This window comes from Polaromonas sp. P1_F4, from assembly GCF_056405675.1.
Genome location: NZ_JBFUBP010000010.1, coordinates 56,051 through 169,488 on the forward strand (window position 1 = coordinate 56,051; position 113,438 = coordinate 169,488).

The following is a 113,438-nucleotide window of genomic DNA, read 5'->3' on the forward strand; positions in this document are numbered from 1 at the left end:
GCAGGGCCTCGCTCTGGCCCCTCACCTGCACAGGCTGCTGAGGCTCGCTGCCCGCCAGGCCCAGGTCAATTTGCCTGTGGCCGGCATGGGGCAATACATCGGCCACGGCCAGCTTCACCACATCGCGCAGGTCAATCAGGGTGGCAACGGCAGGTGCTGCCTGGCCTGAATCGGCTTCGGCTTGTGCCGTGCCGGCGGCTTCTTCGCGGGCCAGCACCAGCAGCTGCTCGACCAACCGTATCGCCCGGTCTATGCCCTGGTTCAACCGGCCAATGGCGGCTTCCCGCGCGGCAGGCTCTTCGTCGTTTCGGCGAAGAGCCTGTGCCTGCAACTTGAGCGCCGTCAGCGGCGAGCGCAGTTCGTGCGCCGCATCAGCCACAAAATGCCGCTGCGCCTCGAACGCGCCGCGCACCCGGCCAAACAGCAGGTTCAGCTCTTCAACCAGCGGCCGCACTTCGTCGGGCAGGCCGTCGTCGGCGAGCGGCGACAAATCGTCGGCCGGGCGCCCGGCCACCTGCCGCCGGGCACGCTCGATGGGCGCCAGCGAACGGCTGATGACCCACCACACGGCCAGCATCAGCAGCGGGGTGAGGTAGGCAAAGGGCAGCACGGCGCGCGCAGCCAGCGTGCGGGCGCGCGCCGAGCGGGCGTCCAGGTCCTGCGCGATCTGCACGGTTTGCAACGCAGTCTGCAGGGTGTAGACGCGGTACCGGTTGCCGTGCGCTTCGACGTCCGAAAAACCGAGCACTGCGCGTGGCGGAAGTGCTGAGCGGGTCGAGCGGAATATCTGTGTGCCGTCCTGGCCCCAGATCTGCACATAGACCTCGAAGCGGTCGTCCTCGTCGGCTTCGTCCAGGGGAATGTTGAGCGGGATGCCGCTGCGCAGGGAGCGCGCCATTTGCTGCAAATGGTCGTCGAACATCGCGTCGGCCTGCTGCAAGGCGCCGCGATAGGCGGTGGCCGCCTGCAGCAGGGCGGCCAGGAAGATGGCGGCCAGCACGAACCATAGCAGCCTTCTTCTCAGGGAGTGACTCGCCGGCTTCCTCATTGTTTGGGTACCAAGTATCCAAGGCCGCGCACGGTCTGGATCACGTCGTTGCCGAGCTGAATAGGCCCCCACGCTCTCCACTTCGTGTGGTCGCTGCCCCCCGAGGGGGCGCTGCGCCTGCGGCCCGGCAAAGCCGGTTCCGCGGCCCCTGCTGGTGTTTGATCTGCGGGAGTTGTCATTGTTTGGGTACCAAGTATCCAAGGCCGCGCACGGTCTGGATCACGTCGTTGCCAAGTTTTTTACGGACACCGTGGATGTAGACCTCGACCGCGTTGCTGCTGATGTCGTCTTTCCAGCTGAAGAGTTTTTCCTCGAGTTGCGCGCGTGACAGCACCACGCCCGGGCGCGCCAGCAGCGGTTCGAGCACCGCCCATTCCCGTGCCGAGAGCGACACCGGCTGGCCGTTGAGGCTGGCTTCGCGCGTGGCGGGGTTCAGGCTTACGCCCTTGTGTTCAAACGCCGGCTCGGCCCGGCCCGCACTGCGCCGTATCAGCGCACGGATGCGTGCCAGCAGTTCGTCGGTGTCATAGGGTTTGACGACATAGTCGTCGGCGCCGGCATCCAGCCCGGCGATGCGGTCGCCGACCGCATCGCGCGCCGTGGCCACCATCACCGGGGTGGTGTTGCGGCGAGCCCGCAAAGCGCGCAGCACTTCCAGGCCGTCGCGTTTGGGCAGGCCCAGGTCCAGCAGCACCAGGTCGTACTGTTCGCTGTTCAGGGCCTCGTCGGCCATGCGGCCGTCACGCACCCAGTCGACGGCATAGTGCTCACCGCGCAGCACCTGCAGCACGGTCTCGCCGATCATGGCGTCGTCTTCAACGAGCAGTAATCGCATTGGAAGATGTACGGTTTTGGAGAAAATTGCCGGGGAGCCCGCAAGCTGGTGGGCCATTGGGGGCCATTGGCCGGATTATCCGGCCAATGCCTGGCCAAGGCTTATGTCAGCCTTAAACGAAAAAAGCAAAGCCGCCATACCGCGGCGAGGAGCGCAAGTGGCCCGCCCGGGGCCATGCCATACTCCGGCAGCCGTGACTGCCCTGGCAGGCGCCTTGTTCAACATGACGTTTACACCATGCCCTTTGTCAGCCTGATGTGTCCCCAATGCGCCGCACCGTTGCCGCGTGCGGCTTATTGGCGCACGGTCACCTGCAGCTACTGCGGGGCCACCGTCAGCCGCGGCGCGGAAACCATCCGTGCCGCCTCGTTTCACGAAGCCTGGCTGCGGGTGCACCAGGCGGTCGATCTCCCGGCGCGCGTGGTGTCCGTCGGCGAACGGCAATATGGCCTGCTGGCCGGCCTGGGCGGCGGCGAGTCGTCGCAGGTCTTTCTCGCGCAGCGCGTGCATCCTTTCGGCGAGCGCGTGACGCTCAAGCTGGCGCGTGACGCCGGCGCATCTGCCGTGCTGCAGCAAGAGGCGGAGACCATCAGGCAATTGCAGGCGCTTAAAACAGCAGGCTCGGCTTACTTCAGCCAGCGCCTGCCGCAGCTCGTTGCTTCAGGCACCGCGCGGGACGGCACGTCGCCCGAGCGGCATGCGCTGGCGCTCAGGCATCCCACGGGATTCTGGGGCAGCCTTGCCGACGTCATGCGTGGGCATCCAACGGGCGTGGATGCCCGCCATGTCGTCTGGATGTGGCGGCGTGTGCTGGAGGTGCTGGCCTATCTTCATGACAACAGCTGGCAGCACGGCGACCTGTGCCCGGAGCATTTGCTCGTGCACCCGCGCAACCATGGCGTCCAGATGATTGGCTGGGCGCGGGCGCGGCATGGCGGGCATGGGGCGGTGCAGGACCTGATGCAGCTGGCGTGGAGCATACGCATGCTGTTGAGCGGCCAGGCCGGCAGCGGCGAGCATCCGCCGTCTCTGCCCGCAACCACCCCTGCGCCGCTGGCCGCGCTATTGCTGGCTGGCAGCGAAGATGCCCGTTGGTGCGCACAGCATGGCGCGCGCGGGTTGCTGGCGCAACTGGGTCAGGCGGCCGAGCAGTCTTTTGGCGTGTCGCGTTTTGTCGTTTTTCACCCGACTGCAGCGTCCGCTCTGCACTGAATCAGAATTACTGAATTACCAAAAGAGGAGCCGACTTCATGGGACACGGAAATTATTCATACGCGGCACATGCGGCCATGGTGGCCAACCGATCTGCCAGCCCACACACCGAGGTCTTTACCCAACGGGCCTGCCACGCGCTGATGGACCCGCGCGGGCTCAAGGTCCGGGAGTCGCGCGACAGTGCCGACCACCCGGCGTCGCTGGCCGTCGTGTTCGCACTGGACGTTACCGGCTCGATGGGAGACATCCCCCGCATCCTGGCGCAGCAGGAGCTGCCGACGTTCATGAAGCTGCTGGGCGATTGCAACATCCCCGATCCGCAGCTGATGTTCATGGCCATCGGTGACGCCACATCTGACCGGGCGCCGCTGCAGGTGGGTCAGTTTGAATCCACCGCCGAGTTGATGGACCAATGGCTGACCTGGAGCTATCTGGAGGGAGGCGGTGGCGGCTCGGGCAGTGAAAGCTACGAGCTGGCTTTCTACACCGTTGCCCAGCACACCGACCTGGACTGCTGGGCCAAGCGAAAAAAGCGCGGCTACCTGTTCATGACCGGTGACGAGCTTCCCTATCCGGCCGTGTCACGGCACCAGGTGGAGGCCCTTTTCTCTGAAAAACTGGATGAAGACATCCCGATCGAGGAAGTCATTGCGGCAGCCGCCGAAAACTACCACCTGTTTTTCCTGATCCCCGACCTGGAGCGCCGGCGCAACTGCGAAAAGCGCTGGCGCGAGCTGCTCGGAGAAAACGTCATCTGCATGGAGTCTCCCGAAGACGCATGCGCAGTCGCGGCGGCCATCGTCGGGCTGACGGAGCGCGCCTTGCCGGATTTGGGTGCTGTGGCGCGCGTCCTCAAGGCCAGCGGCGCCACGCCCGAGCGCACAGGCTCGGTCTTGCGTTGCCTGGATGCCTATGCTGCTCACCTGGATCCGTCCAGCATTCGTCACGTGCATGCGCAGGCGACCGGCGCGGCGCCGGTCAGGTCAAGCTGGTGGCGGCGCCTTTTCGGTTGAGCGCTTTCGGGCGGTGGCGGGTGTGCTGAACGGTCGTGGCGCGGCCCCGTCCCGGCTGGTGTCGCTGCTAGGCCTTGGCTTTGGCGACTGCGGCAAGGGGCTATTCACCGATTTCCTGTGCCGCCGGTGGCAGGCCGGGGCGGTAGTGCGTTTTAACGGCGGCGCGCAGGCCGGTCACAACGTGGTCTTGCCCGACGGCCGGCACCATACCTTTTCCCAGTTTTGCGCGGGCACCCTGGTGCCGGGCGTCCTGAGCGTCCTCGCCAGCCCGGTGGTAGTGCATCCGACGGCCTTGCTGGTCGAGCATGCCGCGTTGCAGGCACTCGGGATCCCGGATGCGCTCGCGCGTTTGCGCATTGACGCGCGCTGCCGCATCAACACACCGTTTCACCAGGCGGCCGGCCGGCTGCGCGAATTGCGGCGCGGCGCGGCCAGCCACGGTACCTGCGGGGTTGGCGTGGGGGAAACCGTGCGCCACGCACTGGCGCATCCGGGCGAAGTGCTGTGCTATGGCGACTTGCTGGCGCCGGCCCGCGCGCACGACAAGCTCGAAGCCATCCGGCGGCGCCTGCTGGCCGGGTTTGACGCACCGGCCGGCCCGGCTACGCAGCCAGCCGCGTGGCAGCAAGAGCAAGGGTTGCTGAGAGATGCCAGTGTGTCCGCCCGCTGGCTCGCCTCCGTGGCAGAACTGGCCCGGCAATGCAAACCCGCGCAGAGCCCGGAGATCGCCCGGGAACTCCAGGGATGCGGCACTGTGCTCTTTGAAGGCGCACAAGGTGTTCTGCTGGATGAATGGCATGGCTTTCATCCGCATACGACCTGGAGCAGCATCCATCCCGCCTCGGTAGAGTCGGTGACCGCCGATCTGGGGCTGACCGGCCCCATCATGCACCTGGGCATCTTGCGAAGCTATCTCACAAGGCACGGCAACGGACCCCTGCCCACGTTTGATGCTGCGCTCGATGTGCTGGCGGAACCCCACAACACGGGTGACGGCTGGCAAGGGCGTTTTCGCAGGGGGCATGCCGATGCGGTGCTGCTGCGTTATGCGCTGGAGATCACTGGAAAGCTCGATGGCCTGCTACTGAGTCACCTGGATGTATTTGACGCCGGCTTGCCTGGCGGCGGCGTGAACCTGTGCACCGCGTACGAAGCGGCACCTGAGGCTGGCGACGCCCTGTTATGCCAAAGAATCGCCCATGGGGAAGGCCGTGAACGTGGCAGCGGGCTGGTTGAGCGTCTGCTACCCGGCAACGGGCATGACCTGCAGCACCAGTCGAGACTGACAGCTTTGCTGGCGAGAGCGCAGCCGGTGTATGAAGGCCCGCCGCTGCGCTCGGCGTCGGCATTGGTGGAGCGTTTTCAGGCGCTCGCTGCCTGCCCGGTTCTGTACGGCGGCTATGGGCCGAGCTTCAGTGTGGTTCGCGCCATAACCGGCGCCTAGCGCGTCCAGGGGTCAGGAGAGCGAGGCCAGCCGCGCCCGGTGCCGCGTGATCTGGGCCTTGACTTGTGCCGGCGCAGTGCCACCCAGGATGTTGCGGGCGTTCAGCGAGCCGCGCAGGCTCAGGCAGTCGTACACGTCTTTTTCGATGCTGGGGTTGAATTCCTGCAGTACGGCCAGCGGCAACTCGGACAGGTCCACCGCATGGGTTGTGGCGGCCTTGACGGCGTGGGCCACGGTTTCGTGGGCATCACGGAAGGGCAGGCCTTTTTTCACCAGGTAGTCGGCCAGGTCTGTGGCGGTGGCGTAGCCGCGTAGCGCGGCCTTTTCCATGGCTTCGGGTTTGACGGTGATGCCGGCCACCATCTCGGCAAAGATGCGCAGCGTGTCCTTGAGCGTGTCGACGGTGTCGAACAGCGGCTCCTTGTCTTCCTGATTGTCTTTGTTGTAGGCCAGGGGCTGGCCCTTCATCAGCGTGATCAGGCCCATCAGGTGGCCGACCACGCGGCCGGTCTTGCCGCGCGCCAGTTCGGGCACGTCGGGGTTTTTCTTCTGCGGCATGATGGACGAGCCGGTGGTGAAGCGGTCGGGAATGTGGATGAAGCCGAAGTTCTGGCTCATCCACAAGATCAGCTCTTCACTCATGCGGCTGATATGCACCATGGCGAGCGACGCGGCCGCCGTGAACTCAATCGCGAAGTCACGGTCGCTCACGGCGTCCAGGCTGTTCTGGCATACCTGCGGCTGGCCGCTTTCGTCGACCATGCCCAGCGTTTTGGCCACGCGTTCGCGGTCCAGCGGGTAGCTGGTGCCGGCCAGTGCTGCCGCACCCAGCGGCAGGCGGTTCACCCGCTTCCTGATCTCCATCATGCGCTCGGCGTCGCGGCTGAACATTTCCACATAGGCCAGCATGTGGTGGCCAAAACTCACCGGCTGGGCCACCTGTAAATGGGTGAAGCCCGGCAGGATGACTTCGACATTTTTCTCGGCGATGTCAACCAGCGCTTTTTGCAGATCGGTCAGCAGCCCGCCGATCAGGTCGATCTCGCTGCGCAGCCACAGGCGAACATCGGTGGCGACCTGGTCGTTGCGGCTGCGGCCGGTGTGCAGGCGCTTGCCGGCGTCGCCCACCAGCTGGGTCAGGCGCGCTTCGATGTTGAGGTGCACGTCTTCGAGGTCCAGCTTCCACTCAAAAGCGCCGGAGTCGATTTCGGACGTGATTTGCGTCATGCCTTTCTGGATGTCGGCGTAGTCGGCGGCGGGAATGATCTTTTGCGCTGCCAGCATTTCGGCGTGAGCGAGTGAGCCGGCAATGTCGGCTTGCCAGAGGCGCTTGTCAAAAAACACGCTGGACGTGTAACGCTTCACCAGGTCGCTCATGGGTTCGGAAAAAAGGGCGGACCAGGCTTGGGACTTTTTGTCGAATTGATTCACGTCAGGCTTTCTTTGAGGCAGTCACTGGCCGGTCTGTGGGGTAAAGCACGCCATTTCGGGCAGTTGCGCAGCCGGCCGGGCCTAAATAGTGTTTAACCCATGGCCGAATCGCCTTGGGCAGTGCAATACTCTTCCCAATGATTTTATCTGGGTGCCGGGCCCCGTGGGAAACCCCTGCCGTGCGCTGCCCCAGCTGATCCGTTTTTCCACGATAGCCGAAGAGCCGCCGACGTCCATGAAGCCTGTGCCCGATCAGAAGAATTTCAGCGAATCCACGTTGCTGGGCAGCTTTATTCCGGGCGATGAGGAAGCGGTGCCGCGCACTTCCACCCGCACCAGCATGTTTGATGCTTGCCATGTGGGTGTGGTTTTGCGTGCCGTGCTCTTTGTAGAGGCGGTGACCGGCGTGTGTGTGATGTTTGCTGCGAGCGAACCCCTGGACTGGCTGCTGAGCTTTTCGCTGCTCACCGGCGGTGTGCTGCCCGCCACCCTGGCCTGGCTGATTGCAGTGTGTGCGCTGAAGGGGCAGTTGAACCGGCTGGAGCCTTCGCACCAGTGGGCGGCGGGTATTGCACTGGGTGTTGTGTCGGGGCTGTACGGCTGTGGCTTGCTGGCCCTGCTGGGCCTGCTGCAGCCGGTGCCCTGGTGGGCCAGTGCGGCGGCGGGTGCCTTGCTGTCCGCCATGATGCTGGCGGGGCTGTTCTGGCGGGCCAAGGCGCGTACGCCGGCAGCCACGGCGGCACGCCTTGCCGAACTGCAATCGCGCATTCGCCCCCATTTCCTTTTCAATACCCTGAACAGCGCCATTGCGCTGGTGCGTGCCGAGCCCGCCAAGGCCGAGGCTGTACTGGAAGACCTGAGTGAGCTTTTTCGCCATGCACTGGCCGATCCGGCCGAATCCGTGACGCTCGGCCAGGAGATCGCGCTGGCGCAGCGTTACCTTGCCATTGAGCAGATCCGCTTTGGTGACCGGCTGCAGGTGCAGTGGAGCCTGGACACCGAAGCGGACCAGGCCAAGCTGCCGCCGCTGCTGTTGCAGCCGCTGGTGGAAAATGCCGTCAGGCATGGCGTGGAACCCAGTGCCAGCGGCGCGCAGCTGAAAATATCCACCCTCCGGCGAGGCAGCACGGTGGTGATCAAGGTGACCAATTCAACCCCCGCAGGCGCCGGTGAGCGCGGCCACGGGTTGGCGCTGGCCAATGTGCGCGAACGCCTTGCGCTGCTGCATGATGTCGAGGCGAAATTCAAGACGGTGTTCAAGGACGGCATATTTCAGGTTCGACTGGAGATTCCCGCATGACGCTCAAGGTATTGGTGGTTGACGATGAAGCCCTGGCGCGTTCGCGCCTGCGCACCTTGCTGGGCGATTGCACCGCCCCGGCCGCAGTGGCGGCAGCTGAAGCCGCCGATGCTGTTCAGGCCATGAAGGCCTTGCAGCGTGAGTCATTCGATGCGGTGCTGCTTGACATCCGCATGCCCGGCGTTGACGGTATCGCGCTGGCGCGCACCATTGCTTCACTTGCACAGCCACCCGCCCTGGTGTTTGTCACGGCCCATTCCGAACATGCCGTACAGGCCTTTGAACTGGAGGCCGTCGACTACCTCACGAAGCCGGTACGCCTGGAACGCCTGCAGCAGGCGTTGCAGAAGGTAGAGCGTTTGGGCCAGTCCAGGGTGTCCGCGGCGGATGCAGCGGAAGAAACGCTCATCATCCAGGACCGCGGCCGCACCGAACGTGTGCCGCTGGCCGAGGTGCTGTATTTCAAAGCCGAACTCAAATACATCACTGTGCGTACCGCGACCCGCAGCTACATACTCGATGGTTCCCTGAGCGAGCTGGAAGAGCGCCATGCGACCCGCTTCATGCGCATTCACCGCAACGCACTGATTGCGCGCCGGGCCGTGCGCGCGCTGGAAAAACATTTCGACCCCGAAGAGGGCGAGGGCTGGGCGGTACGGCTCAATGGTATTGACGAGCTGCTGGCGGTGTCCAGGCGGCAGCTGAGCGCCGTTCGGGAAGCCATCGCGGCCTGAGCCTGCTTCTCCGCGTCAGGATGGAGTCACGGCTGCCAGGGCGAGCAGGTGCGTCAGCGTCAATCCGGTTTGGGAACACGGTTCCAGCGAAAGCGTCCTACAAATTTTCCGGGGCATATCGGTTGCAATATGTAAGTACAGCCTGGGAATTGTGGTGTGCTTTTTTGTCACGCCCGAGGCGCAAAAACGAATATGGGAGACATATGACCGAAGAACCCGCAGAGCGTGTCGTACGCGCGGCATCACCAGCAGTGCCGGGCGATCCTGAACAGCTGCATGTTCGGGTTCCGGTTGATATCCGCAGCATGTCGCTGGTGGTACTGGCGGGTCTCGCCTGCCTGGTTGTGCTGCACTGGGCCAAGGCCGTCTTTATTCCGGTGATGCTGGGTGTTTTGTTCAGCTATGCTTTTTCACCGGTGGTCAACTGGTTTGAAACGAAACGCGTTCCACGCTGGCTGAGCGCTGCCGTGGTGTTGTTGACGATTGTGGGCAGCATCGGTGCGACGGCCTATTCGCTCAGCGACGAAGCGGCGCAGCTGCTGGAAGCGCTGCCGGCCGCGGCGCAGAAATTCCGCCAGGCCGTGAAGGTGCGCACCAACCAGTCCGACAGTGCGCTGGAAACCGTGCAGAAAGCCGCCGCACAGCTTGAACAGGCCGCGCAGGAAAGTGCGGCGACCAGCAACACGCGTGGGGCGATGCGTGTCGTGGTGGAGCCTGCCCGGTTCAACATCAAGAATTATCTCTGGTCAGGCACCATCGGGCTGATTGCACTGATCGGCCAGGCGACCGTGGTGGTTTTCTTTACCTACTTCCTGATGCTTTCGGGCGACAGCTTCCGGCGCAAGCTGATCAAGCTTGCGGGCTCCAGCATCAGCAGCAAAAAGATCACGCTGCAGGCTCTCAATGAGATCACCGACCAGATCCAGCGCTACCTGCAGGTGCAGCTCCTGACCAGTGCGCTGGTCGGGGTGTTGACCTGGCTGGCGCTTTGGGCGCTGCGGCTGGAAAACCCCGCCGTGTGGGGCGTTGCCGCTGCCGTGCTGAACCTGATTCCTTACGTCGGCTCGCTGGTCACGGCGGCGACGTCGGCCCTGGTGGCCTTTATGCAATTTGGTTCGCTCAACATGGCGCTGGCTGTGGGTGGGGCCTCGCTGGCCATTCATACCGTGGTGGGTAACCTGCTGACGCCGTGGCTTACCAGCCGCGCCAGCCGCATGAGTCCGGTGGCGGTGTTCGTCGGCTTGCTGGCCTGGGGCTGGCTCTGGGGGGTGTGGGGCCTGTTGCTCGGCATCCCCATCCTGATGATTGTCAAATCGATTTGTGATCGCATCGATGACCTGAAGCCGATTGGTGAGTTTCTTGGATCATGACCCCCACGGTCGCTCACTGCGTGTAGCTCCCTGCCCCCCGAGGGGGCCGCTGCGCCTGCGGTCTGGCAAAGCCAGTCCCGCGGCCCCGGCTGGCCTGGAGCGTCTGGGGTACTTTTATGATCTTGTTGTACTAAATTGATGAGAAAGAGAAAAAGTCATGATGGAACTGCTGACTGATCCGCAAATGTGGATTGCTTTTGCCACGCTCACTGCGCTGGAGCTGGTGCTGGGCATCGACAACATCATCTTTATTTCCATCCTGGTCGACAAATTGCCCAAGGACAAACAGGAGCTGGCAAGGCGCCTGGGCCTTTTTATGGCGATGTTCATGCGTATCGGCTTGCTGTTTGTGCTGTCGTGGATCATCGGGCTGGTGGATCCGCTGTTCACCATTTTCAAGCAGGAAATCTCGGGGCGCGACCTGATCCTGATTGCCGGTGGCCTGTTCCTGATCTGGAAGAGCACCGGCGAAATCCACCAGTCGATGGAAGGTGAAGAGGGCCATGCCTCCAGCGCCGTCAAGGCCACGTTTGCGGCCGTGATCGTGCAGATCATGATTGTGGACATGGTATTTTCGCTGGACTCCATCATCACCGCAGTCGGCATGGTTGACAGCCTGCCGGTCATGATTGCCGCGGTCATCGCTTCGGTGGGTTTGATGATGCTGTTCGCGCCGGCCATCGGCCGCTTTGTCTCCGACCACCCGACCATCAAGATGCTGGCACTGTCTTTCCTTGTTGTGGTGGGTGTGGTGCTTATCGCCGAGGGCCTGGACCATCATGTACCCAAGGGTTATGTCTACTTTGCCATGGCGTTTTCTGTGGCGGTGGAAATGCTCAACATCCGCATGCGCAAGAAAAAGAGCAAGCCGGTGCATCTGAGAAATGCCTATGTCAATGGCGACAAGGCAGACGTGGCCGACAAGCGCAAGCCCTGAGACGGGTCGCTGCCCGTGACACGCCCGCGCTGCGCCGCGTGCCTTCGCCCACAAAGCGCCTGCATCTGCGCCTGGATCACGCCGACGGCGCATGAAGCGGAAGTGCTTATCCTCCAGCACCCGCGGGAGGTCGACCATGCCAAAAACAGCGCCCGCCTGCTGCACCTGAGTCTGCTGCGCAGCCGCATGCTGACGGGTGAGGCCTTTGACGAGGTTGACTTGCATGATGCGCTGAAAGAGCCGAAGTACACCTTGCTCCTGTACCCGCAGACGCCGGAAGATGAAGCACCGGCCCTGGATACCGCGCGACTCAAAGACCCGTCGCGCGTGCGGCTCGTGGTGCTGGACAGCACCTGGCGCAAAAGCCGCAAGATGCTGCACCTGAGCCCGGTGCTGCGGCAACTCCCTCGCTTGTCGCTGGAGGATATGCCGGCCTCAAACTACCTGATCCGCAAGGCGCACAAGCCGGGGCAGCTCTCAACATTGGAGGCAACGTGCGCGGCACTGGCGCAATTGGAAAGTGATCCCGAAAAATACCAGCCGCTGCTCAAAGCCTTTGACGGGTTTGTCGCGCAGCAGCTGGCTTTCGTTCCGAAGTAATTCGGTTCCCGTTCAGTCGCCCAGGTCGATCACACCGGCCAGCGGCACACCGCCAGGAGCCGCATAGTCCGCAATCACCGCCGCGCGCCCTGCATGCGCTGAGATGCCCTGAAGCTGCTCTTTGACAAAAGCAATCGAAGGCGAGTCCAGCGCAGCAAAAGGTTCGTCAAGCAACAACACCGCAGCACCCGACGCAAACGCCGCCGTCAGCCAGACCTTGCGCTTCGACCCAGTGGACAACATGAACAGCTGCTTGCCCATGTGCGGCTCCAGCCCGAGACCGTCGACCAGCGGGCCGATCAAACCCGCATCAAAGTCCGGGTACCGGCTGCGAACAGTTTCGAAGTATCGCGGTGGCGTCAGCTGATCAAAAGTGTCGGCTCGCGGCTCCATCCAGAACAGTTGTTGCCGGTAGGCGTCGGGCTGTTCTTTGAGCGCGACACCATTGAGACGCAACTGCCCCGAATCGGCCGGCAGCGCGCCAGCCAGCAAGCGAAGCAGGGTGCTCTTGCCGCGCCCGTCGCCACCTTGCACCAGCGTGACGCCCGGCAGGATTTCGCCAGACCAGTTGGCGAGGATTTCGGCTTGCGGATTGGGGTAGCGGAACCATAGTTCTTCAATGGTGAGCATGGCGGGCGTTTGAGCTCGGTTAAATTTTGGAGAGCAACGAATTGACTTCAATGTGAGGTCGTTTTAGTGCGTTCAGGCTTTGCTCAATGAGGTCCGGATCGCGGGTGTCAAGACCAGAGCCTGTTAGCTCAGCTGTCCAATGAAGCAGACTTGAGACTATTCTCTTGAGCAAGAACGCAGCTGCCAGGCGATGGTCGCCATAGTCGGAGTTGAATTCATCGAAACCCGAAGAGTCTGTGGAATGAATATCTTGAAAGGTCAGTCGTTGAGAACGCACAAATGAGTACTCGCGAAAAAAGGCATTGACCTGTCTCTTGACTGTGTTGGTCCAGAGATATCGATGAAGTTCTACTTCACCCTCTGCGATAAGAGCCGCTGAAACAGGAAGCATGTACTCGACGCAGTTACCGGATGTCCAGTTGCCGACGATAGCCTTCACAAGCGCCATGTAGTCCTTCTTGGCAAGCCAACTATCACGGACGACATGGTATGCCTCCTGCATCCGTTGGTGATGATCCGTTTCGTCGCCGAGACGCATTGCGTCACCATGCTCTTTGAGGAACCGCGCAGTACTCATTAATTCTCCCTGACTTTGATACTCCGCAGAACTGCGGGATTAATTGGATGCCAAGTAATATTGCATTCTCTGCCGCCTTTTTTATGGCATTGGCTTGCGCGGTCCATTTTAAGAAGTTTGCAGATAGAAGCCGATACGAAAACCTTGGCTGTCTGTTTTTATGACGTCGTACCAGTTGAGTAATTACCCATGAGCTTTGGAAAAATCACCCCTATCCTTCGCATCTTCGATGAAGCCAAGGCCAGGGAGTTTTACATCGACTTCCTTGGCTTCAAGGTCGATTGGGAGCATCGCTTTGAGCCCGGTCTGCCGCTCTATCTGCAAATCTCCAAAGACGGCTGCGTGCTGCATTTGTCGGAGCACCATGGTGATTGCAGCCCGGGCGCAGCGATGCGGATTGAAACGGACGAGCTTGACGCGTATCACCAGCAGCTTTTGGCGAAGAACTACAAGCACGCCCATCCCGGAATCGAAGACACCGCGTGGGGGAGCCGGGACATGTCGATCAGGGACCCTTTTGGCAACCGCCTGACATTTACCAATGCCATCAGCACCTGACGGCACTTTACAAACCGGATGAATCTCACGCCGGCGCGCTCTAAAACCCCAAATCTTGACTGCCGTCAAGAAAGCCGTGTCAGGTGAGGCCTGCTCTTGATTTCTGTCAAGAGCACTTCACGGCCGCAGGTTCACCATGAGTGCTGCCGAAGGAGACACCCATGACCTCGACCCACGCGCTCCCTCTTCCAGGCCTCGCCTCACGCTGTTACCGGCTGACGCCGGGAGGCCGCGCCTGTGTGGACACGGTCAATACCAAAGCGCAGGCCACAGGCTCGTTGTCACGCTACTTGCACGATGTACTGGAAATGTGCGGCACGGGCGTGTGGTTTGAGCAGTTGCAGCAATTCATGCCGCCCCGATCGCTTGACGAATCCTTGCGCTCGTTGCTGGCGCTGGGCTTGATTGAAACCGTGGATGCGGGCGAGGCGCCGCACGCCGTCGATGTTCGGCGACCTGACGGACGCCAGAGGTACCCTGGAATTCCGAAGAGGAGTGTTTTATAAGGAAAACTGCCGATAGACCTTATATGACGGGCGCGAGCAGCTATTAAATCAATAGCGACCCGAAATTCAGCTTGCTTCAGCCTGCACCAGCAACGCCGCTTGCGCCGGCAGCTCGGCCAGCATCACCACCTGTCCCGGCTTGATCACCATGTCGGGCCTGAAGCTGTCTTCTGCGGCAAGCCCTGCGCGTTGCCAGCGAAGCTTCACCACGCGTTCCTGCAGGCGCAGCGTGATTTCAAACGAAGGCCAGTGCGCCGGCACGCGGGGCGACAGCGACAGCGCGCCTTGCTGCACCTTGAGGCCCAGAATGTTTTCCACCGCCGCGCGGTGCAGCCACGCAGCCGAGCCGGTGTACCAGCTCCAGCCGCCGCGGCCTACATAGGGCGCCGCGCCATAGATGTCTCCCGCCATCACGTAGGGCTCCAGCTCATAGGCGGGGCCGCGAACGGGGTGTTCGCTGCGGTGGGCGGGGCTCAGTGCCTTGAAGCTTTCCCAGGCGGCTTCAGTATCGCCCGTGATGGCTTGCGCCATCATGGCCCAGACGCCAGCGTGCGAGTACTGGCCGCCGTTTTCACGCACCCCCGGCGGGTAGGCCTGGATGTAGCCCGGGTTGTTGTCCGAATTTTCCAGCGGCGGCGTCAGCAGGCGCAGCAGACCTGCTTCGTGGTCTACCAACTGTTCGTTCATGGCCTGCATGGCCGGGCCGATGAAAGCCTCGGTGGAAGCGCCGGAAAGGACCGACCAGGCTTGTGCAATCAGGTCAATGCGGCACTCGTCATTGGTGGAGGAACCGAGCGGTGCGCCGTTGTCGAAGAACGCCCGGCGGAACCAGGCGCCGTCCCAACCCGCGTCGTGAAGGGCGGCAACCCAGCCGGAGCGGGCCTGGCGCCAGCGCTGTGCGCGGCCGTCGTCGCCGCGCGATGCGGCCAGGGGCAGAAAGTCATTGACCACGCGGCATAAAAACCAGCCCAGCCAGACAGACTCGCCGCGGCCTTCGTGGCCCACGCGGTTCATGCCGTCGTTCCAGTCACCCGTGCCCATCAGCGGAAGGCCGTGTGCGCCGATGGCCAGGCTGCGGTCCAGGGTACGGGCGCAGTGTTCGAACACCGTGGCGGTTTGCCCGCTGGTTTGCGGCGCGTAATACGCGTCTTCCGCACCTTCGGGAATCGACGGCCCGTCGATGAAGGCAACCTCTTCATCCAGGATGCTGGTGTCGCCTGTGACCTGGACATACCAGGCGCAGGCATAGGGCAGCCACAGCAAGTCGTCCGAAAAATGGGTGCGCACGCCTTCACCGCCGGGCGCGTGCCACCAGTGCTGGACATCCCCCTCGGGGAATTGGCGCGAGGCGTTCAGCATGATTTGCGCACGCAGACGGCCCGGTTCAATGACGGCGAAGGCCATGGCGTCCTGCAACTGGTCCCGAAAGCCGAATGCGCCGCCGGCCTGGTAGAAACCGGCCTTGGACCACAGGCGCGATGCCAGGGTCTGGTAGAGCAGCCAGCGGTTGACCAGGGCGTCAAACAGCGGATCGGGCGTCTGCACCTGTACTTTGCCCAGCAACCCGGACCAATAAGCCTTGACCTGTTCAAGCGCCTGCGCCGCATCTTTGCCTTGCCAGCTGCGGGCCAGTTGCAGTGCCTGCGTGGCGTCGCCGGCATGGCCGAGCAGGAAGGTGAATGCAAGAGTCTGGTCGGGAAGCAGGGAGAACTCGCTTGCCAGCGCAGCGCAGGGGTCCGCGCCGCCGGCGGCATTCTGGCCCAGGGCGGAGGGAAGCATCAGCCGGCCCGTTGCGTCGAAAAATTCGCTTCGGTCGCAGGTCCACTCGGGTATGCCGGGCAAACCGGTCAGCGACAGGAACGCCGTGCTGCCGCCGAAGCCCGCCCGGCTTTCACGCTGCTGTGCAAACACGGCTGTCAGCAGGCTGTCTTTGTCTTTCCACGCATGGATGGTGCGGCGTTCGTGACGTGCGGCGCCCATCTGCCATTCGACCATGGCCAGGGCGCGCAGCTTGCGCGTGGCGCTGCCCTGGTTATGAAGCCTGACCTGCACCAGTTTGACCGGATCAGTCTGATCAACAAAAAAAGTGGTTTCCGCATGAAGCGTACCGTGCCGGCATTCGAAGACGGTGTAGCCCTGGCCGTGACGCACGCGGCAGGCAGGCGCCGGGCCGTGTTGTGCCGACGGGCTTAATGCCAGCACTTGCTGCGTGTCCACGTCTTGCAGCAGATAGTGCTCGAAGGTGGGATCCGCCACCGGGTCGTTGGACCAGGGCGTGACCTGGTGCAGCCGGCTGTTGACTGCCCATGTGTAACCGGCGCCGGTCTCCGACACCTGAAAGCCGAAAGACGGGTTCGCGATGACGTTGATCCACGGTCGGGGCGGACGATGCAGGCTGTCAACGTCAAACCGGAACTCGCCGGTGCCGGCATCGAAGTGTCCCTGGGGTGTCTGCAGTGCACCAGGCTGCCCGGTGGCGCCGGCAGAACCGGATGAGAGTGCCGGCAGCGGACGCGTAGCGAAGCCCGCACGGCGCTGGGCGTTGGCCGTGACGCGCAGCGCTGCGGCCTGTTGCTCAAGCGGCCTGCCGTCTGCCACCAGAATGACGCGTGCCAATCCCGTCAGTGCGGCTTTTTCCGAGGGCACGATTTCCTGGTCGCGCAGCAGGTAAAAGCCACCGGCGTCGCTGCGCGGAAAGCTGTTTTCCGTTTGTTGCAGTGTGCGGTCGCGCAGCGCCAGGATGTCGCGTTGCAAGGGCATCAGGTAGGAGTTGACTTCGCTGTTGAGGATGACCACGTCGGTACCCAGCCCGCAGAAACTCCACCAGGGTTGGGCCCGCAGCAATGAATGCACCAGCGCCATCCCGTTGCTGGAGTGGATGAGCACCAGTACGATGGGTTTGTCTCCCGAGATGCCGAAACGCCAGAGCTGGCGCTGGTCCAGCAGGCCGCGTTCCGCCATCGGCCGTGCGCAGCTGTACATCAGTGCGGTGTTGAGGTCCTGCAACGCCGCGTTTTCCTCGGGGTCGACCCCGAGGTCGCGCAGGCGCACCTGGGCCAGCGTGGCGGCCATCCGGGTAGCGCGCTCCACGTGCATGGGCTGCAGGTATTTGTCGATGCGTGCCGCGAGTTCGTCACTGCTGGACGCGGCGGCTGTGGCAAAGCTGAGCCGGGCCACGCCGCCCGCCGGAATGCGGATGCGAAGACGCAGGCCCGCAACCGGGTCCAGCCCGTTAATGGGTGAGCCGTCCTGGCCGTGCGTCTCGGCCCGCAGTGCCGGGTGGCCGGGCTCCCGGTTACGGCCCAGAAAGGCGCGCCGGTCCGAGATGAAATCGATGGCGCGTACGTTGGCTTCTGAATTGGCGAGGAAGTGTGCGACCGCCATGACAGGATCGCCCTGCAGCCGGGGTTTGCGCGACAGCAGCAGGGCGCGCCATTCGGGATGCCAGCGTGTCTGGACAAACAGGTTCGAAAATGCCGGATGGGCCTCGTCGGCGCGCGGGTCGGTCAATACCGCTTCAAAGCATGAAATCACGTCGAGCGTCATCTCCGTAGCCGACAGGTTGCGCAGCGTCACGTTGCGCATTTCAGTGTCGTCCTCGGGACTGACCAGTACGCTGGTGCTTGCCTCCAGCTGATCGGAGCTCACGTCAAATTGCACGCGGTCCGGCAGGTAGGTGGCCTTGTATTGCCAGCCGGGATGCGGCGCCGGATGTTGCGTCAGGGACCAGGCCTGCTCCTGGCCGGACGGACGCAGGTAGATGAAGGTGCCGCAGGCATCGCGCAGCAGGTCGTCGCGCCAGCGGGTGATGTTGTAGGTCTTGCCTGCGGTGCGCCAGCGGCTGACACCGGCCCCATTGGCGCGCAGGGCGACGCTGTAACGCCCATTGGACAGCAACTGTGTAGGTTGCCAGCCGGGCATGGCCGGGTCGATCTCACGCGAATGGTACAGCCGGGCTTCGGCCAGCTCCGCGGGTTCGGGCAATGCCCGCGGGTCTGCGCTTTCGATGATCTGGCGCGGTGTCTTTTCATGCAGCAGCGATTCGAAAGCCTGCACCAGTGGTGCCGAGGCGAACCAGCGGCGCGGTGCTTCGTTGCACAGCACATTGCACAGTGCCACCAGCGACATGCCCTGGTGATGCGCCATGTAGGTGTTGACCAGGCTCATCGCCTGGGCGCCCGGCTGCCTGGCGACGGTGAAATCCAGCGCATCGGCAAAGCCGTATTCGCCGCGCGCACCCCATTGCTCAAGCTGGCGCAGGTTGGCCACCGCCTCCTGCGGCGTGAACTGGGTCGCCATGATGCTGGCATAGGGCGCCACGACGCGGTCGGCCGGTGGTGTCCGCCGAAGGGCCAGCCGTGGGACGCCAAAGGGCGAATACTGGTAGGCCAGGGTGTGGTCTTGCCCAAAGTAGGCAGACTCTGAAACACCCCATGGCAGGCCCTGTGCCTGGCCCCAGGCCTGCTGCTCCTTGACGGCCGCAAGGCCGGACACATGCAGCAGGCCTTCGTCGGGCTCGCTCATGACCAGCGAAGGCATCAGGTATTCAAACATCGAGCCCGACCAGGACTTCAGGCCGGGCGTTACGCCCACCGTCAGGAAGGCGCGGCCCAACGCCAGCCAGTGGCGCCGCGGCACATCCCCCTTGGCGATCGCCAGGAAGCTGGTCAGGCGCGCCTCCGAGGCGATCAGGTCGTAATAACTGGCGTCAAGTGCCTGCTCGTGCACACGCAGCCCGATATGGAACAGGTGGCGCTTGGGGCTGTAAAGGCCGCCGAAGTCCATCGCCATACAAAGCTTTTCACAGCGGGCACCCAATTCAAGGAGTGCGGTAGATTCGCCTGGCGATGTTTCCTGGTGCGCCGCCAGCTGGCGAACGCACTGCGCGACGGCCAGCAGGTGGCCCGCCAGGTTACCGCTGTCTACGGTGGAAACATAGGCCGGAGGCAGCACCTGCAGCGACCGGGTTTCGTACCAGTTGAGCAGGTGGCCCTGGTGCTTGGGCAGGGCTTCGACCGTGCCCAGCGTGGCGCCCAGCCGCGCGATCAGCTCCGTGGTGGATATCCAGTTGAACTCGCGCGCGCAGGCTGCAGCCATCAGGTACAGGCCGATGTTGGTCGGCGAGGTGCGGTGTGCGATCGTCGGTTCCGGCTCCATCTGCAGGTTGTCCGGCGGCAGGTGGTGGTCTTCGGGGCCGACGCAGCGTTCAAAGAAGCGCCAGGTCTGTGCCGCCAGCTTCATGAGGTAGGCGCGGTCTGCGGCGCTGAGCGACAGATACGGCGCGCGAACAGCAGGCTTGCTGCCCCACCAGGCCACTGCGGGCGCCAGCGCCCACAGCAGGAAAAGCACCGGACCGATCAGGGGGTGCGCCCCCCAGCATGCGGCCGTGCCCAGCGCCAGGCACAACGCGGACACCGGGGCATGGTTGCGGACAAATGCGCCCAGCGTGTACTGGGCGGAAGCCTGCGCTTGGGCTGCGGTGGTCCACTGCAGCAGATGGCGGCGGCTGATGGCCATGCGCCAGAGGGCCCGTGTGATGGCGTCGAACGACAGGGCGGCCAGGGCGGGCAGCTGGCTCAATTGCCAAAGCGCCTGCGCCATGCTGCGCGCCACATCGCGCATGCCGACGTCAAAGAAGTGCCCCCAGGCGATGCCTCGCCGCGTGGGAACCAGCCCTGCCAGCGCACCCATCAAGGGGCCGGCCAGGAATGCCAGAACAGTGAAAACCAGCGCCGTCGCCACAGGCAGCGCACCGGTGAATATTGTCCAGGCCAGAAGCGCGAAGCAGGCCGGGGCGATCATCGAGCGGCGCAGGTTGTCCGCCATACGCCACAGGCCCAGGGCATCAATGCCGTAGCGCTTCGCATGCAGCATCAGCGGCAGCAATTGCCAGTCGCCGCGCGTCCAGCGGTGTACGCGTGATGCGGCCACGCCCGCGTGATGTGGGTGGTCTTCCATCAGCACGACGTCGCCTGCGTAGCCGCAGCGGGCAATGCTGCCTTCCAGCAGGTCGTGGCTCAGGATGGCACCCTCGGGCATGCGGCTGTCCAGCACGGCATGCACGGCCTCGACATGCAGCAGGCCCTTGCCGATGAAGTTGCCCATGCCGAACACGTCCTGGTACAGGTCGGAGGTGCCGTTGCTGTAAGGGTCCAGGCCGCGCTGGCCTGCAAACATCGCATGGAAAGGGGAACGCTCGTGGTGGGCCGACAGGGGCATGGCCACGCGGGGCTGCAGGATGCCGTAGCCGGCGGTCACGCGCCGTGTCTCGCGATTGACGTGCGGCGTGTTCAGCGGGTGCGCAGCGATGGCCACCAGTTCGCGCAGGGAGCCCGCCGGCAGGCTGGTGTCGCTGTCGAGCGTCAGCACGTAGCGTATGCCCGGCGCCAGCCGCATGTTGCCGTCCATAGGGACAAACGGTGATGACGAGTGTCCGGCCAGTTGCCGCAACAGCATTTCGAGCTTGCCTCGCTTGCGTTCCGCCCCGATCCATCGGCGCTCCGTTGCGGACCAGCTGCGCGGGCGGTGCAGCAGTAAAAATCTTGCTGGTAAGTCGGAGCTCTCCGGCGGGCAGGCTGCGTTGAGCGCGCGCAGTTTGACGAGGACGTCCTCAAGCAGCTCTGAATCGCCGGCCAGGCTCTCGGCGTCGGCGTCAGCCCAGTCTGTCAGCAGGGCAAACTGCGCATGGGTTTCGCGGCTGGCCAGCCAGTGCAGCTGCAGGCGGTGCACCAGTTCGCTGTTGGCGCAAGCTGAAGAAAGCATCGAAGGTATCACCACCAGCACGCGGTGTTCAGCCGGGATGCCCGTGCTGAAATCGAGACGGGCCAGGGGCTGTATGCGTGTGGATTCAGCGATCAGCCGGTGGATGAGCGCGGCGACCACTTCCGACGCGGGCCAGGCCATCAGCACCAGGGCTACCCACGCCGTCCAGGGCAGTGTGGCGAGGGGGTGCGCAGCCCAACTGAGCAACGCAGCGGTTCCGGTAATCCATGCGGCCGCGTAGAGCGGCAGGCGCCAGGCGCGCGGTGTTTCGGGGGCCGGCGATGGTTTGTGGGGCGCTGCGTCGGGCTGCAATGCTGCTTCCAGCAGGGGGCGGCCCGGCCCAATCAGGTAGTAGCCGGCGGTGTGTGCCGCCGGGGCGTTGTTGGGCTGGTGCGCAGCAGCCAGCACCGCTTCGGCGACGGCGCGCTCGGATTTGCCGGTTTGCTGCGCCAGACGCTCCATGGCGCGCGTGATCTGCTGGCGCGTCATCTCGCTTTCGCGGGAAAAGCTTGGCAGCCGGCGCAAGACCTGCAGGGAATGGCTGACCGGCTCGATCAGCTCCACCCATTCCACCTGGCCTATGAGCCGCAGAGTGGTGATGATGTTGCTGACGGTCAGGTTGGCGGCGACCTGGGTGGTTTGCCCTTCGCCGATCATGCCCAGGGCATCGCCGCAATGCTTTTCGGTCCAGCGGACGAGGGGTGGCGCCGAAGGCGAGTCCGGCTCTGCACGTTCGGCAGGCATGCGCTGCCAGAGCTGCGTGAGATAGCTGCGTTCAAGGCCATGGGCCTGCATCAGGCCGTACAGCTCGTCGAGTTCCTGCAGGCTCAGTACGCCGGCCTTGTCCCAGGTGGCATGCGCCACTTCGCGGGCCACCTTGTTCCAGGCGATGCGGTCGGCCATGCGGCGCAGGTTTTCCAGCAGGACCACACGCAGCGTGGTCGGCAAGGCCCAGAGTTCGCCGAGATTGAGTTCACTGACCTCCTGGTAGGCATGCAGGAAGGCCGTGAAAAGCTCCGGGTCCAGCACGCTGTCGGTGTGCGCTACATAGGCCCATGCAATACCGTACACCCGGGGAAGGCCCTCCAGCGGCTTGCTCGCCAGCTTGGGCAAATCCGCGTAGTAGCGGAGGGGGACGCCATCCTGGATCTGTTGCAGCTGGGCTTCGACAAGGTGGAAATTGTCGAGCAGCCATTCGGCGGCCGGCGTTACGTAGTGGCCTGTCAGCGAAGTCAGGGCGATGTAGTCGTAAGCAAGGCGGATCGCGGCGATGTTTTCCTGCACGCGCGGGAAAAAAGGCGGGCCGTGATCAGGGCTGCCGGCAGGCCTGATGGGTTGGGCTGCGGCCAGGCTGCGGCCGTGTTCTTCAAAGCGCTGCGCACCGAAAAGTTCAGCGCGGATGGGCTGCTCTGCGCCGCCCTGGCGGGAGGCGAGCAGTTGCCGGGCGTAGGCGCTTAGGGTGTCCAGCCGCTCGATGACAGCGGGGGTCACGCGCTCAGGCTACGGCTAACAGGCCAAGAAAAATAGCCAGTATGGCCGCGACTGTGATGATGCGCGGTGAGGCCAGGGAGTGCGCGGACTGAAGCCCGGACTGGAGCGTAAAAAACCGGCTGCGCGAATGCGCGCACTGATCCATGTGTGACGCCAGATCGGCGGCGTCGGTGGAAACAAAATCGTTTTGAATGGCGGACGGTGAGTCGGCCATGATCTCCAGGGTAGTCATGATTTTGCGCTCCGGGGGTAGCTGGTTTGGGCAACGCGTGGCGAAATACCCGCATTGCTCCGTGTCTGACACCATGCTACGCACCGGCACCTCGCGGGGCCATCAGAAGACGCTGGAGTTTGTCTAGGACAAGGCCTACAGTATGCGCCCCTGGCAGTACCCCTACAGCGGGGAACCTCTCACGCGCTGCATGGCTGCCCGTTGTTCACGGCCGTTCAGCCAGTGTTGCGCAAGCCCGCAGCAATCCCGTTGATGGAGATGTGAATGCCGGTTTGCACCCGCTGGTCGGCCTGGCCGGCACGGTAGCGCCGCACCAGCTCCACCTGGAGGTGGTGCAGGGGGTCGATGTACGGAAAACGGTGGCGGATGGAGCGCTGCAGGGCGGCGTTGCCCGCCAGCCGCTGCTTTTCCCCGGTGATCAGCGTCAGCGCCTCGGCCGTACGATGCCATTCGGATTCGATCGCGCTGAAGATTTTTTTGCGCAGGCGCGCATCGCCCACCAGCTCCGAATAACGTGAGGCCAGCGCCAGGTCGCTTTTGGCCAGCACCATGTCCATGTTGCTGAGCAGGGTGCGGAAAAACGGCCACTGCTTGTACATTTTTTGCAGCAATGCCAACGCTTCCCTGCGGCTGGCGGGCGTACCGCCCTGCTGGAGGAATTGCTCGATGGCCGAGCCGAAGCCGTACCAGCCGGGCAGGGTCAAGCGGCACTGGCCCCAGCTGAAACCCCACGGAATCGCCCGCAGGTCTTCAATTTTTTGCGAAGCCTTGCGTGACGCCGGGCGGGATCCGATGTTGAGTTCCGCAATCTCGCGGATCGGCGTGGAGCCAAAAAAGTATTCGGTGAATCCCGGGGTTTCGTACACCAGGTTGCGGTAGGCCGCCATGCTGGCCTGTGACAACTCAGCGGCGGCTTGCAAAAAGGCCTTGGTGGCGGGCTTGGTCGGCTGCAGCAGCGTGGCCTCCAGCGTGGCCGCCACCAGCGTTTCCAGGTTGCGCCGGCCGATTTCCGGATTGGCGTATTTGGAGCCGATCACTTCGCCTTGCTCAGTCAAACGGATTTGGCCGCGCACTGTGCCGGGCGGCTGCGCCAGGATGGCCTGGTAGCTCGGACCGCCGCCGCGTCCGACCGTGCCGCCGCGGCCGTGGAACATGCGCAACTGGATGTTGTGCGAGTTGGCCAGCACGTCGAACAGCTCCACCAGTGCGATCTCGGCGCGGTACAGCTCCCAGTTGCTGGTGAATATGCCGCCGTCCTTGTTGCTGTCGGAGTACCCCAGCATGATGTCCTGCTCGGCACCGCTGCGCTTGACCAGCTGCGCGATGCCGGGCAGGGCGTAGAACTCGCGCATGATGGGCGCGGCATTGCGCAGGTCTTCGATGGTTTCAAACAGCGGCACGACGATCAGGTCGTTGGTGGCGTGGCTGTCGAGTGTGGCGTGCATGAGGCCGACTTCTTTTTGCAGCAGCAGCACCTCGAGCAGATCGCTCACGGTCTCGGTATGGCTGATGATGTAGTGGCGGATCGCTTCCTTGCCGAAGCGGGCGCGCGCGGTGCGGGCCGCCTCAAAAATCGCCAGTTCGCCGCGCGCGTGGGCCGAATAAGCGGTGCCGACCACGCGCATCGGGCGCGCATCGTTGAGCAGGCCCATCAACAGCGCGCGTTTGGCCGCTTCGTCCAGCTTGCCGTAGTTCGCCTCGATACGCGCAACGGCCAGCAGTTCGGCCACCACTTCTTCGTGCTTGTCGGAACTCTGGCGCAAGTCGACCGTGGCCAGGTGAAAACCGAACACCTCGACCGCGCGGATCAGCGGGTGCAGGCGCTGGGCGATCAGCGCCTCGCCGTGATGCGCCTTGAGGGAGTCTTCAATGGTGCGCAGGTCGGCCAGGAAGTCCTCCGACTTGAGGTAGGCGTTTTGCGGCGCCACGGCATGGCGCGCGGCATCGCCGCCGGTCAGGTCCTTGAGCGTGGCGGCCAGTCGCGCGTAGACGCCGGTGAGGGCGCGGCGGTAGGGCTCGTCCTTGCGGTGTTCGCTGGTATCGGGTGAGCTTTCGGCGAGCAGCCGCATCGCGGGACTGAACTCGACCAGCATGGCTGACAGCGAGAGTTCGCCGCCCAGGAAATGCACCTCGGTCAGGTAGTGGCGCAGCGCCACTTCTGCTTGCCGGCCGAGTGCGTAATTGAGTGTGTCGGCGCTGACGTTGGGATTGCCGTCGCGGTCGCCGCCTATCCATTGGCCCATGCGCAGAAAACTGTGCACCGGCTGGTTGCCCAGCTCGCGTTCCAGGTTGGCGTAAAGCTTGGGAATCTCGCGCAGGAAAGTGGCTTCGTAGTAGCTCAGCGCATTTTCGATTTCATCGGCGACGGTGAGTTTGGAAAAACGCAGCAAACGGGTTTGCCACAGCTGCATGACGCGGGCGCGAAGCTGTGCTTCGTTGGCGGCCAGCTCGCGCGGCGTCAGCGCATCCTTGGCGGCATTGACAGCTTGCGCCAGCGCCTTGATGTCGTCCCGCGCCGTCAACAGCAGGGCGATGTCGCGCTCGGCGTCCAGGATGCTTTTGCGCTGCACCTCGGTCGGGTGGGCGGTCAGCACCGGCGAGACAAAGCTGTGCGCCAGGGTGGTGGAAATGGTTTTGGTCGAGATGCCGGCCCAGCGCAGTCGGGCCAGTGCCACGTCAATGCTGCCTTCCTGCGTGTCGCCCGCGCGCTCATGCACCGCGCGGCGGCGGATGTGGTGGCGGTCTTCGGCCAGGTTGGCCAGGTGGCTGAAATAGGTGAAGGCGCGGATCACGCTGACCGTCTGGTCGCCGGACAGGCTCTTGAGCAGTTTCTTGAGCGATTTGTCGGCTTCGGGATCGGCGTCGCGCCGGAAGCTGACGGAGAGCTTGCGCACCTGCTCGATCAGCTCGTAGGCGGCAACACCTTCCTGCTCGCGGATCACATCGCCCAGGATGCGGCCCAGCAGGCGGATGTCCTCGACCAGCGGGCGTTCGTTGTCCCTGGAACGACTGGACGTTTTGGTTGCACCGGCCGCGGCGGCGTCTTTGGCGCCCTCGTTGACGTTTGGCTTAATCCTCTTGGCGCGCGCGGAAGTGACCATCTCTACCCTCTAGTTCTTTAGCCTTGCATGCTAGCATTCACTTCCCCCCAAGTATTACAAGCAGGTTACGAGTGTCCGCAGCGTTTGAATCCAGACCGAATGATATGAAAAAAGTGGTCATCGCCACCCGCGAAAGCCGTCTGGCGATGTGGCAGGCCGAGCATGTGAAGGCGCTGCTGGAGTCGCGCCTGGGCTGGCAGGTCGAGCTGCTGGGTATGACCACACAGGGCGACCAGATACTGGACCGCTCACTGAGCAAGGTCGGCGGCAAGGGCCTGTTCGTCAAGGAACTCGAAGTGGCGCTCAGCGAAGGGCGGGCCGACCTGGCAGTGCATTCGCTCAAGGATGTGCCCATGGACCTGCCCGAAGGGTTTGCGCTGGCCTGTGTGCTGGCGCGTGAAGACCCACGCGATGCTTTTGTCTCTAACCAATTTGCCACGCTCGCGGAGCTGCCGCAGGGCGCCGTGGTGGGCACTTCCAGCCTGCGCCGGCTGGTGCTGCTCAAGGCCATGCGTCCCGACCTGGTCATACAGCCGCTGCGCGGCAACCTCGACACGCGCCTGCGCAAGCTCGATGAAGGCCAGTACCAGGCCATCGTGCTGGCGGCTGCTGGCCTGAAGCGTCTCGGCCTGGAGTCGCGAATCCGCTGCACCTTTGAGCCCGCCCAGATGCTGCCGGCCGCAGGCCAAGGCGCCCTGGGTATTGAGGTGCGCGCTGACCGCGCCGACCTGATGGCCGCGCTGGCCACGCTGGCGCACCAGCCGACCTGGTTGGCCGTGACGGCCGAGCGTACGGTGTCGCGCGCCATGGGCGGCAGTTGTTCCATGCCGCTGGCGGCCTTTACGCAGGGTGCTGCTAACGGGGACGTCATGCAACTCAATGCCGCCTGGGGCGACCCGGCCACCGCCGAGGCGCCATCCGCCGTTGCAGGCCCGCTGGCGCCGCTGGTGCAGGTCAACCAGACCGCCGTAGTGCGCAATTTTGCCGAGGCCGAGGCCCTGGGTGAGGCCGTGGCGGCGCAATTGCGCGCCGGTGGCGCCGTGTGGGCCGGCAAAGCCCCGGGCGCCTGATGCTACACGCGCCGGTGCCTCCGAGTGGCGCTGCGACCCGCGTCATCGTGACCCGGCCCGCGCAGGATGCGCAGCACTGGGTGCAGCAACTGCAGCAGGGGGGCTTTGCCGCCGAGGCCCTGCCGCTGATTGACATTGCCCCCGCTCTGGAAACGGCTGCGCTGGAGCACGCCTGGCAAACACTGGGCCAATACGCCGCCTGCATGTTTGTCAGCGGCAATGCGGTGGAGTACTTTTTCAAACAAAAAATGGCTGCAGCCCATACAGGACGAGCGCAAGCAGCTATCAATAGCATAGCGAATGCCGATGCAGTGCTGCCGGCAGCGTTGCGTTTTCTGGCGCCCGGGCCGGGCACTGTGGCGGCTTTGGTGGCCGCCGGGGTTCCTGCCGGGCAGATCGATGCGCCGCCGGCCGATGCGGCCCAGTTTGATTCGGAAGCCCTGTGGGCGGTGACAGGCCAGCGCGACTGGCAAGGCAAGCGCGTGTTGGTGGTGCGGGGGGAGGGGGCTGCCTTGCCTGGGGCCACGGCATCTTCCGGACGCGACTGGATCGCCCGCCAGTGGGAGACTGCCGGTGCGCGGGTGGATTTTGTGGGGGTTTACCGGCGCCTTGCGCCTGTGCTTAGCGAAACCCAACTTCAGCGCGCGCGCGCCGCCAGCGTGGATGGGTCTGTATGGCTCTTCAGCAGCTCTGAAGCGGTGGCCAACCTGACGGCCTTGCCTGCGCTGGCCGGGGTGGACTGGCGCCGCGCCCGCGCGGTGGCCACGCATCCGCGGATTGAGGAAGCCGTGCGTGCTGCCGGTTGGGGTGTTGTTGTGGCGTCACGTCCTGCCCTGAAGGACATCAGGGACACACTTGCCTCGATAGAATCTCTTTATCCATGAGTGACAGTCCTAACGCCCAGCCTCCATCCTCCACGCCAGACAACGAGCCGGTGCTGGAGCGCGCGCTGGTGCCGCTTCCCCCGCAACCCGTTTCGCCAGACGTCTGGGTGGTGCCGCGCAAATGGGCACTGCTGGTTGCCGTGCTGGCGGCTGCGGGCTTGCTCGTAAGCGGCTTGCTTTGGCAAAAGCTCGGCAATATCCAGGAAGAGCTGGCCCGCCGCAGCATTGATTCCGGCGCGCAGGCCATTGAAGCGCGCACACTGGCGCGCCAGGCCCAGGAAGGTACGCGCGAACTCTCCGCACGGCTGGCCATCCAGGAAACCCGCATCAGTGAAGTCAGCCTGCAGCGCACCCAGCTTGAAGAACTCATGCAGAGCCTGTCGCGCTCGCGCGATGAGAATCTGGTGGTTGATGTGGAGTCGGCCCTGCGCCTGGCCCAGCAGCAGGCCCAGCTCACCGGCAGCGCCGAACCGCTGCTGGCCGCGCTCAAGTCGGCCGACCAGCGCCTGTCGCGTGCCGCGCAGCCGCGCCTGAACCCGCTGCAACGCGCCATTGCCAAGGACATGGACCGCATCAAGGCCGCAACGCTGACCGACGTGCCGGTTCTCATGCTCAAGCTCGACGAACTGGTCCGCATGGCAGACGACCTGCCGGTAGCCAACGCCATGGTGGCAGCCGGCCAGCGTGCATTGCCCGCTGCGGCCGCGCCGGCTTCCGCGCCGCGCACTGCAGCGTCGGCCGCGTCTTCCGCCGGAAAGTCTTCCATGCTGGGATTCGACAAGCTGGCTCTCGACGCCTGGTCGCAGCGCACGCTGGACAACCTGCGCGAAGAAGCGCGCAAGTTGCTGCGCGTGAGCCGCATTGACCAGCCCGAGGCCGCCCTTGTGTCGCCGGAGCAGTCGTTTTTCCTGCGGGAGAACCTCAAGCTGCGTCTGCTCAATGCGCGCCTGGGCCTGTTGTCGCGGCAGACGGATTCGGTGCGCGCCGACCTTGGCAGTGCCAATGCCTGGCTGGGCAAATATTTTGATGCTTCTTCCCGCAAAACGCAGGCCGCAGCGCAGCTGCTGGCCCAGGTCCAGGGCCAGCTGAAAACCAGCGAGCTTCCGCGCCTGGACGAAACCATGGCCGCGCTGGCCACAGCGGCCGCAGGCCGCTGAGCGGGAAAAGGCAGGAACCAGCATGCGCGCCGCCCTCTGGCTTTTGGCCCTGTTTGGCGTGGCTGTTGCCGTGGCCCTGTTTACGGGCAACAACCAGGCCGTGGTCACCATCTTCTGGCCGCCGCACCGTGTCGATATTTCCTTCAACCTGATGGTGATGCTGCTGGCAGCGCTTTTCCTGGTGTTGTATCTGGCCTTGCGCGCGCTGTCGGCGGTGTTTTCGCTGCCGGCGGAAGCCAGGCGCTGGCGTGCCCAGCAAAAAGAGCGTGCCATGTACGGCGCTCTCATGGACTCTCTGGCGCATCTGCTGGCGGGGCGCTACATCCGTTCGACCAAGTCGGCACAAAATGCGCTTGCGCAGGCAAAGAGCCTGAACCTGCTGACCGACGAATCCGGCCATGTGACAGGCCACAGCACCAGCCGCGGCAGACAGTTGCGTTCGCTGGCCCATCTTCTGGTGGCCGAAGCCGCGCAGGCGCTCCAAAACAAGAGCTTGCGCGACCAGCACCTGCAATTGGCGTTGAAGAGTTCACGCCATGCGCAGGAAGTGCGCGAGGGCGTGCAGTTCCGTGCGGCTCGCTGGGCGCTGGACGATCGTGACGCGGGTGCGGCACTGGATTGGCTGGGCCAGCTTCCGCAGGGGGCATCGCGCCGCACGCTGGCCCTGCGCATGAAGCTGCGCGCCTCGCGGCATGCGCGGCACACGGCGCAAGCGCTGGAAACCGCGCGCCTGCTGGCCAAGCACCGCGCTTTTTCGCAGGCGGCGGCGCAAAGCATTGTGCGCGGTCTGGCCCTGGAGCTGCTGAACGATGCGCACGACCCCGCGCAGCTGCAGCAGGCCTGGTTCTCGCTGGATGACACCGAACGCGCCATGCCCGAGCTGGTGGTGCATGCGGCGTCGCGCCTGATGGCGCTGCACGGTGACCCGGAACTGGCCCGCAGCTGGCTCCTGCAGGTCTGGGACCGCATGATGCAGCCGCGCTCGGAGATCGGCGACAACCTGCGCATCAAGCTGATCGGTGTCCTCGAAGCCGGCCTGGATTCGCTGGACGCGGCCTGGCTGGCCCGCATTGAAAACGCACAGCTCAGCCGTCCACGCGATGCCAACCTGCAGTACTTGGCGGGCATGGCTTGCCTGAGCCGCCAGCTCTGGGGCAAGTCCCGCCAGTTGCTGACGCAGGCGGCGCCGGCGCTTCAGGATGTAACGCTTCACCGCAATGCCTGGCGCGCCCTGGCGCTGCTGGCTGAGCAGCGTGAGGACGAGGCGGGCGCTGCGCAAGCCTACAAGCGCGCCGCGCAGATATAAGACAGGCTCTGAGCGCGCGCCTCGCTCCTGGCGGGCATGCCGCCCGCCGTGGCAGGTTTAGGGCTTGACCATCTGGGCCGCTTTGGCCCGCTGCACATAACCCTGGTAAGCCGGCAAAGCGATGGCGGCGATGATGCCGATGACCATGATGATGGGAAACATCAGGGCGCCGATTTTGACCAGCGTGGTGTTGGGAGGCGGAGGGGCGCCAAAGCGGTTGCTGCCCTGGGTTCCCGAATTGAAAATCCAGACCAATCCCACCAGGGGGATGAAGGCCAGGATCGCCGTCCAGCCGCTCCATCCCATGTCGTGGCTGCGCTGGATAGTCAGCAGGATGAGAAAAAGAAAATAGGGAATCATGACCACGAAACCAACAATGCCCGCTGCGGCGCCGGCGCCGGCAGCGCCTGCCAGCATGCTGAGTCCGAAGACGCCTACCAGCAAAAGCAGGTAGCCCACAAAGGTGCGGGCCAGATACCGCATGCGTCCGACGCGACCCCTGGCAGAGAACCACTTGACGGGTTGTGTATCTCCCTCACGGTCATAGACATCAGCGACAGCCGCGCGCGGTGCGGCATAAGGATTCATGGCTTCAGACATTTCTCTTTCCCTCCTGTTGTTGAAAAACGAAGAATAACCGCTGCCGGGCTGAATGCAATGCCCGCTTACAGCAGGCCGGCGCGTTTGACCGCGTGGTAGCGGTTCACCAGCGACACGGCCAGTTGCGTCGGCTCCACATCCATCGACAGCGGGTCATTGCCGACCACCCGCGCAAAGGCATCGCGCCGCGACTGCCCGAACAGGTGGGCCGCCGCGACATCCACGGCGTCCGCCGGGCTGGACAGCGCCTGGCCGGTGATACGGCCAAGCACCCGCTCGCGCAGGCTCGCCACCAGGACGAGGTGCTTGCGGCGTAACAGTTTGAGCGCGGGACGCAGCTCAGCCGAATCCTCGTCGCGGAAGTTTGTGAGCACTATCACCAGTGCACGGCGACGCTGTACACGCAGCAGTTCCTGCGCCGCCATGAGATAGTCCGAATGCGTGGCGCCGGGCTGGATGTCGTGCAGGCGATTCATGAGGGCATTCAGTGTGGCGGCGCCTTTGCGGGGCGCAAAGTCACGCCGATGCCCGGGCAAACCGCCGAAAGTCATTGCGCCGACCTCGTCGCCTTCTTTCAGTGCGACATAGCTCAGCAGCATCAGCGCGTTGAGGGCCTCGTCGAAATGGCTGCTGCCGCGCAGCTCTTGCTCCAGGCTGCTTTCATCAGCGCGCATGCGGCGGCCGCAGTCGAGCAGGAAAAACACACACTGGTCGCGGTCGTCCTGGAATTCACGCACGATGGGCCGCTGGTGGCGCAGTGTGGCCTTCCAGTCGATGTGCCGCAGGGAGTCCCCGGTTTTGTAATCAGCAAGCTGGCGGAAATCAGTGCCCAGCCCGCGCTGGACATAGGTCTTAATGCCGATCTGGGCGAGCCGCCGGTCACCGGAAAGCCACGCATAGCGGGCCAGTGCTGCAAAGTTGGGATAGACACGCAGCTTCCCGGGCTGGCCCAGCGCCTGCTGCACCTCAAAACAGCCGCCGCGGGTGTGCCAGCGCAGCTGGGTCGTGCCGAAAAGGGCGACGCCACGCTCTCTCGCGGTCACCGTGTATCGCAACTCGGCGCGCGAAGCCGGTGGTACGGTGACGGCCTGTGGCAGGCCTTCAAAGGTAAACCGCGGATCGACCTCATCGAACACCGTCACTGCCCAGGCCAGGTGACCGTCATTGACCAGCGCCAGTGTCACCACCGTTGGCACGCCCAGTGAAAAAGCGCCGGGCAGCGTGCGCTCAATGCGCAGCGGCGCTGTCCTCCACAGGCGCAGGCTGCGCCAGAGATCAAAAATGGCGCCTGCCAGCGCCGCCAGCAAGACGGCGCCGGCCAGTATCGCGACCCGGTCAACCGGCAAACCCCCGAGCAAGGCCAGTGCGGCGGCCGCCGTGATGCAAGCCAGCACCCTGACAGTCGTTTTTGCGGGGATCACCAACCAGCGCATGAGTTGCGGCCTAGAGACGGGGGGCCTGGACGCTGCCCAAGGCACTGCGCAGCAAGTCGTCAACACCCAGTCCTTCCAGCTGCGCATCGGGCGAAATCATCACCCGGTGGCGCAAGGCCGGCAGGGCCTGCCGTGCCACATCGTCGGGCGTGATGAAGTCCCGTCCGTGCATGAGCGCGCCGGCCCGCGCAGCCCGTACCAGGGCCATGGTGCCGCGCGGCCCTGCCCCCGACGAAAGGCCTGGCCAGTCGCGTGTGGCGCGGGCGATGCGGACCGCATAGTCAATGACCTGCTCGTGCGCCTGCACCAGGCTGGCCAGCCGCTGCAGTTCAAGCACCTGCGCGTCGTCCAGGCACGGCCTGACCGCATCAAGCGGCAACTGGTTGCCGGCACGCTGGCCGGTGGTCAGCTGCACGATCGCCTTTTCTTCAGCATGGCTGGGGAAGTCGATGTTGATCTTGAGCAGGAACCGGTCCAGCTGCGCCTCCGGCAGAGGGTAGGTGCCCTCGGTATCGATCGGGTTTTGTGTCGCCATCACCATGAAGGGACGGGGCAGCGGCATGGCCTTTCCTTCGAGCGTGACCTGGTATTCCTGCATCACTTCAAGCAAGGCGCTCTGGGTTTTGGCTGGTGCGCGGTTGATTTCATCCGCCAGCAGCAGGTGCGTGAAGACCGGCCCCTGGTGTACCCGCAGCGTGCCGATGCCGGCTTCGCTCCGGGTCGATGGGTCCAGCACGGAATGACCCGTGATGTCCGAAGGCATCAGGTCGGGCGTGAATTGCACGCGGGCGTAGCGCAGGCTCATGGCCTGCGCCAATGCGCGCGCCAGCAATGTCTTGCCCAGTCCCGGTACACCCTCAATCAGGACGTGGCCGGATGCGACCAGCGCCACCAGGGTCTGGTCGACGGCTTCCGATTGGCCGACCACGGCTTTGCCGACCTCCTGGCGCAGGGTTTGCAGCGACTCGGCTGCGCGGCTCAGTTCTTCGTTGGGAATGAATGACATGGTGTTTCTCGGTTCAGGATGAAGGAGGAGATGAAGCGGCAGATGAGGTGCTGGGTGAGGCGCCAGGTGAAACGGGAGACGTGAAAGCTGTTGGCGGCCGCGTGTCGGGCCCCGTGGCGTCGAGGCGCCGGCGGGCGGTTTCGATCAATTCCAGGTCGGCGGCCAGCACGCCGGGGTTGCGCGACCTGACTGCCTGGGCGCGTTCCAGCAACAGGGCGTCCAGGCCGGTGGCGCGTGCGATCTCGACTGTGCGTTGCTTCGGATCAAGCTGTGAAAACCGGCGCAATTGCCGGGTGGCCGACTCGTGCAGCGCGCGAAGCTGCGCTGTATGCAAGGCCTTCGGCCCGTGCATATGCAGAAAACGCGCCGTACCGCGCACTTGCTCCGCCATCGAGCGCCGGTGAGCGCTTGCGGACGCTGCCAACGGCCCGAAGCGCACGCTGGCGCGCCACAGTGCCAGCGCCAGTGCCAGCAAGCCGAGCAACAGGGCAACCCAGGCCTGGTGCCACAGCCAGGGCATGAAGGGCTCCCGGGCCTCTTCGGCGACAAACCAGAATTCAGTGCCGGCGCGCGCCTGCAATGCCGCGGCCGCCAGCTGCGCATTGTCGGCGCGCAGCAGGTTGCTATTGTCAAGCAGGTTCCATCCACCGAGCACGGTGACCGTGCCCTGGCCGACCTGCACGCGCACGGCCTCGGTGCCGGCCGTGCCGCGTAGGGACCACAGCGGTGCGGCCAGCCGATTCACCGGCAGGTACTGGGGGCTGAAATATGCGCCGCAGGCGCGATAGACACGGCTGTCGCCGTAGCTCGCGATGACCTCGGCGGGCTCTTCCAGCGCGCGGCAGTCCATGTCCTTGACGGGTTTGGCCAATGGGCGCGGCGGCATCGCGGGCGACTCCCACTTCAAGGGGCTTTGCTCCGTGACGGGTAGCCAGTCCTTTAGCGATTTATGGCTGGCCAGGAAGCCCGGGATGACCAGGTGCCCGCCCTGCGCCACCCAGGCACGCAGGCGCTGCGCGCGTTCGGGGAACAGGTCCCAGTTGCGCGACACCAGCACCAGCCGGGCTTGCGGCGGCGGCATGGCATCCAGGCCTTTGTGTCGCACGACCCGCGCACCCAGGGCGACCAGCAGTTTTTCGGTGGCGTAAAGCGGGTTGCTAAGTGCTTCGCCCTTGGCCGGCGTGGGCGTGTCGGCATCGACCCATTCAGTGGCCGACATCAGCCAGGCGCCGCCCGCCAGCAGCAGCACGCCCAGCAGGACCAGCACCAGCCGGTCTCTCATGCCGCCGCCTTCGCCGGCCCGGCCGGTGCGCCCAGCCGGGCGTCAAATTCGGCGCACAGCGCCAGCACGCCGGCCGTGGCCGGCAGGCGCCCGCCGTAGGCCGCCAGCTGCCAGGCGGCTACCAGCCGCGAAAAAAACTCCAGCGACATGGGCGCCAGCCGGCCCTCGCTGAGCGTCACGCATTCGCCTTCGGTGCTGGCGTTGCGGATGGGCACCGCATGCAGGTGCACCAAGCGCGAGAGCGCGCCGCGGTAAAGCAGTGACAGCGCGGGCCGCCGCTGGCCGCGCTGCCAGAGCGAGGCGACCTCGGAGCCCACGTCGTCGGGCAGGCTTTCAGGCCGTATGTCCAGGCTGCCGATATGGCTGGGCAGGGGCGCCATCCGGTGCCGACCGCCGCCGGCCCGCACCTTCACCCAGCGCCGTATGCCGACCACCAGCCAGGCCAGGGCCAGCGCGCCCAGCGCCCACACCAGCAGGCGCGCGCCCTCGGACACCTTGGCCACCAAATCCTTGAGCCAGTTGAGGCTGTCGCGATCCTTCTTTTTGTCTTCCGGCTTTTTGTCCTGGCTCTTGAAGCGCAGGGATTTTTCGCTCTTGCTGCCGGGCAAGTTGGGATCGGCACGAACCCGGTCGGCGGCCGATTGCACCTGCTGGCGCGAGGGCGGCTCGGCTGGCGCCGCAGCCGGGTTGGCCCACGATGGCATACCCGCCATCACGACGCAGGCCGCGGCCCATCGCCATGAAAAGCACCTTGCGGCGGCGTGGCGAGAAGCCATCATGGCCGGCCTTTAGCCGCTGCGGAGGTGAAAGCACGGCGGAATTCCTGTTCGATGTCCCAGGCCTCGAGCTCGACGCGCCGGTTCAGGTACATCGCAAATCCGGCGGCCACAAAAAAGGGCTCGATCAAACCGACGACGAAAGCGTACACCGCGGCAAAAAGCAGGCTTTGCGCTGAAGCCTCCGAGTCGAGCAGCCAACGCCAGACGTCTCCGAAGCTGCCTTCAGGAGCGAACCACAGCAGCGCCGACAGGATCGAGAGTTCGAGCGCGATCTCGACATTGGCAAAAATCATCTGCATGCCGGCGCCCGCACCACGGCGCCCGCGCAGCAATTGGTCGCGCCGCTTGCGCCTGGCGCCGCCGCGTTGGCCTTCGAGCTGATCGACGGCCTGCGTGAATGAACGCCAGGGGGACAGGCGCCGCCACAGCAGTGTCCGGAGCAACTGGCCGCCCCAAACCATCCCACGGCGCTGCCAGAGGTCGTTCCACCGCGTGGGCTGGCCGAACACCGCGCGTGACAGGATGAACAACAAGGTACGGTCAAACCAGGGCTTGAGCCAGAAAATCAACAGCCCGGGGAGCCAGCCGGCAAACTCCGCCGTGCACAGAACCAGCGCGATGACGACCACATACATGGGCAGGAAAGTGCGCCAGATGGAATCGGCATGGCGACGCACCAGTGCGACGCCCAGATCGGCGGCTTCGGCCATGGGCCGCGGCCGCAGTGCGACGGCGAGTGCATCAACCTGCATGGTGTTTTCCGGGGTCCGCGGGGACGGCGCGCGGCCTTCCCTGCCACCCGAGGTAAGCCAGCACCAGCGCCCAGCAGGCTGCGCCCGCACCATATTTCACAGCGGGCGTGACCCATCGCGCCGAAGACCAGAAGGCCTCGACGGCGGCAGCGATCAGAAGGAGGCCGATGACGCCGTAAATCACCACGATAGCGTGGCGGGCCGCCAGCCGGAGCGCCTCTAGCCGGGTATGCCGGCCCGGCGCGATCAGTGCATAGCCCAGCCTGAGTCCTGCCGCGCCCGCCAGCACGATGGCGGTCAGTTCAAAGGCGCCGTGGGTGATGACGAAGGAGCAGAAGTTCTGCCCGTGGCCGGCGGCGATCAGGTAGCCGCCGACGGCGCCTATCTGCACGCCGTTGAACAGCAACACGCCGGCGCTGCCGACCCCGCCGAAGATGCCGGCCGCGAAGCAGCGAAAACCGATGCCGATGTTGTGCATGACGTAATAGCCGAACATCTGCCAGTCGCCGCCGGCGTCGCGGTTGCGCCCGAAGGACCTTGCGCTGTCGCTGTACATGCCGTCGAACTGCTGCACTTGCGCCGCGTCCATCAAGTGCAGGATGAAGCCGGGGTCGCGGTAAGTCGCCAGGCCGGCAGCCAGCAGCGGCAGCACGAACAGCAGGAACGCCACCAGCAGGTAGGCCCGGTGTGCGCGTACGGCTTGCGGGAAGTCAACCAGCGCCAGCCGTCCAAGGCGCGCCAGGCCGTAGTCGTGCTGCCGGTAGATCAGCCGATGCGCGCCTTGCGTCAATGTTTCGAGCCTTTGCGTCAGGTGAACGGGATAGGCGCGAGCCTGCGCCAGCGCCAGGTGCTCGCAAACACGGCGGTAGAGGGTGGCCAGCCGCGCACCGTCGAACTTGCGCTGGGTTTCGGCGATACCGATCACCGTCTCGAGTTCGGTCCAGAGGGGCGCATACAGGGCTTCAAATTGCAGAGGCGTCATCGGCGCGCGTCTCCTTCACGCCGGCCCATCAGCCATTGCGCCAGCCCGAGCAGGCGTTGTGTGGCGCTGCTGCCTGGCACACCCGTGCCAAGCACGGGCTCTGCCAGCGCTGCGAGTTCGCCGAAACGTTCAGGGGTTAATCGCGTTGCACGGCCGGCCCAGGAGAGCACCGAGGCCTGTTCGGTCGCGGATAGCGGCCGTGCGGGGGCCAGCGGATCAGCCAAGGGAACATCGCCATGAAGCTTGACGGATTCGCTAAACACCACAAGGGTACCGGCGGCCAGGTCACCCAGCCGCTTGCTGTCGCTGCGCCAGAGGACGCAGAGCAGCCCGGCACCAAATAGCGCCGGCATGAAGTCGGCGGCCCGCAGGAGGTTGCGGGTCAGCGAGGCGGCGGGCGTTACCGGCAGGCCGGAATCCATCACCACACGCAAGCCCATCGCACGCTTGCCAGGGGTGGCTGCGGCGCGGGTCAACTCGAACACCACGGGATAAAACCACTCGAGGCCGAAGTAGGTCACCAACAGGATTGCCGCGCCCGCCTTGCCCATTACGCCGACCACTACGGCCACAGCGATAAACAGGCAGGACCGTATGGCCAGGTCGATCAGGTAGGCTTGCCCGCGTGCCACGATGCCGGCGGGCCGTAAGGACAATGTGATGCCCTCCGGCGTTTCGGCCGTGTACAGCGTATCGAGGCGCGCGGTTGTCACGGGCGTGGGGGCTCAGGCCTTGACGACGATGGTGTCGGCAATCTCGTCGTGCAGGCAGCGGCGGGACTTGCGAAAGATCAGCAGGCAATCGATCAGCGAATAGATCCAGATCACGACCGCTATGAGGCTGGCCGCGTAACCCACGCCATAGCGCAAAGCCAGGCGCACGTTGGAAACGGCTTCGCCCGAAGGCCTGGTAATGCGTATCTTGAGCAGGACTTTGCCAATCGTCTGCCCCCGCGTTGCGAGCAGATAGCCGTTGAGCAGCAGGAAAAGCAGGGTACTGACGACCATGCCCACGGGATCGACGGCGGACCACGCGCTACGCCCTGAGGTGTCCCAAGGGTTGTAGGGTGTCAGTACCGACACCAGCCAAAGCACCAGGCTCAGGAAAACAGTATCAAGTATGACGGCACCAAGCCGCTGGCCGCGGCCGGCCAGTTGCGGGCCTTCGGTCGTTGCGGCTACATCTTCCACATTGGCCTGCGGCGGCGCGTAGCGCGCATCGTGCTGCGGGTTGTCCATCGTCCTCTCCCTCTTGCCGGTTTTATTGGCTGATTCTAGAGCCTGTTTCACGGCATAAAAAAAGCCCGCGTCTGCGGGCCTATTGGGAGATCAGCCGTTCACGCGGCTAAAGGAGGGTGCTCACTGACCGGCTGACTGCTCGAAAGGCAGCTTCACAGCGCCCAGGTCGCGCTTGGTCTCAACCAGCACCAGTGGGCCTTCGTCGGACACCACCAGCGGTGGACGCTCGCGCGGCACGTGGACGGGTTTGACTTCGGCGGCGATAGCGGCCTTGGCTTCGGCGATCTTGGCAGCGTCAGAGTTGACCCACTGCAAGCCTGAAGACTGGGCGACCTGAACCAGGTCCTGCAGAGGCAAGTCGTAAGACTGGACCTTGGGCAGGGTGGCGGCTTGCGGCGCAGCGGCTGGAGCGGGTGCGCGAGCAGGCGCCGGCGCTGCGACCGGTGCTGGCGCAGCCACGGCGACAGGTGCCACATAGGCGGGGGCAGGCGCTGCAACAGGAGCGGCGGCAACCACATCTGCTACAAATTCAGGAGCTGCTTGCGCACGCTGTTCATGGGCTTGCGGCTGATTTGGTTCTGAAAACTCGCCTTGGGCAGCGGGTGCACCGGCTTCTGCGGGCTGCTCATTGCGCTCACCGTTTTCACCACGTTCGCGGCGGTCACGGCCATAACGGTCGCGGCTGCGGCGTTCGCGTGGCTGGCGCTGTTCGTCGCCCTGGCCGTTTTGAGCGGGTGCAATCACATTGCCGGCGTCATCCAGCACGGGGGCTGCCGCTGCGGCTTCAGGGTTGAAGCCGGCGCTGCCTTCGGCGGCAGCGTTCTGCCCTTCGGCTGCGCCTTCAGGGCGGTCGCCTCGGCGGTCGTTGCGACGGCCGTTGCGGTCGCCGCGGTCACGGCGGCCTTCACCGCGCTCACCACGCGGTTCACGGTTGCCTTGTGGGCGCTCGCCGTCTTGCGGCGCGCGTTCCTGGCGCGGCTCGCCGGCTTCACCACCCATGGCGGCTGCCATGGCGGCCTGGTTGGCCAGTGCGAGGTCCTGCTCGACGGGGTCGCGCTGGATGCGCTCGCCGCCGCGCTCGCCACGTTCACCGCGCTCGCGGCGGCCGCGGCCTTCGCGGCCGGGGTTTTCGCTGCGGGGCTGGTCGCCGGCATTTTCAGGACGGCTTTCGCCGCGGGCTTCACCGGCTGGGCGTTCCTGGCGGCCGGCTTCGTTGCGGCCTTCCGGGTTGCGTTCACGGCGCTCGCCGCCACGGCCTTCATTGCGGCCTTCGCCGCGACCTTGGGCCTGGCCTTCTGGGCGAGGTTCGCGTCCTTCGCGGTTTTCGCCTCGGCCTTCACCGCCGCGTCCTTCGCTGCGGCCACGTCCACCGCGGCGGCCGTCGCGGCCTCCGCGTTCGCCGCCACGGTCCGAACGCTCACCGCGTCCATCACCACGGCCATCGCGGCCTTCACGCCGGCCTTCGCCGCGCTCGTCTTTTTTCACTTCTTTGGCGGCAGGTGCCGGAGCTGGTGCTTCCGCGCCGCCGAACAGGCTCTTGATCCAGCCGAAGAAGCCTTTTTCTGCAGGGGCGGCCGCTGCCGGGGCAGGGCGGCGTGACTGGGGCTTGGGAGCCGCTTGCGGCGCCACTTCCGGCTTGGGCGGGGCCACAGGCGCGGGTGCGTCGGGCAAGACGCCCTTGATGATGGGCTCCTGCTTGTTGTGCTTTTCCTGGCTGCGGCGCGTGACGGTGGTCGGATCCTCGATTTCGTCGGCCATCTTGTAGCTGGCGGCGATGTTGTCCAGGCGCGGGTCGTCGTGTTTCAGGCGTTCCAGGCGGTAGTTGGGGGTCTCCAGCGTCTTGTTGGGCACCAGCAGCACGTTGATGCGCTGCTTGACTTCGATCTTGGCGATCTCGGAGCGCTTTTCATTCAGCAGGAAAGACGCCACGTCAACCGGGACCTGGCACAACACCGAGGCCGTGCTGTCCTTGAGGGACTCTTCCTGGATGATGCGCAGGATCTGCAGCGCCGAGCTTTCGGTGTCGCGGATATGGCCGGAGCCGCCGCAACGCGGGCAGGGGATGGATGCGCCTTCCGACAGGGCGGGGCGCAGGCGCTGGCGGCTCATTTCCATGAGGCCGAACTTGCTGATGGTGCCGAACTGCACGCGGGCGCGGTCTTGCCGCAGCGCGTCGCGCAGGCGGTTTTCCACGTCGCGGCGGTTGCGCGACTCTTCCATGTCGATAAAGTCGATGACGATCAGGCCGCCCAGGTCACGCAAACGCATCTGGCGCGCGACTTCATCGGCGGCTTCAAGGTTGGTGCGGGTGGCGGTTTCTTCGATGTCGCCGCCCTTGATGGCGCGGGCCGAGTTCACGTCGACCGACACCAGAGCTTCAGTGTGGTCAATGACGATGGCGCCGCCCGAAGGCAGCTGCACGGTGCGGGCATAGGCAGACTCGATCTGGTGCTCGATCTGGAAGCGGCTGAACAGAGGCGCGTCGTCGCGGTAGCGTTTGACGCGGTGCTCATGCTCCGGCATGACGTGCGCCATGAACTGGCGGGCCTGCTCGTAAACGTCGTCGGTGTCGAACAGGATGTCGCCGATGTCGCTGTTGAAGTAGTCGCGGATCGCGCGGATGACGAGGCTGGATTCCTGGTAAATCAGGTAAGCACCCTTGCCGCCCTTGCCGGCGCCATCAATGGCCGTCCAGAGCTTGAGCAGGTAGTTCAGGTCCCACTGCAGCTCAGGCGCGCTGCGGCCAATGCCGGCGGTGCGCGCAATGATGGACATCCCGTTGGGGTACTCCAGCTGATCCATGTTCTCTTTGAGTTCGGCCCGGTCTTCGCCTTCGATGCGGCGGCTGACGCCACCGCCGCGCGGGTTGTTGGGCATCAGGACCACATAGCGGCCTGCGAGCGACACGAAGGTGGTGAGGGCTGCGCCCTTGTTGCCGCGTTCTTCTTTTTCGACCTGGACCAGCAGTTCCTGGCCTTCACGGATCACATCGTTGATGCGCGCCTGGTTGACGGGCACGCCCTGGGCGAAGTATTGCTTGGAGATTTCCTTGAACGGCAGGAAGCCGTGGCGGTCTTCGCCGTAGTCGACGAAGCAGGCTTCCAGCGAAGGCTCGACGCGGGTGACGACGGCCTTGTAGATGTTGCCCTTGCGCTGTTCGCGCCCTTCAATTTCAATTTCGTAGTCGAGGAGTTTTTGTCCATCGACGATCGCCAGACGGCGTTCTTCAGCCTGTGTGGCGTTTACCAGCATCCGTTTCATGGGTAGCCTTCCTTATCGTTCTTCGTTTTGATGTCATCTCTTGAACATCAATCACATGCCCAAAATGGGCCAACGACGCCGGAGGGACGCAGTGCGAACTGGAGGAATTGCCGGAGAGCTTTTGACAGCGCGCGGCCGACCGAAGTGAATCGGTCAGCGACGTGGTCTGGGCGTAGGCGCGTGGATGGAGCGAGCAGGGGTCAAACGGGTGGGTGCTACAAAAAGAGTAGCTGCTTGCGCCCACTGTACAAGGGCTGGCGGCTGATTTATGCCAAAAGCAGGGCCCACGAATGTCGTGAGGCGCCGCAGGCACATATAAATCAGACTGACCAGTGTTGTCATCAGAGGGCTACCGTTAAGGACTTGATCTCGACTGGATCCGCATGCAGCCTGTTGTTCATGACTTGGGCTGCACACATGGTATTCCGTGGTTGTGTTCGCAAAACGTCGACTCTTCTACCGTGCAAAGACGCTCGCCGCGAGGTGCCTGGCACTCGTCGCTTGCGGGCAATTGCCGGCGTGGGCATCGACCTTCCAGCGAGGCTGCTTGTTTGCCTTTTCAGGGCCGGGGACTTGCGTGGACTAAACTCCAGACAAATCAACCACTTACAGCGCATCGCTAGTGAAACACATTATAGGGTCAGCAAAGGGCTTGGCAAGGAAACCCGGGAAAACACCGGTATGGCCGCCCGCAGCCGTGTCCGCGCCCACCCCGGCACCATCCAATCCCCAGGCGGCGGCCCCGGCTGCGCCGCAGGCCACGCTGGTGACGGTAGATGAAGACTATGCGGGCCAGCGCCTCGACAATTTCCTGATCCGCCAACTCAAGGGCGTGCCCAAAACCCATGTCTACCGCATCATCCGAAGCGGCGAAGTGAGGGTGAACAAAGGCCGGGCGCAGGCCGATACGCGGGTGGAAACCGGCGACATCGTGCGCCTGCCGCCGGTTCGCACTTCCGAGCGGGCCGGTCAAAAGGCCGAGGCCATGGCCCAGGAAATCGCCCGCCACGGTGCGAGTTCGACCACGGGTGGCTATGCGCCGTCCCGCGAATTTCCGATTCTTTTTGAAGACGACTTTGTGCTGGCTATCGACAAACCGGCCGGTGTGGCGGTGCACGGTGGCAGCGGCGTGAGCTTCGGCGTGATCGAACAGCTGCGCATGGCCAGGCCCGAGGCTGACTTTCTGGAGCTGGTGCACCGGCTGGACCGCGAAACCAGCGGCATCTTGCTGATCGCCAAGCGACGTATGGCGCTCAAACTGCTGCAGGAGCAGTTCCGTGAGCGTGAAACCGACAAGGTCTATCTGGCCCTCGTCGGAGGCGACTGGCCGGCCAATCACCGCGTGATCGACAAGGCGTTGCACAAGTATTTGTTGCCCGATGGCGAGCGGCGTGTGAAAGTGGTGCCCAACGATCACCCCGACGGCATGCGCTCGGTGACGCTGGTCAAGGTCAAGTCGGCTTTTCCCGCCAGTCTGCTGGCGCCCGCAACGCCCTTTACCTTGCTCGAAGTCACGATCAAGACCGGCCGCACCCACCAGATCCGCGTGCACCTGTCCAATGAAGGTCATCCGATTGCCGGCGACGACAAGTATGGCGACTTTGAACTGAACCGGGCGCTGCAGAGGTCCGCCCCGGGCACGGTATCGCTCAAACGCATGTTTCTGCACGCCTGGAGCCTGAAATTTAACCACCCCAAACTGCGCAAGGTCGTGCACCTGCAGGCGCCTTTGCCGCCTGAACTGCAACAGTTTTTACCGGCGCAGGTTTTTACATGATTCGCGGGGGCCCTGAAGCGCTTGGCTCAAACAGCGCAGCCAAGCCGATACGGGGAAAGTTCAGCGGCCTGGCCGGAACAGTGCTGATGTTTGTTTTTGCCGGTCCTGCCCTGTACGGTGTGGCGTATTACCTGGTGGCAGGTGAGCTGGGGCGCGGCGAATTCCGGTGGAGCGAAGTGCCCTCGGTCATCTTTTGGCCGCTTTTGACGGAGTTCATGTTCTGGGTGTCGTGGGGGCGTGTTGAAACGATGCTTCTGTTTCCGCTCCCCACCCTTTTGGCGGCCGCGGTTTTTTGGCTGTTGAACAGGCGGGTGGTGCCTTCCTTGAACGCCGTGTCTGCATTTCGTTTTGTTGTTTCCAGATCGGCAATCTGCCTGGTGGTTTGTGTGTGCGCTTTTGTGGCCCTGAATCCGGGGACAGTGACACAAGGATGGGATGCGCTGTATTTTTACAACCCCCACAACCGGCATCCGTTCGACGACTCAGGGTGGGGGTTTCTTGAAAACTATGGACCGCTGTTCCATTTGACGGTGCTCGGCCTGGCAAGCGTCTTCTTGGGCGCAATTCACGGGTTCTCGTCGTGGTGGCTCCGTAAAAACCGGAACAATTGACGCCTGCATTTCAACGTTTGTCCATGTGCGCGCATAGGCCGGCGTTCCCTAAGACAATATATCCCCATGCAAACCCGAAATTTCGACCTGATCGCTTTCGATTGGGATGGCACGCTGTTTGATTCGACCAAAATCATCGTGCGCTGTATCCAGGCCGCAGTGCGTGATGTGGGCGGCACGGTCCCCACCGACAAGGAAGCCGGCTACGTCATCGGCCTGGGCCTCATGCAGGCGCTGGCTCACGCAGCGCCTGATGTGCCGCCTGAAAAGTATCCCCAACTGGGCGAGCGCTACCGCCATCACTATGCTGCGCATTACGACGACCTGAGCCTGTTTGAGGGCGTGCTTCCCCTGCTCGACGCTTTGAAAGCGCGCGGTCACCTGCTCGCGGTGGCCACCGGCAAGTCGCGCCGCGGCCTTGACGAAGTACTGCGCACCGTGGAGCTCAAAGGCGTGTTCGACGGATCCCGCACGGCTGACGAGACGGCAGGCAAGCCCGATCCGCGCATGCTGCATGAGCTCATGGCGGAGTTCGGTATTCCCGCGGGGCGCGTGCTGATGGTGGGCGACACCACCCATGACCTCCAGATGGCGGTCAATGCTGCTTGTGCCAGTGTGGGGGTGAGTTATGGCGCGCATGAGCCGGACACATTTACCGCGCTGTCGCCGCGCCATGTCGCGCATTCGGTGCAGGAACTGCACGACTGGCTGCTGGCCAACGGGTAGCCTTTCGATGACGTCCACGGACCCCCGGCAAGCTTTGTGCAATAGCCGCGACCTGCTTGAAGGCGGGTTGGCAGTGCCGTTCGATGTCATTTATGCCGGGCAGACCTGCCGCGCCTTTGCGGTCCGTTACGAGGGAATGGTCCACGCGTATCTCAATCGCTGCACCCATGTCGCGATGGAGCTGGACTGGCAGCCCAACCGGGTGTTTGATGCCGGGGGGCAGTGGCTGTTATGCGCCAGCCACGGCGCCGCCTACCGTCCTGATACCGGCCAATGTGCCGGTGGGCCTTGCCAGGGAGGCCTGGTGAAAATCGAGCTTTCAGAAATCGAAGGGGTTGTTTATTGGCATTCTGCTTACAACCTTAAACCGCTACAGTTCTAATACCTCTCTAAACTATCGCCCATGAACGACCCCCATCGCCCCGACCCTCCCATGGACTCTGATTCGCTGCGCGAATCGGATTTCCGGCCCAACCAGCCGGAATCCGTCCCGCCTTATCCCCAGGCCAGAAAATCCGCCGTTGACCCTTCCGCCACCCCCGGCTGGGAGCGCGCGACGCTTGAGAAACTGGCTTTTGCTGCGCTCAACGAACAAAAGGCGACGCGGCGCTGGAAAACCTTTGTGCGCCTGTCCTGGCTGGCGTTTTTCATCGCCCTGGTATGGATGGCACTGCACCGCGGCACGCCTGCCAGCGATGCGACTGTTCCGCACACGGCCGTGGTGGAAATCAAGGGTGAAATCGCCGCGGGCGCCGACGCCAGCGCCGAGTTTGTCAACGCGGCGCTGCGTGCCGCCTTTGAAGACGAAGGCGCCAAGGCGGTCGTGTTGCTGATCAATTCGCCCGGCGGCAGCCCGGTGCAGGCCGGCATGATGAATGACGAAATCCTGCGCCTGAAGGCCAAGCACAAGAAGCCGGTTTACGCTGTGGTCGAAGAAACCTGCGCTTCCGCCGCTTATTACATCGCCGTCTCGGCCGACAAGATTTACGTCGACAAGGCCAGTATTGTGGGCAGCATCGGTGTACTGATGGACGGCTTTGGCTTCACAGGCTTGATGGACAAACTGGGCGTGGAGCGCCGCTTGCTGACGGCCGGCGAAAACAAGGGCTTCCTTGATCCGTTCAGTCCGCAAAGCGAAAAACAAAAGGTCTTTGCACAGGCCATGCTTGACCAGATCCACCAGCAGTTCATCGCGGTGGTCAAAGCCGGCCGTGGTAAACGCCTGAAGGAAACGCCCGAAATGTTCAGCGGCCTGTTCTGGAGCGGCCAGCAGGCGGTGGAACTGGGGCTGGCCGATCAGCTAGGCAACCTGGAGTATGTGGCCCGAGAAGTGGTCAAGACAGACGAGATTATTGACTACACCCGCCGCGACAATGTAGCCGAACGGCTGGCCAAGAAGTTTGGCGCGGCGATGGGCGAGGGTGCCATGAAGGCCTTCAAGGCGATCCCGGCGCTTCGCTAGGGCGACTTGAGAAAGCGTGGTCATTGTCAAAAAGCCCGCTTCGCGCGGGCTTTTTTGTTCGTGTCTGGCGCTTTAGCGGCCGATACAGAAAACGGTTGGCAATTCCAGTGGTGCCTGGAGTTTGTCGCGTTTCCAGCCGCTGACCTGCGCGCTGCGGGACCAGCCTTTGGTCATTGTCAGGCCGCAGCTCAGCGCCAGCCGGGTGTTGCCCTGCAGCGTTTGCAGCAGTGACTGGAACAAGGCCGCATTGCGATAGGGTGTTTCGATGAAGAGCTGGGTCTGGCCGGATTTGAGCGCCAGGGATTCCAGTTCGCGGATGCGTTGGACGCGCTCGGCCGGTGCCTGCGGCAAGTAGCCCGTAAACGCAAAATTCTGGCCGTTCAGACCACTCGCTGCCAGCGCCAGCATCAGCGACATCGGGCCCGTCAGCGGTACAACCTCCAGCCCCAGGTCATGGGCGGCGCGTACCACGGAGGATCCGGGGTCGGCAATGGCAGGCATGCCGGCTTCGCTGACCAGTCCCATGTCGCGGCCTTCCACGGCTGCCATCAACAGGGGGCGTGCGTCGAAGTTGCCGGTGTGGTCGCCTTTTTTGTGAACCTCCCGTGGCAGCTCCTGGATTTGCTGCGACTGCAGCGGCGTGCTGAGCGGCTGCAGCGCGTCGATACGCTTGAGGTAAGCGCGCGTGCTTTTGGCGTTTTCGCAGATCCAGCAGGAGAGCCTGGCGGCGATTTGCACGGTGCCCAGCGGCATGACATCCTGCAGAGGGGCAAGGTCGTCGCAGCCGAAGTCAAGCGGCGCAGGCACCAGGTAAAGTTTCCCTTTTGTCGCGCCGCTCATGGCTGGCTCCCACGGGCTGAAAGCAGCTTGACGCCTGCGGCTTCGATGAGCCTGCAGGTGCGGATCAGCGGCAAGCCGATCAGCGCAGTCGGGTCGTCGTTGTCGATCGATTCAAGCAGCGCGATGCCGAGGCCTTCGCTTTTGGCGCTGCCCGCGCAATCGTACGGTTGCTCGGTGCGCAGGTAGTTTTCAATTTCGTCATCTGTCAGCGTGCGGAATTTCACCCTCACTGCGGCCAGGCTTTGCGCTTCATAACCGCTGTCCAGGCACACGACGGCCACAGCCGTCTGAAAAATGACGGTTTGCCCTCGCATCCGGCGCAGCTGGATGACGGCGTTTTCGTGGGTGCCCGGCTTGCCGAGCGGCTGGCCGTCGAGGTCTGCAACCTGGTCGGAACCGATAACAACCGCGCCGGGAAATGCCTCGGCGACAGCTCGGGCCTTGGCCAGAGCCAGCCGCTGGGCCAGTGGGCCGGGCAGTTCACCGGCATGGGGCGTTTCGTCCACGTCGGGCGCGACCACCTCAAACGGAATATGCAACCGCTGCAGCAATTCCCGGCGATAGCGGGAGGTCGAGCCCAAAATCAGGGGGCGGTTTTGCCCGGTGTGTCTGGCGATTGCGGCGAGGTCGGGGACAGGATTCATGCCTTGATTCTCTTACACTGCACTCATGTCCAGATCCCTGCAGCCCAACCGACTCAACATGACCGCTTTCGCCCAGGATGGCGTGGCGCTTTCCGAGACTACTTTGCTACGAAATATGGAGCGCCTTGCGCACGAAGCGCAAGGGTTGCAGGCTGATTCAGCAGTGAAATGGCAGGCGGTCGGCGAGTTGCGCCCGCGCCCGGGTGTCGAAGACGACGTATGGCTGCATCTGACGGCTGAGGCTGTTGTTCCTTTAACCTGCCAGCGCTGCATGGGTGTGGTTGCCACACCTGTAGAGGTGGACCAGTGGTACCGCTTTGTGGCCAATGAAGACATTGCCATGGCCGAGGACGACCAGTCTGAAGAGGATTTGCTGGTGATGGAGCCCCAGTTCGATTTGCTCGCTGTGGTGGAAGATGAATTGCTGATGGCCCTGCCGCTGGTGCCCATGCACGAGGTGTGTCCTGTCGCGCCCAAACTGCAGGCGGGCGACCTTGGTGACAACGCAGATTCGGTGGGCGAGGGTAGTGAAAAACCCAATCCCTTTGCGGTTCTGGCGCAGCTTAAAGCAAAAAAGTAGTAATTTAGAATTACTTATTTCTCAGGTAAAGCTCCTGCATTTGTCGGCATTTCACCAGTCGCGGGTTAAGGTGATGAAATTTGTCTCGCATCGAGCTATAATCAAAGGCTTCGCGTACCAATGCGGTGAATACGGTTACATGGCGTTTAGACCGCCTTGGGCCGATATTCAGGTCCAGCTGTCTGAACTCGGATTTTGGTGCGTAATTTACCAACCTTACACCCCATCAGGAGCGGATCATGGCCGTCCAGCAGAACAAAAAGTCACCTTCGAAGCGCGGCATGCACCGCTCGCACAACGCACTCACCGTGCCAGGCATTGCCGTGGAATCCACCACCGGCGAAACCCACCTGCGCCACCACATCAGCCCTACCGGTTTTTACCGTGGCCGCAAGGTGCTGAAAACCAAATCCGAAGCGTAATTCCACGCTTTGAGCATGGGCCCGCACTCATCCTGCGGGCCTTTCTTTTGCCTGAATTCCACTCTCTCTTGACTGCACCGGTCGCCCCATGATCAGGATCGCTGTCGATGCCATGGGCGGCGATATCGGCCCAGCCGTCACGCTCCCGGCCAGCCTGGCTTTCCTGGATGGCCATCCGGATGCTGCTGTGGTGCTGGTCGGCCAGCCTGAAGTCCTCGCGGGGCACCCGTTGTACCCCCGCCTTCAAGCCCATCCGCGCTGCCAGATCGTTCCGGCCAGCGAGATCGTCACCATGGACGATCCCATCGAGATCGCCTTGCGGCGCAAGAAGAACTCCTCGATGCGGGTCGCGATGAACCAGGTCAAGGATGGTGTGGCCCAAGCGGCCGTATCGGCCGGCAATACCGGCGCCTTGATGGCCATTGCCCGCTACGTCCTCAAAACCCTGGAGGGCATAGACCGTCCGGCCATTGCTACCCAGCTGCCCAATGCCCTGGGCGGCGCCACCACGGTGCTGGACCTGGGTGCCAATGTCGACTGCACCGAAGATCACCTGCTGCAGTTTGCAGTGATGGGATCCGCCTTGGTGGCAGCCATCACCAGCAACCCCACGCCCAGTGTCGGTCTGCTCAATATTGGCGAAGAGGCGATAAAAGGTAGTGAAATTATAAAAAAAGCCGGCGAATTGTTGCGTTCTGCGTCTAATTCCGGTGATTTGAATTTTTACGGGAATGTCGAAGGTAACGATATTTTCAAGGGAACGACCGATATCGTCGTCTGTGACGGTTTTGTGGGCAACGTCGCGCTCAAGGCCAGCGAAGGTCTTGCAAGCATGATCGGCGGCTTCATAAAAGCTGAGTTTTCCCGCAATGTTTTGACAAAAATTGCGGCCATCATTGCTTATCCGGTGCTAACTGCGTTTAAAAATCGGGTTGACCACAGGCGGTACAACGGCGCCGCCCTGCTCGGTCTGCAAGGTTTGGTTTTCAAAAGCCACGGCTCAGCGGACGCCTTTGCTTTTGAGACGGCGCTGAATCGGGCTTATGATGCGGCTCGGAACAATTTGCTTGAGAGAGTGCGCGAACGCATAGCCCATGCGGCCCCCTTGCTGGTGGCAGCGCAGGCGGCGCCCCCTGCTGATGCGCCTGTCGACACCTCCTCAATGCCAGTTGACTCAGCAGTCTCAACACCGGCCACTTATTAATGACCCGTTACTCACGTATCACCGGCACCGGTAGTTATTTGCCGCCGCGCCGACTGACCAATGCCGAACTGGCCGCCGACCTGGCGACCCGGGGTGTGGAAACCTCCGATGAATGGATTGTGGAGCGCACCGGCATCCGGGCCCGCCACTTTGCCGCGTCCGACGTGACCAGCAGCGATCTGGGCGTGGAAGCCGCCAAAAAAGCCTTGCAAGCCGCGGGCTTGCAGGCTTCCGACATCGACCTCATCATCGTGGCGACGTCGACCCCGGACATGGTGTTTCCGTCCGCTGCCTGCATTTTGCAGAACAAACTGGGCATCGCTGGTTGCCCGGCCTTTGACGTGCAGGCCGTGTGCAGCGGATTCGTGTATGCATTGACCGTGGCCGACGCCATGATTCGCACCGGTTCGGCCAGCAAAGCACTGGTGATCGGTGCGGAAGTGTTCTCGCGCATCCTGGACTTTTCGGACCGCACCACCTGCGTGCTGTTCGGGGACGGCGCCGGCGCCGTGGTGCTGGAGGCCTCGGACACGCCGGGCATTCTTGCCAGCGACCTGCATGCCGACGGCAAGCATGTCGGCATCCTGTGTGTGCCGGGCAATGTCTCGGGTGGTCAGATCCTGGGCGACCCCTTGCTCAAGATGGATGGCCAAGCCGTGTTCAAGCTGGCTGTGGGCGTGCTCGAAAGCGCCGCGCGCGCTACGCTGGAAAAAGCCAACATGACCGATGCCGACATCGACTGGCTGATTCCCCACCAGGCCAACATCCGCATCATGCAAAGCACGGCCAAAAAACTGAAGATGCCGCTCGAGAAGCTGATTGTCACCGTCGACCAGCATGGAAACACCTCCGCGGCTTCTATCCCGCTCGCGCTGGATGTGGCCGTGCGCAGCGGCAAGATCCAAAAAGGCGACACCCTCATGCTCGAAGGCGTGGGCGGCGGCTTTACCTGGGGTGCGGTGCTTCTCAACTACTGAGTGGCTCCCACCCATCTGCCAGGCTTTCACAGACAGGTGGGCATTTGAACTTCAGACCTTCCGGTGCATGGGATCGCCTTGCAGCAGCCTTGCTGGTGCTGGCCTTTGCCCTGGCTGGGTGGAAAATCCTGCAGCGCTCGCCGGCCACCCCTTTTGCGGCATTGCCGTCCAGCCCTTCAGCTGATGCTGTCAAGTCCTTGCCTCGCGCCGGCTTGCCGGCACAGCAACTTTCGCCGGATGGCCGTTTTCGTTTTGACGCGCAATTTGTCTCATCTTCTCCCGGCCAGGCTGTGCATGCAGGTTCCCTCGTGGAGTTGCGCGATGGTCGCTTGCGCGCGGTCTGGTTTTCGGGCACGCGCGAAGGCGCGGGGGATGTCACCATCCAGACCGCGGTGATGGACCCCGCCAGTCTGCGCTGGAGTGCGGAAAGCACGCTGTTTAACCGTCAAACACTTCAGCAGGGCCTGTGGCGCTATGTCAAGAAGCTGGGCAATCCGGTGATCGCCCGCGCGGCCGATGGCTCACTCTGCCTGTGGATGGTCAACGTTTCATTGGGCGGATGGGCGGGCAGCTCCATCAGCTGGGCGCGTTCCACGGATGATGGCGCGACCTGGAGCGTGCCGCGCCGCCTGGTGACGTCGCCCTTCCTGAACATCAGTACGCTGGTCAAAGGAGCACCCGTGAGCTTTGAAAGCGGCGAGATCGGCTTGCCGGTGTACCACGAGTTCGTCACCAAATTCGGCGAAGTCCTGCGCATCAATGCTCTGGGCCAGGTCGTCGACAAAGTTCGCGTTCCCGGTAGTCGCACCGGTCTGCAGCCGGTTGTGCTGGTTTCGGGGCCAGAGAAGGCGCAGGTCTATATGCGCTCAGGCAATGCCACGGCGCTGATGGCTTCAAATACCACGGATGCCGGCAAGACCTGGTCGCGCGCGCATGCAAGCACCTGGCCCAATCCGGACTCCGCTGTGGCCGGCGTCGTGACGAACACCGGTACGCAATGGCTGGCCCTGAACCCGGCGCCCCGAAACCGCGAAATGCTGGCCTTGCTGCAAACGGCGGCGGGTGGCTCGTTTGATGGGCTAAGCCCATGGATCGTCGAATCGTCAGCCAACCCGCAGTCGCGCACGTCCCTCGTCGACTATGAGCGCCTGCTGACTCGGGAGCTCAAAGCCCGCGGCGCCAGTGACGGCGAAGCCCAGTCCTATGTAGCCAGTGCCCGGCGCCAGTTGTGCGGAGACCAGAGCTGCTCCCAGGAATTTTCTTATCCTTACTTGCTGCAAACCCGCGACGGCTACCTGCATCTCGTCTATACCTGGCATCGCACGCGCATCAAGCACGTGCGGCTGGATCCCCTGCAAACCCTCCAGGCCGCGCAAGCGGCGACCGGCCATGCTTCCTCCGGCAAATGATCTGATCGCCTTGCTCGGCATTGATCTGGTGCTCAGCGCCGGCTGCCTGCGGCTGCTGGGCTGGCGGCGTGGCGTCGCGCCGTGGGGCATGTTTGCTACTGCCGCGGTGTTTGTACTTCTGTGGTGCCCGGTGGGGCCGGCCCGTTTACCGCTCGTGGCCTATGTGCGCGGCATCAGTTCCGACCTGAGCATTTCTTTGGTGGCGCTCGCCTGCCTGGGCATGTATCAGCGCCTGTCGGGCGTCCGCTTGACAGATAACCGCGAGTGCATGCTGGTGAGTGTTGTCTTTGCTGTGGGCGCATTGTTTTTGTACCCGTTGGCCCTGGGCTGGGGTGACTGGGATGCCTACCGGCTCGGCTGGGGTTCGCCAGTTCTCTGGGCGGCGCTTCTGGCGCTGTCGCTGGCATGCTGGGCCGGGGGATTTCGTTTGCTGCCCGTGCTGGCCGCTCTGGCTTTACTGGCCTGGACTGCGGGGGCGCTGGAGTCCACCAATCTGTGGGACTACCTGATAGACCCCTGGCTGGCCGTTGCGGCAATTTATCAGTGCGTCAAATCGGCTGTCGGATGGGGGGTTGCACGGCTGCGTGGTGCGCACAATGGCGCTATGCCGTCGTCAGTCTGACAGGCTGTGCTTCAAAAAATGACCGTTCATCTTCTTAAAATGCATGCGGATGCTTTTCAGCAATCCAAGAATTCGACCCATGGAGTAATCATTTGAAATCGTTTGCTATTGTTTTTCCCGGCCAGGGTTCGCAGTCGGTCGGCATGCTGGACGCCTGGGGCGACCATCCGGTGGTTGCGCAGACGTTGGCCGAAGCCTCCGAGGCGCTGGGCGAGGATGTCGGCCGGCTGATCAAGGACGGCCCCAAGGAGGCGCTGGCGCTGACCACCAACACGCAGCCTGTCATGCTGGTCGCCGGTGTGGCGGCTTACCGTGCCTGGATGGCCGAAACCGGTACCGCGCCGGCCGCCGTCGCGGGTCACTCGCTGGGCGAATACTCTGCTCTGGTGGCCTCGAGTGTGCTGACACTCGCGCAAGCCGCGCCGTTGGTGCGCTTTCGTGCGCAGGCCATGCAGGACGCAGTACCGGTCGGCATAGGCGCGATGGCGGCCATTCTGGGCATGGACGCTTCCAAAGTGATTGAAGGCTGTGCCGAGGCCGCGCGCAGCTTCGGGACCCGCACCACCGAAGTGGTCGAAGCCGTCAATTTCAATGACCCGATGCAAACCGTCATCGCGGGCAGCAAGGCTGCGGTTGAAAAGGCCTGCGAAGTGCTCAAGGCCAACGGTGCCAAACGCGCCTTGCCCCTGCCGGTGTCAGCTCCCTTCCACTCCAGCCTGATGAAGCCCGCGGCCGAGAAGCTGCGCGAAAAGCTGGCCGCCGTTGATTTCGCGGCGCCGCAGATCCCCGTCATCAACAATATCGAGGTCGCCGTCGAGATCGACGCTGACCGCATTCGTGCGGCGCTGTACGGGCAGGCTTTCGGCCCCGTGCGTTGGGTGGAATGCGTGCAGGCCATCAAGGCACGCGGCCTCACGACGCTGGTCGAGTGCGGGCCTGGCAAGGTGCTCGCCGGCATGGCCAGAAGAATCGATCCCGAATTGACGGGTGTCCCCCTGTTTGATCCCGCCTCCCTGGCGGAAGTGAAGGAGTTACTGGCATGAGCGAAGTCAAGTTTGAAGGCCAGGTCGCACTGGTCACCGGCGCATCGCGCGGTATTGGCGCGGCCATTGCGCTGGAGCTGGCCCAGAAAGGCCTCAAAGTGATAGGCACGGCGACCAGCGATGAAGGCGCGGCCAAAATCGGCCAGGCCCTTGCGGCTTTCCCGGGTTGCGCCGGCAAAAACCTGAATGTGAACGATGTTACCGCCGCCGAAGCGCTGATCGACGCCATCGTCAAAGAGCACGGTGGCCTGCAGGTGCTGGTCAACAACGCGGGCATCACACGCGACATGCTGGCAATGCGGCTCAAGGATGACGACTGGGATGCGGTGCTGGACACCAATCTCAAGGCCGTGTTCCGCATGAGCCGCGCCGTGATGCGCACCATGATGAAGCAGCGCTACGGCCGCATCATCAGCATCACATCCGTCGTTGGTGCCTCGGGCAATGCGGGCCAATCCAATTACGCGGCAGCCAAGGCCGGCGTGGCCGGCATGACGCGCGCACTGGCGCGCGAGCTAGGCTCGCGTAACATCACCGTTAATTGCGTCGCGCCGGGCTTTATCGAGACCGACATGACCGCCGGCTTGCCGGAAGAGCAGCAAAAAGCACTTTTGGGGCAGATCCCGCTGGGCCATCTTGGCAAGCCGCAAGACATTGCGCACGCTGTGGCCTTTGTGGCGAGTCCGCAGGCGGCCTACATCACAGGCCAGGAGATTCACGTCAACGGCGGCATGTATATGTAGCTCTTGAGGCGTCAGCCCCGCAGTTTCATGAAAACGGCAGGCTGACAGTGGTAAAACACGGGAAATCGAAGCCGGTTTTTATCCGTCCGGCACGGTGCTTAGGGAAACGACTCTAACGCGGTAAAATCACGGATTAATTTACAACCCTCAGAGGGAACTATGAGCGATATCGAAGCACGTGTTAAGAAAATCATTGCCGAACAACTCGGCGTGGAAGAAGGCCAGGTCACCAGCGAAAAAGCCTTCGTGGCCGATCTGGGCGCTGACTCCCTTGACACCGTAGAACTGGTTATGGCTCTGGAAGACGAGTTCGGCATTGAGATTCCCGACGAAGACGCCGAGAAGATCACCACCGTCCAGAACGCGATTGACTACGCAAACACCCATCAAAAGGCTTGAGGCAAGGCTTTCGCCTGCCTCCGCCGTCATCAAGCCTGAAAAGTCATTCCAGGACTTTTCGGGTTTTTCTCAGGATTTCTGAATGAGCCGTCGTCGTGTCGTCGTGACAGGTCTGGGTTGTGTCAGCCCGGTAGGTAATACCGTGGCTGAATCCTGGGCCAATCTGATTGCCGGTGTGCCCGGAATCGATCTGATCACGCAGTTTGATGCAAGCAACTTTGCCTGCAAATTTGCCGGTGAGGTCAAAGGCTTCAATATCGCGGATTACATTCCCGAAAAAGAAGCGCGGCACATGGATCGCTTCATTCATCTGGGTCTGGCTGCAGCTTTCCAGGCGGTGGCCGACAGCGGCTTGCCGACAGGCGAGGCGCTCGACGGCGAACTGGCGACCCGCATTGGCTGCAATATAGGTTCGGGCATAGGCGGTTTGCCGATGATCGAGCAAATGCATTCCGAGCTGGTCAATCGCGGCCCGCGCCGGGTGTCTCCGTTCTTTGTACCTGCCTCGATCATCAACATGATTTCCGGGCATGTATCCATCAAATTCGGCTTTAAAGGCCCCAACGTCGCGGTCGTAACGGCCTGTACGACGGGACTTCATGCCATCGGCCTGTCGGCTCGCATGATTGAATATGGCGATTGCGACGTGATGGTGGCCGGTGGCGCTGAGTCCTGCGTCTCTCCGCTGGGCGTAGGCGGCTTTGCCGCAGCGCGTGCCCTGTCCACCCGCAACGAAGACCCTAAAACAGCGTCTCGCCCCTGGGACAAGGATCGTGATGGTTTTGTGCTGGGCGAAGGCGGCGGTGTGCTGGTTCTCGAAGAGTACGAGCATGCCAAAGCGCGCGGCGCCAGAATTTATGCTGAACTGACCGGGTTCGGCATGAGCGCAGACGCATATCACATGACAGCGCCCGATGTCGACGGACCGCGTCGCTCCATGGTCATGGCGTTGAAGAACGCAGGTGTCAATGCCGACGAAGTCCAGTACCTCAACGCGCATGGCACGTCCACGCCGTTGGGCGACTTGAACGAGACAAACGCCGTCAAGGCTGCGTTCGGCAGCCACGCTAAAAACATGGTGGTCAGCTCGACCAAATCCATGACGGGTCACCTTTTGGGCGGCGCCGGCGGCATTGAGTCGGTGTTTACGGTGCTTTCGCTGTATCACCAGAAAATTCCGCCGACCATCAATATCTTCAACCAGGACCCCGAGTGCGACCTGGACTACTGTGCCAATACCGCGCGTGACGCAAAAATCGAGGTTGCCGTCAAAAACAATTTCGGGTTCGGCGGCACCAACGGTACGCTGGTCTTCAAGCGCGCCTGATTTCCCGGCTCACGCACGTCCAACAGCCTGCCTTGAGCCTGCACAACGCCCCGCCGGTTGTTTATCCGCTGGGGCGTTCGCGTTTTCTTGGCACTCTTTTGTTGGGTTTATGGCTGTCCGGGCTGCTTTTAGCCATGCTCTGGTATTTCAACGGAAACCGTCAGCTGGATTGGCGCATTGGCCTGGCACTTACTGCCGCGTTGGGCGCTGGTGTGGCAGCACATATCGGTTGGCGAAACTCTCCGGCGGGCCATTTGGCATGGGATGGCGAAGTGTGGCGCTGGGAGAGCCCGGGTTACCAGGCGGGCGTTGCCGAATATGAGCTTTCAGTCCTTGCCGATTTTCAGCACTATTTACTGCTTAGGCTTGAAAATTCTGTTCACGCACGGCTGTGGCTTTGGGTGGAGCGCGGTGTCATGCCGGAGCGATGGCTGGACCTGCGCCGGGCGGTCTACTCGCCGCACAAGTCGTCTTCCACCTTATCGCCGCATGATTTTCTGCCTGCAGAACCCGTGCCGGCTGTGGCAGTATCGGGGTCTATGCGCCCAGTTGAAGTCACGTCACAAAACCCATGAGCGCTGACCTGCCTCCGCCGCAACTGGAAAAAGCAACCGACAGCGATGCCATGCTGGTGGAGCGCACCGTTGCTGGCGACCAGAAGGCATATGAGCTGCTGGTCATCAAATACCAGCGGCGCATCCAGCGCCTGATAGGCCGTATGGTGCGCGATGTGGACCTGGTGGAAGATATCGCCCAGGAGACGTTCATCCGCGCCTACAGGGCCCTGGCGCAGTTCAGGGGCGAGGCTCAGTTCTACACATGGCTTTACCGGATTGCGGTGAATACCGCCAAAAAGGCCCTGATGGACCTTAAACGGGATCCAACCGTCTCTGAAAACTCCTTTAAATCGGGCCAAAGCGATGAAAGCGATGAAACTTCCCCGCTTGAAAACGAACTAACAAGCTCGGAAACGCCGGAAGCCGTGCTGGCCACCAAGGAAATTGCGGAAATCATCAATGCTGCCATGGAAGCCTTGCCTGAGGAGCTTCGCCAGGCCATTACCCTGCGTGAAATAGAAGGGCTGAGCTACGAAGAGATTTCAGAGGCGATGGATTGCCCCATCGGTACAGTGCGGTCCCGGATTTTCAGGGCGCGCGAGGCAATTTCGCAGAAGGTGAAACCGTTGCTGGAAAACCAGAGCGGCAAGCGCTGGTGAAGCCGCAGCACCCAGGAGCCATCTATGAACCCACGAATCAGATCCTGTATTTTGAGCCTTTCAAAACGGCAGTTCCGCTGCCCACGAACATGATGAAACCGTCAATGCAAACCAGTGAACTCATGTCTGCTCTGGCCGATGGCCAATTGGACGGGGAAGAACTTGTGGCTGCGCTCGATGCCAGCCGGCACGACGATTCAGCGGTCGCCGCCTGGGACACCTATCACCTGATTGGCGATGCTTTGCGATCTCCTGCGCTTCGGACCAAAGGAGCGGACGTGGCCTTTTTGGCGCGCCTGAACCAGCGCCTTGCCCAGGAAACTCCGGCCGGTTCGAGTTTTCATCCTGCTGCTCCGGCTCTGGATGTTGTTCAGGTCCCCGTGCAAGCAATGTCCCAGCCGCATGGCGAAGCCGCCAATGACAGCGATTTCCGCTGGAAGCTGGTAGCAGGATTTGCCTCACTCGCCGCGGTGGCTGCCATTGCGTGGAATGCCTCTGGCTTGCTGGCACCTGGCTCGGCGCCGCAGCTTGCCCAGGCGCCACTGTCACAACAGGTGTTGGTTGCTTCGCCCCAAGGCCCAATGGTGCGGGATGCCCGGCTGGAGGAACTGCTGGCTGCGCACAAGCAGCTGGGGGGCACGTCGGCCCTGCAGGAGCCTTCGGGTTTCTTGCGCAATGCCACCTTTGAAACGCCGCAAAATGCAGGACGCTGAGCGGACGCTTGCTTGCTGCCGGGCTTTGGAAACTTCATGAAATTCAAGCTATTTCGCCTTCTAGCCCTTGCGGGATGTGCGCTGCCAGCTATGAATTTTGTAGCGGCACAGGTGCCGCCGCCGGCCCCTGCTGCGACGCTCGTGGAATCCCGCAACATCAACGATTGGCTGATGCGCATGCACGAGGCTTCCAAAAAGCGCTCGTACATTGGCACCTTTGTCGTCTCTTCCGGTGGCGCCATGTCCAGTGCGAAGATTTGGCATGTTTGCGAGGGCGACCAGCAAATGGAGCGGGTAGAAACGCTGACGGGGGCACCACGCTCGATTTTTCGCCATAACGACCAGGTGGTCACCTTCATGCCGGACCACAAGGTGGTTCGCAGTGAAAAGCGTGAGTCGCTGGGTATGTTCCCCCAGTTGCTGCAGTCAACCGATAACCGGATTGCCGACTATTACAAGGTCCGTCAGGAGGGTACCGAGCGCGTGGCGGGCGTCGAGGCCGATATCGTGCTGCTGGCGCCCAAAGACAATATGCGGTTTGGCTACCGTGTCTGGACAGAACAGAAGAAAGGCCTGGTCGTGAAGCTGCAGACGCTCGATACCGACGGCAAGGTCCTGGAACAGGCGGCATTTTCAGAATTGCAGCTCGATGCTCCGGTCAAAATGGACAAGCTCCTCCAGATGATGGGCAAGGTCGACGGTTACCGTGTGGAAAAGCCTGTTCTCACGAAGACCACGGCAAGCGCGGAAGGCTGGCTCCTGAAGGCGCCTGTGGCGGGCTTTAAACCCATGAGTTGCTACAAGCGACCGGCGACGGCACTGGCGCCTGCTGGCACTGCGGCCGGTGAAGAGCCCCTGCAGTGGATTTTTTCGGATGGTTTGGCATCGGTGTCGATTTTTGTAGAACCATTCGACCGCCAGCGCCACGGTCAGGAATCGAGCCTGTCGATGGGCGCCACCCAGACGATTACCCGGCAGCTCGACGCCTATTGGGTCACCGTGATGGGTGAAGTCCCCATGGGTACCTTGAAGCTTTTTGCGGGCGGGCTGGAGCGCAAGAAATAATATGCTCTGGTGTCCTGATACCTTTCTCGGGGCCCACGTGCAGCAACAGTTTTCTCCGGCGCCGGCCTTGGGTTGCCGCCGGGTGTGATTGCCGGATGACAACATTTATGACGAGGCTGATGATGCTTGAATTGAACTGGAAACCCCTGCGCTCCTGCCTGACGGCGGCCATCGTGGGAAGCACTGCGGTCCTGGCGGTGCTGCCGGTCGTGCCGGTCTGGGCGCAGAACCGCACATTGCCGGATTTCACGGACCTGGTGGAGCAGGTGGGTCCTTCGGTGGTCAATATCCGCACCCTGGAGAAAGTCAAGGCAGCGGCTTCCGGAAGTGCCGACGAACAGATGCTGGAATTCTTCAAGCGTTTTGGCATACCGATCCCCCCCAATATGCCCCGCGCACCCCGGCCGGACCGCAGCCCTCAGCCTGACGAAGATCAGCCACGCGGCGTCGGGTCGGGTTTCATCCTGACGGCCGACGGCTTTGTGATGACCAACGCGCATGTGGTCGAAGGCGCCGATGAAGTCATCGTCACGTTGACCGACAAGCGCGAATTCAAAGCCAAAATCATCGGTGCGGACAAGCGCAGTGACGTTGCCGTCGTCAAGATTGAGGCGACGGGGCTGCCCGCAGTGAAGATCGGCGACATCAACCGCCTCAAGGTCGGGGAATGGGTGATGGCCATCGGTTCGCCATTTGGCCTGGAAAACACCGTGACCGCAGGTATCGTGAGTGCCAAGCAGCGGGATACCGGCGACTACCTGCCGTTTATCCAGACCGACGTGGCCATCAACCCCGGCAACTCCGGCGGGCCCCTGATCAATATGCGCGGTGAGGTGGTTGGCATCAACAGCCAAATTTATTCGCGCTCCGGCGGCTTCCAGGGCATTTCCTTTTCCATTCCCATAGATGAGGCAGCGCGCGTGTCCGATCAGCTGCGCACGAGCGGCAAGGTCACGCGGGGCCGTATCGGTGTGCAGATCGACCAGGTCACCAAAGAGGTGGCGGAATCGATTGGCCTGGGCAAGGCCCAGGGTGCACTGGTCAGGGGTGTTGAGAGCGGCGCACCTGCAGAAAAAGCGGGCATTGAGGCTGGCGACATCATCATCAAGTTCGACGGCAAGCCGATTGAAAAATCCAGCGACTTGCCGCGCATGGTCGGCAACGTGAAGCCGGGTACCAAGGCCGTGGTGACTGTCTTCAGGCGCGGTGCGAGCAAGGACCTTTCGGTCACGATCGGTGAGGTCGAGGCCGAAAGACCCGCGCGCAAGGCTTCGGCTGGACCCGAACCCAAGCCTCCGGTGGCGGGGGCCGCACAAGCTTTAGGTCTGGCCGTCAGTGAAGTGCCCGACGCGCAGAAGAAAGAGCTGAAGATCAAGGGTGGCGTCAAGGTGGACACCGCTGAAGGGGTTGCTGCGCGGGCCGGCCTGAAAGAAGGCGACGTGATTGTGGCGATTGCCAACTCCGAAGTCACCAGCGTCAAGGAATTTGAAGCGGCCCTTGCCAAAATCGACAAGTCCAAGGCCATCAACGTATTGTTCCGCCGGGGCGAGTGGGCGCAATACGCATTGATCAGGCCTTCCCGCTGAAGGCGCTACCTAGGGGCGCTTTCCCGCGGCGGCGCGGCAAGGAGCGTGTGAAGCTGCCTTTAACCCCCATACCCTGCCGGGCTATGGGGGTTTTTGCCGCCTGACGCGGAATCTGGTGCTTCGCAAAAATATATTTTGCGAGGGACCAGACCTGATTTTTTGTTAGTGATTACTCACAATAAAGTGGTCCATGGACCATTTTCGGTAGAATATGAGCTCCCCTCTGCGCTATTTCGATATATCGGAATGGCTAAAGACCCGGTTTCTCTCTTTATTTTGAGTAATACCGAACGCTCCACAGATCACCCACAAGTTGTCCAGAGACAAGCAGTATAAAATTGTGAATAAGTTGTGTATAAGATCCATGTTGCTAGCCTGCAACGACAAAAATATGGCCATTTCGGGACTGTTCGGCTCCAGCTTTTTGCCTACAATGAAGTTCCAACTATCGCAGTTGCCATAGATTGTTGGTTCAGGGCGCGTCGCTACTCGACGCGCCCTTTTTTATGGCCCTCGCGAATTCCATCCAATCTCTTCGCAATACTTTCAAGTACTTAGGCGTTCTCGTTGATGAATCACATCAGAAATTTTTCGATCATTGCCCACATTGATCACGGCAAATCCACGCTGGCTGACCGTCTCATCCAGCGTTGCGGCGGTTTGCAGGACAGAGAGATGAGTGCGCAGGTTCTGGATTCGATGGATATTGAAAAAGAGCGTGGGATAACCATCAAGGCGCAGACCGCTGCGCTCAAATACAAGGCACTCAACGGCGAGGTCTACAACCTCAATCTGATCGACACGCCGGGCCACGTCGACTTCTCTTATGAAGTGAGCCGCTCGCTGTCCGCATGCGAGGGGGCGCTGCTGGTGGTGGACGCCAGCCAGGGTGTGGAAGCGCAGACCGTCGCCAACTGCTACACCGCGCTGGACCTCGGCGTGGAAGTCGTGCCGGTGCTCAACAAGATGGACTTGCCGCAAGCCGACCCTGATAACGCCAAGCAGGAAATCGAAGAAGTGATCGGCATCGACGCGACCGATGCGATTCCCTGTAGTGCCAAGACGGGCATGGGCATCGATGAAATCCTGGAGGCCGTCGTTGCCAGGATTCCGCCGCCCAAAGGTAATCCAGGCGGCCCGTTACGCGCCATGATCATTGACAGTTGGTACGACGCTTATGTGGGCGTCGTCATGCTGGTGCGTGTTGTGGACGGCCGGCTTGCCAAGGGTGACCGTATCAAGCTGATGGCCAGCGAGGCGATGTACAACGCCGAGCAATTAGGCGTCTTTACTCCGCATACCGAGCCTCGCCAGGCGCTCGAATCCGGCGAGGTGGGTTTTGTCATCGCTGGGATCAAGGAGCTCCAGGCGGCGCGGGTCGGCGACACCGTGACCCTGATCAAGCCCGGGACAGGCGGCGCAGCCTTTACTGCCACCGAGGCCTTGCCCGGCTTCAAGGAAATCCAGCCTGCGGTGTTTGCCGGCCTGTATCCCTCAGAGGCCAGTGAATACGAATCCCTGCGCGACGCACTGGAAAAACTCAAGCTCAATGATGCGTCGCTGCACTATGAGCCGGAAGTCAGCGAGGCGCTGGGTTTTGGGTTTCGCTGCGGGTTCCTGGGGCTGCTGCACATGGAGATCGTCCAGGAGCGGCTCGAGCGGGAATTCGACCAGGATCTGATCACGACGGCCCCCAGTGTGGTCTATGAAGTTCTCCAATCCGACGGAACCCTCCTCAAGGTTGAAAATCCCTCCAAAATTCCCGACGGTGGAAAGGTTAACGAGATCCGCGAGCCCATCGTGACCGTGCACTTGTATATGCCGCAGGACTACGTGGGCGCCGTGATGACGCTGGCCAACCAGAAGCGTGGCGTCCAGCTGAACATGGCTTACCACGGCAAGCAGGTCATGCTGACCTATGAAATGCCGCTGGGCGAGATCGTGCTGGACTTCTTCGACAAGCTTAAGTCCGTCTCCCGCGGCTATGCGTCGATGGACTACGAATTCAAGGAGTTCCGGGCATCCGATGTGGTGAAGGTGGACATCCTGCTGAATGGCGAGAAGGTCGATGCGCTGTCCATCATCGTCCACCGCAGCCAGTCAGCCTACCGCGGCCGGGCGGTGGTGGCCAAAATGCGCGAGATCATCTCCCGGCAGCAATTCGATGTGGCCATCCAGGCGGCGATCGGGGCCAACATTATTGCGCGTGAGACAATCAAGGCGCTGCGCAAAAACGTGATCGCCAAGTGCTACGGAGGCGATATTTCACGCAAACGCAAGCTCCTTGAAAAACAAAAAGCGGGTAAAAAACGCATGAAACAAATCGGTTCCGTTGAAGTCCCCCAGGAAGCCTTCCTGGCCATTTTGCAGGTGGAAGATTGATGCGCGGCGCAATGAGCACGATCACGGCCGTGGTGCTGGCCGCCTTTGTGGGTTATGGCGCTGCCTGGTACTTCGGCGTCGTGGACGGAAACTTTTCCCTGCTGCTGTTTCTGGCGTCGGTGGTCACCGGGATTTACTGGCTGGCCGAGCGGTTTTACTTTTTGCCGCAGCGCTACCGTGCGGCGGCGGCATTCGAGGAAAGTGCTGCCAGGCGGCAGGCTGAACTCGCCGGCAAAGGCATCAGCCAGGTCGACAACCATGTTGACGAAGCCAGAACCCGCCTCATCATGCAGCCCTGGTGGCTGGACTGGACCGCCGGCCTTTTCCCGGTGATCGTGGTGGTTTTCCTGTTGCGCTCCTTCCTGTTTGAGCCCTTCAAGATTCCTTCCGGCTCCATGATCCCGACGCTGCTCGTCAACGACCTGATCTTGGTCAACAAATTCCATTACGGCGTTCGCCTGCCGGTGCTCAATATCAAGGTACTGGACAACAACACCCCGCAGCGCGGGGATGTGATGGTGTTTCGCTATCCCCCAAAACCGAGCCTGGATTACATCAAGCGGGTGGTGGGTGTGCCCGGGGATGAGGTGGCCTACCTGAACAAGAAGCTGACCATTAACGGCAAGCCTCTGGTCAAGACGCCTTTGCCCGACTTTTTTGACGAAGATATTTTGCGTTACGCCAAACAGTTCGAAGAGGTCAATGGGACAAAGAAATACCGCTTGCTGAATGACGACTCCCGGCGGGCGGGCCTCGATGAGCGGGAGGTCATGGACTTTCCTTTCAAGGAAAATTGCCGTTACAGTAGCGAGGGCGTTGTCTGCAAGGTGCCTGAGGGGCAGTATTTCATGATGGGCGATAACCGCGATAATTCGCTGGACTCCCGCTATTGGGGGTTTGTTCCCGATAAAAACATTGTCGGCAAGGCCTTTTTTGTCTGGATGAATTTCGGCAACCTCAAGCGTATCGGTTCTTTCGAATAGCCCCCTTTTTGGCACACTTTGGTGTACCAAGAGGCAATGCGACAGAACTTCCTAGTCAAAGCAGGAGAAAAAATGAAACATCGTCAACGTGGAATTTCCTTTATTGGCATTCTGTTTGTAGGCGTCGTTCTGGTGTGTAGCGGTATTCTGGCCGCCCAGGTTCTTCCGACGCTGGTGGAGTACCAGGCCATTCTTAAAGCTGCGGGCAAAGCCAGGGAGGGCAGCACTGTCGGCGAAGCCAAGTCAATATTTGACAAGGCCGCCCAGATTGACGATATCAAGTCGATTACCGGTAAGGACTTGGAAGTGACCAAGGAGGGCGACAAAACCGTGGTGGCTTTCGCCTATAACAAGGAAATTCACATGGTTGGCCCAGCTTATCTGCTGCTCAAGTACAACGGCCGTGCCAAGTAAGTGCGAGCGAGTGCTACCTCAAGTCCTGGTCTGCTGGCACTGCAAAAGCGCCTGCAGCATGATTTTTCCGACCCAAGGCTGCTCCAGCAGGCGCTGACGCACCGCAGCTTCTCGACCGACCATAATGAGCGTATCGAATTTCTGGGCGATTCCGTCCTGAACCTGGCTGTCGCGGGGCTGCTCTTCGAGCAACTGAGTACCCTGCCTGAGGGCGACCTTTCGCGCGTACGGGCCAACCTGGTCAAGCAGGACACCCTGCATAAACTTGCCGTCGTGCTTGGCTTGCCGGACCTGGTACGGCTGGGTGAAGGTGAGGCGAAATCCGGCGGGCAGAAACGGCCCTCCATCCTCGCTGACGCGCTGGAAGCTGTGATAGGCGCCGTTTACCTGGACGCCGGCTTTGAGGCGGCCAACCTGCTGGTGCACCGGCTGTTCAAGGACGTGGAAATCAACCCCCAGATGCAGGCCATCGGCAAAGATCCGAAAACCGAATTGCAGGAGTGGCTGCAGGGGCGCAAAATGAACCTGCCGATTTACCGCGTGGTGGGCACCATGGGTGCGGCCCACAAGCAGACCTTCGATGTGGAATGCGAGATCACCGAGTATGGCCGGGCCGAGCGCGGGATCGGCGGCTCCCGCCGGGCCGGCGAACAAGCCGCCGCCGCCGCCATGCTGATGTTTGTCAAGACACTGGATTCCTGACTCCTCGCCGGCAGCCGCCCGAAGGCCGCAGGCCAACACACCAAGATTATGAGTACAGGTAAAAAAGAACCGAAAACCCCGGTAGCTGCTGCGGCGACTCCCTCTGCAGTCGCGCCGAAAAAGCGTCAAGCCAAAGCCCCGGAAGCCGTGCAGCCGCCCGATGCGCTGGAAGCCATGCTGGCGCAGGCGCTGTCCTCGCGCGGCGCGGCCGTGCCCACTGGCACTGGCACACCTCCCGCCGGCGAGCAGCGTTGCGGCCTGATCGCCATTGTCGGCAAGCCCAACGTGGGCAAGTCCACCCTGCTCAATGCCCTGGTGGGGCAAAAGATCAGCATCACCTCACGCAAGGCCCAGACCACGCGCCACCGCATCACCGGCATGCGCACGGTCAAGGGGACGCAGTATGTCTTCGTGGACACGCCGGGCTTTCAGACCCGGCACGGCAACGCGCTGAACCGTTCACTGAACCGCACCGTGGTCGGTGCCGTCAACGATGTGGACCTCATTGTCTTTGTGGTGGAAGCCGGCCAGTTCAACCAGGCCGACGCCAAGGTTCTGGCCCTGCTGCCCGAAAAGACACCCGCAATTTTGTTGGCTAACAAGTTCGATTTGATTCACCGCCGTGCCGAAATCGCGCCTTGGCTCAAGGAAATGCAGGAGCGGCACAATTTCGCCGAGTTCGTGCCCATGTCGGCCAACAATGCCAAGGACATCGAGCGCCTGTTCGGCATCTGCGAAAAATACCTGCCGGTGCAGCCCTGGATGTACGGTGCCGACGAATTGACCGACCGCAGCGATCGCTTCATGGCGGCCGAAATCATCCGCGAAAAGCTGTTCCGCCTGACGGGCGACGAGCTTCCCTATACCTCCACCGTCATCATTGACCAGTATGAAGAAGAGGGTGCCCTGCGCAAGATTGCCGCCACCATCGTGGTGGAGCGCGACGGGCACAAAGGCATGATCATTGGCGAGAAGGGCGAAAAGCTCAAACGCATCGGCACTGAAGCCCGGCATGAGCTTGAAACCCTCACTGGCGGCAAGGTGTTCCTGGAGATCTGGGTCAAGGTGCGCTCGGGTTGGGCGGACGATGAGGCAAGGGTCAAGACCTTCGGGTATGAATGAGGCCCCCACGGTCGCTCACTTCGTGTAGCTCCCGAGGCCTTGCAGGCCGCGGCTCGCGAGACGCTTCGCCTCTGTCGCCCGTCCAAGCCTGCGCAGGCAGGCTCGGAGCCGCGGGCTCCAGCCCCTTGGGGGCCGCTCGCCTGCGGCCTGGCAAAGCCAGTTCCGCGGCTCATGCTGGTCTGCCTTCTTTAAACCGTTTGAATCCCTGAACATGGCCACCAAGCGTATAGGTGACGAGCCCGCCTACGTCCTGCACCGCTACGACTGGAGTGAATCCAGTCTGATCCTGGAAGTGTTCACCCGCAAATATGGCCGGGTGGCTCTGGTGGCGCGGGGGGCCAAAAAGCCGAGTTCCAGTTTCCGGCCGATCTTGTTGCCGCTGCAGCCGCTGCACATCGCCTTCGGCGGTGACGCAGAAATCCGTACCCTCAAAAGCGCCGAATGGCAGGGTGGCCATGTCATGCCCACTGGCGATGCCTTGCTGTCGGGTTATTACCTCAACGAGCTGCTCATGCGCCTGATGGCGCGTGACGACCCGCATCCCGTGCTGTTTGACGCCTACGCCGCCACGGTGCAATTGATCGCTGCACAAAGTGCCGAAACCCTGCAGCTGGCGCTGCGCGCATTCGAGTTGCGGCTGCTGCGCGACATCGGTCTTTTACCCCTGCTGGACGCCGAAACCGCCACGCTGGCGCCGCTGGTCCCGGGCGCCCGCTATGTACTTGTACCCGAGGCCGGGCTACGGCAGGCGCATGACGACGACCGCGTCAGCCTGCCCGGCGGGCAATGGCAGGCGCTGCAGCAGGCGCTGGGCGACGAGGCCCTGTTTTCCGACACCGTACGGGCCTGTATCCCCGGTTTTAATGAGCTCAAAACCCAGTTGCGCAGCCTGCTGCACTACCATTGTGGCGTCAAGGTCCTGAAAACCCGGCAGATGATGATGGACCTGCAAGCTTTCTAACGAGCAACCGCCATGAAACTTCTTTCACCCGCTCCCCTCGTGTCCCACACCTACGACAAGACCGCACTGTCGGTCAATGTCAACAAGGTCGCCTTGCTGCGCAACTCCCGCCACCTGGATATCCCCAGCGTGCGCCGCGCCGCCGAGCTTTGCCTGGAGGCTGGGGCCCAGGGCATCACGGTGCACCCGCGGCCCGACGAGCGCCATATTCGCCCTGACGACGTCTTTGAACTCGCTGCGCTGATGAAAGACTGGCCCGACCGCGAATTCAACATCGAAGGCAACCCGTTCCAGAACCTGATGGGCTTTGTGCACGACCTGGCCGCCCGGGGCCTGCCGCTGCATCAGTGCACCTTTGTGCCGGACAGCGAGGACCAGTTCACCAGCGACCACGGCTGGAATTTCCCCGAAGATGCTGAGCGCCTGCTGCCCCTGATAGAACAGGTGCATGACCGCCGTGTGCGGGTCAGTCTGTTCATGGACCCGATTCCCGAAGCCATGGCAGCGGCCAAGGCCGTGGGCGCCGACCGGGTGGAGTTTTATACCGAAACCTACGCCCGCGCCTGGGCAACCCCTGAAAAGGCCGAAGTCCTCGCACGCTTTACCCGTGCGGGCCAGGCCGCTGCCGCAGCCGGCCTGGGCATCAACGCCGGCCACGACCTGAACTGCGACAACCTCACGGAGTTTGTGCGGGAAGTACCCAACGTGCTGGAGGTGTCGATAGGCCACGCTTTTGTTGCCGACGCGCTCGAGCTGGGTTACGCCGCGACCACCAGGCGTTACCTGCATTGCATCTCCCAGGCGTTTGCCCCCGCATGATTGGAGCCCCCACGGTCGCCCACTGCGTGCAGCCTGCGGCATCTCCCTGCCCCTTTCATCACGAAAGGGGCCGCCCGCCTGTGGCCCGGCAAAGCCGGTTCCACGGCTCATGCTGGCTTTTTGCGTGTCACTTTGCGGCGACTGGGTGCTAGATGATTTACGGTATTGGAACTGACATCTGCGACGTGCGCCGCATCCGCGCCAGCCTTGAGAGGCATGGCGAACGTTTTGCCCGCAGGATCCTGAGCGACGGTGAACTCGCCACCTGGAAACACCGCAGCGCGCGCTGGCCCGACCGCGGCGTCAGCTACCTTGCCACCCGGTTTTCGGCCAAAGAAGCTTTCAGCAAGGCGATCGGCACCGGCATGCGCATGCCCATGACATGGCGCAGCTGCGAAATCGCCAAGGCGCCCAGCGGCAAACCCGAGATCGTGCTGCACGGCACGCTCAAGGCCTGGTTTGAAGCCCGCCAACTCACCGCCCATGTGTCCGTCACCGATGAAACCGATTACGCCGCCAGTTTTGTGGTTGTAGAGAAAAACAGCCTCTAGCGCCCGCCAGCCGTGCGCCACCAGCTATCAATTTAATAGTAATTCATTCCTGAGTTTCAATCCCATGACCCAGCACGCCCCCCTCATCATCGACATCGCCGGCCTTACGCTGACCAAAGCCGACCGCCGGCGCCTCAAGGACCCATTGACCGGCGGGATCATCCTGTTTGGCCGCAACTGGCAAGACCGCCGGCAACTGAGCGCGCTCTGTGCTGAGATCAAGAGCATCCGGCCGGACTTGCTGATTTGCGTGGACCACGAAGGCGGCCGCGTGCAACGCTTCAGGACGGATGGTTTTACCCACCTGCCGCCCATGCGCGCGCTGGGCTCGCTGTGGATGAAGGACCAGCTTGCGGCCACCAACGCCGCCACCGCCTGTGGCTACGTGCTGGGCGCCGAGTTGCGCGCTTGCGGCGTTGATTTCAGTTTCACGCCGGTGCTGGATCTCGATTGGGGTGAAAGCGGCGTCATCGGCGACCGCGCCTTTGGACGCGACCCGCGCGTCGTCACGCTGCTGGCCAAAAGCCTGATGCACGGCTTGCTGCAAGCTGGCGTCGCCAATTGCGGCAAGCACTTCCCCGGCCATGGGTTCGTCAAGGCTGACTCACACACCGACATCCCGGTCGACAAACGCAGCCTGAAGGCCCTCCTGGCCGACGACGCCGCGCCTTATGAATGGTTGAACACCACGCTCACCAGCGTGATGCCGGCGCATGTGATCTACCCCAAGGTGGACGCCCGGCCGGCAGGTTTTTCGGAAAAATGGCTTACTTACATCCTGCGCGGCCAGCTGGGTTTTGGCGGCGCGATTTTCAGCGACGACCTGAGCATGGCTGGCGCCCGGCTCATCGACGGCAAGGAAGTCAGCTACACCGAGGCTGCCATCACTGCGCTGAACGCCGGCTGCGACATGGTCCTGCTGTGCAACCAGTCGGTAGGGGAGGGCAAGCCGGTGGACGAACTGCTGGACGGTATGGCCGAGGCGCTGCTCAAGGGTCGGTGGGAAGCGCTGGAGTCCAGCGAGCTGCGCCGGCTGGACCTGCTGCCCGCAACGCCTGCCCACGAATGGGATGAGCTGATGCTGCACCCTGCCTATATGCACGCGATGGGACTGATTCCCTGAGAGTGCGTTGAGGCGGCTCCAGGTTGCTATTAAATATATAGCTGCTTGCGCCCGTTTGCATTGGCTTTCAGGCCTATTTTTCATAAATATGGCCCCACTGCAGGTCCGTACGAATCGAACCTGACGGAGCCGTCATCTTCAGGCTGAAGGCCACTCCAGCCGGCCCACCGCATCCATGTGCGTCAGGTACACCCGCAGGTCAAATTCATACTGGTGGTAGTGCGGCTCCATATGGGTACAGAGCTGGTAGAAAGCCTTGTCGTGCGCTTTTTCCTTCATGTGGGCCAGTTCGTGCACCGCAATCATCCGCAAAAACTCTTCGGGCACTTCCCTGAACAGCGTGGCCACGCGGATTTCGCGCTTGGCCTTGAGCTTGCTGCCCTGAACCCTGGAGACGGTGGTGTGCGTGCCCAGCGCATGGGCAATCACGTGCAGCTTGCTGTCAAACGCGACTTTGGAGAGCGGTTCCGAGCTGCGCAAAAACTCGCTTTTGAGCCCCATCACGTAGTCGTACAGGGCCTTGTCCGTCCGCACGCCATGGGCGAGGGGGTATTTGGCAAGCAGCATCGCACCCAACCGGCCTTGTGCCAGCAGCTGCCGCACCTGCGTCTGAAGACTGTCGGGGTAGCCGAGAAGGTATTTGAGTGGCATATGGTTCACCCCCGTCCAGACTCACTGCGTGTAGCCTGTTCCCCCCTCAAGGGGGCGGCGCCAGCGGTCTGGCAAAGCCAGTCCCGCGGCCCCTGCTGGTGTGGAATCGCGTATGGCGAAGTGCGCGATCGTGGGCTAAACCTCACGTCGCAGCGCGGGGAACAGAATCACATCGCGGATGCTGGGGCTGTCGGTCAGCAGCATCATCAGCCGGTCTATGCCGACCCCGCAGCCGCCGGTCGGCGGCATGCCGTATTCCAGCGCGCGGATGAAGTCGTGGTCATAAAACATGGCTTCGTCGTCACCGCTGTCCTTGGCGGCTACCTGGGCGTTAAAGCGCGCGGCCTGCTCTTCAGCGTCGTTCAGCTCACTGAAACCATTGCCGAATTCGCGGCCGGTGATGTAGAGCTCAAAGCGTTCCGTCACCTCCGGGCGGCTGTCGTTTGCGCGTGCCAGGGGGGAGATTTCGGTCGGGTGCTCCATGATGAAGGTCGGCTGCCAGAGCTTTTCTTCCACCGTTTCCTCAAAATAAAGCACCTGCAGGCTGGCCAGCGAACGGGTCGAGAGGCGGTCTTTTTCCTCGCTCATGCCGAGCTTCTTGAGGGCGTTCATCAGCCAGGCCGCATCGTCCACATGCTTGCCGGCCTCGGTGTGCTTGAGGATGGCTTCACGGATCGTCAGGCGTTCAAAGGGCTTGCTCAGATCAATTGGTCCCCCGAGCCGGCCGGTTCCATAGTTCAGCTCGAGCGACCCGCAAACTTTTTGTGCCACGTCACGGATCAGCGCTTCGGTAAACGTCATCAGGTCCGAGTAATTCCACCAGGCGGCGTAGAACTCCATCATGGTGAACTCGGGGTTGTGGCGGACGCTGATGCCTTCGTTGCGGTAGCTGCGGTTGATCTCAAAAACACGCTCGAAACCGCCGACGATGAGGCGCTTGAGGTAGAGCTCAGGCGCGATGCGCAAAAACATCTCCTGGTCCAGCGCGTTGTGGTGCGTCTTGAACGGCTTGGCATTGGCGCCGCCCGGGATGGGGTGCAGCATGGGGGTTTCGACTTCAAGGAAATCGTTTGCGACCATGAATTCACGGATGCTGCTGACCGCCTTGCTGCGCGCCATGAACCGTTTGCGCGCGTCCGCATCCATGATCAGGTCGACATAACGCTGGCGGTATTTGACTTCCTGGTCGGCCATGCCGTGGAATTTATCGGGCAGGGGGCGCAGGCTTTTGGTGACCAGGCGCAGGCTGGTCGCATGGATCGAAAGTTCACCGGTCCGGGTCCGGAACACCGTGCCGGTCGCCTCGACGATATCGCCCAGGTCCCAGTGCTTGAAGGCGCTGTGGACTTCCTCGCCGACGCCCTCATTGTTGATATAGAGCTGGATGCGGCCGCCGGTAGGGCCGAACGAAGCATCCTGCAGCGTCGCAAAGCTCGCCTTGCCCATCACGCGCTTGAGCATCATGCGGCCTGCGACATGAACCTTGATCGCCAGCGGCTCGAGTTCCTCGTTGGTCTTGTCGCTGTACTTTTCGAAAACCTCTGCCGCCCGGTGCGTCGGCTTGACGTCGTTGGGGAAGGCGACGCCCCGGCCTTCGGCCTGCCGTTGGCGCATGGCCTTGAGCTTTTCGCGGCGTTCGGCGATCAGCTGGTTCTCGTCTTGGACAGGGGGCACGGTGTTGTTATCGGACATGGTCAGAAGGTGTAAAAACGATCGGGGGCGCTGCCAAAGCCGGTTTGCAGCTGTTGCGGACAAAGCGCCAAACCGTTGATTTTAGTTTTTTAAGTGGCTGGTTTCCCCATTCAGGGCCGGCTGCCCCCATTTAAGCCTTGATAATCCCGCCTATGTACCTGCGCGCCGGCGTTTTTTCCCTGGGTTTGCTCATGGCCAGCCGCCTGCTCGGCCTCCTGCGGGAATCGGCCCAGGCCGCTGCTTTTGGCGCCACCGGACTTGGCGACGCGGTGATTGTGATGTTCACCCTGCCGGACTTGCTGGTCGGCATATTGTTCAGCGGCGCCCTGGGTTATGTGTTGTTGCCGGAATGGGCGCGCCAAACGCCTGCGCAACAGGATGCCAGCCAGAAAAAGGTTGCGCGGGTGCTGCTCGGAACCGGTCTTGTTCTGGCTTTGCTGATCTGGTTGCTCCGGGATGCTGTGGTTTGTGCATTGGCGCCGGGCCTTCGCGGCGAGATGGCGGCACTTGGTGCCAGTTCCCTGGGATGGAGCGCAGCCGCCTTGCCGCTGGCCCTTCTTGGGGCTCTGTGGGCCACACGCCTGCAACACGAGCGCGATTTTGCCGGTATGTATGCGGGTAACCTGATCATCAACCTGATGCTGGTGGGCGCATTGTTTCTTGTTCCGTCTGCAGTGCCGGGCTGGCAGATTGTGATGGGACTAGGCTGCGTGCTGTGGCTGGCCATGGCGGGCCGCCTCGGCTGGCTTGCCTGGCGGCTGCCGAAAGCGGCCCGCGATACCGTAGATGCCGATCAGCCTGCCGCTTCCTTTCCCGGCGCTAGCATCTGGCTTTGGGCCGCGCTGTCTTCAGGGTTGCTGCTATTGCTTCCACTGATGGGCCGCAGTATGGCTTCCCAGGCCGGGGAGGGCGTACTGGCAAGCTTTAACTATGCGTGGAAGCTGGTGGAGTTGCCGCTGGTGCTGGCGATACAGCTGGTAGCCGCTCTGGCCTTTCCCGCCATTGCACGTACCAAGTCAGGCACGGGCGCGCGCGAGAGGGCACTGCAGACGGCCTTTTTGCTGGCCTGGACGCTGGCCTGCATGTCGATCGCTGTGGTCACCACGTTCTCGTTCCCGATCGCCGCGGTGCTGTTTGGCTGGGGCCGCATGAATGCTGCGTATTTGCAGGTAATTGCAGATGGGGGCGCTGTTGGTATATGGTCATTGCTGCCGCAGGCCCTGATGGCCGTGCTGCTGACCGTTATGGCTACAGAGCGGCGTATGCATATCGCGGTTTGGGCATATGCTGCCGGTGCTCTGGCGTTGGCCCTTACTGCCTGGGCCGGGTTGGCCAGCGGGATGCGGGTCATGTGGGCCCTTAATACAGTGCTTGGCAGTGTGGCGGTCATGATGATGCTGATCGAGCGCCGCAGCCTTTCTCGGGCCTTGCCATGGGGTGCTATGCTGGCGCCGCTGCTGGTTTGCGTAGGGCTGGTCGCCTTGAAACCCTGGTTACCCATATGGAGCCAGCCAGGGATGTTGCTGGCCTGCTTTTTATATGCGACTGCCGTGATGGCTGCTGCGGTGGCGGCCAGCCCAATTCTGCGGGGATTGGTTCTCTCCAGAGTAGGGCATAAAGCGGCCGGACGTGTTCAATAATTGCGCCAAAGCTGTCCCATGATTGATTTTCTAGCCATTACCAACCAAGCCGACTTCGCGCAACAGTGCGACCAGATGCCGGGCATGCGCATCTTTGTGGACCTAGAACGCAACGGCAAGGCAGAACGCCAGGCAGGGCGAAACACCTTTATCAGTACGCACCGGATGGATGATGTGTCGGTCATCCGGGATGTACTGCAGCGGTCGCCGCTGATGGTTCGCGTCAATCCCTACCAACCATCGGACCCGAACGCCAGTAAAACCGAGGTGGATGAAGTGCTTGCTGCAGGTGCTGACCTGGTGATGCTGCCGATGTTTACCAATGCAAGTGAACTTCAGGCGTTTATTGGTCTGGTGGCTGGGCGTGTGCCTGTTGTGGCATTGCTGGAAACCGCAGGAGCGCTGGCGTCGCTGGATGAATGGATAGCCACGCCAGGGCTCCATGAGGTCTTCGTGGGCCTTAACGACCTGCACCTTTCATTGGGACACCACTTTATGTTCGAACCGCTGTTGCGAGGGCACGTGGAGCGGGTTGCGGTTGCCGCGCACAAACAAAATCTCCGTTTTGGCTTTGGCGGCATTGCGCGTGTCGGGGAGGGACAGTTGCCGGGGCAGGACGTGCTGGCCGAACACCTGCGGCTGGGATCGCGGGCGGTTATCTTGTCTCGCACCTTCAGCGGCGGCGGCGGGGAGCGTTCTTTCCGCCAGGGGGTTGAGGAACTTCGCAAAGCCGAGCAGGCGCTTGCAGACCGGACCGTTGCTCAGGTCGAGGCTGATCGCGCCAGAATTGCGGACTTGATCCGCTTGCTGGCTAAACCTGTTGGACAAGGCGCATGAAGCGGCTGATGGATATTGTCTTTTCGCTGGCCGCGTTGCTTGCCTTAAGCCCGATATTGATTCTGACGGCCATGGCTATCGCAATGGAAGGGGGTTTCCCGGTGATTTTCCGGCAGACTCGTATTGGTCTGGGCGGACGCGAGTTCGAGATGTTCAAATTTCGAAGCATGAGGAAGAATGCCGCGGCCACCGGCCCCTATTTCACCGAGACAAATGATGTCCGGATAACCCGGGTCGGTCGCCTAATCCGCCGTACAAGCATTGACGAACTGCCTCAAATAATCAATGTCCTGCGCGGCGATATGAGCCTGGTAGGCCCGAGGCCCGATGTGCCGGCCCAGCGTGGCCTCTATACCGCTGATGACTGGGCGCGGCGCTGTAGTGTGCGGCCAGGAATCACTGGATTGGCGCAGGTGAATGGCCGTTCGGACAGTACGTTCGAGTTGCGTCTACACTTTGATCTTGAATACGTCGGCCAGGCAACCTGGTGGCGCGACTTGCAGATTATGTGGATGACCGCGCGCCAGCTCGGTGGGAAGCAGTCCAACTGAACGGTCCATCGTTGCGTGCACGGCGCATACTCAGGTGCCAAACCCTATAATCCGGCTATCGCGATTCCCAACAGCGCCTCGACCGCTGCAATTACGTGAACCAAAGACAAGCTGAATCCGTCATGGAGCAAAAGCCGATCGGCTACAACGTTCACACGGGCTCCGACCGGCGGGCGATGCTTGAGGCCATAGGGCTTTTTTCGGTGGAGCAGTTATTTGCGGACGTGCCGAAGCAGGTTCGCCTTCGGCGCGAGCTTGACATCCCTCCCGCGCTCAGTGAATGGGAGCTGATGCGTGATGTCATGGCGATGGCCGGGCTGAACCAGACAGTGCTCACGCATTCGAATTTTCTCGGTAGCGGTGCCTACGAACATTACATCCCAGCCGTTGTCGACGCCATCGTCTCCCGCGGCGAGTTCCTAACGGCCTATACGCCTTATCAACCCGAAATGAGCCAGGGCCTGTTGCAAGCCCTGTTCGAGTTTCAGGTGCTCGTGGGCAGGTTGCTGGGCCAGGAATCCGTCAATTGCTCGGTTTATGACGGCGCGACGGCGCTTGCCGAATCGTGCTGGATGATGTGTTCAGCCAGCGGCAAGCGCCGCATCGTGGTCGCGCAAGCCCTCTGGACCGAATACCGCGAAGTGCTGACAACCTATCTGGAGCCGCGTGGTGTGCGGCTCGACAGCGTAGGGAATGACGCTGGCACTGGCCGGATCGACGCGGCGGCCGTGGCCGCATTGTTGGCGTCCGGCGATACTGCCGGCGTCGTGTTGCAAAGCCCCAATGCCCTTGGCGTTATCGAGGACGTTGCAGCACTTTCCCCGATTTGCAAACAGGGGCGGGCACTGCTTGGCGTATGTGTCAACCCGCTGCTTTGCGGGTGGATCGAAGCGCCTGGCAGACTCGGAGCCGACATCGTCGTCTGCGAAGGCCAACCTCTTGGCTTGCCGCTCAGTGCAGGCGGGCCTTATGTCGGCATCATTGCTTGCAGCAAGCCGCTTGAACGGTATCTGCCGGGTCGGCTTGTCGGCCGGGTGCACGACCTCAACGGCAAACTTGGTTATGCGCTGGTCAAGGAAGACCGCGAGCAGCACGTGGCACGCGACAAGGCTACCAGCCACATCTGCTCCAACCAGGCACTCAATGCGATTCGCGTTGCGATCTACCTAGTTTGTCTGGGTGATGCAAATTTCATGCGAATCGCCGAGACCAATGCGGCCAATGCGGCCCTGTTGCATGAACTGCTGGTTGCGCTTCACGGCGTCAAGCCGCTGCGCAGTGGCGCTTTTTTCAACGAATTTTCGATCGAGTTGCCTGTTGCCGCCACGGTCTTTTGTGCGCGCATGCGCAAGCTCGGACTTTTTGCGGGTGTGCCAGTCGCGGCTGAGTTGGCGGGCCACGAGCGTGGCCTGCTGGTTGCGGTCACTGAAACCAAATCACGCGCCGATATCGAGGCTTATGCCGCGCATGCGCGGGCTTGCCTGCAGGAGTGCTGAGATGGCCGCTACGTCCGCTTCCCAGACCATCACTGAATTGCACCGCTCTGGCGCGGCCAGCGATGTTTTTGCCGGACGCCTGTCCGGGAAGACCCCTGCGCCGCCGGCTTTTGCACGAGCCCGTACCGCCATTGGACTTCCCGAAGTCAGCGAGGTCGACGTCGTCAGGCATTTCACTCGCCTGAGTCAGGAGTCGCACGGCGTTGACAACGGACCGTATCCGCTTGGCTCCTGCACGATGAAATACAACCCGAAGCGCAATGACGAGCTTGCACGCCTCTCGGGCTTTGCCAATGCCCACCCGATGCAGGACACCGACACGCTGGGCGGCGTATGGGAGATGTACGAGCGGTTGCAGGCCATGATTTGCGAGATTACGGGTATGGACGCCTGCTGCCTGGCGCCCGCTGCCGGTGCCCATGGCGAACTCGCAGGCCTGCTGGTGATCCGCGCACATTTTGCACAGCTGAATAACCGTCGTCCAGTGGTGCTGGTACCCGACTCGGCGCATGGCACTAATCCGGCGTCGGCTGCCATGGCGGGTTTTGACTGCCGTATCGTGCCATCCGACGTCAAGGGCCGGGTCGATCTTGCAGTGCTGCGCGGAATGCTGACTCCCGATGTCGCGGCTTTCATGCTGACCAATCCTTCAACCCTGGGTCTGTTTGAGGACCAGATCGTCGAGATTGCTGACGCGGTTCATGCCAATGGCTCGTTGCTCTATTACGATGGTGCCAACCTCAACGCGTTGATGGGTATCGTGCGTCCCGGCGACATGGGTTTTGATGTGGTTCATGTCAATGTGCACAAGACTTTTTCAACGCCGCATGGCGGCGGTGGACCGGGCGCCGGTCCGGTCGCGGTCAAGGGCGCGCTGGCTGCCTATCTGCCGAGCCCGGTCGCAGTTCGAAAGAACGGCGTGGCTCAACGAGACGATGACAGGCCGCTTTCCATCGGTCGCATGAAAAGCTTCCACGGCCATGTTGGTGTGTTGCTGCGTGCTTACGGCTACTTGCGCACTATGGGTGGGGCCGGCTTGCGACAGGCGTCCGAAAACGCGGTGCTGAATGCCAATTACCTGCAGCACCGGCTGGCGCCAATGTTGCCGCCGGTTTACGACCAGTTCTGCAAGCATGAAACCCTGTTGTCGGGCGAGAAGCTCAATACATCGGCACGCCAGTTCGCCAAGCGGCTCATCGATTACGGCATCCATCCGCCAACGCTGGTAGGTGCGGGCTGCGTTTATTTCCCGGGTGACCTCAAGTCCGCGATGTTGATCGAGCCGACCGAAACAGAGACCAAGGCCAGCCTGGACTACCAGGTGGAAATTTTCCAGCGGGTCTTTGATGAGGATGCTACCGACGAAGCGCTTGTCGAAAGTGCACCGCTGAGCCGAAAAATTGCACGAATTGATTTGAAGACTTAAGGATTTGCCATGTGTGGAATAGCTGGCGTGGTCAACGCTGCGGGTACGACCAAAGATGATGTCTGGAAGATGATCGACTGCATCAAGTATCGTGGGGTCGATGAGCAGGGTGTGGAGGACCTTGGGCAGGCGGTGCTGGGTCACGCACGACTTGCGGTGGTGGATCCCGAAAACGGCATGCAGCCCATGTCGAGTACCGACGGCAAGGTCTGGGTTGTTTTCAACGGCGAAATCTTCAATTTCATTGAGTTGCGCGAACAGCTCAAGGCCAAGGGCTACAAGTTCAAGTCGCGCTGCGACACCGAGGTGCTGGTGCATCTGTGGTGCGAAAAGGGCGAAAAAATGCTCGACGACCTGGTCGGCATGTTCGCTTTTTTTATCTGGGATCAACGAACGGAAACCGGCATGCTTGCGCGAGATCGTCAAGGTATCAAGCCGTGCTTTTATGCCTCTTATCAAGGGGGCCTGGCTTTCGCCAGTGAAATAAAGGCCATCCTTGCGTTGCCGAAATTTAAACGCAAAGTCAATGAATCCGCGCTTGGCAATGTCTTTACCTTCAACTATTGCCCTCCGCCGGAGACTTGCTTTGAGGGCATTCGCCATCTGCCGCCCGGCACTTTTATGCGTTACGGTGCGGGCAAGCTCTCCGAGCCGGTGCGCTACTGGAACTGGCCTCTCGATGGCCCTCGTGTTGATGCGTCTCAGGAACAGCTTGAGCAGGCACTCAACGAGGCAATCAAGCTGCAGATGAGGTTTGACGTCGACGGTGGCCTGTTTCTTTCTGGCGGTGTCGACTCGTCGGTGATCGCCAATCGGCTGGTGCCGCAATGGAACCGGCCGCAGCTCGATGCAATCGGCTTGCGCATCGAGGACAAAGGGTTTTCGGAGTACTCCTATGCTGAGCGCGTGGCGTCGGAGCTCGATATCAATCTGAAGCCGCTTGATATCAAGCCAGCCGACATTCCTGAGATTGCACAAACTGTGGTGCGGCACGCGGAACAGCCACACGGTGATTTTTCATTCTTTTTATTCTTCCTTCTCTCACGCGAGGCTCACAAGCAGGGGAAGATCGTGATGTTCACGGGTGACGGGCCTGACGAGGTCATGCTCGGCTTCCGTCACAACGAACAGTTTTTCTCGGAAATGACACGCACCAATTTTCCGATGCGCAGCTACTTCGACCTGATCAGCTACAGCACCGAAAAAGACCGTCATCGGATGATGAGCCCGACTTTTTTCCCGCACACTCAGGGCGCCCTCGACAGATTCATGGAAATCATCGAACCGTTCGGCGACCTTGAGCCGGCAGAGCAGGTTGCAGCCTATGAACTCAACTCGCTGATGCCGGGCAACAATTCGGTCAAGGGTGACCGTATGGGGGCCTGCTGGTCAATTGAGGGTCGCGCGCCTTTTCTCGACCACCGCGTTAGCGAAATGTTTGCACGCCTTCCGGTGACTTCAAAATTCCGTGATGGCATCGGCAAGCATTTTCTGAAGCAGGCCGCAGCGAGCTATTTCGACCACGATTTCGTCTTCCGCCCCAAGACCATGCCGACCCTGCCGATTGGCGAATGGATCAAAGGACCACTTTATACCTGGGCACGCGATGTACTGAATCTGCCTGATGGTGGCCGTTTCGACCGTAATGAGCTGCTGGTAATGCTGGAGGAGCACCGTAGTGGTCTACACAACCACACGAAACAGCTGCGTACTCTGTTGATGACCAAACTCTGGCTGCAGGAGTTTTTTCCCGAAAACGCATAAACAAAAACATAGGCTGGACATGGCGGATTTTGATTACTACCTGGCGCAGTTTGTCGACATTCATGGGCGGCCCAAGGCCAAACTGGTACCCGGCAAGCACAAGGACATGATCTTTGGCGCCGGCGCCGGCTTTGCCGGCTTTGCCATTGCCGGCATGGGCATGGAGCCTCACGGCCAGGAGTTCATGGCGATCGGCGATCGCGGCGATGTGCGGCCGGTACCCTGGTTGCCGGGTACTGCGGTCGTCGCCTGCGATGGTCATGTCCAGGGCAAGCCGCACGCGCTCGATTCGCGCGTGATTGCGAAGAATGCGCTGGCCGAATTCCGTGAGGAGACCGGGCTAACCTTCTTCTCCGGCCTTGAGCCCGAGTTCTTCCTATTGCGCAAGGACGATAGCGGCTCCTATGCCGTTGCCACCGAGTCTGAGTCGCTCGACAAACCCTGCTACGACTTCCGCCACCTTTCCTCGGTTACGCCGTTCCTCATGGAACTTCGTGCTGCGCTCGAGGGCGCAGGCATTGATGTCTACCAGATTGACCATGAGGACGCGAACGGCCAGTTCGAGATGAACTTCACTTACGCCGACGGGCTGCGCACGGCAGACAACCTGACCTATTTCAAGATGGCTGCACAGGCGATCGCGAAGAAGCACGACATGCTCTGCAGCTTCATGCCGAAGCCATTCGCCGAACGCTCCGGCAGTGGTCTGCACATGCACATGTCGGCCGGCAAGGCTTTCGGCGATAACGCGTTCGAGGATCCAGCTGACCCCAGCGGCATGCGGCTCAGCGCGCTCGCTCGCCATTTCCTTGGCGGTCTGATGGCGCACGCGCGCGGCCTGACCGCGATCGCCGCGCCCTGTGTCAACTCGTACAAGCGGCTGGTCTCACGCGGGTCGCGTTCCGGCGCGACTTGGGCGCCGGTCAACATCGCCTGGGGCGACAACAACCGCACCGCTTTCGTACGGGTGCCGGGCGGCCGGCTCGAACTGCGCGTACCGGACGCTTCGGCCAATCCCTACCTGCTGACGGCGGCGATCGTGCACGCCGGCCTCGATGGCATCCGCCGCAAGCTCGACCCGGGCCAAGCCTGCAACGAAAACCTCTACGCGTTGAACCTTGACGAACTCTCCGCGCGCGGCATCGCGCGGCTGCCGGCCTCGCTACCCGACGCGCTTGATGCTCTCGAAGCCGACACCGCCCTGTGCGCCGCTCTCGGCCAGCGGTTCGTCGACGAATTCGCGAGGCTCAAGCGCCTCGAATGCGACGAACTGCTGCTCAATGTATCGCCGGCCGAGTTCCGGCGTTACGTCGATTTTTTCTGAAGATGCCCGACCGGCCGATCTCATGAGCGATGTCGCTGTTTCCGCCACCGGCTGCGACGTGCTTTTCGTGGTCTACGGCAGCGGCCATATCGGCAAGGTGGCTCCAGTCATGAAGCACCTGCAGTCACTGGGCGCCCGTTGCGAATTACTGGCGCTGACCTTGGGCTACCAGCAAGCTCGGCGGCTTGGTGTTGAGCCGCGCGGCTACGCGGATTTCCTGCACCTGGTCGACCGCGAAGCGGTGCTCGCGCGCGGCCGCCAATTGCTCGATGGCAACAGCCACCCCGACGTCGACCCGTTCGAAAGTCAGTGTTATCTGGGGATCAACTACGAGGAGTGGGTGCAGACCCATGGTGAGGCCGAGGCCGCACGCCGATACGCCAGCACGGGCCGCCGCGGTTTTCTGCCGGTGCGCTTCATCGGCAGCGTGATTGACGAACTGCGCCCTGCGGTGGTCGTGAGCACCGGGTCGCCGCGCTCCGAACAGGCCGCGATCGAGGCCGCCGTTCAGCGCGGCGTGCCCAGCCTGACGATGGTCGACTTGTTCGGCCTGCCGCACGACGCCTACTTGCGCAACGAGGTGTTCGCGGACCGCATCACGGTGTTGTCGGATTTTGTGCGGCGCAACTTGCTGGCCGCGGGGATCGCCGATTCGCGCATTGCGGTGACTGGCTGTCCCGCCTACGAAGGCCTGTTCGATCCGGCGCATGCGCTGGCCGGCGAGGTGCTTCGCCGCACTCTTGGCTGGCAGGGCCTCAAGGCGGTCATGTGGGCCGGCAATTTCGAGGAACCCGGCCCCGGTGTGAGCGCGGAGAACCTCGGTACAGGCTTGGCGCTCGACGTCGAACGCCGGCTGCGCACATGGGTCGAGGCGCGTCCCGACGTCGCGTTGTTGATCCGCTATCATCCGAGCCAATACCATCTGTTTCCGGACCTGGGCGCGCATCCCCGGATCTACCGGAGCGTGCCGACAGAGGACGCACTGGCGCCGCAGTTGCACCTGGCCGACACGCTGGTGGTGCAGACCAGCACGGTCGGTTTCGAGGCAGCACTGATCGGCCGGCGCGTGCTGAGCCTGTCCTGGTCGCCGATGGTCATTAACCTTGATTTTGACTATGGTCGGCTCGGTTTGGGAGAATCCGTGGCATGCGCCGCGGATCTGCTGCCGACTCTCGAACGCGAGCCGTTTCGTCCGATCGACCGTTCTGTGTTTCCGCCGCCGGGGCTTGCGACGCCGCGCGTAGCGGCGGAGATCCTGGCACTGGCCAGTGCGCGTGACCGGCAGTTTCCGCTTCCGACTTGATATCCCTATTTTCAGCGAGCGCTCCATGACCCCACCGTTTGCCGATAAACCTTTCCCTCATCTCCAGTACTGCGTACGCTGCTGCGTGCCGCAGACGCAGGAGGGCGTAGTGTTCGACGAGCTTGGCGTCTGCCAGGCCTGCCAGTCGGCGGAGCAGAAGATCCACATCGACTGGGCCGCGCGTGAGCGCGACCTGCGCGCGACCCTGGAGGCCGCGAAGGCCTCGGCCGGCAATAATTACGACTGCATCATCCCGATCAGCGGTGGAAAAGACAGCACCTTTCAGCTGCATGTGCTGACCAAGATCTACGGCATGAAACCGCTGGCCGTGACCTTCAGCCACAACTGGTACAGCGAGACTGGCTGGTACAACCTGCAAAACTCGCTCGAGCAGTTCAACGTTGACCACATCATGTTCACGCCGAACCGAAGCGTCGTGAACCGCATCGCGAAACATTCGCTGGCCGGCATCGGTGATTCCTGCTGGCACTGCCATGCCGGCGTCGGCGCATTCCCGCTCCAGGCGGCGGTTCGCTTCAACATTCCGCTGCTGGTCTGGGGCGAGTCGATCGCCGAGAGCTCGGGCCGTGCCTCCTACAAGAATCCGGTGCGCAAGTTCGACAGGGAGTACTTCACCAAGGTCTCGGCCAAGCTGCGGCCCGACCAGATGGTGCGCGACGACCTCAGCGAACGCGATCTCTACCCGTTCAACGTGCCATCGGCTGAGGAGTGCGAGCGCGTCGGCGTCTACGGCATCCACCTCGGCGACTACATCTTCTGGGACGACGAGCGCCAGACCGAATTCGTGCGCGACGTTTATGGCTGGCGTGAAACCCAGATAGAGGGATCCTATAAGCGCTACAAGAGCGCCGAATGCATCATGCCGGGCGTGCACGACTACACGAACTACCTCAAGCGCGGTTACGGCCGGGCGACCTTCCATTCGAGCGTCGACGTGCGCGCCGGCCTGCTGAGCCGCGACGAGGCCTGGCAGCTGATTCGGGACAACGACGGCGTGCGCCCCGAGGGCCTCGACTATTACCTGAAGATCACCGGTATGACCGAAGGGGAGTTCCATGCCACGATGGAAGGCCACCGTCGGCCCGAAATGAAAAATGTGGTGATCCCTATTTACCCGAAGCCGGCGCCGAACGAAGAAAAACTCGTGCCGCATCCGCAGCAGCTGATAGCGCGCGTGCAGGCCGATACCGGTGCGCCAGCGGCTGACGACGAGGCCGCCGCATGAGCGGCCGCTTGCCCAGCATCGCCGCGATCCTGCAGGGTTACCGCGACGGCAGCCTGACACCGCTCGACGTCGCGCGCCATTACATCGAGGTCTACACCGCGCAGGAGCCGCGCTACCACGCCTGGGAATGCTTCGACCCTGAGTTGTTCCTGACGGCCGCCCGTGCCGCGACCGAGCGCCTGCACGCGGGCGAGGCGCCGCGCGCGCTCGAAGGCATCCCGTTCGCGGTCAAGGACATCTTCAACACGGCCGACTTCCCGACCCAGATGGGTAGCGAACTTTGGCGCGGGTTCACCCCTGGCAATGATGCGCGCGTGCTTTACGACATCAAGCGCCTCGGCGCGATCGTGCCCGGCAAGACCGTGACGGCCGAGTTCGCCGTGCATTCGCTCGGCAAGACCATCAACCCGCACGCGGCTGACCGCACGCCGGGCACCTCCTCGAGCGGCTCGGCAGTCGCGGTCGCCACTGGCATGGCACCGGTCGCTCTCGGCACGCAGACTGCCGGCTCGATCATCCGACCCGCGAGCTTCTGCGGTATCTGGGGCTGCAAGCCCTCGTTCGGGCTGGTACCGCGCACAGGTACCCTCAAAACCACCGATAGCCTAGACAGCATCGGTTTCTTCGTCAACCACGCAGCCGACCTCGAACCGGTATTCGAGGCGCTGCGCGTGCATGGTCGCAACTTTCCAATCAGCGATGCGGCGCTCAGCGACGTGGCGCGTCAGGCGGCGCCCGTCGGCCGGCCCTGGCGGATCGCTGTGGTGCGCCCGCATGTCTGGCGTCACGCGCCAGCCTACGCGACGAAGGCGTTTGACGCTTGGTGCTCGCGCCTGGCCCGCAACCCGCGCTTCGAGCTGTGCGAGGCGGCGCTGCCGCCGTCGATGCTGCGTTCGCATATCGTGCACGAGACGATCTACAACAAGGCGCTGGCCTACTATTTCCAGGAAGAGTTCAAGCGCGCCGAGCTGATTTCGCCTGTGATGAACCGCCTCATCACGGCCGGCCAGCTCGTGACGCCGGCCGAATACCAGGCAGCGCTCGACGAGCAGGTCGCGATGGCGCGCGACATGGACGCCTTCTTCGCCGATGCCGACGTGATCGTCACGCTCAGCACGGCCGGCGTGGCGCCGCCGCGCGATCAGGAAGAGGCGCCCGATTCGGCGCTCATGTGGACCCTGACGCAGCTTGCGGCCGTCAGCGCGCCGGTGTTTTCGTCGCCCGAGGGTCTGCCATTCGGGTTGCAACTGGTGGCGCGCCGGTACAACGACCCCCTGCTGTTCCGCTTTATCGCTGAAGCCGGTACGCATGGGCTGCTGACGCCGACCGCGCCGGTCTAATCTAGAGCGCGACGAGCTCGCGCATGTGGCACAGGCCGGCCTGCGGTAGCCTACAGGGTGGCGCTTCCGGCGGCAGAGTCGACAGAGTCCTGCGCCCGGCGGCCAGCGCAATCACCAGCGCCGTGCTTTCACAGCCAACCACCCATTCAGCGCGGCTGATGGCCTCTGCGAGGTTGGGCGCATCGTCGAGTGCGACGTCCAGGCCATTCTGGCGTGTCAGCCAGGCGTCGTATTTACCGGCTTCGTCGGACGGGTGCGGACGCAGCCGAATCGACCAGTCACGCCGCGCGCCGAGCCGCGCCAGATTTGTGACGAAATAATCGAGCGCCTCGAATTCACCGGGCTGAGCCAGGCCAGGCCAGCTATAACGCAGAGGCTCGAGCACATAGAGGATGCGACCGGCCTGCGTCGGTGCCGGCGCAGCGATCGCCGCGACCTGATCACGCAGATAAAGGTTCTCGACCTGCCGCAGGGGCATGCCGGGGAATGTGCTGGCGGCGATCGCCAGCGCGTCGGCGTCGGCGACCCAGATCTCGTCGGGCAGCACCCGCTCGCCGGCACGTTCGAAACGCGCCGCGTAGTTTACCCAGTGGTCGATCAGCGCGACGCTCTGCAGGCCTAAGGAGCGCGCACGTCGCCGTGCCTCATGTTCGAGATCGCTGGCCCAGCCTGTGCCACTGAGCAGCGAGCCGGCACTGGCGAGCGCGCTGTCGAGCTCGAGCGGCTGCAGCGGCGCCAAGCCGCTGGCGCGCCAGATCGCGGCGGCCGGCCCTTGCATCACAGGCAACCAGACCTTTTGGGTTTCGACTCGCAGCGCCGCGACGATGATGTTGGCGGCGCCCGCGTCGTGACACACCACGGCGACCGGAGCGGGCAGCTCAAGCATCGCCGAAACGCGCGAAATAAAGGATGTCCTGGGCTGCGCCGTCCACGATCTCCTGGCCGCGACGTACGCCGTCGGGCTGCATGCCGGAGCCGTGCATTAGGCGCAGCATCGGCGTGTTGCAGCCCAGCGTGCCGGCCGTGACCTTGCGCAGGCCGCGTGCCTCGAGCAGCCAGGTCATCAGGGTCGACCAGGCGTCAAAGCCGAAACCGCGGCCGCGCGCGGCGGGCGCCCCGATCATGATGCCCATGTCGGCGGTGCCGTGCTGGGACGCGACATAAGCCGTCATGGTGCCCAGCAGGCGCTCGTCGACCCGATCGCACACGCCGAAAAAAAAGTTCGGCGAGTCCTCAAATGAAGCGAGGTAGCGCAGGCTGCTATCCCGGTCGTGTCGCACGAAGCGCTGGTTGCTGTAGCGCATCAGCAGCGGATCGTTGAGCCAGCCAAGGTAGTCGTCGGCGATGTCGTGCGCGCTGAACGGCCGTAGCACGACCTTGTCGCCTTCGATCAACGGCTGTGACATCGGGCTCAGGTCGCCGCGCGCAGCGCGTCGAGGTTACGCCAGACCTTCTCGAACGCGCCGATCACGACTTTGACGTCGTCGCTCGAGTAATCGTTGAGGCAGATGTTGATGCCCATGAAGGTCTCGCTGTGGAGTTTTTCGGCGACAGGGCAGATGCCGTGCGCGTAACTAACCTCGCGCTCGCAGTACGGCGAGTTCCATGGAAAGCCCTTGCTGCCGTAGGCGATGCGGTTCTGGAATAGTGGGTAGAGGTGGACGTTCTGGTAGCCGTTCATGATGCCGGGCAGGCCTTCGGCGCGCAGCGCGGCGACGATCTTCTCGCGCGGGACGTCGAGCAAGGCGGTATCGAGCGTGATGCCGTAGACGTAGTAGACATGGGTGCAGCCGTCGGAAACCTTTGGTGTGGTCAGGCCCGGCAGCGCGGCCAGGCCGGCGTCGAGCTGGACCGCGACGCGCTGCCGGCCCTCGATGTTGGGGCCAAGCTTCTTGAGTTGTTCGGTAGCAATCGCCGCCTCGATCTCGCCGAGCCGGAAGTTGTAGCCGAGCATGTTGGAGAGCTCGTGCGGATCGTTGCTGTCGATCACGGCCTCGGCGTGGTTGCGGATCAGGCGCAGGCGCTCGGCGTAGCGGTCGTCTCCGGTGACCAGGATGCCCCCCTCGCCACAGTGGATGTGTTTATGGTAGTTCAGGCTGAAGCCGCCGATGTCGGCCAGCGTGCCGGTAGCTTGGCCGTAGTAGGTCGCGCCGGGGGACTGTGCAGTGTCGCAGAGCAGTTTGACGTTGTGGCGCGTAGCGATCTCGCGCAGCGCCCGCATGTTGCAGGACTGGCCGAAGATATCGACCGCCATGATCGCGCGCGTGCGCGGCGTGATGAGTTTTTCGACGCTTGCCGGATCGATGTTGAAGGTCTGCGGATCGATGTCGGCGAATACCGGTATGCCGTTCCACTGCAGCACCGCGGTCGCGGTTGCGACCATGGTCCAGGGGCTGGTGATGACCTCGTCGCCGGGCTCCAGGCCGATCGCGCCGACCGCTGCGATCAGGCCCGAGGTCCAGGAGTTGACAGCGATTGCGTGCTTGACGCCGAAATGTTTCGCGGCGGCGTCCTCAAATGCGCGCACACGTGGACCTCCCATGAATGCCGCGCCCGGCGCGCCGATATAGGCCGACAGCACGCCGCTGCGGATCACTGCGGTTGCGGCCGCGAGCTCTTCCTCGCCGATAGTATTGAAGGGCTTGAAATGGGTTTGTACTGCGGGGGTGCCGCCGAGCAGGGCGAGGGTCTGTGTGTTCATGCGGTGGCCTGAAAGGGTCCGGGTGTCCCGGGGGGGGTTGACGGTGATGATTCTAGTGACATGGCGCGCAGGAGTTCACAGAGGCGCTGCGCAATCAGCGCGCTGTCGCCGTCACTGGCGAGCGCGGTGTCCGCGCGCAGCGCTCGATGGATGTTGGTTACTGCGTTCGACATCGTCGCGAGGTAGCCGCCGGGTCGGATTTCGCCTTCGGGCAGCGCGCGGTAGCCAGCAAACTGCGGGCTCGGTTCGGCAAGCCGGTGGCGCCAGCGCATGCCGCCGTCCTCCATCGCGATCACTGCGCGCTCGGTCACGAACTGCAATTCGAACAGCGAATAGTCGGCCGCGTGGCCGGCGTTGAGGCTGACCTCGACGCCGTCGCGTGTGCGCAGCAGCGCTGGCACAGTCGGGTCGGCAGGCCAGTGATCGTAAAGCGGTGCGCCCGCGTGGCGCGCCTCGAGCGGGCCGAGCAGGTCGTGCAGCAGGTCGATCATGTGGCTGCCGTTGTTGAGCACGCCCTTGTTGTAGTGGCCGCTGACCGAACGAAGCGCTCCCCAGTGGCCGCTCGCGAGTTCGCCGCGCAAGCGCACCACCTCGGCATCCCAGCGCCGGTTGTGGTTGACTGCAAGCAGCACCTGTTGCGTGGCGCAGCGTTGCACCAAGTCTTCCGCTTGCGGGAGGCCGGCGCAGACCGGTTTTTCGCAGAATAGCAGCCGCGGGTCCAACGCCAGCGCTGCGATGCCATCATTGTGATGGGTTGCAGTGGGCGAGCAGATGCTGACTACATCAAATCTGGCGCCGGCCGACTTGGCTTCGGCGATGTTCGCATAGCCAAGCGCAACGCCCCAGCGCCGCATGAAGGCAGCGCGTTTCGGTGCGTTGGGTTCCACGCATGCGTCAAGGCTGAAACCACCGTGGGCAAGGTAAGCGCCGGCGTGCGTGCGCGGTGGGGCACCGGTTGCGGTGTCAGCGTCAAAACCACCGGCGATATTGCCGCAACCGATCAGCAACACCCGGAGTTTGTCTGCCTTTTCGTTCATAAGGAGAGCGCGAGCGCGCGAAAAATCTTCAGGTTCGCCGAGAGCTTGCGACCAAAGCGCGGCTCCCCTGTCCGGTCGCGTACCTTGACCGGCACGTTCGCGAGCCGGTAGCCATTGCGCGCCGCGAATAGCGCGAGTTCCGCACCGATCGAGCGGTAGGCGTCGAAATGTCCGAGTGCGCGGTAAACACCGATGCGGTAGGCCTTCATGCCGCAGAGCGGGTCGGCGATGCCGAAGCGCTGTGTGTACCAGGCGAACACATGCTCTGCCACCCGCGGCTTTCGGTCGCGCACGCCGAGCACCACGTCGGCGCCGGATTCGAGGCCGGCGATGAAGTCAAGCAGAAGCTCCGGATTGTGCTGACCGTCGGCGTCTAGTGTGATGACGGCTTCGCATCCGAGCCGGTCGGCTTGGGCAAACCCGCTGCTGAGTGCTGCGTCATAGCCGCGATTGACCGCATGGCTAACGACCAGCGCACCGGCCACACGCGCGGCTTCGGCAGTATCGTCGGTGGAGCCGTCATCGACGACGATGCATTGACCGTAGCAGCGCGCACCGCTCACTACAGCGGCGATGCTCGCCGCCTCGTTGAGCGCCGGGATCACAAGGGCTATTCGAGATCGGTCCACTTCAGGTGGCCTCCGGCGGCAACGTCGTGGCGCAGCTTGCGTCCAAGCAATTCGGACAGGTGGTAGGGTGGGATGGCATCGGCCGGGCAGGGCCGCAATACCTCAAGGTCGGCATCCGTGAGGAGCGCGCCAGCGCCCAGCGCAGCTTTCGCGCGGATCGCACGGCGCTGCAGTACGACTGTCTGGCGCTCGTTGGGTTCGACCACCTTGACGCCGTCACCAAGCGCGTTCTCAAGCTCGCGCGTGCGCTCGACCATCTCACGCCAGCTGCGAGGGTCCATCGAGAACTTGTGGTCGGGACCAATCCTGCCGATGTCGTCGGTGAAATGTTTTTCGATCATGCGCGCACCTAGCGTCACGGCGCCGAGCACCGTCGCGTGGCCGGGTGTGTGGTCACTCAGGCCGAGCACAAGGTCTGGGTACATGGAACGGTAGGCGTTCAGCACGTTGAGCTTGATGTAATGGAAGTTCTCGAGGCTGGCCGTGTAGTTGGTATTACATTGCATCAGGCACATCTGTGGATTGATCGCGAGTCCGGCCGACACCGCGCGGTGCACGTCGTCGAAGGTTGATGCACCAGTGGCCAGGATATAGGGCTTGCCCTTGCGAGCGATGTATTCGACCATCGCGGTCCAGGTGATGTCGCCCGAGCCGATCTTGTAGGCCGGCACGAAGGGGTCGATATGCTCGACCAGCGCCATCGAATAGGGGCTCGTGAAAAAAGCGATGCCAGCCTGGTCGCAGGTTTCCTTGAGCGTCTCAGTCCAGTCGAGGCTCACGCTCGCGTCCTTGTAGACCTCGAACACCGATTTTTTCCAGCTTGCCTGGTGCGACTGGTCCCCGCCCAGACTCCGAAAACCGTGGTCACTGACAATCGTTGCGGCGGTGAAGTGTTGGAACTTGGCGGCATCGGCACCGGCCTCGGCACAAAGATGTATCAGGTCCTTTGCGCGCTTGAGATCGCCGTCGTGATTGGCTGCGATGTCGGCGATAAAGTAGGTTGGGAAGCCCTTGCCAATCGCCTTGCCGTTGATATTGAGGGTGTTTTCAGTGAAGCTCACGGTAATCCTTTGCGGCGAGTTGAATCTCGGATCCGAGGTTAGGTAAGGCTTGGCCAAAGATCTCTTCGAAACGACGGCTGTCCATGCACATTGCTTTGGGCCGCCAAGCTTTTAGAAAGGTCGCATTGGCAGCAAGGCTCCGGCTCATCGCTGCGGTCGGCAGGCCGAGAGCAGTGGCGAACGCGAACGCAAAGTCCGCCTTGCTCATGCCTCCATGCGAGCCCAGATTGAAGACACCGTGCTTACGCTGCGACGCGACAATTGCAATCATCTCGCAAAGGGTGGCCATCGACAAGGGAGAAAAGCGTACGTCGTCGAATACCTGCAGCGGCCGGCCTTCACTCAGCGCATCGAATAGCCAGTCAGTCAAGCTGCGCCGGGTCGGATGCCGGCTCAGGCCAAAAAAATTACTTCGCAGCACGGTTGCATCTGCGCCCAGCGCAGCCAGTTCGCCTGCGTACTTGCTCATCGCATAGTAGTTACCGGGGCAAGCCTGGCTCTCATCGCTCGAAGGATCGCGGTTGTAGACTTGGTCTGTCGAGATATGGATCAGGTGCGCGCCGACTGCTGTGCTAGCGGCTGCGGCATTTTCCGCGCCCAGGACATTGGCCCGCCAGGCTTCCTGTGGATGCGTCTCGCAGCGGTCTACGTCGGTCAATCCGGCTAAGTTAATGACCACTTCCGGAGAAACCCGGCGCATCAGCGCCAAGGTCGCGACCGCGTCGCCCAGATCGGCGGCCATCGCGCCACATCGGCCGTGGCTGCCAACGCTGTGGCCGTGCGCCGTCAGGTGCGGCACGAGACAGGTACCGAGCATGCCACTTGCGCCTAGCACCAATATCTTCATCGTCAACGCAGACTGGAGCCGAGAGCCTGGTAAATCAGTTCAGCGCGGCGCCAGTCGTCTTCAGAGTCTATATCGACGACGCGCCAGTGTGGAATCGGCAGCCCAAGCCCTGCCGTATGCATTTTTTTGTGCGCCAACCAGGCTGCGGCCTTGCCCCAGTAAAACTGGCCGGCGTCGTGAAAACTCTTCTCGAGATCCTGGGTTCGCGTCATTTCGTGTTCCGGACTGAAAAATGTCATCTGCCCGCTGTCGAGCCGGCGCATAGCACGCTGGATCGGGTGCGCATATTCGGTCACCGGGTACACGAAGTCGGCGTCGCGCTCCAGGCAAAGGCGTAACGCGCGAGCCATGTCTTCGCCGCTGAGCAGCGGCACGCAGGGGTAGATGCAGCATGCATGTTCGACTTGCCAGCCATAATCCCTGCAGGCCTGCACCGCATGGGCGATCACCGGTACGGTCGGCGTGAAATCATCAGCGAGCTCGGCTGGCCGTGTGAACGGCGCTTCGGCTCCGGCCGAACGTGCAATCGCCAGAATTTCGGCGTCGTCAGTCGAGACCACCACATGCTCGAACAGGCCGCTTTGTAGTGCAGAGGATATCGTGCGCGCGATCATTGGCGTGCCATAGAACGGCTTGATGTTTTTGCGTGGAATGCGTTTACTGCCGCCACGCGCGGGAATAATGGCGATTTTCATGCCTCGATCTTCCCAACCTGTTCTCCGATCAATCGTCTAAGCTGATCTACACTGAGGTAGTCAGGGTTGCTGCCGCTGTCGTAAGCAAAACCGGGGAGAACCCTGCTGGCCTTGAAAGCCTCGCAATAGGACTCGATCGAGAAAGCGCCGGCCGAAGGCAGAATTGCGTAATAACGGCCAATGTCGACCGTATTCGGACCGTCGCTCGACGTGATCATTTCTTCATGGATCTTCTCACCGGGCCGAATCCCGACTATCTCCTGACGGCATTCGGGCGCAATCGCCGTGGCCACATCCGTAATGCGATAGGACGGTATCTTGGGAACGAGTACTTCGCCACCCCAGGCATTCTCAAGTGACCACAGCACCATATCGACACCTTCCTGTAGGGAGATGTTAAAACGGGTCATACGTTCATCGGTTATTGGCAGAACGCCGGTTTTACGCCGCTCGAGGAAAAAAGGAATTACAGAACCCCGGCTTCCCATTACATTCCCGTAGCGCACAACTGACAATCGTATGTCGCGGTTGCCGCGTATGTTGTTTGCAGCCGTGAATAGCTTATCGGAGCAAAGCTTGGTCGCTCCATATAGGTTGATCGGCGCCGCAGCCTTGTCGGTCGATAGCGCCACAACGCGTTGAACGCCGTTGGAGAAGCAAGCTTCGATCAGATTTTGTGCGCCAAGTACATTGGTCTTAATACATTCAAAGGGGTTGTATTCGGCGGCTGGCACTTGTTTGAGTGCCGCAGCGTGAACCACGATGTCGATGCCCTCCAGCGCTCGAGTAAGACGCGACTCGTCACGGACGTCGCCAATAAAATACCGAAGGGCTGGATACTGGCGTTCCGAAAATACCTGCTGCATTTCGTATTGCTTGAGTTCGTCGCGCGAAAAGATCACCAGGCGGCGTACCTCGGGGTAGCGCTCCAGCACTGTTCGCACAAAAGCTTTGCCGAACGACCCCGTGCCGCCGGTAATTAGAATGGATTTGTTGTTCAGCATAGGATGGCCGGATAAATGCTCCCTAGCTCAGGAAGATAGCGGGTACGAGCACAATGTATGAAGTCCTGGCCATTATATGAATGGCCGCTGGGCGCCTGCGGTTTTTATCGCCTCGGAATTAAAAGCGTGAAAAAAATAAACTATCACTCTGCCAGCCTTTCCATGCTTTCGTTTGATGTAGCGTTTTTGCTGGTCAGCTGGTGGTTGGCATTCTGGTTTCGCTTCAACCTCGATATTCCAGAGGACTTTGACGCTCTAATCCGCAGCAGTTACGCTCTGGTCGTTGTTGGCTACGGTATCCCCCTGATGTTTGGAGGCCTGTATCGCCATGTCTGGCGTTACACGGGCATTCCTGAGCTACGACGATTGATGATGGCCTGCGTCGTCGGTTCGTTGCTGACAGCTGCCATCGTACTTATGCTGCGCTTACCCAGTTTTCCGCGTTCGGTGCTGCTATTGCATCCGATTTTGGTGTTGATGCTGCTTGGTGGAACACGCGTTGGTTGGCGGATGCTTTTTGAGCAGAAGCATTCAATCATCGGTGCCAACCCTATTCTTATAGTCGGTACCATGCAAAATGCCTCGTCAGCATTTAACGCGTTGCGTCAGTCGCGGCAATGGTATCCGGTCGGTATCGTGTCGCCGCTAATGTCCGAGCAGGGACGTTATGTGCACCAGATTCCAGTTTTGGGAGTGGCCGAAAACATTGCAGATATTGTCAAGACCACTGATGCCAAAGCAGCGTTGATTGCTTGCCCACAGGGAACACTGGGACGGCAAGCCCTGATGCTTCAAGCTAGCGCAGCCGGACTGCCTTTACTGACAATGCCGCGGGCTGACGAATGGCTTGGAGGTGGAGACAATGCCGTCAGAAAAATCGAACTCGAGGATTTGTTGGGTCGGGATTCGGTACAACTCGACGTCAAAACCCTCGCAGAGCTTTTTTCCGGTAAGACGGTGATGATTTCGGGTGCGGGGGGGTCTATTGGCTCTGAATTGTGCCGCCAGATCGCGCGGCTCGGCGTCGCGCGAATGGTGTGCATAGACTCTTCCGAGATTGCGATTTACAAGCTGGAACAGGATTTGCGGCAGGCCTATCCCCAAATGCAGGGTCTTTACTATACGGCAAATGTGCGCGAGATCGAGCGCATACGCGCTATCGCGGTGCTGTACAAACCATCTGTGGTGTTCCATGCCGCGGCCTATAAACATGTGCCATTGATGGAGTATCACAATGAAATCGAAGCGGTCCGCACCAATATTTTGGGGACTTTGAATGTGGCGAAAGTCGCTGGCGAATGCGGCGCTGCGCGGTTTGTACTGATTTCTACGGACAAGGCGGTCAATCCGACCAATATCATGGGTGCAACCAAACGCATGGCCGAACTGGTCGTGGGGGGGGTTGCATTGGATCACTCAACAACCCAATTTGTTTCCGTCCGTTTTGGCAATGTGCTTGGTTCCAGTGGTTCGGTTGTTCCACTATTTACGGAGCAGATTGCACGGGGAGGGCCGATCACTGTCACCCATCCTGATATCGTGCGCTATTTCATGACCATACCGGAGGCGGCCCAGCTTGTGCTGCAGGCTGGGCTAATGGGAAAAAGCGGGCAAATATACGTGCTGGACATGGGTGAGCCGGTCAAGATCGCCGATCTCGCGCGCATGATGATTCGACTTTCCGGAAAGACTGAACAGGATATCCCTCTCGCATTTACCGGCTTGCGACCGGGAGAAAAGCTTTATGAGGAATTATTGGCTGATGACGAGACTACCGAACCGACACCCCATCCCAAACTGCGCATTGCCAAGATATCGGGGCGTCAAGCGGTTGCCATTGAAAGCGTAACGGATTGGATCGCTAAGGCGGGTCCGTCGCCTCTGAGTAGCGATCTTCGGGCTTGGCTCTGCAGCCACTTGCCGGAATATCGCCCCCAAATCTATTGAGATCCTACAGCGAAATTCCTGTGCGTTCCAGAATGTCGCTCACCAGCTCCAGCCTCATCAAGGGGTTGTCCAGCGCCATCAGGCGCTGCTTGAGCTCCAGCGGGATGGGTAACAGCTCGCACCAGCGGTTGGACACCCAGCCGCAATCGTCCAGCCGGTAGGGCACCAGCAGCGGCATCTGGGCCTGCGGTATGTCGCGCACCTGCAGGCTTTTGATCAAACTGCCCAGCGCGTCGGCGGTGCCCTGCAGGTCGGGCGGAACCGCGACGGGCTGGTCGTCCTGGAGCCGGGTGACGTCGGCAATCCACAGGCCATGCCTGAGTTTTTCGCGGCGGGTGATTTCAAAGCGCTGTGCACCGGTGCAGCGTATGACCATCAGGCCCGGCTGGGGGATGGAAAATTCAGTGATGGTGGCCAGGGTGCCCACGGTGCTGAAGGCCTCGTTTGCAAAGCCGTCGCCCGTGGGAGCTCCGGCATCGGCGGGCCGGCGCACCTCGGAGCCTTCGGTGAGCGAGACAACGCCGAAAGGCGCGCCGGCCTTGTGGCATTTGCCGATCATGTCAAGGTAGCGGACCTCAAAGATGCGCAGCGGCAGCACGCCGCCGGGGTACAGCACCGCACCCAGCGGGAAGAGGGGGAGGGAGCTCAGCGTCAAGGCTTCTGGCATGGTCTCATCGTGCTTTGGAGTGCGGTGAACCACATCATCCCATGTGACCCGAGCGGTGAACTTCTCGTGCGTCTAATACGCTTTGCTCCAGGGGCTTTTCGAGGGGAGGTTCTCAGCTGACGGCATCAGCCGGTTGGCGCAGCAGCATGGCCAGGGAATTGGCCACGGTCCTGCGCAGTTCCCTGCGATCGCAGATTAGGTCAACCGCGCCTTTGGTCTGCAAAAACTCGGCGCGCTGAAAGCCTTCAGGCAGCGTGACGCGCACGGTGGACTCAATGACGCGCGGGCCGGCAAAACCGATCAGGGCCTTGGGCTCGGCGATCACGATGTCGCCCACGAAAGCAAAGCCGGCGCTCACACCGCCCATGGTCGGGTCGGTCAGCACGCTGATGTAGGGCAGGCCTTTTTTGGCCAGGCGGGTCAGCGATGCATTGGTTTTGGCCATTTGCATCAGGCTTAGCAGGCCTTCCTGCATGCGTGCGCCGCCGGTGGCGGTAAAGCAGATGAAGGGCACTTTTTGCTCAATGGCCGCATGCACGCCGCGCACAAAGCGCTCGCCCACCACGCTGCCCATGCTGCCGCCCATGAAGTCAAACTCAAAGCAGGCGACCACCACGCCGATGCTGTGAACGGCGCCGCCCATCACCACCAGTGCGTCGGTTTCCTGGGTGTTTTCGAGGGCTTCTTTCAGGCGCTCAGGGTACTTGCGGCTGTCCTTGAACTTGAGGGCGTCTACGGGCAGCACTTCCTGGCCGAGTTCATAGCGGCCTTCGGGGTCCAGAAAGGCGTCCAGCCGGGCGCGTGCCCCTATGCGGTGGTGGTGGCTGCACTGCGGGCAGACATTCTGGTTTTTCTCCAGGTCGGTCTTGTAGAGCACGGCCTCGCAACTCGGGCATTTGATCCAAAGGCCTTCGGGCACACTGCGGCGCTCGGTCGGGTCAGTGGGGCTGATTTTGGGCGGGAGGAGTTTTTCTAACCAAGACATGTGTCAGTCCTTGTTGTGTCGTGCAGCGCCTGGGCGCCTATCGCTTCAATGCCTTTTGGGCTTTTTGCCGGGCGAAAAGCGCAATTATGCGCCGGTTTCACCCAGTAAAAGAGGCACCGAAAGTCAGCCTAAAGCAGTACGGATTTCTTTCAAAAAGTCATGGGCGACCGTCGCCACCTTGTCACGCGGCTGGTTTTCAATCAGCTGGATGATCTTGCTGCCGATCACGACGGCGTCGGCCACCTTGCCGATGGCTTTGGCTGTGGCAGCGTCGCGGATGCCGAAGCCCACGCCCACGGGCACGTTCACATGCTTGCGGATGCGCGGTAGCATGGCTTCCACGGCGTCCACGTCCAGCGTGCCGGCGCCTGTTACGCCCTTGAGCGACACGTAATACACGTAGCCGCTGGCGACTTCGGCCACCTGGGCCATGCGTGCATCGGTGCTGGTGGGGGCCAGCAGAAAGATCAGGTCCATACCGTGGACGCGCAGCCGGGCGGCGAATTCCACGCACTCTTCAGGCGGGTAGTCAACGATGAGCACGCCGTCCACGCCGGCCTGCGCGGCATCGCGGATAAAGGCGCTTTCGGTTTTGCTGCCGCCATGCTTGATGTCATAGCGCTCAACCGGGTTGGCGTAACCCATCAACACCACGGGAGTGGTGCTGTCTTTGGTGCGGAACTGGCGCACCATCTCCAGCACCTGAGCCAGGCCGATACCAAGGGACAAGGCCTTTTCACCGGCCTTCTGGATGACCGGACCATCGGCGCTCGGGTCGGAAAAAGGCACGCCCAGCTCAATGACGTCGGCGCCGCCGGCCACCATGCTGTGCATCAGCTCGGGGGTGATGTCGGCAAAGGGAAAGCCTGCCGTGACATAAGGAATCAAGGCTTTGCGGCCCTGGCTCTTCAGCGCGGAGAAAGTAGTGGCTATGCGGCTCATGATTGCACCCCGCTGCCCTTGGCGCCGCTGGCGTCGAACGATGCGGCCGAAGCCGCGCCGCCCTTGACGGAAAAGCCGCGCATGGAAGGCCGGTCGTAAAACTCAGCGCCTGAGAGATCCGCCACGGTTCCGATGTCCTTGTCGCCCCGGCCCGAGAGATTCACGAGCAGGCTCTGGTCAGGACGCATGGTGCGCGCCATCTTCATCGCGCAGGCCACGGCATGGCTGGATTCAAGCGCCGGGATGATGCCTTCGGTGCGGCACAGGTAGTGAAAGGCTTCCAGCGCTTCGGTGTCGGTGATGCCGACGTATTCGGCACGGCCGATGTCTTTGAGGAAGGCATGCTCGGGGCCGACACCCGGGTAGTCGAGGCCCGCGCTGATGCTGTGTGTTTCAGTGACCTGGCCATCGTCGTTTTGCAGCACATAGGTGCGGTTGCCGTGCAGCACGCCGGGCAAGCCCCGCTGCAGCGACGCCGAGTGCTTGCCGCTGTCCAGGCCTTCACCGGCAGCCTCGACGCCGATCAGGCGGGTTTTGGCGTGCTGGATGTAGGGATGGAAGATGCCCATGGCATTGCTGCCGCCGCCCACGCAGGCGATCACTGCGTCGGGTTGTTTGGTGCCGATGAACTCCGGCATCTGCTGCAGGCATTCCGTGCCGATCACGCTCTGGAAGTCGCGAACCATCATGGGGTAGGGGTGGGGGCCCGCCACCGTGCCGATGATGTAGAAGGTGTTGTCCACGTTGGCAACCCAGTCGCGCATGGCTTCGTTGAGCGCGTCTTTGAGCGTCTTGCTGCCGCTTTCGACCGGCACCACGGTGGCGCCCAGGAGGTTCATTCGGTAGACATTAGGGCTTTGGCGCTTGACGTCTTCGCTGCCCATGTAGACCACGCATTCGAGGCCGTAGCGCGCGCAGATGGTGGCCGTGGCCACACCGTGCTGGCCGGCGCCGGTTTCGGCGATGACACGCGGCTTGCCCATGCGGCGTGCCAGCATGGCTTGGCCTATGGTGTTGTTGATCTTGTGCGCGCCGGTATGGTTGAGGTCTTCGCGTTTGAGGTAAATCTGCGCGCCCCCCTGTTCACGGCTCATGCGTGCGGCATGGTAGATCGGAGAGGGGCGGCCTACGAAATGCGCCAGCTCGGAGTGGAATTCAGCGAGGAACTCCGGGTCGTGCTGGTATTTGGCGTAAGCGTCTTTGAGCTCGTTGATGGCATGCGTCAGGGTTTCTGAAACAAAACTGCCGCCGTAAATTCCGAAATGGCCTGAAACGTCAGGCTGGTGGTACTCGTACATGGTTAAGACTCTTTGCAAGTAGTTCGTCGGCGGCGCGAACGGCCGCTACAAACTGGTTGATCTTGTCGGCGCTTTTGATTCCCTTGGAAATCTCGACGCCCGAACTGACATCAACGGCCAGCGTTGTGCAACGCGGCCTGACTTGCAAAATGCCATCGATCACGTTTGCAGGCGTCAATCCACCAGACAAAACGAGGTGAGCGTTGACGTTTGGAGGAAGAAGTGACCAATTGAATGTTTTCCCGCCGCCGCCATAACCTTCGACATGAGCGTCGAGCAGGATGGCTTGTGCGGCCTTGAAGTCTTGTGCGTATTTTACGAGATCGAAGCCGGCAGGGGTTTTCGGCGTGTTTTCAGTGTTTTCTTCACCTAATGGGATGCGTGCGGCGCGCATGAAGGGCCGGCCCGCCTCCAGGCAGGTTTCGGGTGTTTCATCACCATGAAATTGCAGTAAAGCCGTTGGTATGCCTGCACATGTAGCTATGACTTTTGTAGCAGGCGCATTCACAAAAAGCAGCACCGGTGTGACAAAGGGGGGCAGGCGCCGAGCCAGCTCGGCAGCGCGTCCGGCCGTCACGTAACGTGGGCTGGCCTCGTACATCACAAAGCCGACCGCATCGGCTCCGGCCGCCACGGCTGTATCCACGTCTTCCTCACGGGTGAGGCCGCAGATCTTGATTCGGGTGCGGGTGGTGGGTGTCATGGCAACCAATCATAGGCTGCTGTGCGATTTGGGAGGCCGTAGTGGTCTTCGTAAATCGGTCCCAGGAAGTACAGGCCATCTGGTGAAAAGGTGGGCGCCGCAACATCCCTGCTGCGCGCGTCTCTTACCTCGGCCAGCCAGCCCGGCGGATAGTTGCCCTGGCCGACTGCGACCAGGCAGCCCATGATGTTGCGGATCATGTGGTGCAAAAAGGCGTTGGCCTCGAACTCGAAGCGCCAATATTTGGACCCATGACCCGCGCGCTCGGAAATGTCGATCCGGCTGATGGTTTTGACGGGAGACTTGGCTTGGCACTGCGCAGCCCGGAAAGAGCTGAAATCGTGCTCGCCAATGAGGTGCGTGACGGCCTGTCGCATCGCAGCGCCGTCCAGTGGCCGGTACACCCAGCCGACACGCCCGGCTTCCACGCTGGGCCGCACCGGCGATTCCAGCACCACGTAGGCGTACCTGCGTGCGATGGCGCTGCCGCGGCAATGGAATTCGTCGGGAACCTCGCGTGCCCATTGCACTGCGATGTCACCGGGCAAAAAGGTGTTGGTGCCGCGCACCCATGAGGCAATGTCGCGCTGCAGCGGCGTGTCAAAGTGCACGACCTGCATCAGCGCATGCACGCCAGCGTCAGTGCGCCCGCAGCAGAGGGTACGGATTGGCTGGGCAGCAAACTTGGCCAAAGCCAGCTCGAGCTTGTCTTGCACGGTATTGCCCGAGAGCTGGCTTTGCCAGCCCTCATAAGCACTACCGCTGTAGCTGACGCCGAGGGCAATCCTCACGGTTGAACCCCGGCCGGCGCGCAGTGAACGCGGTGCGTTCAGGCTGCGCTCACGCCAAGGCGTTCAGGAACGCCTGCGCCTTGACTTTCAGCGGGCCGCTGGCTTCGGCCAGCACTTCTTCGGCCAGCGAGCGGGCACCGTCAGTGTCGCCCAGCGAGCGGAATTCTTCGGCCAGCATGAACTTGGTTTCAAGCGGGTCATCCGACGAAGAAGATACTTCAAACTCAGGAGCGGGACTCTCCGTTGTTGGGCCATTCAGGTCAAGTGAAAGCGCGCCCAGGTCGAATTCCAGCATGCCGCTGTCGGCTACTGCCGGGGCCGGGGCCGGAGCAGCCTTGACCGGCGGGACCGGTTTGGCTGGCGGGACGAACGGCTCGGGTTCGAAGTTCAGGCCTTCGGACAGAAAGGAAATCTCGGGGGCAGCTTCGGCGGGCTTGGCCGCAGCAGGTGCCGGTGGCGTGGCCGCAGGCATGGCAACCGTTGCGCTGCTGAAATCCATGTTCAGGGCGGCGGGTTCCGGTTTCTTGGCAACGGGCGGGGCAACTGGTTTTGGTGCAACGGGCGCTGATATTGCCGCAGGGGTTGTGGCTGTATCAGGCTCATCACCGAGTGAGAAATCCAGGTCAAGATCAACGTCCACGGCGGGTGTTGGCGCAGGGACATTGACCGGTTGAGCCACCATGGCCACGGTACCGCCCGGGCTGAACGCCGATGTCCCGGCGGCAGAGGCTGTGCCGGCGGGCTGTCCGCCAGGCTGGTACATCGGGTTCGAAGGGTCGAGCTCGCGGCCCATCTCGGTGATGTACGCCCATTCCGGGCCATTGCCGTGGGTCAGGTTGAAGGCTTCGATGGCGACAGTTTCAAATGCCTTGCCGTCGCGGCGTTTTGCATAGATTTCCATCAGCTTGGCGTGAATTGCCACGCGCATGGGGCTGGTGCGCATCGCCTCCTTGAGGATTTCTTCCGCTTGCAGGTCGCGTCCATAAGCGAGGTACACATCGGCTTCGGCTACGGGGTCTACGTCGCCAGCGGCGTCCAATTGACTGGGCGAATACACCAGGGATGAGCCCGTGGCGTTGCCTTCATTCGTGTCAATTCTTTGGCCGCCGCTGGCGCCGAAAAAAGAATCGGGCTGCAACCTGCTTTCAAGGAAAGAGCTGTCAACCTGGGCCCCGCCGGCACGCTGGCGGTACCGGTAAAAGCCGAATCCGGCGAGCAACGCGACCAGAAGGCCTACGCCCGGCAATACCAGGGGGTTCTCCATCAGTTCGTCGAGCAGGCTGGGTTCAGGTGGCGGCGGCGGTGGCGCAACAACCGGCTTTTTGGGCGCTACTGGAGCGGCTGCGACCGGAGCGGCGGGTTCACTGGCCGCAGGGGCTGGTTGTGAAGCCGCTACAAGCGGCTCGGCGCTTGCGGCCGTCGCTGAGGCTGCAGAGGCGGGTGCCATGGCAACCGCAGGCGTCGTGCCAACTGCTGCTGCGCTGGCCGCCTGTGTGGCTGTAGCGGCTGCTTTGGTGGAGGTTGCCGATGATGCGGCGATGGAAGGCGCCGAAGCTGCCGGAGCCGCCGCGGGCACCGTGACGCTGGACGGGGCTGGAACAGCCACACCTGGCGTTTTGGCCGCGCTGGCCGCGCTGACCGCGGGTGCCGCTGCCGGACCGCTTCCGAGTTTGTTGAGCTCGTTGATATTTTTGGACAGCTCCGCGACCCGTGTCGAGGCTTCTTTGGCTTGCCGTTCCTTGGCAATCTTTTCTTCGGCGGCTGTCGCTGCCTTGCCCTTGACGGCTCCCTTGGACAGGGTGAGCTTGTCGGGGGTGGTGCTGGCAGGTGCCCGGTCTTCCACCTTGGCTTCTACCTTGCCGCCGGCCTGGCGGTCTGCGCCGGCTACCTGTGCCGCCGGCACGCCTTCTGCGAGTTTTCGGCGGAAAGTGTTGAAGTCCTTGCTTTGCGCGACGATGGTCTGGGTAGCTTCGCCGGGGGAGACGGCGCCGGCCGATTCGGCGGTCGGGATGTCCAGCACGGCGCCGGACTTGATGCGGTTGACATTGCCGCCGATGAAGGCATCCGGGTTGCTTCGGAGCAAGGCGACCAGCATCTGGTCCAGTGAAATACTGGACGGCTTGTTCTGGGCAGCGATTTTGCCTGCGGTGTCACCGGATTTGACGGTGACCTGCGTGTCGCCGGCGGGGGCTTTTTCCGCCTTTGCCGCAGGTGCCTTGGCTACGGGGGCGGGCCTGGTAGCACTGGAGCCGGGGCCTGACGGGGAATAGGGGATGGACGAAATGCCTTTGGCGGGCGGCGCGGCATTGGGCGAACCGGGGCGCGACAGCACAGGTGCAGTTGGCGCAGCTGCTGTGCCGCTACTGCCGGACCGCAGGGCCGGCGGGTCAAACAGCATGGTGTAGTCGCGTGTAATTCGCCCGTTCGACCAATTGGCCTCCAGGATGAGGTCCACGAAAGGCTCAGTAACGGGGCGGTTGCTGCTCAATCGCAGGAAAGACCGTCCGTCCGTCCGGCGTTGCAGGCTGACTTCGACGCCGGTGACCACCGTGCCGTATTCCATGCCTGCTGCCTTGAAGGCTTCTGCCGGTGCAACACCGGCTCGAAGGCTGGCTGCTTCATCGGGCTTGAGGTCCGTGATCTCGATTTCGGCGCGAAGGGGTTCACCCAGTGCCGATTGAACGGTGATCCGGCCCAGCGCAAGCGCATGGGCTTCAAGACTTGCCAGGCTGCCCAGCAATGCAATGGCACTCGCCAGGGCGCCAATACGCCAACGACCGCGTTTATTCATGGGGTTGGGAGCCTCCAGTGCTCGGTCTGCATGTAACTTTATTCTGCTTAAGCGCACAAAAACCTCGATGCGAATTTTCGAAAAACAACCTTAACATCAAGGCATTAGGCTGACAAGCTAAGACACCACTTAAGTTTTGACACATCGAGTTAGCATCAACTTACATGTTCAGGATGTTGTCAGACGACAACGCACGGAAACAAGTGGTTACGGATGAGCGGCCGCATGTTGGCAACCGCTCACCCCGAATTATTCACCCCTGAAGCAGTATACGGAGCATGCGGCGCAGCGGTTCGGCCGCACCCCAGAGCAACTGATCGCCCACGGTGAAGGCACCGAGGTAGTCGGGACCCATGGCCAGTTTGCGCAGGCGACCCACCGGAATCTGCATGGTGCCCGTCACGGCGACTGGTGTGAGGTCCTTGATGGAGGCCTCGCGTGTGTTGGGTACAACTTTGACCCACTGGTTGTCTGCGGCGATCATGGCCTCGATATCGGCCAGCGGCACGTCCTTCTTCAGCTTGAAGGTCAGGGCCTGACTGTGGCAGCGCATCGCGCCTATGCGCACACAGAAGCCGTCGACCGGCGTTTCGGCCGTGCCGAAACCAGCGCCCTGGCCCAGAATCTTGTTGGTTTCTGCGCCGCCCTTCCATTCTTCCCTGCTCATGCCGTTACCCAGGTCCTTGTCGATCCAGGGGATCAGCGAGCCACCTAGCGGCACGCCGAAATTGGCCGTCTCATCGCTATTCAGTGATTGCTGTTTGGCCAGCACGCGGCGGTCGATTTCCAGGATGGCTGATTTGGGATCGTCCAGCAAGGCGCGGACTTCGCTATTGAGCGTGCCATATTGCGTCAGCAGCTCGCGCATGTGCTGGGCGCCGCCGCCGGACGCCGCCTGGTAGGTCATGCTGGTCATCCATTCGACGAGGCCCGCCTTGTACAGCGCACCCACGCCCATCAGCATGCAGCTCACCGTGCAGTTGCCGCCAATCCAGTTCTTGCCGCCCTTGGCCATGGCGTTCTGGATGACCGGGAGATTAACCGGATCCAGGATGATGATGGCGTCGTCGTTCATGCGCAGCGTGGAGGCGGCGTCAATCCAGTGGCCGTTCCAGCCGGCTGCACGCAACTTGGGGAAAACCTCGGAGGTGTAATCGCCGCCCTGGGCGGTGATGATGATGTCGCACTTCTTCAGGGCTTCAATGTCGAAGGCGTTTTTCAGCGTGGTTTCGTTCCTGGCCTGGGCCGGGGCCTTGCCGCCGGCGTTGGAGGTCGAGAAGAAAACCGGCTCGATCAGGTCGAAGTCGCCTTCGGCCTGCATGCGGTCGATCAGGACCGAGCCGACCATGCCGCGCCAGCCGACGAGTCCTGTGAGGTTGCCTTTGAGTTTCATTGGAACTGCCCTTCAAAAAGTCAAAAATAAGGCTTTTTGGCCCGGCTCATCGAGCCGGCAGGGCACGACGAACCAGGCTTGCTAGCCTTTAATGGTGGTCGTTTTGGTGATCTGGATAAAAACCGGCGCAGCGCCAATCGCGCGCAAAGCGGCGACAAAGCGGGTGGATGCGGGGTTTTTAAACATGTGGAAATTTTAGCCGATATGGCTTTCCTGGTGGAAGAGGGGTGCGGGAGCAGCTTTTTGCCGAAATTTAAATCACTCTATTTGGGAAGAATCAAGACTGGAACCGCACCGCCCGGGAGGTAAAGGAATTGAAAGGTTTGGGCTTCAGCAGGCAGGGTCATTGTCGTAATGATGTCCCTTTTATTTCCGGTGGCATCAATCAACTGGAATTCAAATGCCCCGCCAAAGCCAAATGATCCCTCCAGCCTGGCACGAAGCCAGTAGGACGAGTTTGCCTTGAGATCAAGTTCAATATCGCCGTTTGCTTTTCTGAAATCAGTTTGAACGTTTACCTTGAACTTGTGCTTCCCCGGCGCAAGGCAGACGGGCATGTCATTGCTTCCCACTGGGGTGCCGTCCACTGCCTGGATGCTCATGCTGCCTTGTGTTGGGGTAAAGCTCATATTTGCATGGCTGGCATCGTCGTCGATACAGGCCTGCCCCGGCAATCTGCTTTTTGCATACTTGGGGCCAGAAGCACACCCTGCCAGCATGACCAGCAGGGTAGCTACGAGGATTTTTTGAAGATGCGACATTCTTTGTCGTTACTTCAAGGCGCTGACCACCGCATCGCCCATCTCAACAGTGCCGACCTTCGTCGTGCCTTCGCTATAGATGTCAGGCGTGCGCAGGCCCTGGCTCAACACGGCGTCCACGGCTTTTTCGATGCGGGCGGCGGCTTCGGGCTGGTTCAGGCTGAAGCGCAGCATCATGGCCGCGCTCAGGATGGTGGCCAGCGGATTGGCCACGCCTTTGCCGGCAATGTCGGGTGCGCTGCCGTGGCTGGGCTCGTACAGGCCCTGGTTTTTGTCGTTCAGGCTGGCCGAAGGCAGCATGCCGATGGAGCCGGTGAGCATGGCGGCGGCATCAGACAGGATGTCGCCGAACATGTTGCCGGTGACGACCACGTCAAACTTCTTGGGCGCCTTCACCAGCTGCATCGCGGCGTTGTCCACATACATGTGGTCCAGCGCGACGTCGGGATACTGCTTGCCGACTTCGGTGACCACGTCTTTCCAGAGCTGGAAGGTTTCCAGCACGTTGGCCTTGTCGACGCTGGTGACGCGCTTGTCACGCTTGCGGGCAGCCTGGAAGGCGACGTGGGCGATGCGTTCGATCTCGGGACGCGAGTAGCGCATGGTGTCAAAAGCTTCTTCTGATCCGGGGAAATGCCCGTCGGGTGAGACGCGCCGGCCTCGGGGCTGACCGAAGTAGATGTCGCCGGTCAGCTCGCGGATGATGAGGATGTCCAGGCCTGACACCAGCTCGCGCTTGAGGCTGGAAGCATCTACCAGCTGGGCATAACAAATCGCCGGACGGAAGTTGGCAAACAGGCCAAGGTTTTTGCGCAGGCCCAGGATGGCCTGCTCGGGCCGCAACGGCCGGTCCAGCGTGTCGTATTTCCAGTCGCCGACCGCGCCAAACAGCACGGCGTCAGCTTCCTTGGCTAATTTGAGCGTGCTTTCGGGCAAGGGATGGCCATGGGCCTCGTATGCTGCGCCGCCGACCAGTGCGCTTTCGGTTTCAAACTTCAGGTCGAGCGCCTTCAATACCTTGACGGCTTCAGCGACGATTTCGGTGCCGATGCCGTCACCAGGGAGGATTGCGATTTTCATTTTTACTATCTTTTTTATAGCTGCTTGCGCCCGACCTTATTGGGCTGGAGCGCGATTTTGTTGTTAATTTAGCCCGCCACCGTGTGGTTCAGCCAGGGTTTGGTTGCCAGGCGCTCGGCTTCAAAGGCCTTGATCTTGTCGCTTTGGCGCAAGGTCAGGCCAATGTCGTCCAGGCCGTTGAGCAGGCAGTACTTGCGGAAAGCCTGCACGTCGAACGGCAGTTCTTCACCCTGCGGCTTGACGATCACTTGCCGTTCAAGGTCGACCGTGAGCTGGTAGCCGGGGAAGGCCAGCGCTTCGTCGAACAGCTGGGCCACCTGCGCTTCGGGCAGCACGATGGGCAGCAAGCCGTTCTTGAAGCTGTTGTTGAAGAAGATGTCGGCATAGCTGGGCGCGATGATGGCGCGAAAACCGTATTGGTCCAGCGCCCAGGGCGCGTGTTCGCGGGAGGAGCCGCAGCCGAAGTTCTTGCGCGCCAGCAGGATGGAGGCGCCGGCATAACGCGGCTGGTTCAGCACGAAGTCGGGGTTGGGCTTGCGTGTGGCCGGGTCCTGGCCGGGAAAGCCCGCGTCCAGGTAGCGCCATTCGTCAAACAGGTTGGGGCCAAAGCCCGTCTTGCGGATGGACTTGAGGAACTGCTTGGGGATGATGGCGTCGGTGTCGACGTTCTCGCGGTCCATCGGGGCGACGAGGCCCTTGTGTACGGTGAATTTCTGCATGGTGCGGCTCTTTAAGAGAATTTTCTGATGTCAACGAAGTGACCGTGCACTGCCGCCGCCGCGGCCATGGCCGGGCTGACCAAATGCGTACGCCCGCCAGCGCCTTGCCGGCCTTCGAAGTTGCGGTTGGATGTCGATGCGCAGCGCTCGCCCGGCTCCAGCCGGTCAGCGTTCATGGCCAGGCACATCGAGCAGCCTGGTTCGCGCCATTCAAAGCCGGCGGCCACAAAAATCTTGTCCAGGCCTTCGCGCTCGGCCTGTTCCTTGACCAGGCCTGAGCCCGGAACGACCAGTGCGAGCTTGACGTTCTTGGCAACCTTCTGGCCGATCTTCTTGATGACGGCGGCTGCCTCGCGCATGTCCTCGATGCGGCTGTTGGTGCAGGAACCAATGAACACCTTGTCGATGTACAAGTCGTTCAGCGCCTTGCCGGGCTCCAGGCCCATGTACTTCAGTGCGCGTTCGATGGCATCGCGCTTGTTGGCGTCTTTTTCCTTGTCGGGGTCGGGCACGCGGTCGTCAATCGACAGCACCATCTCGGGCGAGGTGCCCCAGGTGACCTGCGGCAGGATCTGGCTGGCGTCGAGCTCGACGACGGCGTCAAACTTCGCGTCGGCATCAGAGTGCAGCGTGTTCCAGTATTTCACGGCCATGTCCCATTCGACGCCGGTGGGCGAAAGCAAACGGCCCTTGACGTAGTCGATGGTTTTTTGGTCGACCGCCACCAGGCCGGCGCGGGCGCCGGCTTCAATCGCCATGTTGCAGACCGTCATGCGGCCTTCCATGCTGAGCGCACGAATCGCCGAGCCGGCGAATTCAATGGTGTAACCCGTGCCGCCTGCCGTGCCGATCTTGCCGATGATGGCCAGTACGATGTCCTTGCCCGTCAGGCCGGGGGCGAGCTTGCCTTCAACCTTCACGAGCATGTTTTTGGCTTTTTTGGCCAGCAGGGTTTGCGTCGCCATCACGTGCTCGACTTCGCTGGTGCCGATGCCATGCGCCAGCGCGCCGAAAGCGCCGTGCGTGGAGGTGTGCGAGTCACCACAGACCACCGTCATGCCGGGCAGCGTGGCGCCGCTTTCGGGGCCGATGACGTGCACGATGCCCTGGCGTTTGGAGAGGAAGGGGAAGAAGGCGGCCGCGCCGAATTCCTTGATGTTGCTGTCCAGCGTGGTGATCTGTTCCTTGCTCACCAGGTCGGTGATGCCGTCGTAGCCCAGCTCCCAGCCGGTGGTCGGCGTGTTGTGGTCGGCCGTGGCGACGATGGAGCTGATGCGCCAGACCTTGCGGCCGGCCTCGCGCAGGCCTTCAAAAGCCTGCGGGCTGGTGACTTCGTGCACCAGGTGGCGGTCGATGTAGAGGATGGCCGTGCCGTCGTCTTCGGTATGAACGACGTGCTCGTCCCAGATTTTGTCGTAGAGGGTGCGTCCCATGGGTTTCTTTCGTGGTCTCTCGTTATCGTCTGTCGTAGGGGGTGATTTTAGGCCGCTGCACCCGCAGCCATGGCTGCGGTTTTGGCGGGTTGGATTGCGCTGGTGTGCGGTGCGGCGGGCTGCGTGAGGTGTTCCACCAGCAGCCGCGCCGTCAGGGGCAGGGTGGAAAAGTCGCGCGCCACCAGCTGGATCTGGCGCTCGGCCCAGGCATCCAGCAGCGGGATGGACTCCAGCTCGCCGACACCATGCATGAGCTCAAAGGCGCGCTGCGGCATCACGCCTACGCCCAGGCCGTTGTGGATCATGCGGCACATGGCGTCCAGGCCGGTGACATGGATGCGCAGCTTGATGGTGCGGCCCAGCCGGGCGGCCGCCTCGCGCATCGCCAGGTAAATCGAGCTGTTGGAGTGCAGGCCGACCTGGTCGTAGTCCAGTGCTGCTTCAAATTTGATAGCGCCTTGCGCACACAGGGCGTGGCCTCTTGGCACAATCAGCACTAATTTATCGGTGCGGTAGGGCAGTACCTGCAGGTCACCCGCGCCGTCGGCAGTATTGCAGATGCCCAGGTCGGCCGCGCCTTCCTGCACCGCGCGGACCACCTCGGTGCTCAGATGCTCTTCCAGGTCGATCTTGATGCCCGAATGCTCACGGGTGAAGGCGCCCAGGTCTTCCGGCAAAAACTGCACGATGGCCGAGATGCTGGCGTGCACGCGCACATGGCCGCGCACACCGTCGGCGTATTCGCTGAGCTCGCTCTGCATTTTCTCGAGGCTGAACAGCACCGAGCGTGCGTGGTGGAGCAGGCTTTCGCCGGCGGGCGTCAGGTCAACACCGCGGGTGTGGCGGTACAGCAGCGGCGTGTCCAGCGTGGCTTCGAGGTCGGAAAGGCGTTTGCTCACGGCTGAGGCGGCAATGAATTCGCGCTCGGCCGCTTTACCGATGCTGCCGAGCTCGCACACGGCCACAAAGAGCTGAAGCGAGGTCAGGTCAATGCGGCGGGCAAAGTTGCGTTCGGAGCTTTTCATGGGCATGGGCGCAGTGTCATCGTGCTGAACGATGGGTAGGCGCTATTTTGCTACTACGCTTGGTGTTTTGCCATCGCAAAACGCGATGACCTGCTTGCCGAGAGGCGTTTTCAGCCCAGATCGCCGGAAATTTTGGATATTTTAAGGCTCTAGCCCAATAACGACGGGCGCAAGCAGCTATCAAAAGTATAGCAAATGACAGGTATATCGCGACTTCTTGGGTTGCGCGATAAAAAGCCTGGGGCGTAAAAAAGCCCGCCGATGCTGCCACGGGCGGGCTTTGTGTCAACGCGAGGCGGCTTAGCGCTTGGCCAGCGGCAACACCTGACGGGTCGTGGAGCCGGTGAACAACTGGCGTGGACGGCCGATCTTGTACTCGGGGTCGCCGATCATTTCGTTGAGCTGGGCAATCCAGCCGACGGTGCGGGCCAACGCGAAGATCGCCGTGAACAGCGGCACCGGGATGCCGATGGCGCGCTGCACGATGCCGGAGTAGAAATCGACGTTGGGGTAGAGCTTGCGCGACACGAAGTATTCGTCTTCCAGGGCGATTTTTTCCAGCGCCATGGCCAGCTTGAACAGCGGATCGTTTTCCAGGCCCATTTCCTTGAGCACTTCCTTGCAGGTTTCCTGCATCAGCTTGGCGCGCGGGTCGTAGTTCTTGTAGACGCGGTGACCAAAACCCATCAGCTTGACGCCGGAGTTCTTGTCCTTGACCTGCTTGATGAAGTCACCGATTTTCTCGATGCCGCCGGCTTTCTGGATGTCGCCCAGCATGTTGAGTGCCGCTTCGTTGGCGCCGCCGTGTGCCGGGCCCCAGAGGCAAGCCACGCCGGCGGCAATCGCTGCAAACGGGTTGGTGCCGGACGAACCGCACAGGCGCACCGTGGAGGTCGAGGCGTTTTGCTCGTGGTCGGCGTGCAGGATGAAGATGCGGTCCAGCGCGCGTTCGAGCACCGGGTTGACCTTGTACTCTTCGCACGGCGTGGCGAACATCATGTGCAGGAAGTTGCCGGCGTAGCTCAGGTTGTTCTTGGGGTACATGTAGGGCTGGCCCACGGTGTACTTGTAAGCCATGGCGACCAGTGTCGGCATCTTGGCGATCAGGCGGATGGCGGAGATGTCGCGGTGCTCTGGGTTCGTGATGTCGGTGCTGTCATGGTAGAAGGCTGACAAGGCGCCGACCAGGCCGGTCATGATGGCCATCGGATGCGCGTCACGGCGGAAACCGCGCAGAAAAAACTGCATCTGCTCGTTGACCATGGTGTGGTTGGTCACGCGGCTGACGAAATCTTTCTTCTGCTCGACATTGGGCAGCTCTCCGTACAGCAGCAGGTTGCAGGTTTCCATGTAATCGCAGTTGGTGGCCAGCTGCTCGATGGGGTAGCCGCGGTACAGCAGCTCGCCCTTGTCGCCGTCGATATAAGTGATGGCCGACTGGCAGGCGGCGGTCGACAGGAAACCGGGGTCATAGGTGAACATGCCGGTCTGGGCATACAGCTTGCGGATATCAACGACGTCCGGACCAACGCTGCCCTGGTACACCGGCAACTCGATGCTGGGGCTGCCGTTACTGAAGGACAGGGTGGCTTTGTTGTCAGCTAGCTTCATTTCGTGCTTCTTTCTTTCGTATCAGTGTCAATGGAGGACGGACGCGTAATCGGGGGCCGGCGCTGCGGGCTGCAGCAACTTTAAAACTTCATGGGCTTCAGAAGTAGAGGCACTTGCCTTGGCCGCTTCATCGGGCAGCTGGCCGGCAACTTTTCGTTTTAACAGCAGGTCCAGCAAATCGTTGTCGGACAAATCCATTAAATCATTTAACCCTTTAGCCTGCCTGACGGTTAGCGTGGCTTCGTGTGCCAAAAAGAAGCGCTCGATCAGCAAATCGTTTTCCAGCAGGCCGCGCCGGCAACGCCACTTGAGCTTGCTCAGGGCTCGCTCGTCCAACAGGGCGTCGGTGGTTTCCATATCGTTCAGACCGTGGAGGTTTCGCCGCCGGGCCGCCCCAAGGCGAAACGCGCCCCCTCGGGGGGCAGCGAAGTACACGAAGTGACGAGCGTGGGGGCCATATTTAGACTGTCCGCAAAACCATCATTTCCTTGATCTTGCCGATGGCTTTCGTCGGGTTCAGGCCCTTGGGGCAGACGTCGACGCAATTCATGATGGTGTGGCAGCGGAACAGGCGGTACGGGTCTTCCAGGTTGTCCAGGCGCTCGGCGGTGGCTTCGTCTCTGGAGTCGGCGATGAAGCGGTAGGCCTGCAGCAGGCCGGCCGGGCCGACGAACTTGTCGGGGTTCCACCAGAAGCTGGGGCAGGAGGTGGAGCAGCTGGCGCACAAGATGCACTCGTAGAGGCCGTTCAGCTCATCGCGCTCTTCGGGGCTTTGCAGGCGCTCTTTTTCGGGCGGCACGTTGTCGTTGATCAGGTAGGGCTTGATCGAGTTGTACTGCTTGAAGAACTGCGTCATGTCGACGATCAGGTCGCGCACCACAGGCAGGCCGGGCAGGGGCTTGAGGATGATGACCTCGGGCAGCGTGCGCATGTTGGTCAGGCACGCCAGGCCGTTCTTGCCGTTGATGTTCATCGCATCGGAGCCACACACGCCTTCGCGGCACGAGCGGCGAAAGCTGATGGTCGGATCCTGCGCCTTCAGCTTCATCAACGCGTCCAGCAGCATGCGCTCGTGGCCGTCGAGCTCCACCTCGATGGTCTGCATGTAGGGCTTGGCATCGGTGTCCGGGTCGTAGCGGTAGATCTTGAAGGTGCGTTTGGTCATGGGGTTCTCGCTTCTTGTGGGGTCGCAGGGCGTCAGGGCAGTCAGGGCAACGTCTTCAGAAAGTACGCGTCTTGAGCGGTACCGAATCGACCGTCAGGGGTTTCATCTGCACCGGCTTGTAAGCCAGGCGGCTGCCTTCGCTGTACCAGAGCGTGTGTTTGTGCCAGTCGGTGTCGTTGCGGCCGTTCGGGTGTGCGGGCGTGTCGCCGTAGTCGTCGACGGAGTGCGCACCGCGGCTTTCCTGGCGGGCTGCGGCGGACACGATGGTGGCCTGCGCTGCTTCGATCAGGTTTTCCACTTCCAGCGCTTCGATGCGCGCGGTGTTGAAAATCTTCGACTTGTCTTTGAGGCCGATGCTGTTGACGCGGGCACGCAGCGCGGCGATTTTCGTCACGCCTTCGTTCATGATGGCCTGTGTGCGGAACACACCGGCGTGCTGCTGCATGGCGGCGCGCAGGTCGTTGGCCACATCTTGCGCGTATTCGCCGTCGGTGGCGTTGTCCAGGCGCGCGATGCGGGCCAGGGTTTTGTCGGCGGCATCCGCCGGCAGCGGTTTGTGCGTGGTGGTCTTGGCGAACTCGACGATGTGGTTGCCGGCGGCCTTGCCGAACACCAGCAGGTCGAGCAGCGAGTTGGTGCCCAGGCGGTTGGCGCCGTGCACGCTGACGCAGGAGCATTCGCCCACCGCATACAGGCCGTTGACCACCTGGCTCTGGTTGTTGGCGTCCTGCGTGACAACCTGGCCATGGATGTTGGTCGGGATGCCGCCCATCTGGTAGTGGATGGTGGGCACCACGGGAATCGGTTCCTTGGTGATGTCGACGTTGGCGAAGTTGTGGCCGATCTCGAACACCGAGGGCAGGCGCTTCATGATGGCGTCCACGCCCAGGTGGGTCATGTCCAGCAGGATGTAATCCTTGTTGGGG

At 62.2% G+C, this 113,438-nt stretch carries 102 protein-coding genes (2 of these 102 running past the window's edge); 54 read left to right on the forward strand and 48 right to left on the reverse strand.

Translation table 11 applies throughout. From position 1 onward, the window contains the following. Both AC1DYQ_RS18555 and AC1DYQ_RS18560 read right to left on the reverse strand, forming a co-directional pair. Positions 1-1,048, reverse strand: the 5' portion of a protein-coding gene (locus tag AC1DYQ_RS18555) for an ATP-binding protein (protein WP_477688019.1). 365 nt of this gene lie to the left of the window's left edge; the window shows 1,048 of its 1,413 coding nt (coding positions 1-1,048); it begins with the start codon at positions 1,046-1,048; its stop codon lies off the left edge, out of view. A 175-nt stretch (positions 1,049-1,223) separates the two neighbouring features. Continuing rightward, positions 1,224-1,883 carry a response regulator gene (locus AC1DYQ_RS18560; RefSeq protein ID WP_457279431.1) on the reverse strand — a complete coding sequence of 220 codons (660 nt, stop codon included), beginning with the start codon at positions 1,881-1,883 and terminating at the stop codon, positions 1,224-1,226. 237 nt (positions 1,884-2,120) lie between these two features. Between AC1DYQ_RS18560 and AC1DYQ_RS18565 the strand changes: the two genes are divergently transcribed. The 3 genes from AC1DYQ_RS18565 to AC1DYQ_RS18575 are packed head-to-tail and all read left to right on the forward strand — an operon-like array spanning position 2,121 to position 5,555. Further along, complete coding sequence (locus tag AC1DYQ_RS18565) at positions 2,121-3,095, forward strand: lipopolysaccharide kinase InaA family protein (protein ID WP_477688020.1); 975 nt, start codon at positions 2,121-2,123, stop codon at positions 3,093-3,095. A gap of 38 nt (positions 3,096-3,133) precedes the next feature. Beyond that, on the forward strand, positions 3,134-4,111 hold the full coding sequence (locus tag AC1DYQ_RS18570) for a VWA domain-containing protein (protein WP_477688021.1): 978 nt from the start codon (positions 3,134-3,136) through the stop codon (positions 4,109-4,111). Positions 4,112-4,133: 22 nt separating this feature from the next. After that, positions 4,134-5,555 carry an adenylosuccinate synthetase gene (locus AC1DYQ_RS18575; protein WP_477688022.1) on the forward strand — a complete coding sequence of 474 codons (1,422 nt, stop codon included), beginning with the start codon at positions 4,134-4,136 and terminating at the stop codon, positions 5,553-5,555. Between the two features lie 12 nt (positions 5,556-5,567). Here the strand turns inward: AC1DYQ_RS18575 and argH are convergent, their stop codons facing one another. Next, positions 5,568-6,986, reverse strand: coding sequence for an argininosuccinate lyase (gene argH / locus AC1DYQ_RS18580; protein WP_477688023.1), 1,419 nt, complete (start codon positions 6,984-6,986; stop codon positions 5,568-5,570). A 235-nt stretch (positions 6,987-7,221) separates the two neighbouring features. On the opposite strand from argH, the gene AC1DYQ_RS18585 reads away from it, so the two are divergent. The 5 genes from AC1DYQ_RS18585 (at position 7,222) to AC1DYQ_RS18605 (ending at position 11,927) form a co-directional block, all read left to right on the forward strand. Continuing rightward, entirely contained in the window at positions 7,222-8,286 is a 1,065-nt protein-coding gene (locus AC1DYQ_RS18585) for a sensor histidine kinase (RefSeq protein ID WP_477688024.1), read from the forward strand. Further along, complete coding sequence (locus AC1DYQ_RS18590) at positions 8,283-9,020, forward strand: LytR/AlgR family response regulator transcription factor (RefSeq protein ID WP_477688025.1); 738 nt, start codon at positions 8,283-8,285, stop codon at positions 9,018-9,020. Before AC1DYQ_RS18585 ends, AC1DYQ_RS18590 begins: the two co-directional genes overlap by 4 nt. 203 nt (positions 9,021-9,223) lie before the next feature. Next, the gene (locus tag AC1DYQ_RS18595; protein WP_477688026.1) at positions 9,224-10,390 is read left to right on the forward strand and encodes an AI-2E family transporter; all 1,167 of its coding nucleotides are present in this window, start codon (positions 9,224-9,226) and stop codon (positions 10,388-10,390) included. Between the two features lie 157 nt (positions 10,391-10,547). Next, entirely contained in the window at positions 10,548-11,327 is a 780-nt protein-coding gene (locus tag AC1DYQ_RS18600) for a TerC family protein (protein WP_477688027.1), read from the forward strand. 9 nt (positions 11,328-11,336) lie between these two features. Next, positions 11,337-11,927 (forward strand): tRNA-uridine aminocarboxypropyltransferase, encoded by a 591-nt coding sequence (locus tag AC1DYQ_RS18605; RefSeq protein ID WP_477688114.1) that lies wholly within the window; start codon positions 11,337-11,339, stop codon positions 11,925-11,927. A gap of 12 nt (positions 11,928-11,939) precedes the next feature. Here the strand turns inward: AC1DYQ_RS18605 and AC1DYQ_RS18610 are convergent, their stop codons facing one another. Beyond that, on the reverse strand, positions 11,940-12,557 hold the full coding sequence (locus tag AC1DYQ_RS18610) for an ABC transporter ATP-binding protein (protein WP_477688028.1): 618 nt from the start codon (positions 12,555-12,557) through the stop codon (positions 11,940-11,942). A gap of 19 nt (positions 12,558-12,576) precedes the next feature. After that, a complete protein-coding gene (locus AC1DYQ_RS18615) occupies positions 12,577-13,134 on the reverse strand; it encodes a hypothetical protein (protein ID WP_477688029.1) in 558 nt (185 codons plus the stop codon). Positions 13,135-13,323: 189 nt separating this feature from the next. Here AC1DYQ_RS18615 and AC1DYQ_RS18620 point away from each other — a divergent pair, with 189 nt between their 5' ends. Beyond that, a complete protein-coding gene (locus AC1DYQ_RS18620; protein WP_477688030.1) occupies positions 13,324-13,692 on the forward strand; it encodes a glyoxalase superfamily protein in 369 nt (122 codons plus the stop codon). 161 nt (positions 13,693-13,853) lie between these two features. After that, positions 13,854-14,198: a hypothetical protein gene (locus AC1DYQ_RS18625; RefSeq protein WP_477688031.1), complete on the forward strand. Its 345-nt coding sequence runs from the start codon at positions 13,854-13,856 to the stop codon at positions 14,196-14,198. Between the two features lie 66 nt (positions 14,199-14,264). Here AC1DYQ_RS18625 and AC1DYQ_RS18630 read toward each other — a convergent pair whose 3' ends face one another. The 3 genes from AC1DYQ_RS18630 to ppc form a co-directional block, all read right to left on the reverse strand. Continuing rightward, a complete protein-coding gene (locus tag AC1DYQ_RS18630; protein ID WP_477688032.1) occupies positions 14,265-22,451 on the reverse strand; it encodes a glycoside hydrolase family 94 protein in 8,187 nt (2,728 codons plus the stop codon). A gap of 4 nt (positions 22,452-22,455) precedes the next feature. After that, the gene (locus tag AC1DYQ_RS18635) at positions 22,456-22,683 is read right to left on the reverse strand and encodes a hypothetical protein (protein ID WP_457279414.1); all 228 of its coding nucleotides are present in this window, start codon (positions 22,681-22,683) and stop codon (positions 22,456-22,458) included. A 215-nt stretch (positions 22,684-22,898) separates the two neighbouring features. Next, entirely contained in the window at positions 22,899-25,784 is a 2,886-nt protein-coding gene (gene ppc / locus AC1DYQ_RS18640; RefSeq protein ID WP_477688033.1) for a phosphoenolpyruvate carboxylase, read from the reverse strand. Between the two features lie 104 nt (positions 25,785-25,888). Here ppc and hemC point away from each other — a divergent pair, with 104 nt between their 5' ends. Genes hemC through AC1DYQ_RS18660 form a run of 4 tightly spaced genes read left to right on the forward strand, consistent with a single transcriptional unit; the run spans position 25,889 to position 30,201 of the window. Next, positions 25,889-26,854 carry a hydroxymethylbilane synthase gene (gene hemC / locus AC1DYQ_RS18645; protein ID WP_477688034.1) on the forward strand — a complete coding sequence of 322 codons (966 nt, stop codon included), beginning with the start codon at positions 25,889-25,891 and terminating at the stop codon, positions 26,852-26,854. Next, on the forward strand, positions 26,854-27,738 hold the full coding sequence (locus AC1DYQ_RS18650) for a uroporphyrinogen-III synthase (protein WP_477688035.1): 885 nt from the start codon (positions 26,854-26,856) through the stop codon (positions 27,736-27,738). The genes hemC and AC1DYQ_RS18650 overlap by 1 nt, the downstream gene beginning before the upstream one ends. Further along, positions 27,735-28,895 carry a uroporphyrinogen-III C-methyltransferase gene (locus AC1DYQ_RS18655; RefSeq protein ID WP_477688036.1) on the forward strand — a complete coding sequence of 387 codons (1,161 nt, stop codon included), beginning with the start codon at positions 27,735-27,737 and terminating at the stop codon, positions 28,893-28,895. The genes AC1DYQ_RS18650 and AC1DYQ_RS18655 overlap by 4 nt, the downstream gene beginning before the upstream one ends. A gap of 22 nt (positions 28,896-28,917) precedes the next feature. Next, complete coding sequence (locus AC1DYQ_RS18660; protein ID WP_477688037.1) at positions 28,918-30,201, forward strand: heme biosynthesis HemY N-terminal domain-containing protein; 1,284 nt, start codon at positions 28,918-28,920, stop codon at positions 30,199-30,201. A 57-nt stretch (positions 30,202-30,258) separates the two neighbouring features. On the opposite strand, the gene AC1DYQ_RS18665 is transcribed toward AC1DYQ_RS18660, so the two are convergent. The 10 genes from AC1DYQ_RS18665 to AC1DYQ_RS18710 all read right to left on the reverse strand — a co-directional run bounded on the left by AC1DYQ_RS18665 (position 30,259) and on the right by AC1DYQ_RS18710 (position 41,534). Beyond that, positions 30,259-30,801, reverse strand: coding sequence for a DUF805 domain-containing protein (locus tag AC1DYQ_RS18665; protein WP_477688038.1), 543 nt, complete (start codon positions 30,799-30,801; stop codon positions 30,259-30,261). 65 nt (positions 30,802-30,866) lie between these two features. Continuing rightward, positions 30,867-32,234 (reverse strand): DUF58 domain-containing protein, encoded by a 1,368-nt coding sequence (locus AC1DYQ_RS18670; RefSeq protein ID WP_477688039.1) that lies wholly within the window; start codon positions 32,232-32,234, stop codon positions 30,867-30,869. A 10-nt stretch (positions 32,235-32,244) separates the two neighbouring features. Then, the gene (locus tag AC1DYQ_RS18675) at positions 32,245-33,240 is read right to left on the reverse strand and encodes an AAA family ATPase (RefSeq protein WP_457279406.1); all 996 of its coding nucleotides are present in this window, start codon (positions 33,238-33,240) and stop codon (positions 32,245-32,247) included. A gap of 13 nt (positions 33,241-33,253) precedes the next feature. Further along, the gene (locus tag AC1DYQ_RS18680; protein ID WP_477688040.1) at positions 33,254-34,522 is read right to left on the reverse strand and encodes a DUF4350 domain-containing protein; all 1,269 of its coding nucleotides are present in this window, start codon (positions 34,520-34,522) and stop codon (positions 33,254-33,256) included. Further along, positions 34,519-35,301 carry a DUF4129 domain-containing protein gene (locus AC1DYQ_RS18685; RefSeq protein ID WP_477688041.1) on the reverse strand — a complete coding sequence of 261 codons (783 nt, stop codon included), beginning with the start codon at positions 35,299-35,301 and terminating at the stop codon, positions 34,519-34,521. The genes AC1DYQ_RS18680 and AC1DYQ_RS18685 overlap by 4 nt, the downstream gene beginning before the upstream one ends. After that, entirely contained in the window at positions 35,298-36,053 is a 756-nt protein-coding gene (locus AC1DYQ_RS18690) for a hypothetical protein (RefSeq protein WP_477688042.1), read from the reverse strand. Before AC1DYQ_RS18690 ends, AC1DYQ_RS18685 begins: the two co-directional genes overlap by 4 nt. Next, positions 36,043-37,035 carry a stage II sporulation protein M gene (locus AC1DYQ_RS18695; RefSeq protein WP_477671302.1) on the reverse strand — a complete coding sequence of 331 codons (993 nt, stop codon included), beginning with the start codon at positions 37,033-37,035 and terminating at the stop codon, positions 36,043-36,045. Before AC1DYQ_RS18695 ends, AC1DYQ_RS18690 begins: the two co-directional genes overlap by 11 nt. Then, positions 37,032-37,748 carry an RDD family protein gene (locus tag AC1DYQ_RS18700; protein WP_477666230.1) on the reverse strand — a complete coding sequence of 239 codons (717 nt, stop codon included), beginning with the start codon at positions 37,746-37,748 and terminating at the stop codon, positions 37,032-37,034. Before AC1DYQ_RS18700 ends, AC1DYQ_RS18695 begins: the two co-directional genes overlap by 4 nt. A 12-nt stretch (positions 37,749-37,760) precedes the next feature. After that, positions 37,761-38,273 (reverse strand): RDD family protein, encoded by a 513-nt coding sequence (locus tag AC1DYQ_RS18705; RefSeq protein ID WP_477688043.1) that lies wholly within the window; start codon positions 38,271-38,273, stop codon positions 37,761-37,763. Positions 38,274-38,393: 120 nt separating this feature from the next. After that, entirely contained in the window at positions 38,394-41,534 is a 3,141-nt protein-coding gene (locus AC1DYQ_RS18710) for an Rne/Rng family ribonuclease (protein WP_477688044.1), read from the reverse strand. Positions 41,535-42,156: 622 nt separating this feature from the next. On the opposite strand from AC1DYQ_RS18710, the gene AC1DYQ_RS18715 reads away from it, so the two are divergent. The 5 genes from AC1DYQ_RS18715 (at position 42,157) to AC1DYQ_RS18735 (ending at position 46,110) form a co-directional block, all read left to right on the forward strand. Further along, the gene (locus tag AC1DYQ_RS18715; protein WP_477688045.1) at positions 42,157-43,311 is read left to right on the forward strand and encodes an RluA family pseudouridine synthase; all 1,155 of its coding nucleotides are present in this window, start codon (positions 42,157-42,159) and stop codon (positions 43,309-43,311) included. Continuing rightward, positions 43,308-43,922 (forward strand): hypothetical protein, encoded by a 615-nt coding sequence (locus tag AC1DYQ_RS18720; RefSeq protein WP_477688046.1) that lies wholly within the window; start codon positions 43,308-43,310, stop codon positions 43,920-43,922. Before AC1DYQ_RS18715 ends, AC1DYQ_RS18720 begins: the two co-directional genes overlap by 4 nt. Positions 43,923-43,988: 66 nt before the next feature. After that, a complete protein-coding gene (locus tag AC1DYQ_RS18725; protein WP_457279396.1) occupies positions 43,989-44,648 on the forward strand; it encodes an HAD family hydrolase in 660 nt (219 codons plus the stop codon). A gap of 7 nt (positions 44,649-44,655) precedes the next feature. Next, positions 44,656-45,030, forward strand: coding sequence for a Rieske (2Fe-2S) protein (locus AC1DYQ_RS18730; protein WP_477688047.1), 375 nt, complete (start codon positions 44,656-44,658; stop codon positions 45,028-45,030). A gap of 21 nt (positions 45,031-45,051) precedes the next feature. Next, positions 45,052-46,110, forward strand: a complete 1,059-nt coding sequence (locus tag AC1DYQ_RS18735; RefSeq protein ID WP_477688048.1) for a S49 family peptidase — start codon at positions 45,052-45,054, stop codon at positions 46,108-46,110. A 72-nt stretch (positions 46,111-46,182) separates the two neighbouring features. On the opposite strand, the gene AC1DYQ_RS18740 is transcribed toward AC1DYQ_RS18735, so the two are convergent. Together AC1DYQ_RS18740 and AC1DYQ_RS18745 are read right to left on the reverse strand one after the other, a co-directional pair. Continuing rightward, positions 46,183-46,950 (reverse strand): SAM-dependent methyltransferase, encoded by a 768-nt coding sequence (locus tag AC1DYQ_RS18740; RefSeq protein ID WP_477688049.1) that lies wholly within the window; start codon positions 46,948-46,950, stop codon positions 46,183-46,185. Continuing rightward, entirely contained in the window at positions 46,947-47,594 is a 648-nt protein-coding gene (locus AC1DYQ_RS18745; RefSeq protein WP_477688050.1) for a Maf family protein, read from the reverse strand. Before AC1DYQ_RS18745 ends, AC1DYQ_RS18740 begins: the two co-directional genes overlap by 4 nt. A 25-nt stretch (positions 47,595-47,619) precedes the next feature. On the opposite strand from AC1DYQ_RS18745, the gene AC1DYQ_RS18750 reads away from it, so the two are divergent. The 24 genes from AC1DYQ_RS18750 to nagZ all read left to right on the forward strand — a co-directional run bounded on the left by AC1DYQ_RS18750 (position 47,620) and on the right by nagZ (position 69,957). Continuing rightward, positions 47,620-48,174, forward strand: a complete 555-nt coding sequence (locus AC1DYQ_RS18750; RefSeq protein WP_477688051.1) for a YceD family protein — start codon at positions 47,620-47,622, stop codon at positions 48,172-48,174. Between the two features lie 239 nt (positions 48,175-48,413). Then, positions 48,414-48,596, forward strand: a complete 183-nt coding sequence (gene rpmF / locus AC1DYQ_RS18755) for a 50S ribosomal protein L32 (RefSeq protein ID WP_007873878.1) — start codon at positions 48,414-48,416, stop codon at positions 48,594-48,596. An 88-nt stretch (positions 48,597-48,684) separates the two neighbouring features. Continuing rightward, positions 48,685-49,800 carry a phosphate acyltransferase PlsX gene (gene plsX / locus AC1DYQ_RS18760; protein ID WP_477671314.1) on the forward strand — a complete coding sequence of 372 codons (1,116 nt, stop codon included), beginning with the start codon at positions 48,685-48,687 and terminating at the stop codon, positions 49,798-49,800. Further along, complete coding sequence (locus AC1DYQ_RS18765) at positions 49,800-50,777, forward strand: beta-ketoacyl-ACP synthase III (RefSeq protein WP_477688052.1); 978 nt, start codon at positions 49,800-49,802, stop codon at positions 50,775-50,777. The genes plsX and AC1DYQ_RS18765 overlap by 1 nt, the downstream gene beginning before the upstream one ends. A gap of 44 nt (positions 50,778-50,821) precedes the next feature. Further along, complete coding sequence (locus AC1DYQ_RS18770; RefSeq protein ID WP_477688053.1) at positions 50,822-52,186, forward strand: sialidase family protein; 1,365 nt, start codon at positions 50,822-50,824, stop codon at positions 52,184-52,186. Beyond that, a complete protein-coding gene (locus tag AC1DYQ_RS18775; protein ID WP_477688054.1) occupies positions 52,167-52,808 on the forward strand; it encodes a hypothetical protein in 642 nt (213 codons plus the stop codon). The genes AC1DYQ_RS18770 and AC1DYQ_RS18775 overlap by 20 nt, the downstream gene beginning before the upstream one ends. A gap of 92 nt (positions 52,809-52,900) precedes the next feature. Next, positions 52,901-53,851, forward strand: coding sequence for an ACP S-malonyltransferase (gene fabD / locus AC1DYQ_RS18780; RefSeq protein WP_477688055.1), 951 nt, complete (start codon positions 52,901-52,903; stop codon positions 53,849-53,851). Continuing rightward, positions 53,848-54,594, forward strand: coding sequence for a 3-oxoacyl-ACP reductase FabG (gene fabG / locus AC1DYQ_RS18785; protein WP_457279385.1), 747 nt, complete (start codon positions 53,848-53,850; stop codon positions 54,592-54,594). Before fabD ends, fabG begins: the two co-directional genes overlap by 4 nt. A 159-nt stretch (positions 54,595-54,753) precedes the next feature. Then, positions 54,754-54,993: an acyl carrier protein gene (gene acpP, locus AC1DYQ_RS18790; RefSeq protein WP_011484542.1), complete on the forward strand. Its 240-nt coding sequence runs from the start codon at positions 54,754-54,756 to the stop codon at positions 54,991-54,993. Between the two features lie 82 nt (positions 54,994-55,075). Next, complete coding sequence (gene fabF / locus AC1DYQ_RS18795) at positions 55,076-56,320, forward strand: beta-ketoacyl-ACP synthase II (RefSeq protein WP_457279384.1); 1,245 nt, start codon at positions 55,076-55,078, stop codon at positions 56,318-56,320. Between the two features lie 32 nt (positions 56,321-56,352). Continuing rightward, positions 56,353-56,895 (forward strand): hypothetical protein, encoded by a 543-nt coding sequence (locus AC1DYQ_RS18800; protein WP_477688056.1) that lies wholly within the window; start codon positions 56,353-56,355, stop codon positions 56,893-56,895. Further along, positions 56,892-57,536, forward strand: a complete 645-nt coding sequence (rpoE, locus tag AC1DYQ_RS18805; protein WP_457279382.1) for an RNA polymerase sigma factor RpoE — start codon at positions 56,892-56,894, stop codon at positions 57,534-57,536. Before AC1DYQ_RS18800 ends, rpoE begins: the two co-directional genes overlap by 4 nt. A 104-nt stretch (positions 57,537-57,640) precedes the next feature. Continuing rightward, complete coding sequence (locus AC1DYQ_RS18810; protein WP_477688057.1) at positions 57,641-58,249, forward strand: sigma-E factor negative regulatory protein; 609 nt, start codon at positions 57,641-57,643, stop codon at positions 58,247-58,249. Positions 58,250-58,285: 36 nt separating this feature from the next. Beyond that, the gene (locus AC1DYQ_RS18815) at positions 58,286-59,314 is read left to right on the forward strand and encodes a MucB/RseB C-terminal domain-containing protein (protein ID WP_477688058.1); all 1,029 of its coding nucleotides are present in this window, start codon (positions 58,286-58,288) and stop codon (positions 59,312-59,314) included. 122 nt (positions 59,315-59,436) lie between these two features. After that, positions 59,437-60,900 (forward strand): DegQ family serine endoprotease, encoded by a 1,464-nt coding sequence (locus AC1DYQ_RS18820; protein WP_477688059.1) that lies wholly within the window; start codon positions 59,437-59,439, stop codon positions 60,898-60,900. A gap of 570 nt (positions 60,901-61,470) precedes the next feature. Continuing rightward, positions 61,471-63,282, forward strand: a complete 1,812-nt coding sequence (gene lepA / locus AC1DYQ_RS18825; protein WP_477671322.1) for a translation elongation factor 4 — start codon at positions 61,471-61,473, stop codon at positions 63,280-63,282. 11 nt (positions 63,283-63,293) lie between these two features. After that, the gene (gene lepB, locus AC1DYQ_RS18830) at positions 63,294-64,265 is read left to right on the forward strand and encodes a signal peptidase I (protein WP_457279377.1); all 972 of its coding nucleotides are present in this window, start codon (positions 63,294-63,296) and stop codon (positions 64,263-64,265) included. Positions 64,266-64,337: 72 nt separating this feature from the next. Next, positions 64,338-64,679 carry a DUF4845 domain-containing protein gene (locus tag AC1DYQ_RS18835; protein WP_477688060.1) on the forward strand — a complete coding sequence of 114 codons (342 nt, stop codon included), beginning with the start codon at positions 64,338-64,340 and terminating at the stop codon, positions 64,677-64,679. Continuing rightward, entirely contained in the window at positions 64,680-65,381 is a 702-nt protein-coding gene (gene rnc / locus AC1DYQ_RS18840; protein ID WP_477688061.1) for a ribonuclease III, read from the forward strand. A 174-nt stretch (positions 65,382-65,555) separates the two neighbouring features. Then, entirely contained in the window at positions 65,556-66,503 is a 948-nt protein-coding gene (era, locus tag AC1DYQ_RS18845) for a GTPase Era (protein ID WP_477688115.1), read from the forward strand. A 211-nt stretch (positions 66,504-66,714) separates the two neighbouring features. After that, entirely contained in the window at positions 66,715-67,464 is a 750-nt protein-coding gene (recO, locus tag AC1DYQ_RS18850; RefSeq protein WP_477688062.1) for a DNA repair protein RecO, read from the forward strand. Positions 67,465-67,476: 12 nt separating this feature from the next. Then, complete coding sequence (locus tag AC1DYQ_RS18855; RefSeq protein ID WP_477688063.1) at positions 67,477-68,283, forward strand: pyridoxine 5'-phosphate synthase; 807 nt, start codon at positions 67,477-67,479, stop codon at positions 68,281-68,283. Between the two features lie 152 nt (positions 68,284-68,435). Then, the gene (gene acpS / locus AC1DYQ_RS18860; protein ID WP_477688064.1) at positions 68,436-68,834 is read left to right on the forward strand and encodes a holo-ACP synthase; all 399 of its coding nucleotides are present in this window, start codon (positions 68,436-68,438) and stop codon (positions 68,832-68,834) included. A 64-nt stretch (positions 68,835-68,898) separates the two neighbouring features. Further along, positions 68,899-69,957, forward strand: a complete 1,059-nt coding sequence (gene nagZ / locus AC1DYQ_RS18865) for a beta-N-acetylhexosaminidase (protein WP_477688065.1) — start codon at positions 68,899-68,901, stop codon at positions 69,955-69,957. A gap of 138 nt (positions 69,958-70,095) precedes the next feature. On the opposite strand, the gene AC1DYQ_RS18870 is transcribed toward nagZ, so the two are convergent. Next, a complete protein-coding gene (locus tag AC1DYQ_RS18870) occupies positions 70,096-70,608 on the reverse strand; it encodes a YgjP-like metallopeptidase domain-containing protein (protein ID WP_477688066.1) in 513 nt (170 codons plus the stop codon). Positions 70,609-70,743: 135 nt separating this feature from the next. Then, positions 70,744-72,300 (reverse strand): lysine--tRNA ligase, encoded by a 1,557-nt coding sequence (gene lysS, locus AC1DYQ_RS18875; RefSeq protein WP_477688067.1) that lies wholly within the window; start codon positions 72,298-72,300, stop codon positions 70,744-70,746. Positions 72,301-72,452: 152 nt separating this feature from the next. Here lysS and AC1DYQ_RS18880 point away from each other — a divergent pair, with 152 nt between their 5' ends. The 10 genes from AC1DYQ_RS18880 (at position 72,453) to AC1DYQ_RS18925 (ending at position 85,227) form a co-directional block, all read left to right on the forward strand. Next, complete coding sequence (locus AC1DYQ_RS18880) at positions 72,453-73,940, forward strand: lipid II flippase MurJ (protein ID WP_477688068.1); 1,488 nt, start codon at positions 72,453-72,455, stop codon at positions 73,938-73,940. Positions 73,941-73,958: 18 nt separating this feature from the next. Next, positions 73,959-74,777 (forward strand): aldolase/citrate lyase family protein, encoded by an 819-nt coding sequence (locus tag AC1DYQ_RS18885; protein ID WP_477688069.1) that lies wholly within the window; start codon positions 73,959-73,961, stop codon positions 74,775-74,777. Beyond that, the gene (locus AC1DYQ_RS18890; RefSeq protein ID WP_477688070.1) at positions 74,774-75,328 is read left to right on the forward strand and encodes a sugar transferase; all 555 of its coding nucleotides are present in this window, start codon (positions 74,774-74,776) and stop codon (positions 75,326-75,328) included. Before AC1DYQ_RS18885 ends, AC1DYQ_RS18890 begins: the two co-directional genes overlap by 4 nt. 95 nt (positions 75,329-75,423) lie before the next feature. Further along, positions 75,424-76,824: an aminomethyl-transferring glycine dehydrogenase subunit GcvPA gene (gene gcvPA, locus AC1DYQ_RS18895; protein WP_477688071.1), complete on the forward strand. Its 1,401-nt coding sequence runs from the start codon at positions 75,424-75,426 to the stop codon at positions 76,822-76,824. Position 76,825: 1 nt separating this feature from the next. Next, a complete protein-coding gene (gcvPB, locus tag AC1DYQ_RS18900) occupies positions 76,826-78,250 on the forward strand; it encodes an aminomethyl-transferring glycine dehydrogenase subunit GcvPB (RefSeq protein ID WP_477688072.1) in 1,425 nt (474 codons plus the stop codon). 9 nt (positions 78,251-78,259) lie between these two features. After that, the gene (gene asnB / locus AC1DYQ_RS18905; protein WP_477688073.1) at positions 78,260-80,014 is read left to right on the forward strand and encodes an asparagine synthase (glutamine-hydrolyzing); all 1,755 of its coding nucleotides are present in this window, start codon (positions 78,260-78,262) and stop codon (positions 80,012-80,014) included. A gap of 19 nt (positions 80,015-80,033) precedes the next feature. Beyond that, positions 80,034-81,338, forward strand: coding sequence for a type III glutamate--ammonia ligase (gene glnT, locus AC1DYQ_RS18910; protein WP_477688074.1), 1,305 nt, complete (start codon positions 80,034-80,036; stop codon positions 81,336-81,338). Positions 81,339-81,360: 22 nt separating this feature from the next. After that, positions 81,361-82,641: a UDP-glycosyltransferase gene (locus AC1DYQ_RS18915; RefSeq protein ID WP_477688075.1), complete on the forward strand. Its 1,281-nt coding sequence runs from the start codon at positions 81,361-81,363 to the stop codon at positions 82,639-82,641. A 25-nt stretch (positions 82,642-82,666) separates the two neighbouring features. After that, on the forward strand, positions 82,667-83,887 hold the full coding sequence (locus AC1DYQ_RS18920; protein ID WP_477688076.1) for an N-acetyl sugar amidotransferase: 1,221 nt from the start codon (positions 82,667-82,669) through the stop codon (positions 83,885-83,887). Further along, a complete protein-coding gene (locus AC1DYQ_RS18925; RefSeq protein ID WP_477688077.1) occupies positions 83,884-85,227 on the forward strand; it encodes an amidase in 1,344 nt (447 codons plus the stop codon). The genes AC1DYQ_RS18920 and AC1DYQ_RS18925 overlap by 4 nt, the downstream gene beginning before the upstream one ends. Before the next feature lies 1 nt (position 85,228). On the opposite strand, the gene AC1DYQ_RS18930 is transcribed toward AC1DYQ_RS18925, so the two are convergent. From AC1DYQ_RS18930 to pseB, 9 genes are read right to left on the reverse strand one after another with little or no spacing between them, the layout of a single operon-like run. Next, positions 85,229-86,113 carry a hypothetical protein gene (locus AC1DYQ_RS18930; protein WP_477342318.1) on the reverse strand — a complete coding sequence of 295 codons (885 nt, stop codon included), beginning with the start codon at positions 86,111-86,113 and terminating at the stop codon, positions 85,229-85,231. Further along, positions 86,106-86,633, reverse strand: coding sequence for a GNAT family N-acetyltransferase (locus AC1DYQ_RS18935; RefSeq protein ID WP_477688078.1), 528 nt, complete (start codon positions 86,631-86,633; stop codon positions 86,106-86,108). Before AC1DYQ_RS18935 ends, AC1DYQ_RS18930 begins: the two co-directional genes overlap by 8 nt. 5 nt (positions 86,634-86,638) lie before the next feature. Continuing rightward, on the reverse strand, positions 86,639-87,928 hold the full coding sequence (locus AC1DYQ_RS18940; RefSeq protein ID WP_477688079.1) for a DegT/DnrJ/EryC1/StrS family aminotransferase: 1,290 nt from the start codon (positions 87,926-87,928) through the stop codon (positions 86,639-86,641). Then, complete coding sequence (locus AC1DYQ_RS18945) at positions 87,925-88,965, reverse strand: Gfo/Idh/MocA family protein (protein WP_477688080.1); 1,041 nt, start codon at positions 88,963-88,965, stop codon at positions 87,925-87,927. Before AC1DYQ_RS18945 ends, AC1DYQ_RS18940 begins: the two co-directional genes overlap by 4 nt. Continuing rightward, positions 88,962-89,570 (reverse strand): glycosyltransferase family 2 protein, encoded by a 609-nt coding sequence (locus AC1DYQ_RS18950; RefSeq protein ID WP_477688081.1) that lies wholly within the window; start codon positions 89,568-89,570, stop codon positions 88,962-88,964. The genes AC1DYQ_RS18945 and AC1DYQ_RS18950 overlap by 4 nt, the downstream gene beginning before the upstream one ends. A gap of 5 nt (positions 89,571-89,575) precedes the next feature. Then, complete coding sequence (locus AC1DYQ_RS18955) at positions 89,576-90,655, reverse strand: N-acetylneuraminate synthase family protein (protein WP_477688082.1); 1,080 nt, start codon at positions 90,653-90,655, stop codon at positions 89,576-89,578. Next, positions 90,642-91,502: a dTDP-4-dehydrorhamnose reductase family protein gene (locus AC1DYQ_RS18960; protein WP_477688083.1), complete on the reverse strand. Its 861-nt coding sequence runs from the start codon at positions 91,500-91,502 to the stop codon at positions 90,642-90,644. The genes AC1DYQ_RS18955 and AC1DYQ_RS18960 overlap by 14 nt, the downstream gene beginning before the upstream one ends. A 2-nt stretch (positions 91,503-91,504) precedes the next feature. Next, the gene (gene pseF, locus AC1DYQ_RS18965; protein ID WP_477688084.1) at positions 91,505-92,197 is read right to left on the reverse strand and encodes a pseudaminic acid cytidylyltransferase; all 693 of its coding nucleotides are present in this window, start codon (positions 92,195-92,197) and stop codon (positions 91,505-91,507) included. After that, positions 92,194-93,201, reverse strand: coding sequence for a UDP-N-acetylglucosamine 4,6-dehydratase (inverting) (gene pseB / locus AC1DYQ_RS18970; RefSeq protein WP_477688085.1), 1,008 nt, complete (start codon positions 93,199-93,201; stop codon positions 92,194-92,196). Before pseB ends, pseF begins: the two co-directional genes overlap by 4 nt. A 57-nt stretch (positions 93,202-93,258) precedes the next feature. Between pseB and AC1DYQ_RS18975 the strand changes: the two genes are divergently transcribed. Continuing rightward, positions 93,259-95,148, forward strand: coding sequence for a polysaccharide biosynthesis protein (locus AC1DYQ_RS18975; RefSeq protein WP_477688086.1), 1,890 nt, complete (start codon positions 93,259-93,261; stop codon positions 95,146-95,148). A gap of 4 nt (positions 95,149-95,152) precedes the next feature. On the opposite strand, the gene AC1DYQ_RS18980 is transcribed toward AC1DYQ_RS18975, so the two are convergent. The 17 genes from AC1DYQ_RS18980 to sdhA form a co-directional block, all read right to left on the reverse strand. Then, entirely contained in the window at positions 95,153-95,815 is a 663-nt protein-coding gene (locus AC1DYQ_RS18980; RefSeq protein ID WP_477688087.1) for an LON peptidase substrate-binding domain-containing protein, read from the reverse strand. Positions 95,816-95,927: 112 nt separating this feature from the next. After that, positions 95,928-96,800 carry an acetyl-CoA carboxylase, carboxyltransferase subunit beta gene (gene accD, locus AC1DYQ_RS18985; RefSeq protein WP_477688088.1) on the reverse strand — a complete coding sequence of 291 codons (873 nt, stop codon included), beginning with the start codon at positions 96,798-96,800 and terminating at the stop codon, positions 95,928-95,930. A gap of 123 nt (positions 96,801-96,923) precedes the next feature. Next, entirely contained in the window at positions 96,924-97,742 is an 819-nt protein-coding gene (trpA, locus tag AC1DYQ_RS18990; protein ID WP_477688089.1) for a tryptophan synthase subunit alpha, read from the reverse strand. Next, a complete protein-coding gene (trpB, locus tag AC1DYQ_RS18995) occupies positions 97,739-99,040 on the reverse strand; it encodes a tryptophan synthase subunit beta (RefSeq protein ID WP_477688090.1) in 1,302 nt (433 codons plus the stop codon). The genes trpA and trpB overlap by 4 nt, the downstream gene beginning before the upstream one ends. Then, positions 99,018-99,743 carry a phosphoribosylanthranilate isomerase gene (locus AC1DYQ_RS19000; protein WP_477688091.1) on the reverse strand — a complete coding sequence of 242 codons (726 nt, stop codon included), beginning with the start codon at positions 99,741-99,743 and terminating at the stop codon, positions 99,018-99,020. The genes trpB and AC1DYQ_RS19000 overlap by 23 nt, the downstream gene beginning before the upstream one ends. Beyond that, a complete protein-coding gene (truA, locus tag AC1DYQ_RS19005; protein ID WP_477688092.1) occupies positions 99,740-100,534 on the reverse strand; it encodes a tRNA pseudouridine(38-40) synthase TruA in 795 nt (264 codons plus the stop codon). The genes AC1DYQ_RS19000 and truA overlap by 4 nt, the downstream gene beginning before the upstream one ends. A 49-nt stretch (positions 100,535-100,583) precedes the next feature. After that, positions 100,584-103,325, reverse strand: coding sequence for a FimV/HubP family polar landmark protein (locus AC1DYQ_RS19010; protein WP_477688093.1), 2,742 nt, complete (start codon positions 103,323-103,325; stop codon positions 100,584-100,586). A 253-nt stretch (positions 103,326-103,578) separates the two neighbouring features. After that, a complete protein-coding gene (gene asd / locus AC1DYQ_RS19015) occupies positions 103,579-104,718 on the reverse strand; it encodes an aspartate-semialdehyde dehydrogenase (RefSeq protein WP_477688094.1) in 1,140 nt (379 codons plus the stop codon). A gap of 263 nt (positions 104,719-104,981) precedes the next feature. Further along, positions 104,982-105,479 carry a hypothetical protein gene (locus tag AC1DYQ_RS19020; protein WP_477688095.1) on the reverse strand — a complete coding sequence of 166 codons (498 nt, stop codon included), beginning with the start codon at positions 105,477-105,479 and terminating at the stop codon, positions 104,982-104,984. 9 nt (positions 105,480-105,488) lie between these two features. Then, positions 105,489-106,559, reverse strand: coding sequence for a 3-isopropylmalate dehydrogenase (leuB, locus tag AC1DYQ_RS19025; RefSeq protein WP_477688096.1), 1,071 nt, complete (start codon positions 106,557-106,559; stop codon positions 105,489-105,491). A gap of 68 nt (positions 106,560-106,627) precedes the next feature. Beyond that, positions 106,628-107,278 (reverse strand): 3-isopropylmalate dehydratase small subunit, encoded by a 651-nt coding sequence (gene leuD / locus AC1DYQ_RS19030; protein ID WP_477688097.1) that lies wholly within the window; start codon positions 107,276-107,278, stop codon positions 106,628-106,630. An 11-nt stretch (positions 107,279-107,289) separates the two neighbouring features. Further along, positions 107,290-108,711 carry a 3-isopropylmalate dehydratase large subunit gene (leuC, locus tag AC1DYQ_RS19035; protein ID WP_477657141.1) on the reverse strand — a complete coding sequence of 474 codons (1,422 nt, stop codon included), beginning with the start codon at positions 108,709-108,711 and terminating at the stop codon, positions 107,290-107,292. Positions 108,712-108,758: 47 nt separating this feature from the next. Continuing rightward, a complete protein-coding gene (locus AC1DYQ_RS19040) occupies positions 108,759-109,736 on the reverse strand; it encodes a LysR family transcriptional regulator (protein WP_477688098.1) in 978 nt (325 codons plus the stop codon). 300 nt (positions 109,737-110,036) lie between these two features. Next, the gene (gltA, locus tag AC1DYQ_RS19045) at positions 110,037-111,347 is read right to left on the reverse strand and encodes a citrate synthase (protein ID WP_477657143.1); all 1,311 of its coding nucleotides are present in this window, start codon (positions 111,345-111,347) and stop codon (positions 110,037-110,039) included. A 27-nt stretch (positions 111,348-111,374) separates the two neighbouring features. Next, a complete protein-coding gene (locus AC1DYQ_RS19050) occupies positions 111,375-111,704 on the reverse strand; it encodes an FAD assembly factor SdhE (protein WP_477688099.1) in 330 nt (109 codons plus the stop codon). Positions 111,705-111,807: 103 nt separating this feature from the next. Then, on the reverse strand, positions 111,808-112,512 hold the full coding sequence (locus AC1DYQ_RS19055; protein WP_122955671.1) for a succinate dehydrogenase iron-sulfur subunit: 705 nt from the start codon (positions 112,510-112,512) through the stop codon (positions 111,808-111,810). A 55-nt stretch (positions 112,513-112,567) separates the two neighbouring features. After that, positions 112,568-113,438, reverse strand: partial view of a succinate dehydrogenase flavoprotein subunit gene (sdhA, locus tag AC1DYQ_RS19060; protein ID WP_477671354.1) — the final stretch only. Its footprint extends 923 nt past the window's final position; only the last 871 of its 1,794 coding nucleotides appear in the window; the start codon falls outside the window, past its right edge — the gene reads right to left on this strand; its stop codon occupies positions 112,568-112,570.

Bases quoted from the DNA above. Each gene is read 5' to 3' on its own strand.
- AC1DYQ_RS19055 (WP_122955671.1), bottom strand. From the start codon at position 112,512: ATGACCAAACGCACCTTCAAGATCTACCGCTACGACCCGGACACCGAT.
- AC1DYQ_RS19000 (WP_477688091.1), bottom strand. From the start codon at position 99,743: ATGACACCCACCACCCGCACCCGAATCAAGATCTGCGGCCTCACCCGT.
- AC1DYQ_RS18570 (WP_477688021.1), top strand. From the start codon at position 3,134: ATGGGACACGGAAATTATTCATACGCGGCACATGCGGCCATGGTGGCC.
- AC1DYQ_RS18915 (WP_477688075.1), top strand. From the start codon at position 81,361: ATGAGCGATGTCGCTGTTTCCGCCACCGGCTGCGACGTGCTTTTCGTG.
- fabG (WP_457279385.1), top strand. From the start codon at position 53,848: ATGAGCGAAGTCAAGTTTGAAGGCCAGGTCGCACTGGTCACCGGCGCA.
- lepA (WP_477671322.1), top strand. From the start codon at position 61,471: ATGAATCACATCAGAAATTTTTCGATCATTGCCCACATTGATCACGGC.
- trpB (WP_477688090.1), bottom strand. From the start codon at position 99,040: ATGTACGAGTACCACCAGCCTGACGTTTCAGGCCATTTCGGAATTTAC.
- ppc (WP_477688033.1), bottom strand. From the start codon at position 25,784: ATGGTCACTTCCGCGCGCGCCAAGAGGATTAAGCCAAACGTCAACGAG.
- AC1DYQ_RS18925 (WP_477688077.1), top strand. From the start codon at position 83,884: ATGAGCGGCCGCTTGCCCAGCATCGCCGCGATCCTGCAGGGTTACCGC.
- recO (WP_477688062.1), top strand. From the start codon at position 66,715: ATGGCCACCAAGCGTATAGGTGACGAGCCCGCCTACGTCCTGCACCGC.
- AC1DYQ_RS18660 (WP_477688037.1), top strand. From the start codon at position 28,918: ATGCGCGCCGCCCTCTGGCTTTTGGCCCTGTTTGGCGTGGCTGTTGCC.
- AC1DYQ_RS18820 (WP_477688059.1), top strand. From the start codon at position 59,437: ATGCTTGAATTGAACTGGAAACCCCTGCGCTCCTGCCTGACGGCGGCC.
- AC1DYQ_RS18635 (WP_457279414.1), bottom strand. From the start codon at position 22,683: ATGACTACCCTGGAGATCATGGCCGACTCACCGTCCGCCATTCAAAAC.
- AC1DYQ_RS18815 (WP_477688058.1), top strand. From the start codon at position 58,286: ATGAAATTCAAGCTATTTCGCCTTCTAGCCCTTGCGGGATGTGCGCTG.
- AC1DYQ_RS19040 (WP_477688098.1), bottom strand. From the start codon at position 109,736: ATGAAAAGCTCCGAACGCAACTTTGCCCGCCGCATTGACCTGACCTCG.
- asd (WP_477688094.1), bottom strand. From the start codon at position 104,718: ATGAAACTCAAAGGCAACCTCACAGGACTCGTCGGCTGGCGCGGCATG.
- AC1DYQ_RS18920 (WP_477688076.1), top strand. From the start codon at position 82,667: ATGACCCCACCGTTTGCCGATAAACCTTTCCCTCATCTCCAGTACTGC.
- AC1DYQ_RS18980 (WP_477688087.1), bottom strand. From the start codon at position 95,815: ATGCCAGAAGCCTTGACGCTGAGCTCCCTCCCCCTCTTCCCGCTGGGT.
- AC1DYQ_RS18680 (WP_477688040.1), bottom strand. From the start codon at position 34,522: ATGAGAGACCGGCTGGTGCTGGTCCTGCTGGGCGTGCTGCTGCTGGCG.
- leuD (WP_477688097.1), bottom strand. From the start codon at position 107,278: ATGCAGAAATTCACCGTACACAAGGGCCTCGTCGCCCCGATGGACCGC.
- leuC (WP_477657141.1), bottom strand. From the start codon at position 108,711: ATGGGACGCACCCTCTACGACAAAATCTGGGACGAGCACGTCGTTCAT.
- AC1DYQ_RS18750 (WP_477688051.1), top strand. From the start codon at position 47,620: ATGTCCAGATCCCTGCAGCCCAACCGACTCAACATGACCGCTTTCGCC.
- AC1DYQ_RS18600 (WP_477688027.1), top strand. From the start codon at position 10,548: ATGATGGAACTGCTGACTGATCCGCAAATGTGGATTGCTTTTGCCACG.
- lysS (WP_477688067.1), bottom strand. From the start codon at position 72,300: ATGTCCGATAACAACACCGTGCCCCCTGTCCAAGACGAGAACCAGCTG.
- AC1DYQ_RS18810 (WP_477688057.1), top strand. From the start codon at position 57,641: ATGCAAACCAGTGAACTCATGTCTGCTCTGGCCGATGGCCAATTGGAC.
- AC1DYQ_RS18745 (WP_477688050.1), bottom strand. From the start codon at position 47,594: ATGAATCCTGTCCCCGACCTCGCCGCAATCGCCAGACACACCGGGCAA.
- hemC (WP_477688034.1), top strand. From the start codon at position 25,889: ATGAAAAAAGTGGTCATCGCCACCCGCGAAAGCCGTCTGGCGATGTGG.
- AC1DYQ_RS18930 (WP_477342318.1), bottom strand. From the start codon at position 86,113: ATGCTTGAGCTGCCCGCTCCGGTCGCCGTGGTGTGTCACGACGCGGGC.
- asnB (WP_477688073.1), top strand. From the start codon at position 78,260: ATGTGTGGAATAGCTGGCGTGGTCAACGCTGCGGGTACGACCAAAGAT.
- AC1DYQ_RS18765 (WP_477688052.1), top strand. From the start codon at position 49,800: ATGACCCGTTACTCACGTATCACCGGCACCGGTAGTTATTTGCCGCCG.
- AC1DYQ_RS18695 (WP_477671302.1), bottom strand. From the start codon at position 37,035: ATGACGCCTCTGCAATTTGAAGCCCTGTATGCGCCCCTCTGGACCGAA.
- AC1DYQ_RS18560 (WP_457279431.1), bottom strand. From the start codon at position 1,883: ATGCGATTACTGCTCGTTGAAGACGACGCCATGATCGGCGAGACCGTG.
- AC1DYQ_RS18740 (WP_477688049.1), bottom strand. From the start codon at position 46,950: ATGAGCGGCGCGACAAAAGGGAAACTTTACCTGGTGCCTGCGCCGCTT.
- AC1DYQ_RS18625 (WP_477688031.1), top strand. From the start codon at position 13,854: ATGACCTCGACCCACGCGCTCCCTCTTCCAGGCCTCGCCTCACGCTGT.
- AC1DYQ_RS18650 (WP_477688035.1), top strand. From the start codon at position 26,854: ATGCTACACGCGCCGGTGCCTCCGAGTGGCGCTGCGACCCGCGTCATC.
- gltA (WP_477657143.1), bottom strand. From the start codon at position 111,347: ATGAAGCTAGCTGACAACAAAGCCACCCTGTCCTTCAGTAACGGCAGC.
- AC1DYQ_RS18720 (WP_477688046.1), top strand. From the start codon at position 43,308: ATGATTCGCGGGGGCCCTGAAGCGCTTGGCTCAAACAGCGCAGCCAAG.
- AC1DYQ_RS18885 (WP_477688069.1), top strand. From the start codon at position 73,959: ATGATTGATTTTCTAGCCATTACCAACCAAGCCGACTTCGCGCAACAG.
- AC1DYQ_RS18960 (WP_477688083.1), bottom strand. From the start codon at position 91,502: ATGAAGATATTGGTGCTAGGCGCAAGTGGCATGCTCGGTACCTGTCTC.
- AC1DYQ_RS18670 (WP_477688039.1), bottom strand. From the start codon at position 32,234: ATGCGCTGGTTGGTGATCCCCGCAAAAACGACTGTCAGGGTGCTGGCT.
- AC1DYQ_RS18705 (WP_477688043.1), bottom strand. From the start codon at position 38,273: ATGGACAACCCGCAGCACGATGCGCGCTACGCGCCGCCGCAGGCCAAT.
- AC1DYQ_RS18675 (WP_457279406.1), bottom strand. From the start codon at position 33,240: ATGTCATTCATTCCCAACGAAGAACTGAGCCGCGCAGCCGAGTCGCTG.
- AC1DYQ_RS19050 (WP_477688099.1), bottom strand. From the start codon at position 111,704: ATGGAAACCACCGACGCCCTGTTGGACGAGCGAGCCCTGAGCAAGCTC.
- AC1DYQ_RS18595 (WP_477688026.1), top strand. From the start codon at position 9,224: ATGACCGAAGAACCCGCAGAGCGTGTCGTACGCGCGGCATCACCAGCA.
- leuB (WP_477688096.1), bottom strand. From the start codon at position 106,559: ATGAAAATCGCAATCCTCCCTGGTGACGGCATCGGCACCGAAATCGTC.
- AC1DYQ_RS18775 (WP_477688054.1), top strand. From the start codon at position 52,167: ATGCTTCCTCCGGCAAATGATCTGATCGCCTTGCTCGGCATTGATCTG.
- AC1DYQ_RS18615 (WP_477688029.1), bottom strand. From the start codon at position 13,134: ATGAGTACTGCGCGGTTCCTCAAAGAGCATGGTGACGCAATGCGTCTC.
- AC1DYQ_RS18620 (WP_477688030.1), top strand. From the start codon at position 13,324: ATGAGCTTTGGAAAAATCACCCCTATCCTTCGCATCTTCGATGAAGCC.
- acpP (WP_011484542.1), top strand. From the start codon at position 54,754: ATGAGCGATATCGAAGCACGTGTTAAGAAAATCATTGCCGAACAACTC.
- AC1DYQ_RS18565 (WP_477688020.1), top strand. From the start codon at position 2,121: ATGCCCTTTGTCAGCCTGATGTGTCCCCAATGCGCCGCACCGTTGCCG.
- AC1DYQ_RS18870 (WP_477688066.1), bottom strand. From the start codon at position 70,608: ATGCCACTCAAATACCTTCTCGGCTACCCCGACAGTCTTCAGACGCAG.
- gcvPB (WP_477688072.1), top strand. From the start codon at position 76,826: ATGGCCGCTACGTCCGCTTCCCAGACCATCACTGAATTGCACCGCTCT.
- fabF (WP_457279384.1), top strand. From the start codon at position 55,076: ATGAGCCGTCGTCGTGTCGTCGTGACAGGTCTGGGTTGTGTCAGCCCG.
- AC1DYQ_RS18665 (WP_477688038.1), bottom strand. From the start codon at position 30,801: ATGTCTGAAGCCATGAATCCTTATGCCGCACCGCGCGCGGCTGTCGCT.
- glnT (WP_477688074.1), top strand. From the start codon at position 80,034: ATGGCGGATTTTGATTACTACCTGGCGCAGTTTGTCGACATTCATGGG.
- pseF (WP_477688084.1), bottom strand. From the start codon at position 92,197: ATGAAAATCGCCATTATTCCCGCGCGTGGCGGCAGTAAACGCATTCCA.
- pseB (WP_477688085.1), bottom strand. From the start codon at position 93,201: ATGCTGAACAACAAATCCATTCTAATTACCGGCGGCACGGGGTCGTTC.
- AC1DYQ_RS18890 (WP_477688070.1), top strand. From the start codon at position 74,774: ATGAAGCGGCTGATGGATATTGTCTTTTCGCTGGCCGCGTTGCTTGCC.
- lepB (WP_457279377.1), top strand. From the start codon at position 63,294: ATGAGCACGATCACGGCCGTGGTGCTGGCCGCCTTTGTGGGTTATGGC.
- AC1DYQ_RS18880 (WP_477688068.1), top strand. From the start codon at position 72,453: ATGTACCTGCGCGCCGGCGTTTTTTCCCTGGGTTTGCTCATGGCCAGC.
- AC1DYQ_RS18710 (WP_477688044.1), bottom strand. From the start codon at position 41,534: ATGAAACGGATGCTGGTAAACGCCACACAGGCTGAAGAACGCCGTCTG.
- AC1DYQ_RS18835 (WP_477688060.1), top strand. From the start codon at position 64,338: ATGAAACATCGTCAACGTGGAATTTCCTTTATTGGCATTCTGTTTGTA.
- AC1DYQ_RS18655 (WP_477688036.1), top strand. From the start codon at position 27,735: ATGAGTGACAGTCCTAACGCCCAGCCTCCATCCTCCACGCCAGACAAC.
- AC1DYQ_RS18735 (WP_477688048.1), top strand. From the start codon at position 45,052: ATGAACGACCCCCATCGCCCCGACCCTCCCATGGACTCTGATTCGCTG.
- trpA (WP_477688089.1), bottom strand. From the start codon at position 97,742: ATGAGCCGCATAGCCACTACTTTCTCCGCGCTGAAGAGCCAGGGCCGC.
- AC1DYQ_RS18935 (WP_477688078.1), bottom strand. From the start codon at position 86,633: ATGTCACAGCCGTTGATCGAAGGCGACAAGGTCGTGCTACGGCCGTTC.
- rpoE (WP_457279382.1), top strand. From the start codon at position 56,892: ATGAGCGCTGACCTGCCTCCGCCGCAACTGGAAAAAGCAACCGACAGC.
- AC1DYQ_RS18940 (WP_477688079.1), bottom strand. From the start codon at position 87,928: ATGAACACACAGACCCTCGCCCTGCTCGGCGGCACCCCCGCAGTACAA.
- plsX (WP_477671314.1), top strand. From the start codon at position 48,685: ATGATCAGGATCGCTGTCGATGCCATGGGCGGCGATATCGGCCCAGCC.
- AC1DYQ_RS18975 (WP_477688086.1), top strand. From the start codon at position 93,259: ATGAAGTCCTGGCCATTATATGAATGGCCGCTGGGCGCCTGCGGTTTT.
- AC1DYQ_RS19010 (WP_477688093.1), bottom strand. From the start codon at position 103,325: ATGAATAAACGCGGTCGTTGGCGTATTGGCGCCCTGGCGAGTGCCATT.
- AC1DYQ_RS18590 (WP_477688025.1), top strand. From the start codon at position 8,283: ATGACGCTCAAGGTATTGGTGGTTGACGATGAAGCCCTGGCGCGTTCG.
- AC1DYQ_RS18855 (WP_477688063.1), top strand. From the start codon at position 67,477: ATGAAACTTCTTTCACCCGCTCCCCTCGTGTCCCACACCTACGACAAG.
- rpmF (WP_007873878.1), top strand. From the start codon at position 48,414: ATGGCCGTCCAGCAGAACAAAAAGTCACCTTCGAAGCGCGGCATGCAC.
- AC1DYQ_RS18945 (WP_477688080.1), bottom strand. From the start codon at position 88,965: ATGAACGAAAAGGCAGACAAACTCCGGGTGTTGCTGATCGGTTGCGGC.
- AC1DYQ_RS18585 (WP_477688024.1), top strand. From the start codon at position 7,222: ATGAAGCCTGTGCCCGATCAGAAGAATTTCAGCGAATCCACGTTGCTG.
- accD (WP_477688088.1), bottom strand. From the start codon at position 96,800: ATGTCTTGGTTAGAAAAACTCCTCCCGCCCAAAATCAGCCCCACTGAC.
- nagZ (WP_477688065.1), top strand. From the start codon at position 68,899: ATGACCCAGCACGCCCCCCTCATCATCGACATCGCCGGCCTTACGCTG.
- AC1DYQ_RS18685 (WP_477688041.1), bottom strand. From the start codon at position 35,301: ATGATGGCTTCTCGCCACGCCGCCGCAAGGTGCTTTTCATGGCGATGG.
- era (WP_477688115.1), top strand. From the start codon at position 65,556: ATGCTGGCGCAGGCGCTGTCCTCGCGCGGCGCGGCCGTGCCCACTGGC.
- AC1DYQ_RS18690 (WP_477688042.1), bottom strand. From the start codon at position 36,053: ATGCAGGTTGATGCACTCGCCGTCGCACTGCGGCCGCGGCCCATGGCC.
- AC1DYQ_RS18730 (WP_477688047.1), top strand. From the start codon at position 44,656: ATGACGTCCACGGACCCCCGGCAAGCTTTGTGCAATAGCCGCGACCTG.
- AC1DYQ_RS18725 (WP_457279396.1), top strand. From the start codon at position 43,989: ATGCAAACCCGAAATTTCGACCTGATCGCTTTCGATTGGGATGGCACG.
- acpS (WP_477688064.1), top strand. From the start codon at position 68,436: ATGATTTACGGTATTGGAACTGACATCTGCGACGTGCGCCGCATCCGC.
- AC1DYQ_RS18610 (WP_477688028.1), bottom strand. From the start codon at position 12,557: ATGCTCACCATTGAAGAACTATGGTTCCGCTACCCCAATCCGCAAGCC.
- AC1DYQ_RS19020 (WP_477688095.1), bottom strand. From the start codon at position 105,479: ATGTCGCATCTTCAAAAAATCCTCGTAGCTACCCTGCTGGTCATGCTG.